Genomic DNA, 100,188 nt, shown 5'->3' with positions numbered 1-100,188 from the left:
TTTCAGGAAGCTCGGGGGGCGTTCGAGTCCATGACGCGTACTCTTAGCCAGGCCACGCTGAACACATACTACGACTACTACGACAGCACCAACCGTCCGCGCACCGTGCTGACGACGGCGGAGCGGGCGGCGTTTGTGCCCCAGGTGTATGACCGCCTTTCAGACCTACACTTCATCTCCGGTCAGGCGCGCACCCTGCTGGCCGCCAGCCCGCAGGCGGTGCCCACCCAGACGCAGGCGGTCTTCTTCCAGGCTCCTCTCGGGCATTCAGCTGCCCATGAATCCCTGCGCGCCTCGCTCAACGCCTGCGGTTATTTCCTAAAGTTCGGCAGCGATGAGGCAACGGTGCCGGAGCCAGTGCGGGAGGCGGCCGGCTACCAGCCGCGCTATCGCTACCGGTTGATGGAGATGACCCAGCGCACGGAGCGACTGGGTGTCTATCAATCCGGTGCGGGCAAGCCGCAGGACTGGTTCGTGAACCATGCGGAGGCCACCGGCCGGGTGCTGGCAGAGAATGTGATTGCCCTCGTGCTGCTGCCCAAGCTGTCTCCGCGCGAGGATTCTCCCACGGGCAAGGGAGACGGGGTTTCGTTGGCCCCGCAGTACAACTACAATTCACGAGTGCCCCGCAGTGCCGTCGACGATGTGGCTTGGGCGGGAGCGGATCCTCCGTTTCCCGGCGACACCTTTACCACCCATCCGCCCGCACCTGCTCCGGGGCAGCCTCCCCAGTCGGTGAATGCCTCCCGCCACCATCAACTGCCGCCCTTGATGCGTGTGGTCATGGTGGTGCTGGATGAAGCCTCCGCCACCCGGCTTCAGGGCGACGGCATGACACCTCCTGCGGTGCTCGACTTCTCCGGTGCCGGGTTGTTCCGCAACGCCGCTGCTCTGGAGGCCGACCTGCGCGCGGTCGAAAACATCTGCAATGCCGAGCCCGGCAACCTCACCAAAAACACCACCCGCCTCACCTACCGGATCTTCTCCACGGAGATCATGATGCGCGAGGCCAAGTGGAGTGCGAACTGACATGAACTCAAGATCTTCCATTCGTCGACGATACTCGCGGCGTGGTCTGGCCCTGGTGGTGGTGCTGCCTCTCATTGCCCTGCTGACCATTCTGGTGGTCACCTTCCTCGCCAGTGTCTCCACGGAGTATCAAGCTGCCAAGAGCCAGGAATATTCGTCTGATGCCCGCATGCTTGCGGACTCCGCGGCGAGCATGGTGGTGACCCAGATTCAAGATGCCACCAGTGCGCCCTCCCTGGCCTGGGCCTCCCAGCCGGGCATGATCCGCACGTTTAACACCACGGGCAATGCCAGCGCTGCCTACAAGCTCTATTCCTCTCCCCAGATGCGGGTGGAGGGAGCCTTTGATCCTGTTACCAAGCTGGCCGATGAGGTCCCCGCCGACTGGGCCGCCTCCACCAACACTCCTCTCTACACTGATTTGAATGCTCCGGTGTGGGTGGGGCGGGGGAGTACGGCCGTGGCCCACTACCCCGTCATTCACCCTGGGGCGGTCGCACGCGATCACGGGGCGGCGGAGGCCCTCGTGGGCACCGTGGCACCAGTGGAAGGTTGTTACCTCGACTCCACGATCCCGTCCGGAGCTGCCATCGTGGCCACCAGCACTTCGCAGGCCAACCCCCTGCCCATGCCGGTGCGCTGGCTCTATGTGCTGAAGGACGGTCGCATGGCAGTGATGGATCCCACGTCACGCAAAGTGGCTGGTGCCGGAGATCCATTGCCGGATGGGACGAAGAATCACATCGTAGGCCGCATCGCCTTCTGGACGGACGATGAGAGCTGCAAGATCAACCTCAACACCGCCTCCGAGGGCACTTTCTGGGACCGTCCCTGGACGGCATCGGTGACAGGTGGTACTGGCACCTCCGATGGCTATGAGCGGCAGTTGGCGCTGCGCATGCCGGCGCAGAATGAGTTTCAGCGCTATCCCGGGCATCCCGCCATGACCTGTCTGAGCACGGTGTTCCCGCCGCTCACTGAGGAGTCGCTGGAGACCTACAATGCACGGATCTACAGCTACATCCCACGCGTGGTGAATGGCGGCAGCCGCAGCGGCACGGCGTCGGTGGCTGGCGGCACCCTGCCTCTGGTGACAGATGCCGACCGCCTCTATGCCTCGGTGGATGAGTTGATGTTTAGCACGGTGGGAGTGCCCCGGCAGGAAAACGCGCGCGGGGCCTTCACCCCGTTTGCCGAGCAGGACATCGAGCGCACCCGCTTCCTCCTCACCACCACCAGTCGGGCCCCGGAGGTGAATCTCTTCAACAAACCCCGCATCACCCTCTGGCCATTGCAGGCCAACACGACGGACGTGAACAAGCCGCATGAGGCGGCAAACCGGAATGCTCAGGACAAGCTCATCGCCTTCTGTTCCACCTTGGGCAACAAGAGTGCCAGTCCCAAGCCTTACTACTTCCAGCGCCACAGCACCTTTACCAGCTCCGCCCAACTGGCCCAGGCCAGCAGCCAGAGCCCCATCATGGACTGGGACGAGGTGCCGAGGAACCAGGAGCTCTACGCCTACCTGCAGGCAATGACCAACCAGTCCATCCCAGGGCTCGGCGGCAGTCTGCAGGGCAAGTATCCCACCACCCGGGACCAGATCCTGACCGAGATGTTCGACTTCGTCCGCAGCCATGTGAACACCTTCAGCACCGCGGGCAATCCGGCCTACTACTACGCACCATTCAATCCCAACCGCCTTATTCCGGCACAGTCGCAGATCGTGCCGCTGGTCCTGCCCAACGGAACCCGGGGGTTTGGCAGGTTTCCCACCGTCACGGAGGCCGCCCTGATCTTCTATGCCTCCAGTGAGACGGATCCCACCCAGATGCGGGCGGTGTTGATCCTTGAACCCTTCAATCCCGCTCCCGGGCCACCCGTGTGGTCCTCTCATGTGCGCTACTCGGTGAAGGGGATGGACGCATTCACCGCAGGCACCACTCCGATGGGCTTCCCCAGTCTGGCGGGGAACCTGGTCACCGGCCTCGATGGCCAGTCCAACGCCACGGCGCTGACCGGGCTGGAGCAAGCCACCCAGTACTACAGCCCTTCCGGTGTCTTCACCAATGCGAAGGTCCTGGGTCAGGGGGATGAGGAAACAAACTATACCTTCTGCTCCGCGGACTTCAAGGTGAACGCCACCAAGTTCGACTTCAACGGCGGCACCATCACCATCGAGATCGCCGCAGCCTCCTCGCCCAATGTCCCAGTGCAGACGCTCAAGCTGAAGTTCCCGGCGGTGACGGGCCTCCCGCGTCCGACGATGAGCACGGCCGCCTACGCCAACTTTGACAACCGCATCGCGCGCTATGCGAACCCCGCTGTTAAAAACGGCAGGTTCGGGATCCTGGAGGACGGCAAGCACAATCCACTCCCTCTGGTGACCTCCACCGACACCGTGCGCAGTGTGGAGGCCCGTTATGGTGGTCCGGCAAAAGGGGATCTGCGTGTCTATGCCTCCCTGAGAGAGGTGCCGGTGGAGTACTTCGAAGGCCACGGCGAGCGTGATACCGCCCTGGGGGGCAAACCGTATGATGCTCCCGGAGCCACGGCCGAGACGAATCTCGTGCACAGCCTGCGCATCGACGCCCAGACGGGCCCGGGCGATACGAGCAATCAGAACGGCTTCTACACTGGCAGCGGTGGCGCAGGGGACCTGCGTGGCAAACTGCTCCCCAATGCTCCCTATCTGGATCCCAACCGAGGAGACAACAAGCGCAACAGCACCGCGCCGGTGGCCCCCCGTGGACTCAATGGTGCTTACATGGCTGATGGCGTGACCCTGGGCGATTGGGACACGGGCATCGGCGGCACGGCAGACGGGCCCTACATCAACATTGCTGATCAGGCGAGCGCCAACAAATCCCAGTCCTCCTCCGGGCTCTACTATGCCAAAGGTGGCTATGTGAACGGGGCGGGCGTGGTGGAGAGCGGTGCCTCTTTCTCGCCCAACCGGCAGATCTCGTCCGCCGTGGCCTTTGGCTCCCTGCCCAGTGGCATTGATCCGGCGCGTCCCACCGATGTCAAACCCTGGCAGACCCTGCTCTTCTGTCGCAATCCACTGGGGGGTGACAGTCATCCTGGATTTGGGAAACAACCTGGTGTGACCGGGCCGCCTCCCGGTCCTCCGTATGAGTCCCCGCCGGATCACGCCTTCCTGGACCTCTTCACCATGCCGATTGTGGAGCCTTACGCCATCAGCGATCCCTTCTCCACTGCGGGCAAGGTGAACATGAACTACCAGATGGTGCCTTTTGCCTACCTCACCCGCGCCACGGCGGTGCGGGCAGTGCTGAAGTCCACCCAGATCATGGCCATTCCCGCAGGCGATGCTGGTAAATACAAATACAACACCGCCGCCGCACCCACGCCGGATTATCGTTATGCCCTGAACCTCGATGAAAGGGAGGGCACCCTGGCGGGATTTGAGAGGCGCTTCGCGGTTGGCGACATCTTCCGGTCCGCCTCTGAGATCTGCGACATCTATCTGGTCCCGGGCAAGAGTGTGAACCCGGCCCAGCCCGCCGCCAGTGTGAAGTACGCGGACATGGCAACTTGGTGGAAGGACTACCAGCTCACCGGGGACAATGTGCGCGAGCAGCCGTATGGGCACATCTACCCACGGCTCACTACCAAGTCGAACGTCTTTACCGTGCATGTGAAGGCGCAGGCACTGAAGACGTTGCGGGGAACCACAGCCGGCGAGTTTGTAGACGGTCGGGATCTCGTGACCAGTGAGTTCCGGGGTGCCTTTATTGTTGAGCGTTACCTGGAGCCCAATGCCGACTCCCTGGTGAAGGCTGATGGCAAGACTTCCACGGATGAGCTGGATCCTGAAGGCATGGTCGGGCCCTACAAGTTTCGTGTTCGCAGCGTCACCCGATTTGCCCCATGAACCAGGTTCCTCTGCCGTTTGCATCACGCCGCGTGCGCTCCGCCTTCACTCTGGTGGAGCTGCTCTTTGTCTGCGTCATTGTGGCCCTCCTCCTGGCTGTGGCCGCACCGCTGGGGATGTCCGTGCTGCGGGCATCCAGCCTGAACCGTGCGACCACCATGATCATGGATGAGCTGAGCGCCGCCCGGCAGCTCGCCATGACGCGCAACTGCGAGGTGGAGGTGCGCTTCTACAAGATCGCCGCGGATGTGTCCACGCAGGACCTCCAGTTCCGGGCTTTCCGCACTTTCATCATGGAGCCGGGTGTCGCCGGGCAGGGGCGTCCGCAGGGGGACGTGAGGTATCTGCCGGAGTCCATCATCATCGCTGCAGATGCGGAGAGCTCCACCTTGTTCGACTACGGGAATCCCAACCGGTCAGGACTCTTCCTTACCAAGGAGACCCTGCCAGGACACGCCATCGAGGTGGACGGCCTGGGCTTTGTGTTTCGTCCCAATGGTGGCACCCAGCTCGGCCCCATCGATCCACCGGAGGGCAACTGGTTCATGACTTTCTTCTCGCAGAGTGATCCGTTAAATCCTGAAACCGGGCTCCCTTACAACTTTGGCACCGTGCAGGTGGATCCTGTGACCGGGCGTGCCCGTGTGTTCCGTCCATGAACCCGGCATCAAGGTTTAGCCGATTGGCTAGGTAGTCAGTTCGCCTGCCGGCAGGTAATTTCAAACCGTCTCTGCCTGATCCCCATGGGTGGATGCAAACGCTCCTTCATTCGCACCTCCTCAAGACATCCATGAACAGCAAGACCAATGCTATGTGCCGCCGGACGATGATCCGTGCCCTGGGGATTCCGCTGACACTGGTGGTGTCAGTATGGGCCATGGCGGCTCACGGTCAGGCCACGACGGGCTGGAGCCCGACTGCAGGCGGCACGTACTCGTACTCCGACACGAGCAACTGGGTCGGGAACAGCATCAATGGTGTCTGGCACAGTTCACTCGCCTTGGCAGGCGGTCAGACCATCACGGTGAACTCTGATCTGCCACTGGGGTACGGGTTGTCCTTCGGCTACACCGGCAACTCAGGCATCACCCTGCGGGGCACGGGGGCGAATCGCACCCTCACGCTCGGTGGCGACATCGTGCACACGGCGGGCACCAGTGCGACCATCCTCTTTGGATCCACCGGTACTAATGAGGCTCTTAATATCGATCTCGGCGGCGTGGTCCGAAATTTCACTGTCGGAAGCAGCCGCACGCTTGGGTTTGTGAATGCGATCTCCAACGGCGGCATCATAGCCAGTGGCGGTACGCTGAACTTCTCCGGGGCCAACACCTACACTGGCTCCACCACGATCCTTTCCGGCACCTTCTCCCTGAACGGTGCCACCGGGAGTTCCGCCAGTTCCGACTTTCTGGCGAAGACCAACGGAGGCAGTCAGACCACCTTGCGCTTCAACAGCGGCACCAGCGGGAACACCGGCATCACGAGGGCCAGGAGCGTGACTCTGAACGGATCAGGACGCGGCGATGGCACCCTCCTCACGGTCACTGGCAACAGCGGAGTGAACTCCAACGACACGATCACCTTTGCCCTCACGGCGGAGGAAGGTTATGCCGTCGTCACCCTCAGCCCGAATTCGGCCAAGAACACGCGCCTCAGCGCCGGCAGTCTGGTGCGCGAGGCGGGCAGCACCCTGCTGGTCCGGGGGCAAAATCTGGGCGTGAACGCGGCGGCAGATCTCGTGGCAGACTCCTCGAACTTGATGCTTGATGGTGCGCCTACTCTCGCCGGCAGTGGCGCGGCCGGGACGTCCACCGTCGGCATTTTGAAGGGCGTGTATGGAGCTGCTACCTCGGGAGGCTCAGGGACGGGACTGGTCACCTATGACAATGACCGGGGCGTCCGGTTGCTGAACACGAGCACGGAATACACGACTGCCATTGTCAGCGGTCAGACCCAGCAGGATAACGTGCTGTACACCCGTACATCTGGCAGTGCCTCGCAGGACATCGCTTTGGGGGCGGGAGTCACCTCAGTCAATTCGCTGTCGTTCAACCTCACGGGTTCAGGAACCAACACGGGCGTCACCATCTCCGGGGCCGGGGCGACGCTCCGGATTCACAGCGGCATGATCTTCGCCAACCAGGCGGTCACCACCGCCGTGGCGACGGATGTCATGCTTCTCAGTGTGGCCACGCTGGACCTCAACGGCCAGGAAGGCGTGATCCTCGCCTTCACCAACGGGGTCAATCAGGGCAACACGAACGCCCCCCTCCAGATCAACAGCGTCATCACCAACGATGGCGGCAAGGGCGTGACTTTTGGCGGCACCGGGCAGATCATCCTGGGAGGCGCGGAGGCCAACACCTACACAGGTGTCACCACTTTGAACAGCGGCATCCTCCGTCTCAACAAATCCGTGGCCAACCTCGGCCTGACCACCGATTTAGTGATGAACGGGGGCACCCTGCTCAAGAACAGCAATGCCATCGCGGACACCGCCAGCGTCACGATCAACGGAGGCACTTTCTGGATGGACAGCACTTCAAGCAGCGGCAACAACAACCACACCGAAACGATCAACAACTTCACCATGAACGGCGGCTCCTTCGGCAACCACGGCAGCAATGCCACCCTGAACATCAACGGCAATGCCACCCTCACCGACAGTGAACTGGGCATGAATGCGGGCGGAGACATCACCGTGCTGGGCACCACCACGCTCTCCGGCGGGGTGCTGCGCGCCAAGGAGTCCTCCAGCACCACCGTCTTCAACGCGCTCACCTCCCTGAAGGAACTGGTCATCAACAACGTAGCTTCTGGTGCCTACACCGCCATCATCGTGAACAGCAATGCCACCAACAAAGGGGCCCAGTTGACGCTGGGCGGGGACGTCACGTTCAACGGCAATGCCGGCAACCAGGAGACGGTGAAGATCGCCACCTCGAATGCTGCGGATGCCAATCAGGGGGTGGTGCGCCTCGACGGCACCCGCACCTTCAACATCGGTGATGGCGCGGCGGCCGCAGACCTCACGGTGGAGACCTCCCTGACAGATGCCACGGCCGTCGGTGGTTTGAACAAGACGGGTGCCGGCACCCTCGCGCTGAAAGGAGACAGTACCTACACGGGGGCCACCACGGTGATCCAAGGTCGCCTGTTGGTGAACAACGCCACGGGTTCCGGCACCGGGCTGGGCAGCCTCACCGTGAATGCGGGTGCCACCTTGGGCGGCACGGGCCGCGTGGTGGCCGCTGCAGGCAAGAGCCTGACCTTCCATGGTCTGCTGGATGTGGGGGACTCCACTCTGACCACACCTGCGGCAGCGGACTTTGAGCTGCGCGGAGACACCATCACCTTCAGCTCCACTTCCCGGCTGGAGTTTGACCTCTTTGGTGGAAGTGGTGATGGATTGGGAAATAACATCACCGGTGTGGATGCCGACCTGCTGCTCTTCGGCACCGGCCAGGGCCTGGTGGACATCGCTTCCGGTGCGACGCTGCATGTGGACGCGGCCGACACCATGACCGCCTGGGCCGTGGGGGATACCTGGAAGCTGATCGACTGGTCCCAGGTCTCGGCGACTTCAGGAAGCTTCGCTTTCAGTTCCAGTGTGGACGGCCTGCTGGCCGGCATGGGGCTGGCCTGGGACACGTCCCAGCTTCACTCGCAGGGTACGATCTCCATCGCTGCTGTTCCAGAGCCATCGCGGGCCATGATGGCTTTCGTCGCTTTGCTCGCCGCGGCTTTTCGCAGAAGCAGGCCAAGAGCGACACGTTCTTCCTGGCAGCCCGCCTGGTGTGCCGCGTTGCTCGCATTCCTGTGGATGGGGGTGATGGGCGCGACCGCTCAGGAGCCTGCGCCGAAGACCAATCTCGTGAGCAATGGTGATTTCACCCTGGATGCTGATGGCGACTCCTGGCCGGACGGCTGGGGCAAGGGCACGGGCCTTTCCTGGGAGAAGGATGAGGCGGGCAAACCATTCTTCCGCATCACCGCCACGGAGTCCAACAAGATGCTTTCTGCCTATCGGGAGGTTCCCATCCCGGCCGGCGTGGTGGGCATCGAGGTGGCCTTCAAGTATCGCACTGCAGACGTCAAGAAGGGCAAGCAGAGCTGGAATGATGCGCGGGCCATGTTTCATTTCCTGAACCAGGCGCGGGAACAGGTGAAACCCACGCCGTCTCCCATCGTCTTCTCTACGAAGGCGGCGGAGTGGACGGAGATCACCCGCAACTACATGGTGCCGGAGGGCGTCGCAGCCCTGCAGATGATGCCCAGCCTCTTCCAGACAGAGTCGGGTCGTCTCGACTTTGCGGAAATTCGAGTTACTCCCTTGAACCCGGAGCAGATCGAGGCGCTGAAGAAGGCCGCCGCTGAACGGGCCGCGAAGAAGGCAGAAATGGATGCCAAGGTGGCGGCGAAGCGTCGCGAGCAGGCGGCAGCTTTGCTGGCCAAGGAAGGTACCTTGCTGAGCAACGGCAACTTTGAAACCGAAAACAAGAAGAAGGACTCACCCGAAGGCTGGGGCAAGGGTGGCGGCATCACCTGGGAAAAGGATGAGAGTGATGGCAACCGCTTCATCCGTCTGACCAGCCTCACGCCTGGCAAGACCGTGCTTCTCTTTCGCGACTGCCCGGTGCCGGAAGGGGCTGCTGCTCTGGAGATGACGTGGAAGCAGCGCATCACCGGGCTGAAGAAGGGTCCCAAGCCCTGGTTCGATGCTCGCATCATGCTGGAGTTCAAAGGCGCGGATGGCAAGACGCTGCCGAGCAAGCCTGCCCCGCCGTATTCACAAAAAGACACGGATGGCTGGGTAGAGAAACGGACTGAGTTCCTGGTGCCTGCAGAGGCCGTGTCTCTTGTGGTCATGCCCGCTTTGTTTGAAGTGAAGAGCGGCAGCTTTGACCTCGACAACATCCTGCTCAAGCCCACGGATGCCAACGTTCTCCTCGCCAAACAGAAGGAGCGTGAGATCCAGGCCGAGAAATCCCGAGTGCCGCTTGAGGAAGCCAATCAGGCCAAGTGGCCAGCGGCAATCCGGGCTGAGGGCAACCGCATCGTCACGGTGGACGGGGGCAAGGAAGTCTGGCTTCAGGGTTTGAACGTGCCCAGTCTGGAGTGGAGCCTGCGTGGAGAACAGGTGTTCAAGTCCGTGGTAGTGGCGATCGAGGAATGGAAGGGCAACGTGATTCGCCTGCCCATCAAGGACGACTACTGGTTTGGCAAGGACATGGAAGATGGCGGCAAGGCCTATCGCGCGGTGGTGGACCAGGTCATCACGCTGGCTTCCAATCGTGGCGCGTACGTGGTGCTGGATCTGCACCGCTACCGGGCCCCGCGGAAAGAGTTTCTGGACTTCTGGAAGGATGCGGCCGAGCGCTACAAGAATCACCCTGCTTTGATTTTCGACCTGATGAACGAGCCCCACGGTGTTACCTGGGAGGTCTGGCGCGATGGCGGGTTCGTGGAAGAGAAGCGCAAGGATGGCGATGAAGATGCTTTCCTCACTCCCGAGGAGAAGCTGCACAACAAACACGGTTTCCAGTCACCTGGGATGCAGGCCATGCTGGACACTGTACGCTCTACCGGAGCCAAGAACATGGTGCTCGTCGGCGGTCTGGACTATGCCTACCAGTTGGATGGCATCATGAATGGATTCGGCCTGAAGGACGAAGGCGGCCAGGGCATCATCTATGCTTGCCATATCTACCCATGGAAGCGCGGCTGGCAGAAGTACCTGCTCGATGCCGCCGAGAAGTATCCCATCCTGTTGGGAGAAGTGGGTGCCGATGCCAAGAAGATGGACTTCATGCCGCATGAGATGCAGGAGAATGCAGAGACCTGGGTGCCCGACATTCTGGGGCTGATCCAGAAGCATCGCCTGAACTGGACGGGTTGGTGTTTCCATCCCAGCGCCAGCCCCCGCATGCTTGTGGACTGGAACTACACGCCCACGCCCGTTTGGGGTCAGCCCGCCAAGGAGGCGCTCGCTGGGAAGAAGTTTGAGCTGCATGGGAAGTTGCGGTGAGGAAGCGAGAGTGGCCGCCCGGGACGAAAATTTCGGCACCAGCACTGTAGAAGAACCGTCCCGGTTCTTGTTCCTCGAACCACCAAGCACCTTGTCGTCGCCTCATTCCAGCAGCCTGACGCCAAAGGCGTCAAACAATGTAGCCCAGGGTCAGGCGAGGCACGAGCCGCCACCCTGGGTACACGGGCGGTTTGACCCGAACTCCGAAGCGAGTTCTACAAATCGTGGCAGTATCCCTGAGGTGTCCACCACATGCAGTCCAGCGGCCTTCGGGTGATTTGGGCAGTTTGTTGAACTCCCTTGGAGTTCCGAGACTTTCCTGTCGATACCCAGGGTGGCGACCGCTTCGCGGTCTGACCCTGGGCTATTTTGTATCACGCCGTTAGCGTGGAGAAATGCGAGATTGGCGGCCAAAGCTCGGGAGAAATGCGACTGAGCAGCCTGAAACCTGTGACTACTTTTCGGCGTCAGCACTGTGGAAGAACCGTCCCGGTTCTTGTTCCTCGAACCGCCCAGCGCACCCAAGAGCCGAGATGGCTCTTCTACATTCCTTCAGACACCTCCAGCCGGTAAAGGAGGCGGGATCTCCGGTCCCGCTGGTAACCGAAGCGACAGACTCAACTTCGCCGTTGGTTCATCAAACCGCCTGCCGCCTCAGTCATGCCGCGACTGAGCGGGGCTGGGAACCCCCGCCTCCTGTATGCTATAAAGTCTCCGCTGTGTTGTCGTGAGCCTATGAGCGCGGCGCTCCTGCAGTATCTCGTTTCCGGGAGAAGCCCGCTCCTACTTCTCAGCCCCCACATCCTTCACCACCGTCACCTGCAGGTTTTCAAACGAGAAATCACCGCCTTCACCGTTGGCGATGCGCACGCCATCGATCCTCATGTTGGCATCGGTGCGTCCTTTGAGGATGGGCAGGCCTTCCACGCCCCAGCCTTTGAAGACGTCGAACTCGCCCGTGCGCTGGCGGTAGCGCAGGGTGAATGTTTCCTCGCTCCCCTGGATGGAGAGGTTGTAGGCGGTGCGAACCTCCTCAGGGCCGCGGAACTTCTGGCCAAAGGTCAGCAGCTCCCAGGAATAGGAGTCTGAGCCCTTGTCACCCAGGAAAAACATCTCACCATTGCGGTCAAAGAGGCTGACGCCGGCGAAGCCCTTGGAGTGGAAGAGCGACTTGGGGGATACGGACTTGAAGGACAGGATCACCACCGCCTGGGCATTCTTCTCCACCGGTTTCGCAAACCTGCCCATGAGGTGAATGAAGTTGGAGCCCGCGCTGAACTTGCCGTCCCGGATCATCGGAACGCCCTGGAGCACTTCCCAGGTGCCGGTCAGAGGGTGACGGTCAGCGAACGATTGATCCGGCACATGTTTGAGCATCTCCTTGAAGACCACCTGCCCTTCATCTGCGAGCGAGTTGGGAGTTGATGGCGTTGCAGAAGATTGCACCAGAGGCTGATCACTCGGAGCACGCAGCACCAGCATCTGCCCCGCTGTCAGAGATTGCACACTGGACGGTGCTCCTTTCAACCGGGCTTCCACCCTGCCTTGATCCACCCGCACTTCATGGAGCTGGTCCTCAACCTGGGTCGTGAAGACCGTTCCCAGATCCACGACTGTCATCCACGGCAGTTCCACGCTGAAGCCCTTGGCTTGAGGTGGCACCCGGAACCACGCAAAGCCCTTGTCGAGCTGGACGCTGTTCTGTCCGGTGATGGAGAAGCGGGCTGGGCTCTTGATGACCGCCTCGACCCCGCTGGGCAGACGAATGGAGACGGACCCGTCCGTCATGGCCACGGCATCGCCGAACCGCAATTGCCCATCGTCAGTGCTCTGAGGGGCAACCGTCTCAAAGACCGAGGTGGGGGAGAACTTCACCGAAGGCACCACGCCCATTGCAGGAGGCTGCTTTTGACCGACCTGCCACAGGCCTGCCACGAGCAGCAGCACTGCCAATGCAGCCGCTGCAAGCAGGGTGCGTCGGACGATTGGGGAACGCCAACGCGAGCTGGGGACTGAAACGATGGAAGCAGTGGGCTCATTCGCCGCATCCTTCCAGCCTCGATCACGCAGCAGCGAATCGATTCTCACCAGGGCGAGATAGCGCTTCAGCAGCGCTGGCTCAGCCTTCATGCGTTCCTGTAAGACCGCAGCCTGCTCGGCAGAGAGTTCGCCCTCGATGAGGAGATTCAGCGCCCGATCCATGTCGGGCGAGTCCTGGGGAGGGGTGTTGTTCATCATGCTTGGAGGCGAAGTTCTATGCAGCGCCGGAGCGTTTCCCGCAGACGGAAAAGACGGGCCTTCAAGGAGCCGCTGCTTAGCCCTTCGTTCTGCGCATATGTCTCGAGGGAGGTCTTGGTTGCGTAGCGGACGTGCAAAAGTTGCTGATCGGCGGCGTTCAGCGAGCTCATGCACTGCCGCAGGGCTTGGAGCTCCTCCTCCGGCTGGCGGATCTCCTCGGCCATCCACTGGCGGTCGATCTGGTCCATCAGCTCATCGTCCAGATTGATCACCGGAGAGCGGGCCAGCTTGCGGCGCTGGTTCATCACATAGAACCGCGCGATGGTGAAGATCCAGGCCTTGAAGTTGGTCCCCGGGGTGAACTCGTGCTTCTTTTCCCAGACCTTGACCAGGGCCTCTTGCGCCACATCGTCCGCTCCATGGTAGCCGGGCAGCAGAGATCGAACATACTGCTTCAAGGCGAGCGCATGCAGAGCCAGGTTCTGATCAAACGTGCGGGACTCAACTTCAGCCTCCTTCTGCACAGGCGCACGATCAGAGTCGCCGCTGTTGCTTGAAGAGTTGGGGTAGGAGCTGCCCATGGGTTTGATCCCGCTCAAACGGGGCAGAGTGGAGCATCTTGCGGAGCAGATTGCTCCAGCGTCACCTAGGGGTGCGGAGGAAGAAGTGCTCCAGCGCTTCCATCATGCCCTCGCTCGCCGGGCGGGTGGCGAGGTAGCCACCGTGCGCCTGCACGTGAGCCTTCACGGGATCCAAAGCGTTCACAGGACAGGCGATGTTCCCGGCCACGCCCGCATCCAGCATGGGCAGGTCATTGTGGTTGTCCCCCGCGGCGAAGATGCGCTCCCGGGGCACGCCGATCATGCGGGCGAGTTCCTGGAGGGCGGTCCCTTTGCTGTAGGAAGAGTGGGTGAAGCGCAGGTACCGGCCATTGCGGTGGTACCCGATGTCCGGATCGAGGGCGGTGCGGACGTCGATGACCTCACAGATCTCATCCAGCTCAGGTTCATCCACTGCCACGATGCCCACCTGGCCCAGATCGCCCATGAGGAACTCCGCCCGGGTGTTCTGCTCCACGTGCTCACGCATCTCATTGAGAAAGAGACGGTGCTTGTCCACAAAGTGGTCGTGGGCACGGCGGGCGCGGGAGTTCCAGGAGCCAAAGTCCTTCCACGGCTTGAAGAAGCCAGGCCGGTAGATCTCGCACTCCTGGGCGATGATGTAGTCCGGCAGCATGAAGAGATGGTGCTGCGCGATGCCCTCCAGTGTCTGGCTAAGGCTGCGGCCGGTGTTCACCACCCACGCTGCCCCCTGGCTCTTGAAGTGGCGCAGCATGTCACCCATGGCCGGGTGAAAAGCCGGCTCCCCCTCATGATTGATGAGGGTTCCGTCGAAGTCGAAACAGAGCAGGAGCGTGGGCGCGGGTTTGGCCATGAGGGCTTCGGTGAGGCAGGCAAGCGCGGGCTTAGCGGTTGTCGAAGAAGGGGAACCGGAAGATCTCAACCAGTCGCCAGGAAATAGCGGCAAAGAGCAGCCACTGGGCCGCCAGATAGCTGCGGGTGATCCATGGGCTACACCCCTGACGACGGCGCAGACGGCGCACAATGGACTCCGCTCCCCAGATCAGGCAGAAGGCCAGCGGCAGGTACAAGGAAAGCATGAACCGATCCCCGCTGCCTCGCGCGATCGGCGCGTAGAATCCATAGGCCGCGCAGTAAATCGCCACCGAGCCGAGCACGAACAGCACGATGGTGACGGTGCCGTGGCGGAAGACCACGTGCCCGGCGTGCTCCGCCTTGGGCGCGGCACTGCATAGCACGACCACCAGCGCCACCAGTACGACCCCCAGCCAGATCAGGTACACTCCGCGCCATTCCAGCAGGGACTTCCACGGCTTCTGATTCTCGATCTTCTGGCTGCGCTTGGTTTGCTTGGGCCAGAGGAACTCGCTTACCCGGTTCCAAGTGCCATCCTGAAGCCGCTGGACAAAGACATCCGTGCCGTGCTTATCGATGTACTTCTTGAGCGATGGCTTGTCCTCGGGACGCAGGGCCTGGAGTCGCTCCTTCGTGTTGTGCTGCCCCATCCACTCGTAGCAATCGGGGTTGAACTTGTCCATCCACATCCAGTAGGCAGGGTAGGAGTGGAAGGCGTCGCCGAACCTCTCCTTCGCATCGGTGAGCCGGGGTCCGATGGTCAGCAGGTGAACCATTCCTAGAATAAGCAGGCCCATCAGGTGATTGCGCCAGTGCCACAGATTGCCATTGGCCAGCACGAAGCCGCGTCGGCGGGCGCTCACGAGTTCCCAGAGACAACGCAAAGAGCTCACCCCGATAAAGACCATGATCAGGGGCGAGATGGAACCCTTGGCCATGTAGGCGATGCCTGAGAGTGCGCCGATCAGCCCGTAGATCCACAGGGTGTTATGAGACAACGCGGAAATGCACGCCACCCACGTGAGGAAGAAGAAGACGAAGTACAGCGGTTCTGGCTGAAAGTAGGCGGAGCGAGGCAGCAAGGCACCGAAGCCGCCGAGCAGCATGAGGTTGAGAGAGGCCGGCAGGGAAAAGATGCGGCAGGCAGACAGCCCCAGCATGACCAGAAAGGTGCAGGTCATGAACACGTGGAAATAGCGGCCACGGTTGAAGTAGTCCTCGTCCTTCTCCGTCACGGTGGCGGCATCTGCCTCCGTGGGTGTGGGGTGATCAGGGGTGGCCAGCCATGCGGCCACCCAGGGCCAGAGCGGATTCACCACCCCGTCGGTGCGGTGTGGGAAGAAATCCGCGATTGCCTTGGTGAAGCCCTTGTTGAAGTCCGGGCTCAGATCCTCCCGCGTCTCCAGCGCCAGACGCATGTTGTGCTTCTGATCGCCTCCCAGGATCTGCTGTGCAGTGTGGTTGGTCTGCGAGATGAGCAGCCCTCCCATATTAACATAAGCGACCACAAAGAGGATCGTCAGCAGGATGAAGCTCAGCCATCGGAAGAGGCTTGAACTGCCGTCTTTTTTGCGCGGTGCCGCCGCTTCCTTGTCCCCCATGCAATGCGAGTGAGTGTGTCCTGGTTCGTTTGAGTGTTGGTCGTTAATGACACCGCCTGAACGGATGTACAGGCCGGGTTCTTTGTTCCTGGGGGAAAATGATGGACTGCCTACTGGCTGATCGGGCGTACCTTGATCTCGACGCGGCGGTTCAGGGCCTGCTCATCCTTTGTGCCATTGGGGTTCACGCGGGACAGGGGGCGGGATTCGCCCATGCCGACGGCGTCGATGCGGTCGTTGCTCAGCTTGAGGGAGCGCATGAGCCAGCCCACCACGGCATTCGCACGGCGCTGGCTGAGATCGAGGTTAAACTCCGCGGAGCCGATCGTGTCCGTGTGGCCTTCGATGATGAAGCGGCTGTTCGGGTTCTTAGTGATCAGGTAGCCCAGCTTCATCAGACTCAGACGGGCGTTCTCGGCGAGCTGGTCGCTCCCGTATTCAAAGAGGAGGTCGGTCGGCAGCATGATGGGGGCTGTGCTGGCATTCACCGCGCCGCCCTTGGCCAGAAGGTCCTCCAGGTTGCTGTACCCCGGCATGGTACGGGGGGAGCCATCTCCCGCCTTGCTCTGGTTGTTCATGCGCTCCAGCAGCTTGCCATCGATGCCCTCCAACTCCCGGTCCAGAGGCTTGGCGGGGAGCACGAGTTGCTGGTCAGACACGGCCTGACGCAGGGCGGAGCTCTTGATGGCATCCATCGAGCTGGCCAGGTCCGGTCCGGGTGCCATGTCGGCGATGGCCGCCATCGAGGGAGCGTGAGCGGGACTGGTCGCGTTGGGGTTGGACTTCGGAGCCAGGAAGTTGGTCACCTTGTCCACGTCAGGCGTGAGATCCAGCGGCTTGTCCTCCGGGATCATCTCCGCGATGTCCTGCAGGTCCGCCTTGAGCTGCGGCTCCGCTTTGTCCGAGGGGGCGATCAGGTCGGGGATGTGCTGAATGGCCTGCTGCTCCTTGAGCGCCTCCGGGTTGATGGCGATGCGATCTGCCTTCGCCTTGGTCTGGGTGACCGGAAGCATGCTCTTGCCAAAATCGACCGTGCTGAAGAAGTAGTACAACCACCAGTGGAAAAGGACCGCCAGCGCAAAGGCAAACAGCAGCCACAACCGCAGGCTCCACGACCAGCGTTCAAACTTGAACGCCGCGCGGCGGTTGTTCGACCAGGGATAGGTCTGGGTGGACATGGTGACTAGGGTAGCACGTTCAGGAAGCCGGGAAACCGGCATTTCGGTAAATGGTGAGAGGTGAGTGGTAGGCAGTGGGATCAGTCCGAAAGCTGAATCGGTGCTCAAATTCGGCTTGAACGTCCAACACCTTGACTGCTGACGCACTGCCTACTGCCCACTGGGCCGGTAAACGAAGACCAAGATTCCCTTTCCTTCGCTCAAAACAGCCTTAACTTCCCAACTGGGTCGGTCGGAGGCTGTCGCTGCCAGATGTCGCAAGGCAATTGGGAGAGGAAAGTCCGGACACCTCAGGGCAGTGTGCCGTGTGAAAACGCGGGGGCTGGCGGCGTAAGCTTCCGGTCACGGAAAGTGTCACAGAGAACATACCGCCGTGGGCAACCGCGGTAAGGGTGAAAAGGCGAGGTAAGAGCTCACCGCTCCGACTGAAAGGAAGGAGGCAGGACAAACCCCACACGGTGCAAGACAAAACAGGGGAAACGGCCCGCCCTGGCCGCACCGGCTCCGCAAGGAGTTGGGATAACCCCGGGTATTAGTCGCACCCCGCGCAAGCGGGGAGTCAGGGGTGCAAGCCCCTGGTTTAGAGAAATGACCGCCACCTGCCGCAGCAATGCGGGAGGCACAGAATCTGGCTTACACCGGCCGGCCCAGGTCCTTCCCGCTTCGCGGGAGACACAAGACTTTAAGACACAAGACGCAAGACTTGAGGTCAGGGGAGCGCAGGTCCCGCGAACTAAGCGGTCTGACTCGCAGTGGCGGAGCAGAAGCTGAGGGCCAAAGGCCCGGACTTATACCAGCCCTGGGCAACGCCCAGGGTTTGGTATACCTCAATGAATTCAGGGCTGAAGGTCCGACCTCATCAAGCCTGCCCACAACGAACATCCCTGAATGACGTCGGGCCTTCAGCCCTCAGCATCTTTTTTGCCCGTAAACCCTGGGCGCTGCCCAGGGCTGGTATGACGACGGACCTTCGGCCCTTCTGAGCATTGCCCCACGTTGACTTGGGGCTTACCGAGTGCGGCTGCCGCATCTTGGGAATCAAGCCTGCAAGCCCAATCGGTTTTTCCGTGATGATAGAGGCACAAATGCGGTCAGGACGATTGCCCGCCTGACTCCCTCCCACAAAAAAGGCCGCCAGTCTCCTGGCGGCCTTTTTCAATATCTTGAACCTCTATCCCTTACGCGTTCGCGCGCAGGATCTGCGCGAGCACATAAGGCAGGATGCCGCCGGCACGGTAGTAGTCGATTTCCACCGGGGTATCGAGGCGGACGATGACGGGCACGTTGAAGGTCACGCCATCTGCCTGGGTGACTTTCAGGGTGGCTTCGCTCATGGGTTTGATGTCGTTGGACACGCCCAGGAGGCTGAAGGTGGCGTCGGTCAGACCCTTCACCTTGTCGTAGTCTTCCTTGTTCACGAAGTTGCAGGGCAGCACGCCCATGCCCACGAGGTTCGAGCGGTGAATACGCTCGAAGGACTTCGTGATCACAGCTTTCACGCCCAGCAGGTTCGTGCCCTTGGCGGCCCAGTCGCGGCTGGAGCCCATGCCGTAGTCTTCGCCACCGAGGATGACGAGCGGCACGCCTGCGGCCTTGTACTGCTCAGCGGCGTCGTAGATCGGCAGCACTTCTGCCGCCTCGGCGGAGACGCCAGGGCCGCTGAAGTACTTGGTGATACCACCCTCAGTGCCAGGAACCATGAGGTTCTTGATGCGCACGTTGGCGAAGGTACCGCGGGTCATGACGCGGTCGTTGCCGCGGCGGGAGCCGTAGCTGTTGAAGTCTGCCTGGGTGACTTGGTTCTCCAGAAGGTACTTCCCGGCCGGGCTGTCCTTCTTGATGTTGCCAGCAGGGGAGATGTGGTCGGTCGTGACGCTATCGCTGAAGATGCCGAGCGGACGGGCGCCGTGGATCTCGTTGATGTCGCTGGGCTCCATGCTGAACTTGTCAAAGAACGGAGGCTCCTGGATGTACGTGGAGTCGCGATCCCAGTCGTAAACGAGGCCCACGCTGGAGGGGATTTCGTTCCACTTCGGGTTCTGCTCAGCAAAGCCCGTGTAGAGCTTCTGGAACACTTCCGGGGCGAGGGCGCTGGCCATGGCGGCACCGATTTCCTCACTGCTGGGCCAGATGTCTGCCAGGAGGACGGGCTGGCCGTCGCTGCCGGTGCCGAGAGGCTCTTTGGAAAGGTCCACGTCCACCGTGCCGGCGATGGCGTAGGCCACCACGAGCGGGGGAGACATGAGGAAGTTCGCCTTGATGCTCTGGTGCACGCGGGCCTCGAAGTTGCGGTTGCCGGAGAGCACGCTGGCGGCCACCACGTCTTCATTGCGGACCACATTCTCAATGCCGGGATCGAGAGGGCCGGAGTTGCCGATGCAGGTGGTACAGCCGTAACCCACGGTCTGGAAGCCGAGCTGGTCGAGCTCCGTCTGGAGGCCGGTTTTCTCAAGGTAGTCCGTCACCACGCGGGAGCCGGGTCCGAGGGAGGTCTTCACGGAAGGCTTCACCGTCAGGCCCTTGGCGTTGGCCTTCTTGGCCAGGAGGCCGGCGGCCAGCATCACGCTCGGGTTGCTGGTGTTCGTGCAGCTCGTGATGGCGGCGATGAGCACGGAGCCGTGCTTGATGCTGTCCTTCACGCCGTCCTTGCTGTCCACGGTCACTTCGTACTGGCCGTTCAGGGAAGGCTTACCGAAGCCATCTGGGGTGGGGGCGACGAGGAGGGACTCAAACTTCTCCTTGAGGGCTGCCACGTCGATGCGGTCCTGCGGGCGCTTGGGACCCGCCACGCCGGGCTTCACGGAGGACATGTCGAGTTCCACCACCTGGGTGTACTCGATCTCGTCACCTTCCTGGATGCCCCACAGGCCCTGGGCCTTGTAGTAGTTTTCCACCGTGCCGCACAGTTCGGCGGAGCGGCCGGTACCGGTGAGGTAGGCGATGGTCGCCTCGTCGATGCCGAAGAAGCCCATGGTTGCGCCGTATTCCGGGGCCATGTTGGCGATGGTGGCGCGGTCCGGCACGCTGAGCGCGCGGGCGCCAGGGCCGAAGAACTCGACGAACTTGCCCACCACCTTGGTTTTGCGGAGCAGTTCGGTCACGCGCAGCACAAGGTCAGTCGCGGTTACGCCGGGCTGAAGGGCACCGGTCAGGCGCATGCCCACCACTTCGGGCACCAGGAAAGTCACTGGCTGGCCCAGCATACCGGCCTCAGCTTCAATGCCACCCACGCCCCAACCCACGACACCGAGGCCGTTGATCATGGTCGTGTGGGAGTCGGTGCCCACGAGGCTGTCTGGATAGAAGACGTTCTCTTTTTCCAGCACGCCCTTGGCGAGGTACTCCAGGTTCACCTGGTGCACGATGCCGATGCCGGGAGGCACCACTTTGAAAGTGTCAAACGCCTGCTCACCCCACTTGAGGAACTTGTAGCGCTCGCGGTTGCGATGGAACTCAAGGTCCAGGTTGCGATTGAGGGAATCCTGCGTGCCAGCAAAGTCCACCTGCACAGAGTGATCCACCACCAGATCCACCGGCACCAGCGGCTCGATCATCTTCGGGTTCTTGCCCATGGCGTGCACGGCAGAGCGCATGGCGGCCAGGTCCACCAGAAGAGGCACCCCGGTGAAGTCTTGCAGCACGATGCGGGCGACCGTGAAGGGAATCTCGTAGTCACCAGGGGCCTTGGCATTCCAGTTGGCCAGATTCTGCACGTCCTTCAGGGTCACCTTTTTGCCGTCCAGATTGCGCACCAGGGACTCCAGCACCACGCGGATGCTCACTGGCAACTTGGAAACCGGCCCTACTCCTTGCTTCTCCAGTTCAGGCAACGAGTAGAACTTTCCGTCCGTATTGGACCCGGTCTTGAAGGTGCGGAGCGCGTCGAGAGACATGGCAATCTGAGGTTAAAGAGAATAAAAACTTAGCAAAGGCGGACAGAGGGGCAAGTGCCGCCTGCATCGCAGTTTGCACCCAAGTCCAATTTCTCCGCAAAAGCAGATTGTATTCCTAAGCCGGGATTTTGATTCCACTCCCGTAGTTTTTGCAGGTAACTGTAAATCAGCTTGTTTTCCACGGATCTTTACCAGAAGATTTGCCGCATGAAAATCATTGGGATTGAGTCCATGACCGGCCAGGAATTGAGCCATGAGCTGGACCGTGGGGGCCGATTTGTGATTTATGAGTACACTTTTTCGGTGCTCATCATGACCTTCAAGCGCTCAAGCGACATCTATTTTCTCAAAGGCGGGGAGAACGCCGTGGTCAAAGGCCTCGCTTTCTCCGGGCTCACGTTCCTCTTCGGCTGGTGGGGCATCCCCTGGGGGCCCATCTATTCCATCGGCAGCCTCTTCACCAACTTCAGCGGCGGGAAGAACATCACCAACGAAGTCCTGGCGGCGCTGTCCTCTCCCCAGTAACTCCGCGGGGGCAAGAAAAAAGCGGTGAGACAGCCCCATAGGCCACTCTCACCGCTCTCAGAACTTATCCCTCTTCCCTCCCCCCTTTTCCCTCTCTATTTCTTCTTCACCTGCGCGGGAAGCACGCGCCACTTGCCTAGGGTGAACTCGCGGGCGGTGAAGACCCAGATCGCGACCTTCTTCTTGGACCAGAACTCCGGGTTCTTGGCGGAGGCGCGGGCAATTTCCACGCGGGGACCATCGGCACCGCCAGCCTGCATGGTGAACTCCTGCACCGCAGTGCCGAGGGCGACCTGCAGGTGATCGACGAAGCCGCCTTGGGTGTCCAGCATGTCGCCGCCCTTGCGGAAGATTTGCAGGTGGCTGTCCCCCAGCACGACGATCGGGCTCGCGGAGCTGCTTTCCACGGTGGTCACGCTGCCACCGGCACCCAGGCCCGCACGAACGAGAGGGAGCTTCTCCTTGGCTGCGGTGCCTTTTGGAGCGTCCTTCAAGAGATCGCCGAGATACTCACGGGTTTCGGCAGGCAGGGTGGTGAGACCCGTCGTCTTGGCGGCAACCACCTCTGGGAGGGCCTTGTATTTGGCAGCCACGAGATTGGCAACCAGTTGGCAGGCGGAAGGTGACCAATGGGAATCCGTGGCGCAGTAGAGCTGATTGGCGGGATCGGCGGCGCGGACTTTCTTGAACTCCGCCTCCAGATCCAGGGACTCCACGCCTTCCGCCTTCAATTTGGCGAGGAAGTTCGCCAGAGGGGGCACGGTGGCGGCATCAGCCTTGGCGTCCAGCTTCTCGGGATAGATTGACGCCTTGGCGGGGACCGGCACCACCAGGAGTTCCACGCCCAGAGCCTTGAGATCCTTGGCATACTGCGCGATCACGGGGACCGGGTCAGTACCTTCCACATTGATCTGGGGAAAACTGGCGGATGCCAGGTCGCCGTTTTGCAGGTGCTCCAACTCGCGGCGCAGGAAGAACCAGTTGCCATCGCCTTTACCGGAGACGTAGCGATCCGTGGGGGCTGAGGCGGCGAGTGCCCCTTTCACAATGGTGGTGAAGTCTTCTGCCTGAGTGCCGGTGGGGGCGAGGAGGGCAGCGCAGAGAAGGGCAAGTGTGGAGGAGGTGAGGCGGAGTTTCATGCAGCGGTTACACAAAAGAGCAGAGAATGGAATAACGGGAAAAATGAACGTGTCTTCATCTTTCGAGCGCAGAAAGCTTGATGGACCCCTATTTAGCAGGGGTCACCCGGGGTGAGGACACGTCGAACCAGGGCTCGAGGTCGAATGCGGTGGTGTCATCCATCACGCGCTCGCCGTTCAGGTGACTGTGGGCGGACTGTCGCTCCACCACCAATTCATAGATCTGCCCTTCGGTACGGGGGAAACCCTGCACGGGTTCGCGCCCCAGCATGCCCCAGTGTTTTACGAGCAGCCGTTTCTCCGTGGTGGGGGAGTCGCCTTCCAGGACCTCTTGCACCTCATAGACATAGGCGACCAGGGCGGCGGTGTAGGGTTCGATCCCTTCCGGAGTAGGCATCGCCGAGGTTTCCACCAGACGGGCTTTCACTCGTACGCGTGGGGGTGCGGCGGGGAGGCTGCTGATGCGGGCCTGGGCACTGGCAGCGTGCGCGGTGGCTTGGTCCGCTAGGAGAGCATGGTCATGAAGAGCAACCTGCAACAGACCCCCCTGCCAACCGCCGCCAAAAATGATGGCATCGCTGACGGGGGCGACTTCATCGGCAGGGAAGGGTTGGAGTTCGGCCGGCTGGCCATTCACATAGAGGGCAAAGCCAGCCTCCGTGCGCGTCACCATCAGATGGAAAGGACTGTCTGGAAGCGGCTGGGAGGACTTCCAAGACTGGCCAGCGGCTTTGGAGACCGTGAGTTTTCCATCGCGAAGCTGAAGATGCATCCCGGGAGCGTGGAGCACTTGGGCACTTTGATTGGCGTTGGGCTTGTCGCTGCTGGCACTGCCGGATTCCTCGAAAGCGGTAGGCAGGACGATGGCTTCAAAGGTGGCCGGGGCATGATCCTGAAAGTGTGCAACGGCTGGTGCGGCAGATTCCTCCTCCATCACGAAGCTGCCGCCATCCAGCAGCATCTCATTGCAGCGGCCAAATCGCGCCGCGCCTTGGCTGTCGAGCCGGGCTTCCAGCTTCTGGCCCGAGCGGTCGCGGAAGGTGTTGAGCGCTTCGCGGTCTCGCCACACGAGGAGCAGGCCGCTGTGATCCACAGGCCAGGTGCCCGCTGTGGCGGCGGAGCGGGCCCCGCTGCGGATCTGGTGTCCCGCCAGGGCAGCTTCACCTGCGCCGGCGATCCACACTTCCGGGTAGGCGTCACCCTGTTTGTCTTTGGTTACCCGGAGCCACGACTCTACTTTGTCAGCGCCTGGGGTGAGTTTGCCTAGATAGATCTCTGCCGAGCCACCGCCTTTGTTGATGACGTTCCCGGAGGAGTTTTTCTCTTTGGAATAGGGCCCGGTCAGCGTGATGAAGCGGGCGTGGTTCGTCCAGCGGGGGTGATACATTTCACGCCCCTTCACGCCGGGAGCGTCGTTGAATTTCAAGGACCACGACTTGGCACCGTCATCGGCGTACATCGTCACGCTCTTGTGCTCGCCGTCGAAGACCCAATTCAGGCCGCTGTTATCCGGCGCATAGGCCGTCCAGCAGCCATTGAGCAGCTTCTTGGCCTGCCACTGACCGTTCTCTTGAACCAGAATGCCGGCATTGGGCCAGGGGAAGAGGGCGCTGGCCCGGGTGCCGTCACGGGAGAACTGGATGTTGTCCGGCGTGATGTAGCTGTCGTCGTAGATGAGTTCTTCCTTCGTGGGATCCTCCAACTGGAAGCGCACCAGGCGCTGGGCCTCCAGAGACAGACCTTTCGTGGCACGGAGATTCCGCACGGCGTATACCCACTCAACTCCTGTCTTGGGGTCCCGCCAGCATTGGGTGGCATAGCCGTCCAGCACTCTCACTGGCTTGGTGCCCCGCCAGTCGGTTTTGTAGATGTAGGGCTTGTAGTGCTTCTTCCCGCCCTTGCGCACGGTGTTCTTGTCCGTGAAGAGGATCGTCTTTCCATCCGTGCTGATGAGCGGACGCGAGTAGTTCCCCGGCTTCTCCAGGATTTCGCGGATACCAAGACCGTTGCGAGTGTCGATGCCCACCAGAACGAGGTCTTCAGAGACGGCGAAAGTATCGGAAGCTCCCTTTTTACGAGCTTGGGTCCAGACGATGCGGGTGTGATTGCCCGTAAAGGCTTCCACTTCTTTGGAGAGCTCGTCTTTGGGGGAATCCAGCTCCTTGAGCTTGATCTGGCCCGGTTTGCCTTTGCCGTGGGCATCTTTGTCCTCGTCTTTGCAGGCGGCAAGCAGGAGCACGGGCAGGGCGCAGGCCGCGATGGCGTAACGGCGGAGCGGGAGGGGGCAGGGAATAGACAGCACTTTAAAAAGAGGGGCGATAGAGTGGGGCGGTCTCGCCAGGGTATCGGCGTCGAGAGCGCTCAGCGTGGTAAAAAGGTCGTCTGACCGGCAGACAGACCCGCCGCAGCGCCTGATCGTCGTCGAGGGCTGCTGGCTGAAAGAGGACACTGTCACCGTATCACGGGGGAGTGCAAGACCCCGGGAGAATGGTGCGGCCACTGAACTGGCGGGCGATCATCATTACGGAGTTTTCCCTAGGTTGACTTTGCCCCGTCCGCAAGCACTTTCGCCATCCCATGCGTATCCTCTCCGGCCTCCAGCCCACCGGGCGGCTCCACCTCGGCAACTACTTCGGTATGATGCAACCCTCGCTGCAACTGCAGCACGAGGGGGACGCTTATTATTTCATTGCGGACTATCACTCGCTCACCAGCATCCAGGACGCCAAGGCTCTGCGGGAGAATGTGCGCAATCTCGCCATCGACTTCCTGGCCTGTGGCCTGGATCCAGAAAAGGCGGTCTTCTTCCGCCAGAGTGACTTGCCTGAGCACACAGAACTGGCGTGGATTCTGAGCACGGTGACGCCCATGCCCATGCTGGAAAACTGCACCAGCTACAAAGACAAGGTGGCAAACGGTATTGCAGCCAACCACGGCCTCTTTGCTTATCCCGTGTTGATGGCGGCGGACATCCTCATCTATGACAGTGACCGCGTGCCGGTGGGCAAGGACCAGAAGCAGCACTTGGAAGTGGCTCGTGACATCGCCACCAAGATGAACCTTACCTTCGGTGAGGGGACGCTCAAAGTTCCTGCAGCCCTGATCCGGGAGGAAACGGCCACCGTGATCGGTCTGGACGGCCGGAAGATGAGCAAGAGCTATAACAACACCATCGGTCTCTTTGAGGAGGAAAGCCCCCTTAAGAAGAAGATCATGAGGATCGTCACTGATGCCACGCCCGTGGAGGAGCCCAAGCCCACGGACGACAGCTCCATTCTCAAGCTCTATAAGCTGGTGGCCACGAATGAAGAGTACGACGCGCTGGTGGCGGACTTCAAAAAGGGTGGCCGCGGCTATGGCGACTACAAAAAGCAGTTGTTCCAGAAGATCTGGGACTTCTTTGCCGAGGCGCGTGAGCGTCGGGCGCAGATTGTGGCACAGGATGGTTATGTGGATGATGTCTTGCAGGCTGGTGCCGCGAAGGCGCGTGTTGTTGCTCGTCGCACTCTAGACCGTGTGCGCCACGCCGTCGGACTGGGCTGAGAGCCTGCGTCGCGACCATGCGAATTTGTTGGACAAAATGGGGCGCACCCCTCTAGACTCGCCGAAATAAGCGAATTCTTTGATTACGAAAGAATTTCGCAGTTATGGAGGACAGGCATGAGCATGTATGGTTATGGTGAAGAACCGCAGCGCGGAGCTCCGCCGCTGCACAGTGAAAAAATCGTCGGGGAAAGGAAAATCTTTTTCCTGGACCTGAAGGAGAACGACCGGGGTCGGTTCATCAAGATCACCGAGGACGTCCGAGGGCGTCGCGACACCATCATGCTGCCCATGGAGAACGCCGAGGAGTTTCTGGATGCCTTGCAGCGCACGCTGCAAGTCGCCCGTGAGATGGAATAGGCGCTTCCCTGCCCAGTGTTTTCTGGGTGTGGTGAGGTGGGTGGCAGCGAAGAAAGGCTGGGGTGAGGTGATCTCTCCAGCTGGGGTGGCGAGGTTCTTGATGGCAGAGCCCGGCGCTTTCGCGCAGAGAAACGTAACCGGCGACCCGACGGCGGCGTCTCATTGGTCGTGCCCCATGTTCTTCCATGCCAGCCGCTCGTGACACTCCGCCCGATTTTGCCCCATTGGTGGCACGGGTCCGGGATGATCGCGATGAGGCCGCGGCGCGCACCATGGTGGAGCTGCTCTATCCGGCAGTCGTTCGTATTGTGCGCGGGCATCTGCCGCGTCGCGTCGCTGAGGAGGATCTCACTCAGGAGGTGTTCATGAAGGTCTTCGCCCGCATTGATCAATGGCGGGGCCCCATGCCTTTTGAGCACTGGGTGTCTCGTGTGGCCGTGACCACGTGCCTGGATGCGCTGCGTCACCAGAAGCGTCGGCCGGAACTGCGCTGGGCTGATCTCAGCGAGCAGGAGGTGGAAGTGCTGGACCAAGTGCTGCAGGACCACTCCCAGGCCAGTTCAGGAGATGCCGTGAGTGCCCGGGAACTGGCGCACAAGCTTCTGGAAACTTTGAAGCCCGCGGATCGGCTGGTGCTCACCATGATCGACATGGAAGGCCGGTCGGTCGCAGAGGTTCAAGCCGTCACCGGATGGAGCGCCACCCTCGTAAAGGTTCGGGCCTTTCGCGCCCGGCGGAAGCTGCGCAAAGCCATGGAAGCGCTTGAATCCACCCCTCAACTCCGGCAACAGAAGGCAGCGGTCTGACAACCCCTGCGGATTTTCGGACTCCTTTCGCTATATAGATAGAACAGAGACACAGAGACTTTATGAACGACGCCCCTCGCAACTCATCGCCCTGGACTCGGCTGGCCCGCCATGCGGCTCAGGCCCCGGCGGAGGACGAGACCCTGCCGTACGGCTTTGCCACCCGTGTGATGGCAGGCTGGCAGGCTGGCTTGGCCGAGCTTGAGGCGGGCATCTGGCGCACTCGGGAAACGTTTGCCTGGCGCGGGGCTGCCATCGCCATGGCCATCACCTTCGCTGCCGTGGCCTTGAACTACGACCTCCTCCTGGGCCTTTGGAACGGCGACACGGCCCTGGCGGGTACTTTCATGAACACGTTTTCCGCTCCTTAATTCGTCCTTCCCCTCATGAAGATTTTCCGCCACTGGAAGCTTGTGCTCGGCATGACCGCCATCTTTGGGGCCGGCGCTCTCTCTGGTGTCGTGGTCACACTCCAAGGGGTGAAAAAAGCTCTGACCGAGCGCTCTGCCTTGAAGCGCTGGGGCGACGCCCGCATGGGCGAATTCCAGCGCCGGCTCAAGCTCACCCCGCAGCAGCGGCAGGAGATTCGCCCCATTCTGGACAAGACCGGAGAGCGTTTTCACGGGATCGTGGCGGATGCGGTGGAGAACATCCTCCTCGAACTGGAGGTGACGCACAGCGACATCGCCAAGCACCTCACCCCGGAGCAGAACGCGGAGTTCGACAAGATCAAACAGGACACCTACCGGCGCTGGAAGGAGCTTTCCGGCCGGACGGAGAAGCTGGGGCCGGCGACGGTACCGTAGGGAGAGGGAGAAGGGAAGAGGGTCAAGGGATAAGGGTTGCGAGAGAGTCCGTTCTGTGAAGACTTGGGCAAGCATGCCCCAACGACGGTCCCCATCGCCATCGGAAGAAGAGCCGGTAGTTAAGAAGAAGCCGAAATCAAAAGCCAAGGCCAAACCCAAGGTGCGGTCGGCGGCGTTTACCCGGATCCGGGCGGAGGTCATTCGTCTGGTGGCATTGATTCCGGCAGGGAAGTTCACCACCTACGGTAGCATCGCGGTGCACATGAATGTGGTGGCAAGACACGTGGCCACGGTGATGAGCCACCTGACGGAGGAAGAGTCCGCCGTATTGCCCTGGCATCGGGTGGTGAGTGCCGACGCTCGGATCAGTCAGAACATGGAGACGGAATTGTCCAATGTGCAGCGCAGCCGCCTTGTGGCAGAAGGCATGACCATTGATGCCCAGGGGTACATCCAGAACTCGGATGATTATTTCCATGTGGTGGGCGTAAGGCGGAACATCCGGTGGAGCGAGGTGAAGGATTAGGTGGCCGGTGCGTCAGTGCGTCAGTGCGTCAGTGCGTCAGTGCGTCAGTGCGTCAGTTGGGGTTCGAGGTATCTATTGCGTTGGCGGAGCGGGCATTGTTGGAGTGCCGACTTCAGTCGGCCTGGTTGCTACAGCAACACGTTTCCAGGCCTCCCTTCGCACGCCCTTCTCGCAATAAAGGAGGCGGGGGTTCCCAGCCCCGCTCAGTCGTGTTATCAACGTCACACAACGACAGGCTAAGGCCTATCACTGCTTTGAGCAACGCTCCCGCAAAGTAGTGCAGAGCTTCAGCTCGTCAGTCGAATGACCCCTGATGTTCGCCTTCTTCTCAACTGGACATCTGTTTCGAGTGTCGCGTCAGGAGCCGTTCGCGGCAAGCGGAGCGCTTGCCCTACAGCGTCAATAACCGATTAAAATCGGAACAGTGTTCCAGGGAAGTTGAGATGCCAGAGGCGACGTCGCTGGCATCCGCTTCGGGATGCAACACTGACTCTGAACTTCCGGAGGTATCAGTCGCTACGCTCCTTCAACCGTCCGGCTAATGGCTTTGATGCCTCCGGCATCGGGCAATCCGGGCTGGGACACCATCAGATCGTCAAAGTCGACAAGCCAACTTCCCGATGAGGGCGCTGGGTGGTGAGTTGCGGTATCGCAATGGCTCACCAATCGCTCCGTTCACCATCGGCGGTTGTGCAAGCACAAACCGCCACTCCTTGGGGGGCATGCTTGCGTCGCAGCCTGCAGAGGTGTGCAGAGCTTCTGCTCGGCATTCGCAGTTCGCCGTCATCCTTTCGTCGCCTTTTGCAGTTTGTACTGTATCCAGCGGCCGTCGTTCTTAGGGGGCCACAAACCTCCGATGGCCCTTACAAAATCGAGCATTTGCCATGCGTCTCCATATTCAGCCTCGTCGCCTTCATTCGCCTTTCCGGGTGGATTGTCCAAATTGTCCAGTTGGTCGAAGTACTCATCCTCTTTTTCTTCAGACCATCCCGTCGTATCTTGGGGAGTGCGCCACCAACGCAAGTATTTGGTGCTCACTTTCGGATCGATGCCTAGCACGGCTTCCAGCTTGGCAGGATCACCTTTGACGGTGTCGCGTAGTTCAAAGGGGGTGTCATGATCTGGCAACGTGGCAAACCTATCAACGGGTTTTCCAGCCTGTGTTAATGCATAGCTCCAGCAATCATCGTCCATGAAAGTGATTGCCAGGAAGTCGAGATTCTTGGTTCTGAATAACTCGAAGGTAGGAGACCTTAAGCCTGCTTCGGGACTTAGCCACAGCGTCAAGAGCCCGGACTTCTCATTCATGCCTGCAGAAAGATCGCCAATATTCCAGATATTGTCTGAAGGAGTTCGCTCGGTGGCCAAATGAGGATTTTCCGTTATTGTCTGTTCGATTGCCTCCCGCAATTGGGAAAGGGAAAGACCTTTTATGACCCAGACTGTGAAGAACTTCATGGAGCCATCTTCTCCGCGTGAAGGATGAGTGCAAGAAGATAGGGTGCCGAAGAAGACACAAGACTCGACCCCCCTGGGGCGCTCAGGTCAGTAAAAGGAGCGAGGGACATTCCTGTCCCGGTTCCGACCAAACGGCCCATGAGGACTCCTCGCCCTTTCGCGTCCAAGCACACTTAAGGCTCCTGTAGGGCGACCGCCTCGGTTGCCTCAGTCAGGGGCCGTTCGCGGCAAGCGGAGCGCTTGCCCTACAGCGTGGTGGGCGGTGAGGTGCGGTATCGCAATGGCTCACCAATCGCTCCGTTCACCATCGGCGGTTGTGCAAGCACAAACCGCCACTCCTTGGTCGAGTGGTGGACGCATACTCTCGCGAAGCAAAGTAGTCACAGGCTTCAGCCTGTTCATTCGCGCCATCTACGTCATACAAAGGCAGGCTGAAGCCCGGCACTACTTTGGGTTACTGCTGCCCTCCCCCTCCGGAATCGTCACGCTCTTCCCGCCGCGCGCATTCACCAGCACGGCCTCGGTTTGAAACAACTCGCGGTGGGTGATGGCATGACTGGCCTTCACTCCGACCCTGACAGAGCTGCGGCCCTTCTGGAGCACTTCGGCCTCAATCTGGACGATGTCCCCCTCGACCGCGCCGTGGATGAAATTGAACTCGCGGAAGACCTTGGTCACAAAAGTGCAGCCGGGATAAGTCAGGGTGGCGGCGATGAAAGCGAGCTCATCGGCATGGGCCATCATGGTGCCGCCAAAGGCGGTGCCGGCGTGGTTCAGGTCCTGAGGGCGCACCACAAAGTGTTTGGTGAAGATTCGTCCGGCCGTCATGCCGCCATCATCCCCCTCTGGTCCCCTCTTGGCGATGACAAAATGGAGGCCTCCACAAAGAAGCGCCCCCGGGAAAGGCAGAGCCTCCCGGGGGCGCAGTGGTGTTTCCGTTTGGGTGGAATTCTAGAACGATCGCGGCGATGACGATCAGAAGCTGGCCGGCAGGTTCACCTGGCTCCCGTTGATGAACAGGATGCCGGAGGGCGTGGTCAGCGTGCCGGTGGAACGCAGGGTGTTGTCTCCAGAACCCGTCACAGTGTTGCTGAGGCTGCCGCTGAAGTTCAGCACGCCATCGCTGTTGTTCGTGAGGTTGATGCCGTCGCTAAAGCTGTTGCGGATGACGTTCGAGTCGAACAGGACGTTCACCCCGGTGCCTTCAACAAAGTTGTCCACCAGCACTTCCACCCCGTGGGAGGCGGCATCGGTGATGGTGTTGTTGCTGATGGTCCCCTGGATGTTACCGGCGTCCACGGTGCTCAACACCAGGGCGGAACCGCCGGAGGTGCCGTTGATCTGGTTGCCCGTGATCGTCACATTCAGAGTGGGGATCGGACCCACGCCGAAGTAGATGCTGATGCTCTCCACCAGGATGCCGTTCTGGGCGCTGTTGCTGATCACGTTGTTGGTGATCGTCGCGATCATGTTGGCAGCAGTGGTGTGCACCACGTGGATGCCGTTGCCGAGCTGATCCCGGATGATGTTGCTGTCAGCCGTGAAAGTCACGTCAGACTGGCCGTCTGCGGTCACCCGGATGGCATCGCCCGTGGCGCTGTTGAACTGGTTGGCCGTGGCGGTGAAGTCCATCACGGAGAAGCCGTAGGCGTTGGTCTCGACGTAGTTGTTGCCAGCACCGTTGAAGGTGTTGCCTTCGAGCGTCAGCCAGAGGGTGGCGAACTCGGTGTCGTCGGTAGAGTTGGACTCTGCATAGACGCCGTCGTCGCTGACATTCAGGATCTGATCGCCGAAAACGGCGGCGTCCATGAAGGAACCGGCGTCAGCGAGGAAATAGTACCCACTCACGCCGCCGTCGATGATGTTGCCACCGCCGGTGAAGTAGAACTCGGACAGGTTCGTGGAACCAATGCTGAGGGCATTGGCGGAGCCGCCGCTGAACGAGTTGTTTGTGATGTAGAGGTCGAACGTGGACACATCGTGGCTGGTGGCGTTCACGTGGTCCGAAACGGAACCGCCAAACGAGTTGCCTTCCACCAGGACGTCCAGCCAGGAAGCGCCGTAGGAATCGAGGTGCAGGCCGTAGCTGCCTGCATTCTCAATCGTGTTGTTGGTGATGTCACCCACCGAGACCACGTCGGCATCGGTCTCCACATTGATCGCGTCCACTTCCACATCGTGGATGAAGTTGCTGTCGATCACGAACTGGCTCACATTGTAGAGACGCACGCCGTTCAGGTTCTCGATCTGGGACTGGAAGCCACCGGTCACTTCATATCCGTTGAGGCCGAAGAAGCCGATGTTCGTGGCGTAGAAGCCGCCGTTGACCAGCGGAGCCGGTCCGGTGCCGAAGGTGGTGTTGCCCACGCCCTGAATCAGCTTGCCGCTGCCGATGAAGTTCACGCTGCCAGTTGTTGCTTCCACGCTCTCCGCATAGCCGGTGGCCGTGCCCTGGGTGTACACGTTCCAGACGCGGGTGCTGGAGTTGCTCCTGGCCTGGGCGAGGTTCGCGCCGCTCTGGACGGTGTCCACCGGCTTCTCAGCCGTGCCATCGCCGACGTTGCTGCCAGCCTGGATGCCGTTGCCGGTTGCGGAGCCATTGTTCACGAAGACGATGTCATCCGCGAGCACGAGGCGCCGGGAGCTCTGGGAAACCACGCGGGTTACGCGCTTCACCTGGGTGCTGACGTTTTCCTCGGCTTTCTCCGTCTCGCTCGCGATCTTGATCGCGGCGTTCTGGCGGTGCACGGGCTCGGCCATGCGCTCGGCCAAGTGGCGGCGACGTGGGCGGAAGGCATCGCCGATGCGGCTCCAGAAGCCCTTGCCATCACCCAGATCGCCCATCTCAAAGGGCACTTCCATGCGGAAGCCGAAGAGCCAGTCATCGCCCACGAAACGTTCGTCCTCATACCAGGTGGCGTTGAGCACGATGGCGGGCACGGGGCGCAGCTCGGCCCCCACCTTCCAGCCCTCGACATTGCCCGTGCCGCCGGTCTGCGGGCCGAAGGGCTGGTTGTCGAAGCTGTAGTAGCCGCCGATCACCTTGAGATCGAAGTAGCGGTCCAGACCGGGGACCAGCACGGCCACCTCCGCGTCCCAGCCTTCCATACCGTCTTCGAAGCGCTGGAAGAGCCGCTCGATGGTGGTGGTGGTCGTCGTCGTGGTCTGACGGGTGGCGAAGAGGGCGTCCTGCTGGATGGAGTTGCCTGTCGCAAAAGGATCGTTCAGCGGGGTGACGCTGTTGCTCGTGCTGTTGCGCCTGTTCTGGAAGGTCTCGCGAGTGCGGAACTCCTCAGCGAGCTGGCGGTCGGAGAGGGGGAGGTAGTAGTTGGCCCGGGCTTCGATGTAACGCGTGCCGGCCTCCAGGCCGAATCCAAGCTGCCAGAACTGGTTGTTGGCCTCCGTGTCGAGCATGTCGATGAAGAGGTTCGCGCCAATAAACGCGCCTTCTTCCATGAAACCGGCCTGGTGTCCGTCGTGGCGGGTGATGGCGGTCACGGGCTGCTCATTGAAGAGGTGACGCCAGCCGAGGCCGAGGCTCGCGGCTACCTCGCCGCCCTCACCCCAGGAGGAGTAGGGCTGAATGTAGAGGACGTCTCCGCCCAGGACGTTGTCGTGGCCCAGGCTGCTGTAGAGCGGCACCACGAGGAAGAGATTGCCATCGGTATAGTCACCGGTGGTTTTAACGCCGCCGCCCAGGATGCCGGGCAGGCTCCATTGGTCCTGGATGGTGACGGCCTTGGGGTTCTTGTCCGGCGCATTGGCTGGCTCGCCTGCTTTCAGGACGGGGGCCAGGGCCGTGGTGAGAAGCATGCCGACGGCGAACTGCGGCAGCTGACTGAAAATGGGAGTCTTCATTTCGAGAGGGACGGGGAAGAGGATGGAGGAAATATCCGGTCAGAAAAAAGCGCAGGGGCCGTGTTGAGGCCCCTGCGCCGGGAGAGGGCTTAGTCTTCCAGGGAGGTGAGCTTCACCCCTGCGATGGCCGCCTGGACCATCTTGAAGAACACGTCCGTGTTATCCATGACGCCGGTGAAGATGCTGGATCCGCGGCCGCCTGCGGAGAGGGGAATGTCTGAGGCGGTGTGCACGGCGCTGGAGGCTCCGGCGCCGCTGGCCTGGCCGGCGATGAAGAAGTCGCCGTCCACGTCGCGGGTGGCGGGGCTCACATTGGGCAGGGGATTGGTGCGCCAGTCTTCGAAGCGATCACCGTTGGCGGCGTAGCCGATAAGCACGCGGTAGTCCACATCCATGGTGGTGGGGAAGCCATCGCTCTCGAGGTGGTACTCAGGGAAGCGGGCGGCGTCATAGGTGCCCACCACGCCGGTGCGCAGCTTGGCTTGTCCGTCCGTGGAATTGCCGGAAGCGCCGTTGATGGCGCCGTTCACACCGTCCGTGCCCTTGTCATCGGAAAGACCCGTGAGCTGGGCGTTGGTGAGGGTGCTGGCACCGATGATGTTGATGCCGGCGCACTCGTGATCGGCGGTCACCACGATGAGGGTGTCCGGATTGGCCTGCTGGAAGGCCACGGCCTTGGCGACGGCGCGGTCAAGCTCGATGGCTTCGAGGATCCAGCGTTCGCTGTCCATGTTGTGGGCCTGCTTGTCCACGGAGGCGGCTTCTACCATGAGGAAGAAACCCTTCGTGTTCTGATTGAGCACCTGGAGGGCCTTCTCCGTCATCTCGTCCAGCATGGGCTGGTCAGGGAAGTCGGCGACGGTTCCCACGGAGGCGCCACCGCGGCGCTCGGTGATCTTGTCCAGTGCCACGTCCATGTTGCCGTTGTTGAAGAGACCCAGCAGCTTGGTGGTGTTGCCCGGGATGCTGCCCAGAGTGGTGGCGTCGGGGGCATAGGCGAAACCAGCGGACTGGAAGGCACTGATCAGATCGCGGCTTGCATCGGCCTGGCCCACGGGCACTCCCCATCCGGTGGCGAGCTCCTGGGACAACACGTAGTCTGCACCCGTGGCGGTGGTATTGCCCACGCGAGCGGAACCGGCGGTGCCACTAGGGAGGAACCATTTGCGGCCGCCGCCCATGAGCACGCGGAGGTTGGACTTCACGGTCGCTTCATCCAGGAACATGTCGCAGATGCCGGTGCCGGCGCCGCGGTCCTGGGTGTGGGTGCCGAAGGAGGCAGGGGTGGCGTCTTCCACATCTGCGGTGGTCACGATCCCGAGGGCCTTGCCTTGCACGCGGGCGAGGTAGGTGCCCAGGTGTTCCACTCGTGGGTTGTCCCATTTGTCCGTCGTGTCATCCGGGAAGACGCCTTCCTGGTTGTTGTTGGACTTGTTGCCGGTGGAGTAGCAGGCTGCGCCGGGAGCGGAGTCCGTGACGATGGAGTTCAAGGACGGGGTCATCACGATGCCGGTGTACGGCAGCTTGTCGATGGACATGGGTTCGATGGCCTTGCCCATCTGCACGCCTTTGGAGACAATGCGGGCCGCGGTGCGGTGGGCAATGCCGGTGCCGTCCCCAATAAAGAGGATGACGTTCTTGGCCTTTCTGGCTCCGCCGGAGGGCGTCGTAGCCACAATTTCAAAGTTGCCATTGGCCGTGGCGGTGGCTCCGCCGGTCTGGTTGGCAGTCACGGAGAGCGTCTTGACGCCGGGGATGGCATCGGCATAAGCGCGCAGCACCATGCTGAACTGGTTCGGATTGCCCGTGGGGGTCACGGTCACGGTGCCCGGGACGGTGACGTTGTTCACCTTGAAGGAGGCGCTGGTGATCGTCTGGCCGGCATCCGCAGTTACGGTGGCCTGAAGGTCAAAGCGCTGCCCCTGGGCGAAGCGAGAGATGTACGGAGGCTGGGCGTCACCGAAGCTGAAGAGCAGGCTCGGTGGGTTCAGACGGGTCACGGTCGGCGCGGCGTGGAGGGCCGGTGCGGCACAGGCGAGAAGCCCGCCGGCGGCAAGGGTGATCTTTTGAAGGAACTTGGGAGTCATGAGGAGGATGAGGGCGTTTGGGTGGGTTTGCTTTGGGGGAAAGGGGCGTCCGTACGGGGCCGCAGGTGTGGCTGGCGCTCGCCTGAGTTCGTCGTGGCGGTGGCCTGGGCGGCCTTCATTCGGCTGCGCTGTAGGACGATGGGGCGGCGCAGTTCGAGGAGAGTGGTCGTGGTGCCCTCCGTCACATGCTCGGCGTGGAGCCGTACGTGGGAGATCCGGCCGTCCACCTCCTGCTGAGGACCGGTCTCCAGGGTGCCGTACACGGTGATGGACCGGGGCCGCCAGTCGGGGGCCTGACCGGGCCGTGCCTCCAGGAAGACATGGACCAGGCTCACCGGCAGGCTGTCGGCCAGCATGTACTCCCGCTGGTCATGCGTATTGGGCGTCGCGGTGAAGAGGAAGACACGTGGGTCATCGTGGTAGTGTCGCACCATGTGACCGGTCATCTTCACCTTCTGCCCGGCCAGACGCTGGGACTTGGCGGTGTACTCCAGGCCGCGCGGGCCCACGGGGCTGACGAAGATTTCCTGAAACGCCAGGGTCTCGTAGGTCCCTGCCACGGTCGGCTCCAATGAGGGCGGCGGCTGCGGGCTCGCCGGTGTCGGGACTGGGGTCAGGGCAACGGCTGACGGGGAAGGCGCAGTGGGTGATGACGCGCTGCCTGGAGTCGCGGTATCCCGGCCTAGCGACATCCAGCCGCAGAGACCGAGCATGAGAAGAGGACAGACCAGGAGGAGGGCGCTGGCTTTCATGAGGGGGCGGGCACCGGTCCTCCGGCGCTTGCGCGACCTGTGGCTGCACCCGGGGGATCGGGCAACGGACGCGTTGTGACGATACTGGAAGGCGAAAGTGACGGCCAAAATCGCTCCGGCAACGAATCCGCCCTCCTTCTCAGCTTGACGTCAAGTTGGCAAAAAAGCCTGACGGAGCCGGTTTGGCGGATGAATTTTGTCCAATTGTCGCAAAACCAAGACAATTGTACCCGGTTGGATACAATAACTTTTTTGCTCGATATTGCGACAAATTGCCGCATCCGGCCCTCTTCAGCTTGACAGGTCGAAGCAACCGGAAGGGACCCCCGTGCGATCTGCAACTCCCGCACGCTGAGGGTTTCATGAACGTGTGACCCCGACGGAACGGATGCGTTCAAACGCGTTGTGAATGCGCGTGCATAAAACTACGTACATCTTAGGGGGTAGGGGATTTGCCTGCATTTTCTTTGTTAATGGAAACAACTATTTGCATCCATGCGTTTGCCATAGAAATTAGAAACGCCGGTCCGCACTCTTCCTCCCATTGAACTGGCAGGGCCTCAGCAAACAAGACATCCATGATGACACGCAGCATACACCAGATATTACGCGCCTCTGCTTGCGCGGCTGGATTCGCGGTGACCGCCTCATTTGGCGGTACCAAGGATAAAACCCCGGAAGTTGTCACTCCCGAGACGCACCCCATGTATTTGGGGACCGTCAACACCGGGATCAAAGTCAACGACAGGTACACTGAGGGCAACTTCAGCGTTCTCGCTCCCGTATGGAGCACTCTTGGCGCAGACGCCACCCTGAGCGGCGGCGTGTTGTTCCTTGAGCCCTACGTCTCCTATGGCGAGGGCGGTGAAATCGCCTCCTCCCTGGGCTTGGGCTACCGTTACCTGTTTGGATCGCAGCCGGTCTCGGCGCTTTCCAGCAAGGACGCCCGACAGGCTGGCTTCCTTGAGGAAGGCTTCTTCGTGGGTGGCAACCTCTTCGTGGACATGCTGGACACGGAGGCCAACAACCAGTTCTGGCAGCTCGGCGTCGGCGTGGAGTTCGGCACCCGCTACCTGGAAGTACGAGGCAACTACTACATACCCCTTTCCGACAAGCAGCTCGCTGACGAATTCCGCACCACGGAAACCCGCCAGAGCTCCCGCACGAGCACGGCCAACAGCGTGACTCCGATCAATGATCCGTATGCCTCTGGCAACACGATCACCCAGGACGCGCTCTTCGCCACGACCCGCACCACGACCACGAGCACGACGACGATCGAGCGCCTGTTCCGCCGTTATGAAGAAGGCATGGAAGGCTGGGACGCCGAGGTGGCCCTGCTTGTTCCCGGGCTGGACAAGTACTTCGATCTGCGCGTGATCGGCGGCTACTACAGCTTCGACAACCAGCCCTTCGGCCCACAGACGGGTGGCACGGGTAATGTGGAAGGCTGGAAGGCCGGCCTCGAAGTACGTCCCGTCCCTGCCGTGGTGCTGACTGGCACCTGGTATGAAGACGACCGTCTCACCGGCAGCGACTGGACCGCTGGTGTGCAGCTTCAGCTTCCCTTTGAAATGGGTGATCTGGGCGATGGCAAAGGCTTCTGGGGCCGCATTGGCGACTCCTTCAAGTCCCGCCGCCGTCACTTGGCAGAGCGCATGGCGCAGAACGTTTATCGCCAGAACACGGCGGTCAAACTGGCCAGCACTGTGGAACAGAAGAAAGTCAGCACCTCCACCAACGTGCAGCGTGTGAACCGTGTGGTCGCGCAGAAGCAGGGTCAGGTGATCCTGACGGATGACATCATCTTCGTGAACAACGGCGGTGCTGTGGGCAATGGCATCCAGGAGGGTTCCGCCCTCGGCGAAGGTGCCAATGGTACGGCTGAACGTCCGTTCGACACGCTCACGGAAGGTTCATTTGCCGCAGGCACCAACAGCAACACCTTGGGCCGCGTGTGGAACGTGTACACCCAGGGCAACACCGGCCTCAACTATGAGGAAAGTGTGAAACTGGTGGGCAGCACCAACTTCATCAGCTCCGCGAACCCGCTCAACGGCTTGAACGGCTACATCTTCGGTGGCGACACCAGCCGTCCCGTTGTGGATGGCGGCATCCGTGCAGAAGACGTCGGCTTCTTCGGCGTGACCGGCTACTCCTTCATCAACGGCTATGACTCCGGCTGGTGGCAAAACCGCGGCAACGGCATCAAGGCTGAAAACGTGACCAAGGTCGTCGTGCAGGACAACACCTTCGACGACATGCGTCGCGGTGTGGTCATTGAGACCAAGGGTGGCATCGAAGCCTCCGCTCTCGTCAGCAACAACACGTTTGATGACGTGAACACAGGTGTGAAACTCCACACCCACGGTCGCTCCAACCTTCTTGTTGACGTGGTTGACAACCGCTTCAGCGGCGACTTCGACGCCGGTGTGGACGCTGCCAGCTTCTGGCGCTCCAAGCTGGACCTCAATGTGGCTGGCAACACCTTCGCAGGTGATGTCGATGACGCTGGTGTGAAGCTCTCCAGCGAGCACCGCTCCAAGATCATCGCCAACATCGAAGACAACCGCTTCTTCGGTGACTATGACAACGCTGGCATCGACATCGAGACCGAAGACCGCTCCAAGGTGTTCGCCACCATCATCGGCAACCTCTTCGCTGGCGACTTCCGTGACGCTGGCGTGGAAGTCAACAGCGACGACGACTCCTTCGTGAAGGTGGAGATCGACTCCAACCGCTTCTACGGCGACTACGACTACGGCATCGACATCGTGAAAGAAGAAGACTCCAAGGTCGTCGCTTTCATCACCAACAACATCATTGGTGGTCGCCGCTCCGACTTCGAAGACGCAGGCATCCGCCTGGCAAGCTTCGGCTCTGATGACGACAACTCCGGTCTCTGGGCTCTTGTGAAGGGCAACACCCTTCGCGGTGAGTTCGACAACTCCGGCATCCTGGTGGAGAGCTTCCATGGCTCCTCCCTGTTCGCTGGCATCATCGGCAACACCCTTCGTGGTGACTATGATGACTCCGGCATCGAGCTAGACGCCTCCCATGGTTCCTCCATGTACACCTACATCAAGGGCAACGTGCTTCGCGGTGACTTTGATGACGCCGGTATCGAGGTGAAGAGCTCCGATGGCGCTGACCTGTGGACCACCATCAAGGGCAACTACCTGGTGGGTGAGTTCGACAGCAATGGCATTGAAGTGAAGAGCGACGACCACTCCTCGCTCCAGGCTGACATCGAGCGCAACCTCTTCAGCGGTGAGTTCGACAACTCCGGTGTTTATGCCGAGAAGGAAGGCGATTCCGTCCTGGAAATCAACATCGAGCGCAACTGGTTCACCGGTGAGTTTGACAATCGTGGTGTGGACCTCGTGAGCCGCGACGACGAAGACGATGACTCCGCGCTGATCGCCACCGTGACGGGCAACCGTTTCTCCGGCTACTTCGGCAACGACGGCATCGGTCTCAACAGCTATGACGAGTCCGAACTCCACGCGGTCATCGCTGGCAACCGTTTCACCGGTTACTTCGAAGACGCAGGCATCGACGTGCGCAAGCACGACCGTTCCGAGCTGGAAGTGGGCATCTACCACAATCTGCTGCTGAGCGACCGCCGTCGTGGTGACAACTACGAAGTGGGCATCCGCCTCACGAGCGAAGACAGCTCCTGGTCCCGCTCCGAGCTGAATGCCAAGGTGATCGGCAACGTCCTTGCCGGTGACTTTGACACCGGTATTGAAGTGAACAGCGACGACTATGCTGAGCTCAACGCCTTCATCGGTTACAACACCCTTTCCGGCGACTTCGATGAAGCTGGTATCGCGGTGCACAAGGAAGGCCGCTCCAACGCGGATGTCACGATCAAGAAGAACCGCCTGAGCGGCGAGTTCGACGAGTACGGCATTCTCGTGGTGGGCTCCGACTCCGGCTACCGTTCGGAGCTGGAAGTGAACATCGACGGCAACACCCTCAGCGGCGACTTCAACAACGGCATCTACATCAAGGCCGAAGACCGCGCTGAAGTGAAGGCGTTTGTGCAGAACAACCGCCTCTCCGGCGACTTCGACCGCACGGGCATCACCTTCCGCAGCAAGGACGATGGCGAGCTGAACGTGTACCGCTTCAACAACAACCGCATCTACGGTGATTCCGACCGCGGCATCCTGTTGTGGGAAGGCTGGGGCAGCGACCTTCGCGTCTTCGGCTTCGGTTCCTCGAACCGTGTGTACAACTCCGACGACCGTCTCGACATCTGGGGCAACCCGTCCTACGACTTCCGTCTGAACGGTTGGCACATCGATTGATGTGTGGATCGCCACTCAGTGGTAGTTGACTTGATTGCATTGTAAAAACGAGAGTGCCCCGTCCGGTTTCGGACGGGGCACTTTTTTTGTGATGATGAGGTGGTGGCGAGTGCTGCGACGTTGAAAATGGTGGCGGGCTTTAGCCTGCCTTTGTGTGACGAGGATTACGCGAATCCCCCAAGGAGCGGCGGTTTGTGCTTGCACAACCGCCGATGGTGAACGGAGCGATTGGCTTAGGTCTCATCACGCAGCACGCTCATCGGGAAGTTAGGTCGCCGATCTGATCTTGTCCGGCCCGGATGGTCCGATGCCGGAGGCATCATAGCCATTAGCCGGATGGTTGAAGGAGCGTAGCGACTGACACCTCCGGAAGATCAGATTCAGTATTGCATCCCGGAGTGGATGCCAGCGACGTCGCCTCGGCACTCAACGTCGCCTCGGCACTCAACGTCGCCTCGGCACCCAACTTCCCCTCCACACTGTTCCGATTATAATCGGTTATTGACGCTGTAGGGCAAGCGCCCCGATTGCCGTGGGCGGCCCATGAAGAAGGCAATCGGAGTGGATGTCCATTTTTTGGGAGTAGCCGAGCGCCAAGGAGTGGATGCCAGCGAGATCCATTGCAGGCGGACGTTGCTGTCACCCCTTCAGGGTGAGAACAAAATTCTAGCTCTCCGGGGGTGTCGCTACGCTCGACCCCCGGCTAATGGCTGTGATGCCTCCGGCATCCAACAATCCGCCTCGCTGTTTCGATCTTAGTCAGTTATAAGTACTGCAGGGCAAGGGCCCCGATTGCCGTGAGCGACTCCTGGAGTCGATGATTTCCATTTGCAGGCGGACGTCGCTGTCACCCCTTCAGGGTGAACACAAAAATCTAGCTCTCCGGAGATGTCGCTACGCTCAACCCTCGGCTAATGGCTGTGATGCCTCCGGCATTCAACAATCCGCCTCGCTGTTTCGATAGCAGTCGGTTATAAGTACTGGAGGGCAAGCGCTCCGCTTGCTGTGAGCGGCTCCTGACGGAGGCAATCGGAGTGGTCGCCCCACAGAAGTTCAGAGTGTTTTGGTTTGAGAGGACGAGGAGTCTTCATGGGAAGTTGGCCGGGACCGGGGTATGAATGTCCCTCGCTCCTTTTAATGGCCGGTGCGCTTGTCGCTTCTCGGCGTTGTCTCGACACCGCTTCATCCCACCCTCAAAAGAAGAAGCCCATCCCCAACCCTGGGAATGGGCTTCTCTTTTTCACCAACGCGCACTAACACACTTCATACTCACACTATCACTGACTGACTGACAAATTGCCCGTCGACCACGGCCTCACGGCACGCTCTTCACGTCATCGGCCGTCCAGAGTTTTCCATCGGGCCCTGCGGAAGTGATTTCCAGAACCTCATGGGTCACCGGGTGGAAGTGGAAGGGGGTGCCCCACCGGTCCAGCAGCCGTCCGCGGCTGTCGATCGACGGGCTCTCTGGAAGGATCACCGCCAGATTCCTGGGGTTGCGACCAGAGAGCTGGGCCACGATTTCATCGTTCTCCCCTCCGAAGGGGTTCTCCCCGTACTGAAAGCTCCGGAAGAAACCGACCAGAGTTTCGAGGATCTCGAGATCCCTTTGGATGGTGGACTCCTTGGCGTTGAGCTCTGCGGCTTCGGCGGCGAGGTCCGGCACCACCACCAGGCCGTCCTTGCGCGTGGCAAGGATGCGGCCATCGATATGAGGCGCGGCTTTGGCCAGCACAGGTGTTGCTGGAAGCGGAGGCGCAGGGAGAGGCGATGCAGTGGGCCGTGGCGTGAACGTGTCGCGAAACACGCTCGTTTGAGCCGAACCGTCCGGCACATGCCGGGTGAGCAGCCAGATGGTGGCCACTCCGCCCAGCAGTGCCAGACCGAACGCTCCTGCCACGGCCACCCGACCGCTTCCGGACAAAGTTAAGGATGTTGCTGCGTGACTCATACAAATCCAAGGTTGGCGCTGCCGGCGAAGGGATCATTGAAACGACCAATGTTGGGGAAGATGGTGCCCAGGTCCCCGCTGCTGACGCCCAGCCAGTTCGCCGCCACCGCCGCGTACTGGTCCACAGAGGTGGTGGGTATCCAGCGACCGCGGTTGCTGGAGCCAGCATCCTGGTCCTGCCCCAGCTTCAGGCTGGGGAAGGTGCCGTAGACCTGGCCGCCATTCACCGGACCGCCAAAGACGATCTGGTGACCGCCCCAGCCGTGGTCGGAGCCGGCGGTGTTCGGGTCTTGACCATTGGGGGTGAGCGTGCGCGTGAAGTCGGAGTGCGTCACCGAGAGCACGTTGTCATAGACACCCAGCGCCACCAGAGTATCACGGAAGGCCTTGAAGGCTCCGCTGAGCTCCCCGACCAAGTTCACCTGTGCATCGAGCTGGTCTTGGTGCGTATCAAAGCCCCCAATGCTGGCAAAGAAGATCTGCCGGCGGTTCCCCAGGCTGTTGCGCCCGGCGATGAGCTTGGCAATGGCCTTGAGTTGGTCGCCCAGAGTGGTCTGGGCATTGGTGAAGAGCGTGTCGAAGTCCACCCCGGAGGCGGCGGCCTCGGTGAAGGCGGCACCTACGAGACCTTCATTGGCCTGGGCGCGCTTCACCACTCCGGCATGGGAGTCCTCCAGCAGATGCTGGTAGGTGTAGTGGGTTATGTCATCGAACGCCTTGAGCCGCTTGCCTTGCAGCGAGTTCTTGTACGTGCCGTTGGTGTTTAACGCCAGTCCATAGGGCCCGGTGGCATCGCTGTATCCGGTGAGAGGCACTGCTCCGTCTGGCGTGAGGGCATACTGTACCTCCTGGTTGCCTACCTGAAGGCTGTTGATGCCGGCGAGGCTGACGGAGAGGGAGACCTGCCCCTGCGCGTAGCTTTGCGCCGCCAGCAAGTCTGCCACGCGGCCGCCCCAGCCACTGGTGAACGGCTGGTCTGGCACCGAGCTCTGCCACTGCACCTGCTGGTCCGAGTGGGAGAAGAGCTGCGGCGGCAGCGGCACGGAACCGGCCTGGAACTGGGCTCGCGTGGTGGGATACAGCAGCGTGCCGACATTGGAGACGAAGGCCAGCTCGCCGGTGTTGAACAAGGTGGCCAGCCCCTGGGCGGACGGGTGCACCCCATAGTCGCCGCTCGTGGTGGTGAGCGGGATGGAGGCAGGATCTCCAGACACGTAGGCGCTGTCGGTGGGGTCCAGGATCTTCAGCACTCCGCGGGCGCTCTTGTAGTCGGCATAGGCCGGATGGTTCTTCTGCGGGATGAGCAGGTTGTTGGAGTCATTGCCTCCGAAGAGGAAGATCACCACCAGGGCCTTGTAATCCGGCAGGGGGGCGGCCTGGGCCAGGGCGGAGTTCACCAGGCGCAGGTGCGCCAGGGTGTTCACCACGCCGGTGATGCCCAGCGCCGAGCAGGTGGACTGGCGCAGAAAGCGGCGGCGGGTGGCGAGCAATTCACGATCATTCTTTTTCATGGTTCAAAAGAAGTTCTAGGTTGTAACTTTCTGAGGAGGGTCACTTCTGGATGACGAACTCCGGCGAGGTGGCGATGAGGTAGAGCAGCTCCTTCACCCGCACTGCGGTGGTGGTGCCGGCGGCCAGGGAGGCCCCGGAGTCGATGATGACACTGCGTGGGTTGGGCGCGGCGGCGCTGGCGTAGCGGGCCTTGAGATTGCCGGAGGTCAGCACCAGATCCAGGGCGTCCAGCACGGTGGCCAGGGCCTGGGGCACGGTTTTGCCGGCGGTGATCTCCGCGTCGTAGAGCGTCTCATAGGGGGTGCGGTCCAGCCGGACGTTGTCGTCCAGGGCAACCGTGGCTCCGTAGAGGGCGTCCACCCCCTGGCCGTTGTTCACCTGGGCGACGGTGTAGTGGTAGTTGATGGCTTGAACCACGCTCGTCTCCGTGCTCAGCTGCAGCTCGGGGGCCACCAGGCCGGCGGCACCCGTGGCACCGCCGGGATTGTAACCGGGGAGGAACCAGTTGAACACGCTCGGTGCGCTCTGCGGAGTCTGGGCCAGGCGGGCGTCCGTGTTCGGATAGCGCAGCAGCGTCGTCCCGGAGGGGAAGTTGTTGAGCTGGCCCGCGGGATAACCGTGGCTGGAGAGGGTGCTCAGCGGCAGGTCAGACCAGGCTCCGAGCGCGCGCAGCAGCTGCACGTAGCGGACGATGGGTTCCTTGGGCTTGCCGTAGCCGATATTGTTCACCACGTCCAGGCTGCGGGCCTCGTAGTCCAGCAGGACTGCCTTGATGACGGCCTTCAAGTCGCCGCGCACACCGGAGCCGTTGTCCTCGAACTTCTGTGTCACGCGGTGGATGTAGCCGGCGCTGGGGTTCGAGGTGACAAGCCGCTGGATGAGCAGATGGCTGATGAAGGGGCCGACATTGGGGTGGGCGAAGATGATGTTCAGCGCCGCCGTCAGGTCCTGCTGTCCGTTGAGACCGGAGGCGATGTTGCTGCCGAGCACCGTCTTCGCGCCTGTGTCATGGTGGGTGACGAAGTTCTTCAGCGGATTCGTCCAGGAGGCCTGGAAGTAGGCCGGGCCGTTCCCCTGGTTGAAGTTGGTGTTGTCCACCACCGGATAGCCATCCGCTGCTGCTCCATGACGTTTGCTGAAGCTCCAGCCGGTAAAGACCCGGGCCAGGTTCGTGATGTCGTCATTGTTGTAGGTCTGGATGGGGAGGCCGTCTGGGCCCAGCTTGAGGCTGCCATCGGGGTGACGATGCACCAGGCCGATGGAGAACAGTTGCAGGATTTCACGGGCGTAGTTCTCATCCGGGCTCACCAGCACGTTGCCGTTGCCATCGAGGATGGCTTTCTGGTTCTGCAGGTGGCTGAGGTACTTGCCCAGGACGGGGCTCTTGCTCACGTTCTCCAGCAGCGTGCGATAGTTGCCGTCCGCCGCCGCCGCCAGGAGGTCGTAGTAGTTGGCCAGGCCATAGTGGCGGGTGCGCAGGATGTTGAGTTCATCAGAGGTCACCAGGATTTCGCTGAGGGCGAATCCAACGCGTTGGCGGAGCTGGTCGTGGGCCTTGGCGGAGAGGGTCCACCAGCCGCGACGCCGGTTGTGGTGCCGGGGCTCGTTGTTGTTGACGAAGTTGCTCGGGCTGGCCCCGCGCAGGGTCCATTCGTGGGCGTCAGCGGCTTCGGTGTAGGCCAGCAGCTTGGTCGCATCCAGGGCGTATTGGGCGTCGATCCAGGCGTTGTACGACGCGATCCGGTTGCCGGCGTGCGTCGTGTTGATCTGGGTCACGAGCGCGTCGATGTCTGCCTTGGTGGGGCCAAAGGTGGCCTGGGTGAGGAAGCGGGCCACATCCTGCTTCAGCGCATCTCCCGTGAGCGCGGTGATGGCGGGCGGTGCGGGTGGCGGGGTGAAGGTGCTGGAGCCCGTCTGGCGACCTGCGATCCCGGTGATCTCACCGGCAGGGTAGGATCCTGTACCGATGTTGAGGTACACCCATTTTCCACCGACCTGGTAGAGCGAATCCACGATGTTCTGGCCGGTGAGCGCCCCCACGGGAATGATGGTCCAGGGCTCGTTCACCACTTGGCCGATGGGCAGGGTGGGGCGCAGCTCGGGTCCGACACCGGAGGCGACGCCGTAGCGGAGATACGCATTGGTCTGGTTCGAGGTCAAACCGCTGAAGCTCAGGTTCACCCGGGCGGCGTTCTTGGGGCCATTCAGGTGGATGGTGGCAAAGCCGGACGCATAGGTCTGGGCGGAGCCCTGGCGGCCCAGGAAGGCGACGAAGAGCTCTTCATTGGCCGTGGTAGCCGTGGCGTCATTCACCTGGGCGGTGCTGTTGGAGGCGGAACCCACCGTGTAGGTGCTGCCACTGCTTAGGGTGAGCACGACCGTTTCCGGGTACTCGTTCACCGTATCCACCACAGGCTGGATCACCACATCCGCAGAGGTGGCGTTGAAGCCGATGGTCACAGAGCCATTGAGCGTGCCACCGCTGTTGTTATTGGTGGCGTAGTCGGCACCGCTGGTGCCGGGGGCAGTGGCGCGGCCGGAGAGGGTGTAGGACACCGTTACGGGCACGGTTCCACCCGTGCGGCTGACGGTGAATCGCGCCGGGATGCCTTCTTTCTCATAACCGTCGGAAACGCTTGCGGCCACGGTGACCGTGCCGCCGGAGTCAAAGGTGCTCGGGCTGGTGCTATAGGCATATTCATTGAGATTGGTGATGCCGTCACCGTCGCCGTCGAGTCCGGCGTCATTCGGGTCTGCCGGGTTCAGGCCCACGGAAGTTTCCCAGGCATCGGGCAGGCCGTCTTCATCCAGGTCCAGCGAGCCGGAGACCACGAGGTAAGCCACGTTCTCGGCAGCATGAGTGGTCTCGCTGTTGGCGGAGGTTTCATCTTGAACCCGCAGGTCCACCTTGGTGGGCCCCAGGTTGCGCTGGCGCACCACGATGGGGTCGGCCTCATTGAGGGTCTGGGCCTCACCCAGGACAAACGGGTCCGCCAGCTTGCGGGCAAAGTTCACGGTCTTGAACGCATTCGTGACGTTGGCGCCAGAGCTGCCAGCTTCGACAACGAACTGGCTGGTGACGATGCGACCGCTGCCCTTCTCGACAGCGGCGTAGTGCACGGTCTCACCTGTGTGAGTCTGGTTCGCGGCTTCTTCCTCCTGAAGACGAAGGCTGAAGCCGGTGGTGGTGACAGCGCTGACCCTGGGGGACACCGCGCTGGCCTCATTGGTGGTGACCACCTGGCCAAAGACCACTGGCGCTACCGGGAAGGCCTCGGCAAACGTCTTGGTGGCTGCGGTATGGGTGACGCCTGTGGACCGGCCGAACTGCCAGCGCAGACCGCCGATCTGGTAGGAGCCTTCTTCGGCGACGAGATAGTGCACGGTCTCTGACCCGTGGCTGCCATCGAGGGAGTCCCACTCATCCTGCTGCCACTCAAAGCCGGTGCTGGTGACGTTGCGCACCCGCACGCGGACCGGGTCAGCGCCGTTCTGGGTGAGGGGGCCAAAGACCACCACAGGATTGGTGTAGCTGCGGGCAAAGGTCTCCGCATGCCACGTCGTCGCGCTGCTCTGGTTCTGCACCAGTTCCACGAGATCGAGTTTGGCGCGCAGTTCCCCGGTGCTCTCGGCAAAGACGAGGTAGCCCACGTCCTCCGCCACGTGATTCACTTCCGCATCGGCGGACTGTTCTTCCTCCAGGAAGATCTCCACCCCGGTGGTGCTCAGATTGCGCCGGCGGATGGTGAAGGGATCTGCTCCGTTCACCGTCTGGGCTTGGGCAAAGAACAGCGGCTGCCGGTGGGTCCCGGTGAAAAGCTGCGCGGTCCAGGCCTGGGTGACCGTGGTGCCTGTGCGAGCCGACTGGAAGGTGGCACCATCTACGGTGCCCGTGCCGGTCGCCACGGCGATCCAGCCCACCGATTCCCCGGACACGGCTGCCGTGTCCGACTCCTGGGTGATGAGCTTCAGCTCAAAGTTCGAGGTAGTCACCAGCCGAACCCGGGAGGTGAGCGCCTTGGCGTTGACCGCGCTCTCCACCTGCGCCAGCACCACCGGAGCGGCGCCGAAGGCAGAGGTGAAGTTCACCGTCGAGGCGGACTTGGTGATGCTGGAACTGCGACCTGCCTGCCACGTGATGCCGCCGATGGTGTGCACCCCCGGCTCGAGGGCGAGGTATTGTACGGCTTCCGCACCATGCACGCCGTCCAGATAGTCCCACTCGTCCAGCTGGTACTGGAAGCTGGTCGCCGTGACATTCCTCACCCGGGTGGTGATGGCCTGCGTATCCGTCTGCGTTGGCGCTCCCAGCACCACGACGGGCGGAGCGGAGAACGGAGTAGTGAAGGTGACCGTGTGCCACGTGGTGGCATTGGCCTGGGCGTTGTTGACCACGCCGCTCTCATACTTGGGAGCTGCCTGGGTGGTGATGACAAAGGCCGCCGACAGGGCAGGGGCCATCCATGCGGCGAGATGCCGCCTTAGGGTACGGGATATCATGTTGGATTAGGGTTCGCGTGCGACAACGCCGGGCAAAAAGGGGGCGTGAGGTGGCAGAGGCCATCCCAGTGAGCCGGCGGTTTGAATGACGTGCCCTTTCCGGCAAAGGATCAGGCGTGAAGAGCCGCCGTGCGGAACGCGGTAGGCAGAAGGAGCTGGTAACCTCCAGACTTCTGGTCGGACCGGTCTAGCGAATGCCAGAGTGGCAATTCGAGACTATTTCCATGCTTATCTCATCCAATGTATATAGGCAAGGTAGGAATTAAGATTTTTCTACTTTTTAGAGAACACCACCTGATCCAGATCGCCAGCAAACGCGGCTGCCGCCCGGAATTGTTGAGGGTCGGAACCGACGGTGATCACGCGTCCTGCCGCATAAACAAAGGCACGGCGCAGCATGCGTTCCACTAGTGCGTGTATTTAAATGATTTTTCCGAAGGATTAGCTGAGGTGCTATTTAATGACTTAATGGAAATATATAAATTATAATGGGTGCAATTTTTCGTTGATTGTTTTTTCGCAAATTGGCAGCCTCGCGAGGACTTCGACTTCAGCCAAGAGACTAATTCTCAACGCTTAACCCGCCATGATGCGCCCCTCCTCACTGTGCAAAATAAAAGGAATGACTGCGGCATTGGGACTGGCCGCCACGTCAGTGTCGTTGGTTCATGGAGCCACCGACAGCAATAACGACGGCTACGACGATGTGTGGCAGAACCGCTACGGCATCACCGTGGCATCACATCCTCTTGCAGAGGATGCTGACGGTGATGGGGCAACCAACCAAGCGGAGAGTGTTGCGGGGACGAACCCGAACGATCCGCTGGATGTGCTGAAGGTAGGGGAGGTCGGCGCTTCAGGAGGCAACTTCCAGGTGTCGGTCAAGACCCAGACCGGGAAGCGCTATGTGCTGGAGAGCAGCGCCGCGCCCAATGGCCCCACCTGGACAGCGGAAGGATCTCCGCTGACGGGCACGGGAGTGTCACAAAGCTTCACCGTGCCACTCGGATCTGGCACGGCGCCCAAGTTCTTCCGGGTGATCGCGGGTGACCAGGACACGGATGGAGATGGTGTGTCCGACTGGGCGGAGGATCAGATGACCACGTCCCCGACGCTGGCCAACTCTCCCAACAATGCCTCCGGCGGGGTGGGGACGGATGGCGCGACGCTGAACAGCCTGCTTTCGATCTCCGCCAGCGTGGTGACCCCCAGTGCCTATGAGAAAGAGAACACTGCTGCCGTGGTGCGGTTGACCCGCAGTGACAGCAGCATGCCGCTTTTGGTATCCTTCACAGTTGCCGGTAATTCTGATGCCACGCTCGGTTCCGCCTCCGCGTCTGATTATGTGCTCAAGAATGGTGCCGGAAGCACCATCTCGGGTTCGAGCTTCACCATTCCGGCAGGAACGGCGCAGTACGATGTGCGGGTGACACCCACCACGGACACCAACAACGAGGTGCCTGAGGTGCTCCGCCTCACCTTCCAGTCGGTCTCTGGTGGTGTGACGACGCCCCTGGGCAACGCGCAGGTGGACATTCGTGATGCCACCAATACCGAAGCCAACCGCCGCCTCTTCGTGGCCTATCTAGGCCGGGAGGGCGGGGCTATCACCACCGCCACGGGTCTGGCCACCCTCATGTTGAACGGGGACAACACCCAAGCAACGGTCAACTCATCCTTTGGCAACCTGACTTCCCTCCAGAGCGCTTCCCACCTGCATGCCGCACCGGCGACGGATGCGCAGGCGAGCGGGCCGATCGTGGAGAGCCTGGAGCTCGGCCAGGTGACAGACCACGTCTACACCATTACGCCGGAGCCCGTTGGTGGTTGGAACACCTCCCAAGCCACGCTGAACGCCCTCTTCAACGGGTACGTGTACATCAACGTGCACACAGCCAACTACGGCAGCGGTGAGATTCGTGGAAACTATGCCCTCGCCAACGGCTCCGTGGCCGAGCCCCCTGCTCCGCCTGCCCCGCCGGTGTATGGCAGCACGGGCTGGCCGACCCTCACCGGATCCAATGTGGATCGCGACATTGTCCGCTTCCTGCATCAGGCCACCTATGGGCCCACGCCGGAGAGCATTCAGGAAATCAAGGACCTCATTGCCGCCAACGGCAACGACGTGCAGGCCGGGTATGCTGCCTGGATCAACAAGCAGATCGACCTGGGGCAGACCCCTTCGCCATCCTTCACCACTCTGGTGCAGGCCGCGGATGTGGAGGACTTCTACCTGCGGGGCAACAAGCCGATCAACTACAACAATGATCCGCAGTTCGGAGGCACCTCGTTCTCCTGGAACGGCACGGCCTGGGTGGCCAGCACCATCCATCAGAACAACTACCCGAACTATCACAACCGCCGGCGCGAATGGTGGACGCTGGTGCTGCAGAGCAAGGACCAGCTCCGCCAGCGCATGGCCCTGGCCCTGAGTGAAATCGCTGTGGTCTCGGAAAACGACTCCACCCTGCAGACCAACCACTACGGGATGGCTCACTACTGGGACATGCTGGCCCAGGGGGCGTTCGGCCGCTATCGGCAGATCCTCTCCAACGTGAGCCAGAGCCCGGTGATGGCGTATTACCTGAGCTTCCTGCGCAATCAGAAAGCCACGGGCAACATCCGGCCGGATGAAAACTATGCCCGTGAGGTGATGCAGCTCTTCTCGATCGGTCTGGTACAGCGCCATCTGGATGGCAGCCTGAAACTGGACAACAACGGCCTGCCCATCGCCACGTATGACCAGCCCGACATCACGGAACTGGCCCGCGTCTTCACTGGCTTCGCCTTTGGCAAGCGCTACGCGAGCGTGACGGCCCCCACCTACCCCAACCCCTCCAGCCAGACGGTGGGTGCCCTGCAGGACAATACGAACTTCTTCCAGTCCAGCACCTCCACCCGCTACTGGCAGGGTGCATGGATGAACCCGCTGAAGATGTTTGATGCGTACCATGACTTCGGTGCCAAGACGCTCTTCAACGGCAAGGCCGGTCAGGTGACCATCCCCGCGCGGACGAACAACACCACGCCGGAGTCGGAAGGCCTGGCGGACATCACGGATGCGCTGAACGCCTGGCGGGACCGCTCTCCGGCGGCACCTACAACGGCCACCCGAACACGCCGGTCTTCATCAGCCGTCTGCTCATCCAGCGGTTTACCACCTCGAACCCCAGCTCCGGCTACCTCTACCGCGTCTCCAATGTGTACAAGAACACTTGTGGCGACCTGGGTGAGGTGATCAAGGCCATCCTGCTGGACTACGAGGCCCGCAGCCTCTCCATCGCGGATGGCACGATGGCCTCTGGCAAGGTGAAGGAGCCGCTCCTTCACTTCACCGCCATGCTCCGTTCCCTGAAGTGCTACACCGGCCTGCCTCTGGTGAATCTCACCACGGTGCCGGTGACCTACACTTCTCTGGAGTCCCCGGTGACGACGGCGTATCCGGTTTCTGAGTACAACAAGTTCCCGGCCGGGGCTTTGCGGTTCCGCTTCTTCGACACCCAGTCGTCGATCATCCAGTCTCCGCAGCGCGCTCCCAGTGTGTTCAACTGGTTCCTTCCTGACTACGTGATGCCTGGTCCGCTGGCCTCTGCAGGTCTGGTGGCACCGGAGTTGCAGGTGGCGACGGAGTCCAATGTGGTGAACGTGGTCAACGGCCACTACAACACCATCTTCGCCTCCGTGCCGCCGACAGCCAACGCGGGACGGAACCTGGATGACCTGCCCAACATCGCTGGCTACCAGACCGGTGGCGGGACGCAGCTGGCCATCCCGCAGTGGGCGGTGGACAAGGGATACTTCACGGCCACCCAGTTCACTCCTGGAACCAATACGCCCGGAGGCCTCTACAAGCAGGTGGACAACCTGATTCCGAAGTTCGACGAGCTGATCACCCTGTACACGAACACGTACAGCACGGCGCTCGCGGCCCAGTATGCCCCTGCGGCCGTCCCGGCCACCCCGGGCACCACGCAGAAGCAGGCGGCCCATGCCGAGGCGGTGAAGGTGATCGTGGACTTCGGTGACAGCCTGCTCGCCGCCGGCTACTTGAAGTCGGCCTACGGGAGTTCGACTTCCTCGAACCCAAGGAAATCCATCATCGACGGGGTGAACCTGATCGCGGCCAACAACCGGCACACCACGGATGCGACGAACTTCGCCAACGATGCTCGCACCCGGGTGAGAAACACCTTCTACCTCCTGGCCACGCTGCCCCAGGCCGTGGTGTTGAAATGAAATAACCGGAATGACCCGCCGCCCGGCTTCTATCCGGACGGCGGGTCCCGATGTCCCATTCCAGTCTTCACATTCCAACCTGTTTCTTCCATGCACCTTAAATTTCCGAAAAAGAACGAGCCCAATCGCCGCCAGTTCCTCGTCAAGACCGGCTGCTCCGCCATGGGCATCACCAGCATGGTGAATACCCTGGCCCACCTCAATCTCATGCAGGGCGCGCTCAATGCGCAGTCCTCCGGGGGAGGGTACAAGGCCCTCATTTGCATCTTCCTCAACGGGGGCAACGACTCCAACAACATGCTGCTGCCCTTCAGCGGCACAGCCCGCACGGACTATGAAGCTGGCCGTGGCATGCTGACCATCCCCACGGCCAACGCCACCGCTTCGCTCAATGCGCTTCAGCTCAACGCCACCAACATCGCCGAGTGCGATCCTCTGGGTGGCTATCTGGGCACGCTGGGCGTGCACCCGAAGTTCAACCACGTGAAGTCCATGTTTGATGCGGGCGACCTCGCCTTCATCGCCAACGTGGGCACGCTCACGTTCCCGGGGGTGACACGGGCGAACTACTCCTCCGCTCCCAAGCCTCCGCAGCTTTACTCGCACTCTGACCAGCAGGTGCAGTGGCAGAGCTCCATTCCAGACAAGCCGTTCACAAGCGGCTGGGGCGGACGTGTCGCCGAACTGCTTGATCCCGCCTACAATCCCTCCACGGGCAACGCCTCGATGAACATCTCGATTTCCGGGGTGAACAGCTTCCAGGTCAGCCCGGCGGGACAGGTGGCCCCTTACATCATGACCAGCGGCGGTCTGGTGAACTTCACCGGCTATGGCACGAACTACGCCAGCGCGGTGACGAATCCCAGCCTGCTCTTCCAGGCCAGCAACTACAAGAACACCGAGCAGGGGCACCGGCTCAAGGCTTTCGAGAACGTGCTGCAGATGACGCACGCGAGCCTCATGGAAAACGCCTACAACGGTGTGGCCTTGAGCGCGCGTCTCACGGAGGGCATGGTGGGTACCGCGCTCCAGTCCACGGTCGGGGCCTCTGGCACGACCACGCTGGATAGTTATTTCACCAATGCCTTCAGCGGATCCGGTCTGAGCGCCAACAACGACTTTGCCAACCAGATGAAGCTCGTGGCCCGCCTCATCGCCGGACGTTCGGCGCTGGGCAACACCCGCCAGATTTTCTTCGTTCAGCATGGCGGGTATGATACCCACATCTCCCAGATCCCCGCGGGCAGCAACACCGCGGGCCACACCGGCCTGATGAACAACCTCAACTGCACGCTGAAGGGTTTTGCCGATGCGATGAAAGGTGCTGAGGTGGGCAACGTCTGGGACAATGTGGTGGCCTTCACCGCCTCCGACTTCACCCGCACCTTTACGCCAAACAAGACGGACAACACCGCAGGCAGCGACCATGCCTGGGGCGGCCATGCCATCGTCATGGGTGGTGCGGTCAAGGGGCAGCGGGTGTACGGGAAGTTCCCCGTGCTCAAGCTCGGCACCGTGACGGACTCCATCGATGCCACGGGCACCCGCGGCCTCTGGATCCCGAGCACCCCGGTGGATCAGTACGCCGCCATCCTGGCGCGCTGGCTCGGCGTGGACGCCAGCACTCTGGGCGACATCTTCCCGAACCTGAACCGCTTTGTGACACTGCCCAATATCAACTCGGGCAACATGGACTTCCTTGAAGTCTGAGCCGGGTCTGTGTCATCTTGCTGGAGATTCCGGCCACCGTCCGCCCTGAGGGCGTGACGATGGCCGGCCGGTGATTGCTGTCATTTCCTGAATCTCATGTCGTCTCCTCCTCCTTCCCGTGGGCGCGTCTTGCCGGTCATCGCGGTGCTGGTGGTGGCCGCCTCGGCGGTCGCCATCTGGTACATCACCAGGCAAGACGGGGCTGGACCGTCCAAGACGGGGCCCGCTCCTTCAAGCCCCACGGTAAAAGCCCCCGTGCTGCCTCAGCCTCCTCCGGTGGTCTTGCATGAGTCCGCCGCGGAACTTTCCAATCTGATCTGCCAGCCCGGTCAGCCCGCTGAGGAGCGGATCCAGTATGTGGAAAAAGTGATCTACTTGTACCGCCAGGTGCTGGGTGGCATCCCCACCGGGCACAACGAACTGGTGGTCAACGCCCTGCTCGGCGAGAACGAAAAAGGCGCCGCCCTCCTCCCCAAAGACTGCCCCGCCATTGTCAAAGGCGAGCTCGTGGATGAATGGGGCACCCCTTATTGGTTCCACTCCGTCACCAGCAAGGACATGGAGGTCCGCTCTGCAGGGCCGGATCGGGAGTTGTTCACGGCAGATGATGTGGTGCCGGATGTGAAGGAGTAGGGGGGCGTCAGTGCGTCAGTGCGTCAGTTTTGGGTTCGAGGAATGTGTCACGTGAGCGGAGCGGGTTGGAGTACCGACTTCAGTCGGCTCAGTGCTCTCTCCGGCATCGGAAGCCAGGGAAACGTCCCCACACCTGGAAACCCACCTCCCCAGCGCATGCCTTGGCCCCTTGATCCTGTTCCCTGCCGCATCGCCGCATATCGGGAAATAAGTGCCTCCTCACGTCGTCAACTACGGCCGGGTTTGGGAGCTCTGTGGAAGAAGGTGAGGGCTGGGGCCGTTGCAAGCGTAGGCAAGCTGAACGGAATGTGGACGTGGCCAGCACTGTTGAGTCGCTGTGGTTCTAGGCGATCACAAGAGCCGCCAAAACGGTGTCAAGCCACCGTACTCCAAGACGCTTCGCGAAGTTCGCCGGTGATGGGGTAAACAAGTCCTGTCTGGCATGGTCAATAAACGCGTCAGCGTCTTGGAGTGCGTGCGGCTTGACGCCGCTTTCGCCTGGCGAATACAATTTCAAGTGCCTCGCCGCCGTCGCCAGCCCTCCCCCCTTAACTACCCTGCCCGCCACCCACCTTCAACAACCGCCGGCACTCACCCAGCAGATAACCCGCCTGCACGTACGGGTCGTGGCTGATGTCGCTCCATAGCACCCGCCCTTCGCCATCCAGCAGGAAGGTGCCGTGCATGGGCTTGTTCAGGAAATCATCATGGCACTTCCACGCCTTGAAGGTGCTCAGGCCGGAGTCAGAAAGGATCTGAAACGGAAGATCAGGATCCAGCTCGGACTTCCCTCCCAGCGTCAACGCCAGGTCGGCCACGGGATCGGTGCTGACGGTGAGCAACGAAATGCCTGCGAGATGATAGGACGGCACATGGGGCCGGAACTTCTGCAACTGCTCCACACAATGGGGGCAGCCACCGCCGAGGAAGAAGATGACCAACACAGGCCGACCACGGTAGGCCGTCAGATCCACGACGGAGCCGTTCTTGTCAGGCAGGGAGAGAGCGGGAGCCATCGGTGCTAGCGTCGCTGTCACAGCACTTCCAGCGGTCGCTGGCGCGTCGACTCGCTCGGCAGGTGTCTGTGCCGCACCCGACGTCTTGAGGCTCTCCAGGGCTGCCAGTACGGGCTTGGAGCCGGGTTGTTTCCCCAGTGCCTCCTCCAGCATGGCAATGGCACCGTCTTTGGCCCCGGCGGCAGCCACCTTCGGTGCCAGCACCACGGCAGGCACGTCCACCGCATCCTTCAAGAACGGGGACACCCGGCCCTGGCACAAATCTGCGAAAGCATCGGCCCCGCGAACCATGCGTATCGCAAGGGGGCCGTGGCGGTTGAGATAGGGGGTGGCCTGCACGAGATCGGCTGTCTGCTTCAAAGACGGGCGCAGCTTGACCAGAGCCTCCCGCTGGCCAGAACCGGCGGCGGCGAGCATGCTGAAGTACTGGCTGTGCAGCTTCTGCACCAGCCCGTCCGACTGGATGGTGATTTCCTGCATCCATGCCGCCAGACCCGCCCAATCGCCAGTGGCCATCAGGAGCTGGGCCCGTAGTTTGACGCCTTCCAAGTAGATGCCAGATGGATCGTCATCCACAGCCTCCAGGCCGGTGAAGCCGGGTTTACGAGCCTGGTTGAGGAGACGGGTGGCGGCGTCCAGTGCAGGAACACACTCTCCTGCGTGATAGAGCGTCCAGGCCAGAGCGGCTCCTCGGTCCCACCGTTGTTGGAGCTGCGATGGCGTCTCCAGCGCCAGAGCTTCGTACGGTTCCTTCGCCTGATAGGCGACCTCAAGATGGCTCATCGCCCCGCGGAGATTCCCGGCTGCAAGCAACGGGTCGGCGGCAAGCCGCTGCATGGCCGGCTGCGGCCATTTCTGGACCAGCGCCTCCACCCGTGCTGAGGCGCGGGCGGGATCCGTCTTGGTCCACAGGAGCACGGTGTAGGGCAGCAGGATATCGCCCCCAGGTTGCTTGGTCCAGGTTAGCAACTGGGCATCGGCTGACTCCACATTTTTCATCGGCAGCCCAGAGACATAAGAGGCGAGCATGCGGTAGCGCAGTGCCATCGCCAGGGCTCCTGGCAGAGCCTTGCCCTTCTGCTGCGTGGCTTCAATGCCATCGGCCAGCGTGAGGAGCCTATCTGAAAGATCACGAGACTGCACAGTCTGGAAAAAGGCGCGGTAGAGATCGTACCAGGCCGCCTCCGGGCTGCCCTCCACCGCGGCGGCTCCTTGTTCCAGGAAATAGAGGGCACGGGAGGGCAGCTTCTCATTGGCAATGGCGAGCCCCAGCCAGGCGGCGGCGCATTTCGCATCCAGCCGCGCGGCATCGCGGAAACAACGCTCTGCCGCCGTGTCGTCCAGCGCATGGAGGTGCCGTACGCCCTCCACGAGGCGCGCCTTCACTTCCGCAGAGACGCCGGAGGCGGCCCAAGGCAGAAAAGCCGCGCGCGGACCGGGATCAGGGATCACCGGCAGATCGAACGGGCCGTTGCGAAAGGCCTGCTCTTCATTGGCGGGTTTTTGAAACTCCTGCTCCCGCTGCCACGCCATGGCGGAGAGACAGCGCCAGGCGGGAGGGGGCTCGGCAGCAGGGGAGACGAGCAGACCTGCCCCCCAGCAGAGAATGGCCGGGGTCAGCTTGAGACGTGCAAAGAGCATCGACACGCTGCTACTGGACGAAGACGTCATCATTGGTGAAGAGATCGCGATCAGGTCCGGCGGAGCGGATCTCCATGACCTTTGCAGTGATGGAGTGGAACCAGTAGGGGGTGCCCCATTCGTCCACCAGCTTCCCGCCCTGGATGGCCGGGCAGTCCTTGGGAAGCAAGGCGGTGCGCTTTTCGTTTTCACCGAGAATCGCGGCCACGATGTCTTCATTCTGGCCGGAGGGATTGCCGCCAAATCCCTGCCGATACACATAGAGGACCTGGTTTACTGCTTCAATGCGGGCCATGGAGTCCAGATCATTCCGGGTGAGCTGGGCGGCCAGTTCAGGGGCGGACTGATGGACAGTGACGGGCCCCAGTTCCACGACGGGCTGGGCCGGCTTCGGGGCTTCCGCGGTCGGGTTGCTGGAGGTGTGGGAGGCAGGCGCATCTTCAGATGTGCGCATCACCCACACCAGCACCGCCGTAGCGACGCCGATGCCCGCGAGGGTTAGTAAAAGCGTGCTCCGCGATTTTTGAGGGGAGGACATGGCAGCTAGTAGAAAGAAAAGAAAAGGCTCCGGCAACCTTTGTTTGCCGGAGCCTTGAAGAGTTCAGAAATCTCAGACGTTGAAGTCCAGGAAGTCGAGGTTGGCCGCCGTGCTGTAGGGGCTGTTAAACCGGCTCAGGTTCGGGAAGATGTTCGCGAGCTGGGCATCGCCGACACCCAGCCACTTGGCCAGCACGGAGGCGTACTGGTCCACACTGGAACTCGGGATCCAGCGGCCACTGGCGCCGGTGGAGTCGATGCTGTTCGTGGCGGCGCCGAGCTTGAGCACGGGGAACTTTCCGTACACCCGCTGACCCTTGACTGCACCGCCCATGACGATGGCGTGGCCGCCCCAGGCATGGTCGCTGCCGGCAGAGGAGTCGCCTTTGTTCGCCGTGAACGTGCGGGTGAAGTCGGAGGCGGTGAAGGTGACCACGTTGTCAAACACACCCATGGAGGTGAGGGCATCGCGGAAGCCTTTCAGCGTGCAATTGAGGTTGTTCATCAGACCGGTATGGCCGCCCGTGTTGCTGCCAGCCGGGATCTGCGTCGTGTGGGTGTCGAAGCCGCCCTGTTGCACGAAGAAGATCTGGCGGGTGTTGGCGAGGGAGGACCGGCCGGCGATGAGGCGGGCCACGAGCTTCATCTGGTTGGTGAAGTCGTTGTTGGCGTTAAACCCTGAACCCACGAACGCATCGTTGAAGACCGTGTCCAACGTGCTGGTGCCGGCGGTGGAGCCAGCCGTGGTCTGGAGGGCCGTGCCCACCATGCCTTCCGTGACGCGGGCATTCATGACCACACCGTTGTAGGCATTTTCGATCAGGCTGGCATGAGTCATCTGGAGGATGTTCTCAAAGGCCTGCAGGCGTCGGCCCTGCTCACCGGTCTTGTAGTTGGCGGCCTGGAAGAGGAGGCTCGGGTTGTTCACGGCGCTCGCGTAGTTCGTGCCGTAACCTCCGAAGCTCACCACCCCGCTGCTCGTCATCACATAGGGGGCCACCACACCCGTGGGGCTGACCTGGAAACTGTTCACGCCGGAAATGGAGACCGACATGGAGGCGTTCCCCGTGCTTGGATTGTGGATCGGGTCCAGCAGGTCCGCAATACGGCCACCCCAACCACTCGTGAAGGGCTTGTCCGGGATGGAACTCTGCCACTGCACCTGCTGGTCGGAGTGTGAGAACAACTGCGGCGGCTTGGAGGCCGTGGAGTAGTTGGCTCGTGTCACACCGGGCTGGGTGAGGGTGCCCACGTTGGACACGAAGGCCAGTTCCCCGGTGTCGAACATGGTCTTCACATGGTTGAACTTGGGATGTACGCCGAAGGTGCCCAGATAGCCGCCCAGGGGATCGCTCTCGGCGACGTTGGTGGCATTGATCTGGAGCGCATTCAGCGCAGCGTTGGCATTGGCCGTGGGGATGGTGAGCACCCCGCGTCCCGCTTCATAGTCCGTGCGTGCGGTGCCTGTGAAGGGCATCAGCATGTTGTTGGAGTCGTTGCCTCCGTTGAGGAAGACGCAGACCAGGGCCTTGTAGCCGCCGCCGGAGGATTGCGCATTGAGCGCCCCCTGCATGAGCTTGAGGTGGGCCAGCGTGTTCACCACGCTGGTGATGCCCATGGCGGAGCAGCCCGTCTTGACGAGGAACTGGCGGCGGCTGGGCTCATTTTTGCGACGAAACAGAAGATTCATGTTTGGAAGCTTTGAAAAGGTTTGAGGATAATTGAAACAACACCATTTGGTACTCGATCACTTGAGAACGATGGCCTGCGGGGCGCTGACTGCCAGGTAGAGGAGGTTGCGCACCCGGGTGCGGACATCATTGGTGAAGTTCGTCGGATCCGTCGTGTGCCGATTGTTGGCCGCGATGAGGTTGACGCCGTCAATGATGGACTGGCGGACGTTAGGAGCGGGGGCGCTGCCGAACTTCGCCTTCAGGTAGCCGGAGGAGAAGAGCAGATCGCACTGGTCCAGCACCACCTTCACCGCCTCGGCATGGGCGGCCTGCTTCTGCGTGGTGCCCGGGGTGGCCGGGACCGCGGCAGGCGCATACTGGGCAGCGAGCGTGGTGGTGTAGGTGTTGGTGTACAGGGTGATCAGGTCGTCGAATTTCGGAATCAGGTTGTCCACCTGGTTGTTGATGTCCCCAGGCTGGGTGGTGGCACCGGCAGGATCGAAGGTGTTCGCGCTGAAGTACCCTGAGGACACCGCGTAGGCTGGCACCGTGAGCTGCACCCCGGCTGCGCTGCGGTAGGAGGCGAGGTTCAGGTAGTCATCCAGTCCGCGACCCGCTTTCACGGTCGGCGGCACCGAGGTGAAGAGGATGTTGTAGTGCGAGTTGACGACGTTCACCACGTTGGACTCCGTCGCAACCTGCAGTTCAGGGGCGAAGAGGCCAGCGGAGGCCAGCGGTCCGGGCATCACGTAGTCCGGCAGGAACCAGTTGAACACGCTAGGAGCGCGCTGCGGGGACTGGGTGACGGACGACTGGGTGTCGAAGAAGCGGAACCGCACGGCACCGGTCGGGAACTTGGCCAGCTCTGTGGACGGGTAGGCGGTGGTGACCGGCGACTCCGTGGCGGTGAAGGTCACTGGCATCGTGGTCAGGGTGGCCAGCGGGGAGCCGGTGTAGCTCTTCACGGCGCGAATCATCGCGGTGAAGTGCAGGAGCGGCTCCTTGGCCTTGCCGAACGCCACCACGGAATCCGCGTTGGTGAGGCTGCGGGCTTCGTAGTCCAGCAGGATGGTTTTGATCACCTCACCCAGGTTGCCGTTGGTGTCCTTGTACTTCTGCGTGACGCGGTAGAGGTAGCCGGCGCTGGGGTTCGAGGTGGTAAACCGCTGAATGAGCAGGCGGCTGATGAAGACCGGGGTGTTCGGGTGGCCGTTGTAGGTGCTGCTGGCAGGGTTGCCGGCCAGCACGTTGAGCGCATCGATCACATCCGCATTCCCTTCAGACTCCGGCGTGGTGTTGTTGGTCCGGGCCGGGATGGTGGTGGCACCCACTTTGCCGGCGAAGAGTGTCTTCGCGGTAAAGTCATGGTAGGCGTCGAACATCTTCATGGGATTGACCCAGGAGGCCTGCCAGAAGCGGTGGCCGCCGCCCTGGAAGAAGTTCGTGTTGTCTTCCACGGCACCGATCGCCTGGTTGGTGGCGGTCGGGTAGGTGGGAGCACCCACCACGGTGGCGTTGCGCTTGCCAAAGCTGAGCCCCGTCATGACGCGGGCCAGTTCCGTGATGTCCGTCTGGTCGTAGGTGGAGACGGGCAGGCCGCTCGTGTTCAACTGGAGGCTGCCGTCCTGGTGGCGCAGTACCAGACCGATGGAGAAGAGCTGCATGATTTCACGCGCATAGTTCTCATCCGGGCTGATCTGGCCGTTCGCCTTCTGGTTCTTCAGGTGGCTCAGGTAGATGCCCATCATCGGGCTGTAGGTCACGTTCTCCAGGATGGTGCGGTACTTGCCGAAGGCGTTTTGCGCCAGCATGTCCCAGTAGTTGGACGCCCCGTAGTGGTAGGTGGAAACCGTGCCGTCGTTTTCAGAGATCACGACGATCTCATTCAGGGCAAGGGCCAAGCGCTGACGGAGCTGGTCCTTGCTCTGTAGCACCAGCGTCCACCATTCCCGGCGGCGGTTGTTCTGGAAGGGGTAGTTGTTGTTCCAGATGCTGCTGGCGTCCCAAGCGCGGGTGGTACCGTTCCATTGGGTGGAGTTGCCACCGAACTGCGGATCGTTGCCGTAGGTGACGGGCTTGTTGTTGCGGATAATGAACTCCTCCACATCAGCGGCCTGCACCAGCGTCGTCAGGGAGGGCGACGGTGTCTGGCCCAGATCGATCTGCTTGTTGATCCAGGCCGTGTAGCCGTTGATGGCATTGTTGCCATTGGCGGCGATGAGATCCTTCACCTCCTGGATGCTTTCCGTCGTGGGCCCGTAGCTGGCCTGGGTGAGGAAGCGGGCGATGTCACGATCCAGCGCCGGGTTGTTGTTCACGCCACTGGCGGCCAGGTTCGGGAACTCCGTGCTGCCGTAGGTGGGTGGTGCCGCAGGCGCCGGGGGCGGGGTGACGGATCCGTTGGCGAGGGCGTAGTTACCTCGAATTTCACCACTGCCGTAGTTGGCCGTGTGAACGTTGATGTAAATGTACCCGTTGTAGAGGTTGTCCAGCGTGGCCTGATCCGTGTTCCAGAGCGCCACTGATTCTGCGGCGATGGGGTACACGTGGGCCGTCACCTGACCGAGTTCGAGGCTCTCAATGATGGGGCCACTGGCCTGCGGCGTGCCAGCGGGGGCGGCATGCAGGTGGGAGGCGCTCTGGAGGGAGGTCAGGTTGTTGAAGGTGGAGTTCACTTCGGCGGAAGTGTTGTCCCCGTTAAGCAGCAGGGTGGCCACACCGGTGGCGGTGGTGACTGCGCCCCCTTCACGGCCCAGATAGGCGACGAAGAGCTTGCGGTTGGCCGTGGTGTTTGTGGCATCCCGGATGTGGACCGCTTGGGTGTTCCCCAGCTGGGTGGTCACACTGCCTGTCACCCGGCGGAAGGTGAGGCGCAGCATTTCCGGTACTTCATTGGCCGTATCCAGCACCGGGGCGATCTGCACATCATACTGGGTGGCAGCGGCCGGGATGGTGAAGGAGGTGCTGATGGCCACATTGGCAGAGTCCTTCAACGTGTAGTCACCCGCGGCGGCGGAGCCTTTGAGGGTGTCCGTGTTGCCTGCCGTGGTGTAGGACACGGTCAGTGGCATCGTGCCGTAGGAGCGGGTCAGCCGCACGCGCGCGGTGGTGGCTTCTTTCTCATAGGCGCTGGCGGTGACCACGCTGGTGGTGATCGACATCAGGCTGCGCAGGGTTTCGCTGTCGGAGGCGACACCGCCGGACGCATTGTTGGGCGAGTTGGCCAGGGTGGCATTGGTCCCCATGAGCCCCTCAGCCCAGTCGGAGATGCCGTCACCATCTGTGTCCTGGTCCTCCGCCTGCACCCGGTAGAACTTGGGGGCGGTGCCGGACCCCATCGCCACCGTGAAGCTCTGCACGGTGCCGTTGCCGGTCAGCGGGCTGCCTTCATCCGTCCAGGTGGGACCGTTGGGGGCGCTGCTGCTCTGTAGCTTATAGCGCTTGCCCGTCTGGGTCTTGGTGGAGACCACGATGTTGGTCCCTGAAACCGAAATATTGGTCACCGCCAGGACATCCAGCGAGTTCTTCGGATCCGTACCCGCGACGCTTTCCGCCTGATTGGTAACACCATCACCATCGTAGTCGCTGGTGAGGGGGTATGAGGAAACTGTGATGCCATGGCGTTGCTGCCAGACGTCGTCATACCCATCGTTATTGTAATCAGTGGCAGCGTGCCCATCATAAGCGGCCATCCCCAAGGCCACAGCGATCCCGATTTTAGCTGAAGTATGGAAGCGTGTCATAACCATGTGTTGACGCGTTATCGGAATTAATGAAAATAATTCCGGGTTTAGGTCTATGAATTTTGCTTAGACCGGTCAATACAATTTGCTCAGTTCCATACGTTTTATATTTAGTGTAGACAGACGTGAGCGGTCCCTCTTATTTTCAGCGTGATTTATTAAGAAAAATCATGAATAAATCACTCTTCCTCATCGGCACCATGGTTGCCGCTGTTACCAACCTCATGGGGCAAGCCCCGTCCACCGTTCCGTCCAAGCTGGCGGGATTTCACAAGGTTACCGCACGCGCATGGTCCACCACGCTGGTGGGGGTAAATTTTGTTCGTCCGGTGCTGGCCTCCGGCAAACTTGATGCGGAGGCGGCAAACAATCTGACCGACAACAACGTTGATTTCAACGTGGCGCTGGCGGGGCAGAGCAATCTCTGGCTTGAGATCACCAGTGGCACGAACAAGGGCATCGCCAGCCCGATTACGGCCATCGCCCAACGGGTGCTCACGACAGAGGATGACCTTTCCGGTTTCTCCGCTCCAGGGGACACCTATGAGGTTCGAGCTGCTCACACCATCACCTCGCTGTTCGGGGCCACCAACTCCGCCGGCCTGAAGCCCTGCCCTACTGCCACATGGAACGGCAGCGCGGACTTGGTCTATGTGCCGGATGGCGCAGGTGGGTACAAGTATGTGTTCTACTCCACGGCGGCCGCAGGCTGGCGGGAGGTGAACAGTGGTGCCGCCGATGCTGCCGGGACACCGGTCTATCACGTGGATGGCCTCTGGATCACCCGGAATGACTTCACGAACCTGACCATCACCTTCACCGGATCACTGCGGACCACACCCACGTTCTTCCCGGTCGCCAACGGGACCAACCTCCCTCTCAATACCGTGTATCCCACGGGCTCGACCCTGGCCAACAGCGGTCTGAGCACCCAGGTGCTTCAAGGTACAGAGACCACGGCGGATATCGTGTGGCTCCCCAACGCCACCGGTGGCTGGGATCAATACTACTACGCCACAGCCTCCCCTCCATCCGTGACGGCTGGCTGGAAGCAGGTGGGTCAGGGGGATGTGGACAAGGGCAGTACCGTCTTCCCCTCGGCCTTCAGCTTTGAGCGCCGTGGTGTCACTGCCAACGTCAAGATGGTGCCCAACACCATTTACAACGGTCTGTGATTTATTAATTAATTCGAGGAAATAATTGCTGGAGGCGCGGAAGCTGGTGAAAACCGGTGCCGCGCCTCCAATCGTTTGAGGGGGAGGGCAGCGGGGAAATCCGCCGGTGCGAAGCGGGTGTCCTATGAATTATTAATTAATTCTAGGAAATAATGTCAAGAGTGCGGACGGCAGTGCTTCAGGTGGGTTTGCATCCGAGTTGCCCGGCTGCTCCATCAAGTCCTAACCTGCCGCAGCACCCGGGCTACGGATTATCCGTGGGCATCAGCGGAGCCGGAGGGGACTGGGGCACGCCTTGTGGCGCCGTCAGGCGACGCCGGTTGGCAATGGTGGGGCGCCCCGTGGGGAATGGGGTGCGTACTCCAGGCGGCGTAGGCGCAGGGCCGTTTCCTGAACCAGGAGACAGGGAGGCGTTCGGTGCAGACCCGCCTGAGCCCGTCGCAGGGGCACCGTTCATGGCGGTCAGTGGTGCGGGTTGACCCGTGCTAGAGGGTTCAGCACCGTTGCTTGCAGCACGCTGCTGGGCAGCTCCGGCCCCTGTAGGGCTGGCCCCTCCGCCGGCGGCCATTTGCTTGAGAAAGGCTTCGTCGTACCGCAAGGTGGCCTTTTCACCACCCATGGTCACCACGGCATAGGAGTCACGCCGTGTATCGGCGATGACCGACTCCTCCACTCGCATGCCGTTGTCTCCCGGCTCCTGCCCGCGCAGACGCGAACGCTCGCGCGTCTTGGTGTTGACGATCACCACGGAGGTGACGCCGTCCACGTCGTCGTACATGCTGCCCAGAGCGAGGTTCTTGGCAAAAGATTCCCGCTGGATGGCCACAGGGGCGGTTTTCAGCGTGAAAGGGTTTTTCCTCCAACCGTTTTCGTAGCGTTGCTCGGGAAACGGCGAGGGAGGGGCCCAGGGTTCTGAGGCGGAAAGCCCGGCCAGGAACCCGGCTTGCAGCACGGTCCAGAAGGCAAGCTGGACGACACGCCCTCTCGCCGCCGGGATGGCGGTGCTGGCAGCAGGAGCATTGCGGGATTTCATCATGCCACGGGGGAATAGGCCTCCAACTGTCCGTTGCTGAGGCCCAAAGTTCCAGTGTTTTTGTGGAAAATACGGGTGAGCCCGGGTCAGGGCGGAGGCTCCGGAGCTGGCGCAGGGATGGGATCTGGCGCTGGATCCAGGGGCGTGCCCGGCGGCGGGGTCACCGGGGGGGTGGGGCTGCTGCCGCCGGAGGGCGTCTCTGCGGGCGGAACCCAGAAGGTCCAGCGCTGCGTGGGGCTGGCTGCCATGGTCAGCCGCAGTTCCATCAGCTGTGGCCGCTGTTTCCGGGGAATGACGGGGGCAGTGTTCAGGCCAGCGCCTGGCTGTCCGGGGAGCGGGGGCGGCACGCCCCCTGAGGGATCGTCCTGGGCGGGGTTCGCGGTGATAACGCCGAGCGGATAGAGCTCCAGCCGTTCGTTCCAAACGGGCTCCCATTCTCCGCTTTGCACCCGGTAGAACCGCCACTCGAAGTTGGCGACATCCTCCAGCAGCTTCAGGCGCCGACCCACGCGGCCGTCCCCCTTCTCCCAGGCCAGGGCTTGGGCGGCGGTCATGGAGCGGAGGCTGACGGTGAGATAGCCATCCACTTGTTCCTCGGACTCCAACACGATCACTTCATTGCCGCCGGTGCCCTGGGTGGAGAAGGCTCCCGGCGCCCCTTTGAACGTCAGTTGGGAAAGGTAGTGGTTGCCCTTCTGCTTCACTCGATGCCTCACGACGGCACTGGCGGGCAGGTTCCGCAGAGTACGCTCGCAGAACTGGGCGAAGCCGTTGACCCGGCTTTCCGCGAGCTGTGTCTCTGACATCTCGTTGCTCAACTGGATGGTGGCGCGCACCACGCTGAACACCGCGCCCAGCAGGATGACGAGAATGAACATGACCATCATCACCTCCAGCAGGCTGAAGCCCGCCTGGTGTCGTCGCTTGAGCGGGACAGGGGTCATGGCTGTTGCAGATTGGGGGCAAACAAGGGAGGCCACATCCAGGTCTCCGCTATTTCTTCATGCTCTCGGCCGCCGTCATTCCACCGGGCCACCGCACGCACCCGCATCAGTTGCGGCAGTTCGTGGCCCTCTTTGTTGGTGAGTTCAAGGGGCTCGACCTTGACCAGGTAGGACACGCCATTTTCCTGTAGCTTGCGTTCGACGGGCGAGATGTGCCCCATGGGCTGGTTGGGGTCAGGCTTGCGGGTGGCTTCCACCAGCAGGCTTTCCAGCCGGGTTTGCACGGACAGATCCTCGCGGACGTCATTCCAGGCCGTCGCGATGCCGTTGATGGCCGCCACCAGGGAGACCACTGCCGTGCTAAAAACCATCAGCGCCATGAGCGCCTCCAGAAGAGTGAAGGCGGCCTGGCTTCTCCGGATGCAGGATGGAACTCGTGACCTCATGAATCTCCGGGGATGTGCAGGCCCTCATCGATCACGCGGCCGCTCAGCGGGTCCACGGTCACTTCCAGCCAGGATGACCCCAGCTCAAACCTCGCGGTGAGAGGTTCACACAGGCCGCTGGCCGCCACGATGAGGCGCTGCCCGGGGGAGGGGACAAACTTCTCCGAACCCCAGCGGCGCAACGTCAACTTCATGGCGGGCGGGATCTTCACGCGGCGGATGTAGTACTCGTCATCATCCTTCTGGCGAAGCCCGTCCGGATCCTGCCGGTAGCGGATGGCGAAGCCGGTCGGTTCAAACAGGATGACCTGGGGCTTCTCCTGCAGTGTGGCGCGCCGGACCGCCTCCATAGTCATGCGCTGCAGTTCCGACACCGGCTTGCGCAGCTCTCTTTCCGCGGTGAGACCGCCGAAGCTGTAGATGCACAGACCTACCAGCAGCACCATGATGAACAAGACAATGCTGATCTCCAGAAGCGTAAAGCCCTGGGCGCCACGACGCGCAGTGGAGGAGACAAGCGGGCGCATCAGGAGCAGCGGTGGGTGGAAGGCTGAGCTCCTGGAGGATCACTCCCAGTTGCCGATGTCGTCGTCCGTGCCTTCCACGCCATCGGGTCCCAGAGAGAAGATGTCGTGTTTCCCGACATTCTTCTTACCTGGATTGCGGTACTGGTACTTGTGCTGCCAGGGATCGTTGAGTGCGCTCTCGGTGGCCAGTTGCATCCACTTCTTCACGCCGTCTGGCCGGCGCACCGTGGCTTCCAGCCCCTGTGCCTGTGAGGGGAGAGAGAGATGAGTGGTGCGATAGCGAAGCAGGATGGTCTCCCAGGTTTTGATGTCGGATTCGGCTCGCTGAATCTGAGCGCTTTCACCCACGTTCTTCATCATGAACACACCGCTGCCAATGATGAGGGCAATGATGAACATGACCAGCATGATCTCCATCAGGGTGAAGCCGGTTGCGCGGCGACGGTGAGGGGGGCGGAATTGGGTTTTCATCGTAGGTACGAGGAGGTGTAGGGGTTCAATTTTAAACGGCAGACCGGCAATCGGCAATCGATCTGGATATCAGCGTTGCAGGTTGTTGAGCGTGGCCCAGACGACGTTGATCATCATCCACGCCATGGTGCCGACCATGCTGGCCATGACCAGGATGATGACAGGTTGAAGCAGGGCGGTGGCCCGATCCATGGCCTTGGCCAGGTGGCTCTCAAACCGCGTGCCCGCCTTTTGCAAGGCGGTGGAAAGTTCGCCGGTCTGTTCGCCCACTCGCACCATGTCGATCACCAAAGGGCGCACCACGGTGGTCTTCTCCAGTGCACGGCTCAGCGAGCCACCATCGGCTACCGCGGCCTCTACCTCGCCCAGGCGGGCGCGGAGGAACTGATTCACCGTGGCCTTGCGCACCAACTCCAGTGCGCGGTGCAATGGCAGGCCGTTGTGCAGCAGGTTTCCCAGGGTCTCAAGGAATTGCACCTCGAACCGCGTACGGAGCACTCCGCCATAGAGGGGCAGGTTCAGCTGGACGCGGTCCCACCAAGCCTGGCGGCCCTTGTCTTGAAAGAGCACCACGATGGTGAGGATCGCGAACACCACGCCACCCAGAAGCGCCCACCACCAGGCGATGAAGAAATCGCTCGCCGCCATCATCACCACCGCAATGGCCGGCAGCTCGCCGTGCGTGCTCTTGATCAGCACGGCGAGCTTGGGCAGGAGATAGGTGAGGAACATCACGGCCAGCCCCAGGCCGGAGGTGATGATGAAAACGGGGTAGATCAGTGCCGTGGTTACGCGCGCCTGCAGCGTCTGCATCTGCGTCAGGTAAATGGCCTGGCGGTTCAGGATGGAAGGAAGGGATCCGCTGGCCTCCCCGGCCCCCACCAGATTGCAGTACAGCTCCCCGAAAGATGGGGACACCTGCTGGAGCGAGACGGAGAAGGGAATGCCGTCTCGCACTTTTTCACGGAGCCGGATGGCCAGATCGCGGATGAGCACGGTGCTGCGGTTCTCCATGGCATGGAGCGCCTGCTCCAGCTGGAGTCCGGCGGCGAGCAGATCGCACAGCTCCTCCGTGAACTGGATGACCTGCGCTTTTTTAAGTTTGATGGGACCGGTGCCGGAGCCGCCTGCGGATCGGCCGCTTGTTTTCGCGGTGGGGCTCGCATCGGCTTCCCGTTTTGGTTTGCCCGCCTTGGCGCTGCCTGATGTCGCAGCTGTCTTGGCCGTAGACTCACCGGCTGACGCTCCAGCGCGCACGCTGGAAGGTTGCAGACCGCGTCGGGTTAACTTGCGAAGGGCGTCCCCACGGTCCGTCGCCTCCAGCGTGCCAGAGCTCGCCTGGCCAGCCAGATTCACAGCTTCAAAATGGAAGACGGGCATGAGGAAGTGAGTTCCTTGAACTGCTCACGGGGCGCGGCTGGCGCGGCGCCTATTTTTTCAGCATCTTGGTGCGCTCATTGGCCTTTTGTTTGGCAGAGCGGGCGGTGGGGGCGCTTTCTTCCACCGGCAGGGCCACTGGTGCCACCGGGGCAGTCGGGATCGAGTTGTTCTGACGGGCAACCCTCTCAACTGTCGTTGTGACCGTGGTGGCGCCTTCTGGAGGAAGATCATTGGACATGCCGACGGCCGGCGCGTTGTCCGGATTCCAGCCCGGCAGTGGTAGAATGGGCGTCGTGACGCCTTGCCCTGGTGCAGGTGGCGTCACCTCCATGGGCACATGAATGGTGTCGTCCGCGAATTGTTTGTTCACCGGGTAGGACTGGGTCTGTTCCACCCACTTGGCCTGAGTGTTGAGATGGTCCATGCCTTCATTCAGGATCTGCGGCTGGACAAAGATCATCAGCTCACGGCGTTCCTTGCTATTGGAGGTGTTGCCAAAGAGGTGCTTGAGCACCGGCACGCGAATCAGGAAAGGCAGGCCGCTCTTGTTCTTCGTGTCGCGTTCTGTGATGAGGCCGCCCAGCAGCACCGTGCTCTTGTTGGGCACGATGATGGTGTTGCGCATGCCCTGCACACTGAGGTTCGGCACACGGTTGCCGCTGATCTCGGTGAAGCCCGAGACGTCATTGTTCGTCTGTTCGAAATCGAGCCGTACCTCATCATTGGCGTAGATGTGGGGCGTGATGCGCAGTTCCAGTCGCACCTTGACGTAGTCCGTCGTGCTGGCCACGGAGGCGCCATTCACGGTGGTGCCGCCCGTCGTGAGGGTCTGTCCGGCGATTGCCAGATCCTGCCCGATGAAGATGTTGGCTTCCTCATGGTTCAGCGCGGTCACAGTGGGCTTTTGCAACACGTGGAAGCGCTTGTTCTGCTCCAGGGTGCGGAGGAAGACGTTCAGGTGCTTGCCGATGTGCCCGTAGACAGCCAGGCCCTGAGGTGCCACGAAGTCTTCAATGCCGCCAAACTTGGTGAAGTCCACCGGCTCTGCCCCGGTCGTGTTCAATGCTCCGGCCACGAGACCGTCCTTGCCAACGCTCTCCAACGTGTGCAGCCAGTCCACTCCGAAGGAGAAATCATTGCCCAGCGTGAACTCGCCGATCACGGCGGTGAGCAGGATCTGGCGCGGGCGTTTGTCCAGCTCATCCGCCAACTCGATCAGCATGCGTAGCTGCTCCGGAGGGCCGCTGGCGTAGAACTGGCTCGCAGAGGGATCCGCAATCACAAGGGTCTTTCCGATCAGCACGCTGCGGGGTTGCACATCGGCTGGCTGGCTGCTGCCACCCCCGCCTCCACCAAATCCACCACCCCCGCCGCCGCCTCCTCCGAAGCCGCCCCCACCGCCAAAGCCGGTCATGCTGCTGTCACTGCCGCTGCCTCCCATGCTGTCGAATCCGCTACGGGAATTCCGGGAGGAGGAGGTGCTGGAAGTGGTCTGGTTGCCACCGCTGGATGAGGGGTTGGAGCCGCTACCGCCATCATCCTTGGCACCGCGCAGCAGGGCATTGCGCGCCACGTCGAGGAAATCCATCACCTTCAGGTAGCGGAGTTTCCGGGAGACAAAGGTCTTCTGCGGGGACGCGGCGTCGTACTCGGCCACCAGACTCTCGATGTACTCGATGTCCAGAGGGCGGGCCACTACCAGCAGGGTGTTCGTGCGGGTGATCGCCTGAATCTTGGCAGGTGTGGCCTCTGCTTCCGTTCCGCCCACGGGTGAGGTGACATTCACCTGGGCCGCCGCCATAGCTGCCGCGTTTTGAGGATTGCCCGGGCGCACCGCCGCTGCGGCCGCCGGAGCTGGGCGGGGAGCCTTGCCGGAACTGGAGCCGCCGGATCCGCCCTGGCTGCCCAGACCGAGCAGCTCGCTCAGGGCGCTGGCGACTTCCTCCGCATCCGCACGCTCCAGGTGGATGGACTTGTGCTTCACCTCACCCGGCGGCACGTCCACCTGCCGGGTCAGGTCGATGTAGGCGCGAATGGTGTTGGAGTTCTCCGTGATGACCAGCGCCTTGGCATTGGGCACCGGGGTGATCTTCCCGTATGGGTGTGGCGGGATGATCTGAGCGAAGGCCTGCGCGGCCTCCTCGGAATTCAAATAGGTGAGCTTCAGGAGATAACTCACCACCTGGTCAGACTGCGGCAGGCCCTCGTCAGAGAGGATCATGGGCACGCCCTCGCTGGCAGGGATGCGGCCGCCTTCATACCCCAGCACCTTGAGCATGTTGTTCCCGCTGGGGACGATGGCGTAGCCCGCCAGCAGGAGGGACTTTTCGACGAACTCAATCGCCTCTGCCGTGGGCACCTCACCGGCGGTCTCGATGGTGACGGTGGCGTTTTCCAGCTTGGGATCACGGATGATGCGCTTGCCCGTGAGCTGCTGGTAGAACTCCAGCACCTCTCCCAGCGGGGCGGCGGTAAACTGAATGCGGTGACCGCGACCGGAGCGGGGGCCCGGGCGCTGCGTGCTGGTGACAGAGCCCGGAGGCTGCACCGGGGCAGGCTGGGGACGTATGGCTGGTGGGACAGCTCCAGGGCCGGGGCCAGGACCTGGCCCAGGTGTAGGGCCGGAGCCGGGGCCTGCAGGCGGCGGGACGGGCGGCGTGGGGCCGGGAGTCTGGGCGCTGGCCATCAGCGTCGCCGCACTGGCGATGACGACGCAGCTGCGGAGCAGCCGGGGGAGGGGCAGACGGGGATTCATGAAATAAAGAGCGGGGCGTTTACAAGGAGGGCCATCCCTCACGGGCTGGTGGAGCCGGCCGTAAGCGGGCCGGATGCGGGGGCTGGCTGGCCGGCGGTCCGGTACCAGCGCCACACCTGCACAGTGGCCACCACGAGATTGGGGTCCTGTTTGTCAGGGGCCACTTTCAAGGAGGGGATCACACGAAAATCGGCAGGAGCCTGCAGGCGGTGCAGCCAGCGGAAGACCTCCTGCAGCGGGCCCTTCACCGTCATGGTGAAGCCCAGCTGTTGGTAGAGACCGGTCGCCTCGGGTTCGAGGAGCTGGCGATTGAGCGTCTCCAGGCCGCGGTCACGGGCCATCTCCTCCGCGCGGGTCAGCTCCTGGTTGGCCTCCAGAGCATCCTTCATCACGGGCTGGCTCTGGTTGATCCATTCGTTGCGAGCGTTCCACACTTCTGCTTCAGCCAGCAACAGCTGAGATTCCATCTGGGTCAGCTCCAGCCGGTCTTCACCCTTGGCCAGGCGTTTCTGCCAGGAGAGCAGTTCCCGGGTGCCCAGCAGGCCGGAGATCACGGCCAGCAACAGGAGGAACATCATCAGCAGCCGGCGCTCACTGGGCTTCATTTTCACCTCCGCCGTTGATGCTGCCTTCCACCCGGAAGAGGGCCCGATTGTCCGGGCGGATCGTGGGGACAGGGGTGTTGAACGCGTACCGGTTCAGCGCCGGGCTTGCTTTCAGATCAGCCTGAAATTTCGAGGCGTGGATGGGTGAGGTGGCCTCGCCACTGATCACGAGCGTCTCTAGGTCCATGGAAAAGTCGAGGAAACGAATGCCCTCCTCCGGGAGCAGGGCCACGATCTGGTCAAAGACCTCCACCGGGTAGGTCGCCGGGTCGATGGCAGGCTCCAGGGCGCGCCAGCGGAGCTGCGCCTCCTGCACCTGCGCCACGCGGGGCTCATCCACACGAAGAATGGCCAGGGCGGCATCAAGCTTGTGCTGTCGCCAGGTCAGCCAGCCTGCCCAGGTGGCGAAACATAGCAGCACGAGCAGTGCTCCGGCAGAGAGCAGCAGCGCCTGGCGGCGTGCCTTTTCACGATCGCGGCGAATGCCGGCGGCGGCGGCCGGCAGCAGGTGGCTGCTGGCATGAGGTGGGTGAGGGGCGGGACGGGCTCCGGTGTGGATCTTGACCCCCAGTGCTGACTGCAACGCCTCCGTAAATCCCGGGGCGCACTCTGTCCACACATGCACCGCCTGAAGCGGGGCCAGCAGTCCCTGCATGTCCAGTGCCAGAAGCAGGTCCTTGATTTCAGTGGCTGCGCCTGAGTCCAGGGTGCGGGCAGAAAGAAGCGTCGTGTGCAGCAGCTGGCCATTCCGCTGCACGGTCATGACCAGTCTCCCCAACTCCCGCCAGATGGCGGCCTCATCATGCGAGATGGGATAGAGCCGTGCACTGATCTCAAAGGAATCCGGCAGGCTGCGATGCCACAGCTCTTCACAGGCATCATCTGCCAGGGCCACGCTGCCCACGAGAAGCTTGTCCCCCACGGTGGCGACGGGCCAGTGCACCCAGTGCTGCCCCCCGGCACCCGGCTCCATGCCCAGAGCCTCCCACCGCAGATCGGTCGTCTCGGCCAGGCGGCTTTCACCCGCTTGTGAAACCCAGAAAGGGCTGCTGTCCAAGCTTTGCAAGGGGATGGCAAAAATACCTCCCGCAGGCGTTTCCAGTTTGGAGGACTTCTGCCATGCCCCGCGGGCATCGAGCAGCCAGCACTCCCAGCCTTCTTCGCCGGGCAGTCGCAAGCTCTGAGATGATGAGGGGGTTCCCATGCAGTAGTCGGAAAGCTAGGAGATACTCTTATTAGGAGCGAGTCTAATTTTCGTGGTTTTTTTGACGTATTCCGCGACCGGACTATCGGCGGGCATCAGGCTCGACCGAGAACTCGCGCCACTCCAGCACCTTCGGGCGCACAGGATCCTTCTTTAAGATGACTGCGATTCCGCGGGAAAGGTCGTTCACATTCCCCACGCTCTCAATGCGCAAGGTGCTGCCCCGCAGGCTGAAGAGGGCCGCTGCCGCCGTGCGCTGCTCACCCCCCAGACCCAGAAGCGTCAGCGCATCTTCCACATTCTCAAAGAGCTGATCGTCCTCCGTCTGGTGCAGGCCATCACGACCGTCCCGGACCGACACCACGGTCTCTGCCACGGAGAGGGAGACGTCTGCGGTCGCTGCGATGACGGCTGCCGAAGCTTCATTCACATCCACCCTGCCGTCGCCCCAAAGCGTGAAGATCTCCCGCCAGTCTGGATAGGCATCGGCAAACGCCGCCATTCCCTTCACCAGCAACACTTCATCCAGAGTGTGGAAGGGGCGGTTGTAGGGGCGATCGGCAAAACCGGCACGCTCATATTCCTGACGCTCTGCCCCTTGCAGCCGCCTCAGATCATCCGCGTCTTTCCAGTCCATGAGGCTCTCCACCAACTCACTGGCATCGGCCGGCCGCAATCCCCAGCGGGTGAATACGCGTTGCAGAGCGGGGCGCTTCTCCTCTGTGAGCAGGGAGTTGAGGTTCAGCCGTGCTTCCTCAGTGGTGAGTTTGACCTGGTAGCTCTCGGTGTCGCTCACCTTGCGTTTGAGGAGGGGATCCTGCGCTTTCACCATCGGGTGGCTCGCCACGGCCACTCCCATCTCAGCCAGTTGCCGGGCCCGGAAGACCATCTTGCGTGAGATCCCGGTCTCCACATCCTGCATGGTGATCATCATCGTGGTCACTACCAGAAAGGACAGCAGGGCAATCACCCACAGCACCACCAGCAGAGCCGATCCGGTGGCGCGCCGTGGGGTGAGGGGGGGCAGGAAGGGCCGGAGCATCGGCGTCAAATGGGGGGGCGAACGCAGCGCGACATTCTCCACGGTGGTTTGCCTGGTGCCAAGCACGAATCTAAGTCCTGTTTTTACCACAACTGCCACGGAACAAGGTTTGACACCGGGAAACCAGCCCGGTAGCCTCAGGGGAAATGATCCGCCCCCTTTCATTTTTTCTGGCTCTGCTTCTCACCCTGGCCGCGGTGTCGTCCGCGCAGGGGCAGGTGCTCATCTACAAGCTCGATTTCCGCAAGGACAAGGGCATCAACTATCACCCCTTCACCGGAGGCTACTTTGTGGCGCCTCTGCTGGGCGGCAGCGGCACCTTCTTCCTGACCAGCACGGACGATGAGCGCGTGTACGTGGAGGCTTCCGAAGGAGGCCGGCTCTTCACCGCCATCAGTGGCGATGGGGACAAGAAAGCCGTCATCTCTGCCAGCCTCGGAGCCGGCACCGCCATGGGCGCGCTCGTGGCCATGGGTGATATCAACCATACCGTGCATGTGCGCGGACCCACTTACACGCTCGATGCCCGCGTGGCCAAATCTCTCACCGGCATGTCTGTGAGCGCGGATGACGAGAGCGAGGCGGAAGGCCCTGCTCTGAACGGCAGCATCGGTGCGGCAGGGTTCTCGGAAATCAAAGCCAATCTGGACGATGAGGAGACCAACCGTGCCAATTACAAGGGCCAGAGCCTGAGCCAGGCTTCCGAGGCCATCCGCCTCATGCTGGAGCGTCAGGGCTTCCACAATGGGGATGATGACGACGACGATGATGATGACGAGGAAGAGGAAGTCACGGTGACGGAATAGGCGCTTTTTGCCTGCCGTTGCTGAATGCAGCAGGCATTGACCTCTGCCGGAAAGCTTCTACCCAGACCCGTATCTCCCCCCATGCCTGCCCTTGCCCTCGGTGCTGCTTTTCCAACTGTGGCCGATCCTGAGGATCTGAAGCTCGCTGCGCAGGAGGCCAATGCTGCGGGGCTTTCCCTGATCGATGTTTTCCTTGAACGTGGCCTGGTGGAGGAGGCGATGCTTCAGCCGCTGGCAGATGAGCTGGGCTGGCCCTGGGAGCCCCTGTTGCAGCCCCAGCTGGAGGAGGCTTCAGAGTTGAAGCGTCTTTGCCCGGCCCGGCTTGCCCTGCGTCATCGGTTGCTGCCGCTTGGTGTTAAGGAAATTACTGCGCCCGCTGCCTCTGCTGTGACGGAGGATGGCGCGCCCGCCGCCCCTGTTTCACCCGGCCGGGTGCTGGTACTGGCGTGTTATGATCCCTTTGACTTCATGGCCCGTCAGGCTGTGGCCCGCACCGTGTCCCTGCCGGTTCGTTGGGTTCTGGCCCCGCGGGAAGAGGTGTTGCGCTCCATTCAGGCCTTCTACGGCGTGGGTGCGGATACCTTCGATGATATCATGAAGTCCCGCGACATGGACGCGGACGACAGCCACCTGCGGGACGAGGCGAACGTCATCGATGCCGACGACGCTGAGGCCTCGGTGGTGAAGTTCGTGAACCAGGTCATCCGCGAGGCCCTGCTCCAGCGTGCCACGGACATTCACGTGGAGCCCGTGCAGGACAACTTGCGCATCCGCTATCGTATTGACGGCGTGCTGCATGAAGTGCCCGTGCCGGAGAACATCAAGTCCCTGCAAGCCTCCGTGCTGGCCCGTATCAAGGTCATGGCCCGGCTCGATATTGCGGAGAAGCGCCTGCCGCAGGATGGCCGCATCAACCTGAAGCTGGATAACCAGAGCATCGACGTGCGCGTGGCCTGCATCCCCAGTGTGGAGGGGGAAAGCATCAGCCTTCGTCTCCTCGGTCAGGAACGGTTCACCCTGGCCAAGCTGGGCCTTTCTGCAGAGTATCGCGCCAAGGTGGACACGCTGCTGGCGCGTCCCAACGGCATCGTGCTCGTGACCGGCCCCACCGGCAGCGGCAAGAGCACCACGCTTTACACCTTCCTTTCGCAGCTCAACAGCATCTCCCGCCGTATCGTCACCATCGAAGATCCTGTGGAGCACAAGCTTCCTGGCGTGGTGCAGATCGCGGTGAAACCGGAGATCAGCCTCACCTTTGCCAGCGGTCTGCGCAGCATCCTGCGTGGCGACCCGAACGTCGTCATGGTGGGGGAAATTCGCGACCTTGAGACTGCGGAGATCGCCGTACGTGCCTCGCTCACCGGTCACCTGGTATTCTCCACCCTCCACACCAACGACGCCGTCGGTGGCATCACCCGTCTCGTGGAAATGGGTGTGGAACCCTTCTTGGTTAGTTCCTCAGTCCGCGCCTTCATTGCCCAGCGCCTCGTGCGTTCCCTCTGCCCGCAGTGCCGCAAGCCAGCTAATTACAGCGCGGAGCAGCTCTCGGCCGCAGGCTTTGTTATCCCTGCCGGGCACATCATTTATTCAGCGGCCCCGAGCGGCTGCCCCGCCTGCCGCAGCACCGGCTACCATGGCCGTACTGCCATTTATGAGTTGGTCATGGTCACCCCGGCCATCCAGGACCTCATCGCGCAGAAGGCCAACGCCAACACTCTCCTCAAACAAGCCCGCCGCGACGGCTTCATCTCCATGCGCGAGTACGGCTGGCAAAAGGTGCTCGATGGTATGACGACGTTGGAGGAGGTTGTGCGCGTGACCAGCGAGGATCACGGGGCGGAGTAAGAAACCATAATCATTTTGCAAAAGCATATTTTAGCGATTTTTCGCTTGCGGTGGTAAGGTTTTGTCTGATATCAGGGATCGGCGTACCCCATAACCCCCCTTCGCCAAATCTCCCATGAAATCTGTTTCCGAACCTTGTTCGGTTCCTCGGCGTTTGTCACAATCAGCTCGCGCTAAACTCAGGTGCGCGTCGGTCTTGGCGAAAGGTAAATCCTCCGAGTCTTTGTCTGCTATTCGGTCGACCGTTGAAATCCAAGAGTTTTCTGGCCGATAATTGAGATCCCTGGCCGGGAGTGTCCCTCACTTTGAGGGTGGCATGCTGCCCGCCATTCGGTAGGGGAGATTTAATAACATCAATTTCGATATTCCGTTATGCGTATCATAGACATGCTCATTCAGGCTAATGGTCCACGGAAACAGAACGGATTGCTTGGTTGTGTATTGGGATTGTTCACGTTGGGAATATTAGTTTTCCCCACTCCAGGCAATGCGCAAATTCCACCAGCTGCACAGAAGCAACTTGGCACCTATTACTCGCATTCATTGGCGGTAAAGCCTGATGGCACCGTCTGGGCCTGGGGTGATAACGGAAGTGGACAACTGGGCAATGGGGGATACGTGTTTTCGGATTCTCCAGGGCAAGTTGCAGGAATCACAGGAGTCACGAAAGTTGCTGCTGGGAGGCTGCATTCCTTGGCGATGACTAATACTGGGGATGTCTACAGCTGGGGTGACAACACGTCGGGCCAGTTAGGATCAGTAGCGGCAACTCCGGTTCAGGCAAATCTTGTAGCCAGTGGCATGGTTGATATTGCGGCTGGCTATGCACACTCTGTAGCTGTTGACGCCAATGGCAAAGTTTGGCTTTGGGGGGCAAACGCGGATCTTCAACTTGGAACGACGGCCTATCCGACGACCGAACCTTTCAAACATCCAGATCTCGCCGATGCAATTGCTTGCGCCGCAGGTGAGTCGCATACCCTCATACTTAAGTCTGATGGCACAGTTTGGGCGGCTGGGTCAAATGCATATGGACAAGCATCGCACGATAACAATGTCTTCACCCAGGTGCCAGGTCTGCCTTTCGTGATAGCGATTTCCGCAGGCTATTTGCACTCTTGTGCACTTGCCTCGGATGGTACAGTTTGGGTGTGGGGGTATAGGCAATGGGGTCAAGGCGATAACATTTCTACTCCAATGCAAGTGCCAGGATTGTCCAGTATCGCGGCAATCCAAGTTGGTGGATATGATAAAAACATTGCAATCAAGAGTGATGGTACAGTGTTGCAATGGGGAATGATAGATCCTCATGTGGCAACAAGAACGCCGCCTCAGGTGGTTGAAGGAATCTCCTCGCCAGCATCGGTGGCCGTTGGGCGCTTCCATTGTATTGTTGCCATGGCAGATGGGACAGTTCAAGGATGGGGCTTCAATGGATATGGTCTGGCGGGATTTCTCAGTATGAGTGACCTGGGGTTTGATGTGGACGATATGATCGGTTATTCCACATTGACGCATGAGAATCCAATTCAAATTACAGGTTTGGAAGGTGTAAAATCGATCGCCCAATCTATAGGCGCTACTATAGTCTTAAGGACTGATGGCACTGTTTGCTCTTGGGGGGCTAACACGTTTTATGACATGGGGATTGGGGGGGATGGCGGGCGACCGATTCCGACGCAGATTTCTGGCATCAGTTCGATTGACCAAATTGCAGCAGGCACAACCCATTGCTTGGCTCTGGGCAGCAACGGAAGAGTCCACAGTTGGGGGCTTGGTGAGCATGGCGAACTTGGAAACGACGATCTCCTCCTAAGTCCCTCGCCGACCATTTTAGATGGAATTATCAACGTGAAAGAAATTTGCGCTGAAGGTGTCACTTCGATGGCATTGAAGTCCGATGGGACCGTGTGGTGGTGGGGAAGTATGGGTGAATACCCTTCCGCTGAAGTTTCATCGACGCCTCAACATATGCCTTCTCTTGGGTCATCTAATGTTGCGATTGGAGCGGGAGATGGATTCGGTGTGGCGTTGAAGTCCGATGGGACTGTGTGGAGTTGGGGAAGGAACAATTTAGGTCAACTCGGCGATGGAACACTTACTGCTAGCAGTCTGCCCGTGAAAGCGCAACTTCCCGAAGGAAAGGCGGCTGTACAGATTTCGGTAAGTTCAGGCCAAGTGATTTGCAAGACCTCGGATGGGGGGCTGTATGGGTGGGGGAGCAACTATCATGGCGCAATTGATGCTGGAACCTATGACGTCATAACATTGCCGCGCGAGATAGCAGGTGGCGACGGGGTGGAGATGATTATACCAAGAAGTTCATCTGCATTTGCACTTCTAAAAAGCGGCAAGTTGGTCAGGTGGGGCCGAGATGCGAATTTGGATCAAAATGCGGAGCCAATCGAGCGTGGTGTGGTTGGTGTCTTTGGCGGACTCGATACCTATTTGTTGAAGGAGAATGGGACAGTGAGTGTCATTGGTAACGCATATGGTAATGGCGCTGATGGGCCTACTGGCCATCTGTCTGAGGGCATTAACCCCTGGCAAACTGCACCAAAACCAATGCTTGGATTCAATCTGCTGCTGCCTGCACCACTCCTAACCAGATCGTCTCCTGTTGGCAATACTACAGTCCTTCCCTTGGGGAGCACGTTGCAGCTGGAGTATCTGTGGAACACAGCAAGCTCTAGTTCCCGCTCTTTGACGCTGAGTCATTATGGTCGGGAGCTGTCGACGGTAAGCGGAGTCAACCCTGTATTGAGCTTTACTCCTACAACTTGGGGGAGCTTTCCTCTCAATGTCTATGGCAAAGACTCCAATGGCGCATATTCGATTCGTAGTTCAGCAGGTACGGTAGTTGTTCCCTATGACAGTGAGTACCCCAATGGCGATGGTCTTCCGGACTGGTGGGAAATCTTGCATATCGGAAATCTGTCGCAGAATGGTTCGGACTCATCCGATGGCGACACTCTGAGCAACAAGTGGGAGTTCCTCCTGAAATCCAACCCGAATCTCCAGGACACGGACGGTGATGGAATACCGGATGATCGCGACAGTCGCCCGAATGATCCAGCACACGGTCAACTCAACATTTCCATCACCTTCCCGGTGAACGGGACTCAGGTTCCCTGACCCCATCTTCTCATGAGTAAATCACTCGTACTAAGGGTGCTCCTTGCCCACGCATTGCTTTTCACGCTCACTTTTCTCGTTGGTTGCTCAAAAGAACGGCCTGAGGAGAACCTGTCTCCGCCGCCTGCACCGCAGTCAAGCCCTGATCAAACTGTGAAAGCGGATGTGCCAACACTTGCCGCACCTCCATCACCTGTTGAGCCGCTTTCGGAGCAGAAGGGTGTCTCAGTTTTGCCTGACGATCCGCCTGTGGAGTCGCCTGGCCAACGTGATACCGCCCGGCGGAAAGCCTTGGAGCAGTACCGCAATCAGGCCCCCCGATAGTCAATCCCCCCTCTAAAAAAATTCCGTCAGTATTTTCCAGCGCTATGAAAAGTTGGATTCTTACCACCCTGATCGCCAGCCTTCTTACGACAGGTGCCATTCAAGCTCAGTCGACAAATTCCAAGTGGTTCACCCGGTGGAGTGATGAACCGGTCACCGGCTACCACTATGATTTGTTCAATGCGATTGAAGGATTCAACGAGACCCAAATTGTCGGTGTAGAAGGGAACGCATCTTCGGCAGCCACCTTTTCAATAACATTCCAAGGGCATAAAACTCCTGAACTGGCGGTAACTTCGTCAGCTGCCGCGGTTCAAGCTGCGCTTCAAGCCCTTCCGTCCGTTGGGAATGGAAACGTGACTGCCACCTTGTTCGGAGCTTCTCCCAATCCTGTTTATCGAATCGAGTTCGTCGGTGCGCTGGCCAAAACCAACGTGCCAGAGTGCACAGCATCATCAACAACACTAATCCTCCCCGGTCGTGTGGTTGCGTATACATTGCAAGAGGATGCGCCACAGACGCGATGGACTGTTGTCCCTCTAGATGGGCAGATTGGCCTCGATCTCTCGGCAGACCAAGTTCCCAGTGGGCTCAATCCGTGGTACAAGAAGGCTGCGCTTGTAACCCATCATCTGCCACGAAAGATGCATGCTAGGCCTGTTCGTGATGGCACCTACTGGCGCATACTTCACTATCCTTACCAGTACCCCATAGCATCGTTCGGCACAGGTTCCGAAAAGAGTCCGCTTTACCTCGGAAAAAGTTACCGATTCGCACTTGTGGCTGGCGCCCAGACGCCTTTCTTGGACACGGCGGGGAATAGTGAGCTTGCCATCTTTACTTTTGACAAAGCGACAGGGCAGCTTGTGTCTCAGACGGATCTAGATCTTCCCAACATTCCCAATGCTTCGGGCCTCAATCCGGCAACAGGAGAGCAAGCCGAGGATGTTGCTGAGTGGCAAAACTTTGCAGAGGGTGGTTTTCAACGATCCCTGAACGTGGTGATCAACGGTCAGACCGTGCTTGAAACCTCGGTCCAGTATGTGCCGACCCGGGCTGACTGGCAGAGATGGGGCGCTCTCAACACGCCGTCGTCAAACACGTCTGCTTTTCCGCTCTTTTTGACTCATCGCGCTGCAAGCAAAGATTATGGATTTATTGTAGGCTACAAGAGCTCCATCATCGCGGGTAATACGTCTGTTCCATACACTGGCGAGGAGTTTTATCCAGGAGGCGGAAGTGTGCTGGCACAGGGTTCTTTCGGCTACGCCTACGCCGTGGACTTCGACGAGCCTCAGCCCTGGCAGACAACTCTGCTGCAGGCGCCACAGTTCAACGGGAAACCACTGCCGCCCTCATACATTGGGAAAACAGCTGAGGAGATTGAACATCTGTCGCCTGAACTTGCTGCGGAGTTCGGCAACCTGTTCGAAGGCATTCGCTGGACCAGCCTGTTTAACATGTCCACTTCAGGGGGCGGCTCAGGAGGCACCGAGCTGTCAAAGACCGGAGGCAGTGCTTCAGCTTGGGATGCTACCGCTCTTGCTGAAAAGGTCTTCTATGGAGATGGAATTGCTCAGTTTCGATTCAAAGCTGGGGCCAATTCCTCGATTGTGGCGGGCAGTCACTCTCTGCTGGTGCTCAACAACCAGATTGAGATTGTTGAACAAGGCGTAGCGTCAGGCATCAAGATTTCGTACTCGGAGTCCGACGTGATTTCCATCCAAAGACATGGGGTGGTTGTTCGCTATCTTAAAAACGGGGAGCCTTGGCATACCTCGTCTGTGCCGAGTTTGGGCCGGGTACAGGTGAATGCCTTGGGATTGAGTGTGGCAAACCTGATTCTGAGCGCCCGCTATTTTGGGGCGACTGACCCAGATGTGGACAAAGACGGCATGGAAGATGTCTGGGAGGAAGTCTATGTCTTGAAGAATCTCAGCGACGAAATCTCTTCAGTCGCTCAGTTTGCCCCTGGAGCGGACTTTGATGGAGATGGAGTTTCAAACCTTCAGGAGTTTTTTGACAATACGGATGCCTCCAGCACCCTTAGCAAGGCATTGCCAGTGACATGGGTGTCTCACGTTAACACCACTTCCCAAGGCATCTCCGGTGGCCTGTCGAAGACGGCGGGTGCGTCAGCCTATGATGCTGACGCCGTTGGAAGCATCAAGATACTTGAGGACGGCAAGGTGACGTTTCGCGCGGTCGCGGGTAGTCACTTCTTGTTGGGGTTCAATGCCATCAACAGCAGCCGGGACTACACGGATCTGGACTACGCCTGGCACCCTCAGTCTAACGGTGCGCTTGGTGTTTGGGAATTTGGAACCAACGTCTTCAATGCTGGGACTTGGACACCTTCGACTGTGCTGAGTATTCAGCGCATCGGAGATCAGGTGGTCTATTTCAAGGACGGTATTCTGGTGTACGCGTCTACGGTCAAAACGCGACAACCGTTGCTGGTGGACACAGCGTTCATTCTGGTGGGAAGTCAGGTGGCGGAGGCTCGCTACGTCACCGGTGACAACGACGCTGACGGCATGCCCGACAGTTGGGAGAAAAACCTGTTGGGCGCTGGGGCCACACTTGCCGACATTCAGAATTTCCTCCCAGGGGATGATCTTGATGGGGATCTGGTTTCAAACCTCCAGGAGTATCTTGACCGCACCAACGCAGCCAGTGCTCTCAGCAAGATGGATTACGTGGCGTGGGCCAACCTGGTCAATACCGCCACGGTGGGGACAAATGGTGGAATCCGGAAAAGTGCCGGCGCGGCGAATACCTATGATGCTGATGCAGTCAGCACCAAAAGAATTGTTGGTGATGGTGCTGTCAATTTTAAGGTGGTTCCGGGCTATTACGTGCTCCTGGGGCTCAGTGCGTTCAACGTGGATCGCAATTATACGGACCTGGACTACGCCATCCATCCCCATCCCAATGGGAATGTTCTTATCTATGAGGCGGGGGTGCAGAAAGCTGATATCAGCCCATGCAATGCAAACACTGTTTTCACCATCGAGCGGTCAAATGGGGTGGTCAGGTACCGAAAAGATGGGGCGGTGGTCTACACGTCTCAGACTGCGAGTAGCGGTGCACTGATGGTGGACACTGCTTTTTACACGGTAAATGCTGCTGTAGCGGAAGCGCGCTACGACACGGGCGATGTCGACAATGATGAAATGCCTGATATGTGGGAACTGGCCCTATTGCCATCCGGGTCAGGGTTGGCTGACATCCAGGCGCATCTTGCTGGAGACGATGCTGATAGTGATGGGATCTCCAACCAGCAGGAGTACGAGGATGGTACAGATCCCCGCAGTGCATTGAGCGCCGCGCAGCCCGTCGTGTGGACATCTCACGTGAACACTACCAGTCAGGGCATTGGTGGTGGCCTGAAAAAGACGGCTGGCAGTGCTACTGCGGGAGATGCGGATGCCATCAGCAACAAAAGAATCCTTGCAGATGGTCGCGTTACCTTCAAAGGCAAGGCTGGCAGCCATTTCATGGTAGGGCTCAACTATGCCAATACCAGCCGGGACTGGCCGGAGTTGGACTACGCCTGGCATCCTCAATCCAATGGTACCTTGGGCATCTACGAAAGTGGCACCCACAAAGGCAATGTCGGAACTTGGTCGGCAAATACGGTGCTGGCAATCGAGCGCAAGGGGGACTTGGTGCGCTATTTCAAAGACGGCGCTCTGGTTTATATTTCCGCCACGAGAAGCTCAGGCCCCATCCTCGTGGATACCACCCTGTTCTATTCGAATAGTGAGATCACCGAAGCCAGGTTTGTAACCGGGGACCTCGATGGTGATGGCATGGGAGATGCGTGGGAACTGGCCAACCTTCCTGGGAGCCCTGGGCTGACGGAACTGGGCAATTTCCTGCCGGGTGCGGATGCGGATGGTGACGGGGTGAGCAATTTGCAGGAATTTACCGATCGTACCAATCCTCAAAATCCCTTTAGTCGAATGGAGCCAGTGGTCTGGACGGCCCACGTCAACACCACCTCCTCTGGAACCAATGGAGGCCTCACAAAGACGTCGGGTGCCACTGGCAACTACGATGCAGAAGCATTGAGCAACAAGCGAATCCTCGCTGACGGAGCACTCAATTTCAAAGTGGTCTATGGGCACTATATCCTCGTTGGTTTTAACAACTACAGTGGAGACCGCAATTGGACCGAACTCGATCATGCGATCCATCCCCACCCCACTGGTTCCTGCTATGTGGTGGAATCAGGCGCCTACGTGTATGACTTGGGGATCTTCACGGCGAACACGCTCTTCACGATTGAGAGAGAAGGTGCCGTGGTGAAATACCGGAAAGACGGGGTGTTGATGTACACTTCGCAAAGCCCAAGTGTCGGCCCTGTCGTCGTGGACAACTGTTTCTATCAAGTAGGCACTGCCATCTCCGAAGCTCGCTATAGCACCGGTGACACCGACAACGATGGCTACAGTGACGCCTGGGAGCTGGCTCAACTGCCTGCAGGTGCCACTCCGACGGATCTTCAGAATTACACCGCCAGCGTAGACACCGACAACGACGGGATCAACGATGCCCAGGAGTACACAGACGGCACCGACCCCCTTGATGCACTCAGCAATGCTCAACCCGTCAGTTGGACTGCGCGTGTCAACACGACGATTCAGGGCACCAATGGAGGACTGAAGAAGACAGCTGGCTCAGGTTCCGCCTATGACGCAGATGCCATCAGCACCGCGGTCATGCCGGCGAATGGTAAACTGACTATCAAAGCTGCTGCTGGCAGCAGTTTGAGGGTGGGGTTCAACCAGACCAATGCGTCCAGATCCCATGAAGAACTCGACTACTGCGTGTTCTTCAATTCCAATGGTGCGGCTGAAGTCTACGAATCTGGCACTTTGAAGATGGCGTTGGGGACTTGGAACGCCAGTACCGTGGTCTCCATTGAGCGCATCAACAATGTTGTCAGATACCGTAAAGACGGTGTGGTGAGGTATGAGTCTGCGGCCAAGTCGGGTGGCACACTCTTTGTTGATACATCCTTCCTCAATCTCAATGCAGAAATCACCTACTGCCGATTCAACAATGGCGACGTCGACAACGACGGCATGGCCGATGCTTGGGAGTTGGCATTGCTTGGCGCTGGTGCGGGCCTCACACAACTGCAGAACTTTACGGCCGGAGGGGACGCTGATGGAGATGGGAACTCGAACCTCATCGAATATCAGGAAGGCTCCAATCCCAACGATGTTGCCAGCTTTTACGAGCCTGTCACGTGGACACTGGAAGACGGTGCTCTGGAAAGCGCTAATGGAAAGCTGATCAAGACCGGCGCTCCCATGGCCGAGAACGACGCTTCTCTACAGTATGCAGGTGCAGTAGGAGAGAAGGTGGTGCTGGCCAACGGCGGTCTGCGTTTCAAGATTGAATCGCTGGCCAAGCAGGCGGCCATTGGTTTCGGCACGAACAACTCTTCGACCTTGGTCGCTGACATTGAGTACGGCATCTATGCGCTGCAGGACAACACCTTGCATGTGTATGAGAGTGGCGTGGACCGCGGCAGCTTTGGATCCTATGCCCTGACCGACGTCTTTGAAGTCAGGCGGGACGGATCTGTGGTGAGCTACTGGAAGAACGGTGTCAAATTCTACACCTCCCTCATTCCGAGCAGTGGCGGGTTGGTTCCAGATGCTTCCATCTACACGCTGGCGGCAGGTGTATCGGAGTGCCGCATTTCCGGGGCCACGATTGCCACCAGCCCGAACAATCTCGTCAATGGCTGGCTCGAACCGGTCAACTGGATCAATCATGATGGAGCCACGGAAGGTGTCGGTGGAGCGCTCACTCGTACCGGTAATCCGAGTGCCGCGGGCGATGCCACAGCGCAATTCTCTGGTGCCATCAGCAAGAAGGTCATTCCTGGCACCGGCCGCCTTTGGTTCCGCTTTGGCCAGGCCAATCTCCATGCAGCCGTCGGCCTGAGCAAAGACGAGGCCGATAAGAAGAGCACCAAGCGCACTGATCTTGACTACGCCATCGCCGGTGATAACACCGGTCGCTTGCACATCTATGAATCCGGCACCGATGTCGGGGACTTCGGACCCTACACCACGGACGATGTGCTCGAGATTCGCAGGAATGCTTCCGCAGGAGGAGCCATCAGCTATTGGAAAAATGGTGTCAAGCTGCGTGATGCCATCACCTCCACCCAGGCCGTCCTGTTTGTGGATGCCGCCATTAACAGCGCCAATGCCGCTCTCGCGGAATGCCGTCACGAAGGCGCAGCCAGCGCCAATGCCATACTGGACCAGTTGGTGGCGGCGGAACAACAGACGGCCGACCTCCTGAGCCTGGATGCTTCTCCGGAGCTTCGTGTGCACCCCATTCTGGATGCCTTTGTGGAGGACATGGGGGGCGATCCCATGGGCATGGCCAACTTTGTTCTCAATGACATTGAGCTTACAGATGCCATCGGTCTCAATGAACGCGGGCAACACGATGAGGCCTCTCTCAATGCTGCGGGAATCAACCGTGGCGCTCTTGGCGTTTATTTGGAACGGCAAGGCTCTCCTGCAGAGCAGTGCGCCTTGCTTGTCTACCTGCTGCGTCGAGCGGGGTACCCTGCTACCTACGTGTTTCCGGCACCCAACAGCCTGACCCTGCTGGATGGCACAGTGTCCAAGATTCTCAGGACCCAGGTCAAAGGAGCTCTCCGGTCGGATGGCACCACCAATGTTCCTCACGAAATTCCTGTCAACTATCCTTGGGTGGCCTTCTACAAGGATGGAGAGTGGGTTCACCTGTTCCCTTGGATCAAGGATACCGAGATCAAAGAAGGGCTCAACCTCTGGGACTACATGCCTGAGACGATCAATTCACCTTCGAAGTGGATACGTGCTTACATTTACAAGCATTCCTCGGTGTATGACGCCAACAGCGCCAAAGAATCTCCTATGGAGACTCTAAAACGCAAGTTTGAAGCCCACCTACAGGCCAATCACCCAGGAAAGACGTTCGCCCAGTTCGGCTATTCTACGAACGATCGTAAGCACTACCACACTCGGTGGCAGGACTTCCCGCGGCCGTGGAGTGTCGATCTGCTCAAAACTCCCACATTGATCTCCAACCTCGCCCAAATGGCAGGAGTGTTTGATACATTTGAAATCCAGATCAAAGGGGTTGCACCTTCAACGGGCGCGGTCTCGAACTTGCAAAAAATTGGTCCCTTCCGCACCCTGGATTTTCACAATCGCCGCATGATGGTTAATTCTACGGATTCAGCGATGACCGTCACGCTGGAACCGTTCCGGCCAGGTACTACCACGACGAGCACCTTCTCCAATGAGCCTGCGCTGATCAATCGCCAGCAGGTCACGATCTCAACTGCATCCGCTGCTCACGAATCCTTCCAATTTGAAGTGCTTGAGCGCCGTCATCGGTACATCCATCCCTTGTTGACGGCCTCCCCACTCGGGGATCAATCTGAGACTTTCTTGCAGATTGGTGAAGGTACTGTCATCACAAAGACATTGGGTGTTAACCGAAAGGATCTTTGTGCTTTTTGTCCGAATGCCGGCAGGGTTACCCCGCAAATGGTTCGAATCCATCTGGAGGAAAGTTGGAAGAACAATCTTGCGGCCTCGCCAAATGATCAGCTTGGACGTGAACTGGCGGCCTACGTCATGGGAATGACCTATCACCAAAGGACTGGTGAATCTCAACGCAAGATGCTGGAGCTGCTTAAACTTAGCAGGGTTTCTGTCCGGAGTTTTGGCTTTGGATCACTGGCGGCTAATCCGCAAGCGGGTGGAGCACAGATGGCGCCCTTGCTGGATATGCTCAATCTCCACTCCGTCATCATCGGAGGCGGCGCTTTCAGACCTGATGCGGGAGGCCAGCATGTGCTCCTTGACCAGGAGTTTTACGGTCTATTCACCCTCGACGCTTCCGCACTCGAGCATTTGACCATTCGAAAATTTTTCCCGGAAGTGGCAACGGATGCAATATCAACGGTGGAGTTGCTTCATCGAACGCCTGCCGGGCAAATCGTCGAGCTCACACCACAAAACTACGAATCGATTGGCGAGGAGAACAGGACATTTGTCCATCCCGTCAATTCAACATCCACAACGCGAAAAATTCGTGAATGGGCAGGGGGGCAATGGGCGTCCATCCAGCAGGCATTTGCTCCTGGCGCTTGGGATCGTGAATTTGTCAGGGTGTTCATCACTCCAGGGCCTGTCAGTGGCGCAGCCAATACATGGCATGGTGTTGGTGCCCTGATCGTGGGGCGGAATGAAGCCGCGGCTCTCATCGGCAAGCGTCTTAATGGTGGGTACGCCGGGCCAGTGACCCATTTCAATGCGGCAAATTGGACTCGTCCCGGCACCTTGACCATTGAGGAAGCAGGATATGCCTCACTTAGGTTCAATCCCATCTCAACGGTCTCCAACGATATTTTCTTTGATGCCTCAACATCCCTAGCCAATTCCATTCGAAACATGGGAAGCGTGGCTCTTGGCAATGTAAGTCTTGACAGTCGCCAATACGCTTCTGTCCAGAATTACGTGTTCAACACAAACGTGGGGAGCTTAAATTCTTCTCAGCAGTCAACTCTGTTGATCAATTCGACAAATTTTGGAAATTTCGGGAATGGCGGCGTCAGTAATGTCAACTTGGTGAGCGATCCTGTGAACGCGCTTACAGGTGAATTCTACGTGGACACTCTGGACCTTTCACTCTCGGGCGGAGCCATGCCTTTGCAGATTCGTCGGAACTACTCCAGCCGCAATCTTGCCGACAATTCATTTGGCTATGGCTGGAAGCTGTCACTCATGCCTTATCTGCTTAGCGAGGGCGACAGTGATCAGAAAATCTACGCCGCCGAAATGAATGGGAATGTGATTGCTTACACCCGTGATGGCAGCACCAATCGTTGGAATGTTAAATGGGAAGATAACCCTGAGCTCAATAACACGGAGCACGGACGTCTCCACTATAACTACATTCTCAAAACTACGGAGAGTGGCAAGACTATCTACCGGCTTTATGGGAATGAAGGCAGCGTTCGTGAATTTGAGATTCGCACCTACCCAGTTTCCAGCGGCAGCACTACGATCAACCGGCAACGACCGTACCTTCGCAAGTGGTCGGATCACGCCGGGAACTACTATGAATTCACCTTCTACAATACATCCGGCACATCAGATTACGGCCAGGTCCGGCGCATCCAGTGCAGCAACGGTTCGTTTGTGACCTTCAACTATGACATCACCGGGCATGTCACAGAGATCTTTACGAGTGACAGCCGGCGCATCCAGTACCGCTACAATGATCATGGGGATCTCACAGAGGTCATCCGTCCAGATGGCAGCACGGAGAAGTACGAGTATGCCCTTCAGGAGGAAGTGGTGAACACCACGACGAACAAGAAGGAGTGGATCTCCACGCACTTGATGATCAAGGAGACCAAGCCCGAGGGCCGGGTCATCATCAATGAGTATGAAATGGACAGCCCCACGAAGTATGCCACTTCGGGCCGGGTCACCCGCCAGTTCAGCAATGTCGGCAAGGCCTCCACGAACACAGCGCTGGATCAGCCAGTGCCGGCCGCGAACTCGAACGATCCCGTCGCCGAGTCCTATCAGCCGCGCCTGAGCGCCCGGTTCAACTATGCCAATCTCACCCAGAACGCCACCACCAAGAAGTGGACTGGCTATGTGGAGATCTTCGATGCCTATGATCGGAAGACAGTGTATCACTTCGTGGACAACCGCCTTGAGAAGACGGTGGACGCTCTCGGTTACACAGAGAGTGTCGAGTATTATGTAGATTCCGGCACCCAGCCCGCTGGCGGTTACCGGCGCAGCATCAAGAAGCGCATCGACAAGCGGGGACTGATCACGGAGTACAAGTACGATGCGGCGGGGAATCCCAATGAAGTCACCGTGACCGGGGATCTGGACGGCAATCCCGCCACCACGGAATCTGCCACCAGCACCACCACGTACAATTCCAGGAATCTGCCCACCCAGTCTGTGGCACCGGATCCAGTCACAGGGCTGGCAACAGGGCGGGCCACGACCATCGCCTACAACTACGCGGCAGATCCCTATCTCCCCACGGAGATCAAGGTCAGCCTGGGCGGCACGACCTTGACGAAGACGGTCACCGGTTACGGGGACGTGGGCGCAGGCTCCGTGCCTTTTGCACGCGGTCTGGCTTTCTCCACAAGTGTTGGGGTCGATGGCGACATGGCTATGACCTCGATGTCATACAACCGCTCCGGCTTGTTGACGGAGAGCCTCCAGTACAGCGGGGCCAACCAAGCGGTCGCGCCCAACGTCATCACCCGCTATCGTTACAACCTCCGCCAGGAACTGGAGGAGACCGAGGATGCCGCGGGCCGCAAGACCCGCTATGCCTACGACAACATGGGTCGCAGAATCTGGGAGGAGCGGCTCGACGCCGCTGGTGTCCAGAAGGGCTGGAACTACGTGTACTACAACCAGAACGGCGAGGTGGAGTGGACGGATGGCCCGCGCTACGCCCCCGAGGACTTCACCTATGCCCGCTATGATGGCATGGGCCGCGTGGTGGAGGAGGTCATGTGGCGCAGCCGGGCCAAGGCGGACGGTACGGGTGTGGAAGAGGTGCCCGGTGCGGATCTCTACGCCACGGTCAAAAAGACCTACAATCTCTTTGGTGATCTGATCAAGACCATGGACCCGCGGGGCAATACCACCCGCCTGTTCTACGATGCCACCGGTCGTCCTACGGAGAGCCGTGTCTATGAAGGGGACTGGGAAAACGGTGGCGCGATGCTCGCCAAGTCATCCACCAGCTACAACTCTGAGCTGGATGGCCTGGGCATACCGCGGGACAAGTCCGTCACCGCTAAGGCACCGAATGGAGGCGTCACCACCACCTGGCACACCCAGGCGGGCAAGCCGTGGAAGCAGGACAACCCGGACGGCACGGTGCTGGGATGGGAGTACTATCTGGATGGTCGGACCAAAAAAGAACCGGTCAGTCCCTCCACCTATGTGCTCTATGAGTATCAGGACGCTACGCGTCAGGTCACCAAGACCTTGAAGAACTACGCTGGCAATGTTCTGGGGCAGCCCCAGGTGACTACCGCCAACAGCCGCGGTCAGGTGGTGAGCGCCACGGATGCAGCCGGCAACATTGTGACCAGCACCTATGACCAGGTGGGGCGTCCGCTGGAGGCCTTCCAACCCAAGGCCGCCAGTGATCCCAACCCAGCGCTTCTGGCCTCCCGCCAGATCTATGACGCCGCGGGTGTGGTGGCGATCGCAGAGAATGCTCTGGGCCAGCGTACGGTGACGGAGCATGATGCGCTCGGTCGCCCCGTGCGCACCCAGGTGCGTGAGGCCAATCAGACCGTCGTGCAGGAGTCCAGCATCGTCTATCTTGCGGGACAGCATGGGGTGACGACCACCTCGGGCGTGGCCAATACCGCCACGGCCATCAGTTCGACGGCTTATACCGACAACGCGGGCAAGGGTGTACTGGCCATCAATCCTGGTGGCTCATTCAGTCGCACAGAATACGATGCTGCGGGGAATGCTGTGGCTGCACACACTGCGGCCAATCTCAATGGCGTGGCCGGGTTCGAGACAACGACCACCACCACCTCGTATGATGGGGCCAATCGGCCCCGCACCACCGTGTTGCCGGATGGGGCTCAGGTGACCATGCACTATGCCTATGTCACTCAGGGGAGTGGTGTGGTGGTTTCCCCGTCGCCTGCGGATGTCATTCTCGGTACGGTGGTGGAGAAACGCATGCCCAGCCCGGCTGCCAGCAGTGCACTGGCTCCGGTGCAAGGGGGCTTCATTGAGTATCAGCGTCTCGACTCTTCAGGACGCTTGGTCACCAAATCGATCAAGGCAGGTGACGGCACCTCCACACGGGAGCAGACAAACTACGTCTACTTCCCGGCGAATGCGGGCAAGGACGCCGGGCTCCTGCAGTCTTATCAGCAGCAGGTCACAACAAGTGGCTTCCGCAGCCATGTTTATGTCTATGATGAGTGGCGTCGCGTCCAGACCTACACCTGTGGCACCTCCGGTCAGGACGACCATGTCGTGCGCACCTTCACCTACGATGACCCGCGCAGCCTGGTCACCGATCTCCGCGAGGACACTCGAGATGGCTACACCATCGTGCACCGGGACTACGACGCGCAAACCCGTGTCACCTCGGAGACGGTCTCTCTGGATGGCACGGTCATCCGCCATCTGACCAATGGCTACGACGCCGCGGGCCGACGCTCTTCTTTGGAGAAAGGCTCGAGCATTGCCGATCTGGGTGCCGGCGCTGGTGGGTCGTTCGCCTTCGCCTGGCAGGCGGATGGCGCTCTGAAGAGTGTCACCGCGGATGGCAAGGTGTTTGAGTACAGCTACGCCAACAACGGGCTCATCACCGGTCGCTCCAACCCATGGCGGAGCTATGTCGTCAATCAGCGGGACAATCGTGGTCGCCTCACTCAGGCCACCACCAGCGTGGTGGGTCTTCCCGGGGCTCTACTGCAGGAAACTCTGACTTGGCTGGATGACAACCGCCAGAGCAGCTACGTCGCGTCTCGCGCGGCGTTGCCGGGTGGACCAGCCGCGCAGACAGATGCCCGCTACTACGGCTATGATGTGGAGCGCCGTCGTCTGGTTTCAGAGTCCTACACACCCGTCACCGGCGTCGCGCAGAACCTCAGCTTCCAGTATGACTTTGGTTTCGCGGGTCTCGGTATCCGTACCAGCGCCACGCAAGGCAGCAGCCCCACGGCGGACTTCCGCTCTTACGTGGCTCCGGGAGACACGGGCGCGACCAACAAATTCGCCCGTGTCCTGCGGCAGAAGAGCAACGAGAAGGTCCATGACATCAACGCCACGGGCAACGCCTTTGGCGCGGCCTCAGTGACGGCCAGTATCGAAAAGGTGGGCTCTTCGCCCAATGTCAGTCACCCAGGCTGGCAGCACCCGGTGGGGAACTGGAGTGTGCCCTTGCGTCTCTGGCCGGGGGATCACAGCCTGGAAGCCACCGCCCATCATCCCGGCGGAACCTTCAGCACCAGTGCCACCAGCAACTTCAGTCTGGCCCGGCTGGAGGAGCAAGTCAGCAATACCTATGATGAAGAAGGCAACGTCATCCAGCGCTCCTGGAGTCTGAGCGGGCGCACTCAGGTGCTCACCTGGGACGGGCTGGGACGACTTCTTGCGGTGACAGATCGCGATGCGGACCAGCATGGCATCAACTGGCAGGCCCGCTACGATGGACTCGGTCGCCGCCTTCGCTCGGTCACTCAGATCGTCCGTTTCGGTGGAGTTGTGGGCGATGCCGTTCAGGAAGATTCCTGGTATGACCCGCTCCATGAATTCTTGGAGGTCGCAGTGGAGACGAAAATCGGCGGTGCCGATGGCAAGCGCACCTGGAAGGTGCATGGTCCCGATGCCAATGGCAGCTATGGCGGTCTCCAGGGCATCGGCGGATTCGAGGCTACGGTGGACGAAGCTGCAGGCACTTGGACTGCGGTGGTGGATGACTACTACGGCCACGTTGTGGCCACGGTGGATGGGGGTGTCACCACCACCGTAAGCTGGCAGGTTACGCGCTGTGCTTCCTACGGGCCTCAGCCCGGTAGCCCCGTGGTGACCTTGGCGCATGGTGCGTCGGTGGCGCAATCCACCAACTGGCGTGGCGAACGGATGGACGCGACCGGGTTTTATTATCTCGGGGCCCGTTACTACGACTCGGTGGATGGGAGGTTCATTTCTCCTGACCCAATGGGGCATGGGGCCAGTATGGGACTGTATGATATGGTGGGTGGCGATCCGGTGAATGCGGTAGATCCCACAGGGAGGGAGATGTGGGTCCATCCATATGTGACTACCGGCAATCCCCAATTTGCTCCTGGTACGGAGTTTGATAGAGCTTTTCGAGAGGCCAAGATTCCCCCTCTCCCGCCACGGGTAGTAGCGGGCATCGGTCTCGTTGGCTCCGTCGCGGAGGCGACCGGAGGCGGACTGATTGCCTTGGGAACTGGAGAAACGGGAATTGGTGCAGCTATTGGTATTGCAATAATCGCACATGCCAAAGATTCTTGGGAGGCAAACTGGCAGACAATGCGAACTGGCATACCTGTTAATACTCAAACACATGGCATGATAAGCAGCGGGCTAAAAATTGCGAATGTCCCTCCTGAAGTAGCAGATTTCTCAGCTCATTTTCTTGAGGGGACACTTGGCATCTATTCTGGACGGGGTTTCTTCAGTATGCCGGTCGCAGCTAGCCGCACTTCAACCGTTCTGGGGATGGCAAATAGCGAATCGCGTTTTGCTGCGTCACCATGGTTGTCCAGACCGAGCAACGTTGTCGAAGTCGATATGTGGGACAATCCGACGGTTCTTGGCAGGTATGGTCGCGAAATTGAGAGTAGGCCGATTTACCTCAATACTGCCAATCCGCTTAATCAAAATCCGCAAATAGCGACCGCCACTGCGAGGCATGAAAGTGTCCATCGCTTTCTTGACAAGGCAACCGGGGGCCGATCTTGGGATCTGTATCACAGCGGAAATTCGCCGCAATATGCATTTTTTGAAGAGATTGTAGCTGAAACTTGGGGAACGGGCAACCCGATCAAGGGGGTGGTAAATGCGATCGAGTTTAACGACATGTTCACCCGGCATGCAGCAGGATATCTTTATCACGCAAACAAAAATATCCAGAGTGCAGCCACAATAGCTGAAATTTTGGGTAGACCTGTAGGAGGGTGTGCAAGGTGACCATGAGCTTAGCTTCAACAATTAAAAGACTTCTTCTCGGAATGCCCAAAGAAGAATTGGCCCAAGCGCTTCTTTTTGAAGCCGCAAAATGGAGTAAGGTGGAATTCGCGGTGTTTTGCCAATCGGCGGGCCGCCCCGCCACTACGGAACATATGTGGATAGAAAAAATTTCAAAAAAGGGAGTGGAGCGTCGATTTTGCTATATCCTGAGAAATCAATTTCCGAGGGAGCAATTCTCAGTGGAATTAATCTTAGATGAGACCAAGACGGCGGCACTTTGCGAAAAACTATGGGGAATTTCTCGTCTAAAAAGTGCGATTAGAATCTATGACGTCAATTCACGGAATCGCCTTATCACTGTTGTCGATAAACGTTCAGGCACATTTAACGTCTTCGAATTTTTTGAAGTAAATCCAGAGTTGGATGCTATGGTGGTTGCTTTTCACGAAGCAGTGTACTCCACTATTGAGAGTTCCAGCCTATGTTTTAATAAATTTAAAGACTTTGCCGTATGAAAATACAAATAGACAGTCCAGAATGGCACTGATTTAAGGGGTGTTTGGGACTCTTTTGTGCGACGCAAACGTTGAGCATTGCCCGGTTCGATGTATAGCTATGAATGCGCCCATCAACCCCTTTCTTCCCCGGCGTTCACCGCATCCTCTTTGGCCGCTCACCCTCCCGACGCAACCCCGACGCAACCGATCTCTCAGCCAGTCCAAATCCAAGGTCGATGCTCTTTGTCTGCGCCAATTGGGCGTTCTCCTGGGTGACTGGCTCCCCAACTTGATCGCCTCTTTCAAGGTCGGAGCAATACAAATAGACAGGCTATTGGTGAGAAAGGTGGTTGACGAATCAAAATTGCACTGGACAGTCGGGCATGGCGTCTCCTCGATTTTTTGCCAATGAACTGGCTCCGGTTGCATATTACCACTGCATTTCCAGGGTGGTGGATCGGCGGTTTGCGTTCTTGGACGAGGAGCGGGAGCAGTTTGTGAGGCTCATGCGTGCCTACGAGTCCTTTTGCCAGGTGAGAATTCTCTCCTATTGTGTCATGTCCAACCACTTCCATATCATGGTGGAGGTTCAGAAGCGGCCGGAAGGCACGGCGTATTCGGATGAATGGGTGTTGAAGCAAGTGGCGTTCATCTATTCCAAGCCAGCGGTGAGGATGATCAAGGAGACACTGGAGACGTTCCGCACACAGGGGCACGATCAGGCGGCCGAGGAGTTTAAGGAGAAGTACTTGGCGCGCATGTGGGATGTGAGCCAGTTCATGAAGGAGCTGAAGCAGCGTTTCAGCCTCTGGTTCAACAAGCGGGAGAACCGCAAAGGCACTTTGTGGGAGCAGCGCTTCACCAGCGTTCTTCTGGAAGGGGAGCAAGCTGCGCTATCTGTGATGAGTGCCTACATAGATCTCAATCCCGTGCGTGCGGGGATGGTGAGCGATCCCAAAGACTACCGTTGGTGCAGCTATGCCGAGGCAGTGGCGGGCGGTCGCAAAGCCTTGTCTGCACTATTCGTCGTCACGCGGGATCAACGACAGCATGAGAAGAATCAGGTTGTCCAGCGAATGCCATCGCAAGCCAAGGTGCTAGCGGGCTATCGGGTCTGGCTCTTCGGCCAAGGAGAGGAGTCACGTAGCGGGGATGGCGCGAACAGCAAGGTGTTGCGCAAAGGGATGAAACGAGAGGCAGTCGAACAGGTGCGTAGGGGGCAAGGGGTGCTGACGCTGCAAGAGACACTGCGTTGTAAAGTGACTTACTTCACGCGTGGCGTCGCACTGGGAAGTCGTAGTTATTTGGAAGGATTGTTCGAGAGTCAGCGTCAGCATTTGGATGCGCGACGCAAGCGAGGGGCTCGACCGATGCGGGGTGGGAGTTTTGCAGGCCTGTTCACATTTAGAGCGCCCCGGCAGGGGCTTGTACCCTCCGCTGGCAGGGTTGTGTGAAGTGGTAAGCCTAAAGCCGTCAGAACGGCAGCGGCCTGGAACCGGATTGAAGTTGACGTCGGCATCGAGGCTCGGATGTTCGAGTCCAGGCTAGGCTTCGTGATGATCCATGCCTGATGGCTCTATGAGCGCGGGTGTTTGTGATCGAGCCTGGCGTTCTCTTGTCGCGATGAAACTCGATAGGAAGCAGGAGGGGCGGGCAAAAGCCGGTTCATTTCTCCACTCGGATGCAGCGGCCGAAGATGCCGTTCATGCTTATCCAACCATTGATGCGGCCACGGTTGTTTCCAATCTGAAAACGACCCGCTTGCCTCGCTTTGATCAAGTGCAAGTATTGGGTGCCTCCCACCTTGCAGAGCACAATATCCCCGACTTCCAGCTCGTCCTCAGTGACTGGTGTGACGGTGCAAAGATCTCCTGAATCGATTTTTCCCACCATGGAATTGCCCCGAGGACGAAACTGAACGGTCTCACCTTTCTGGAGCTTTGCGATATGGGGTGTTGCCCAGCCCATGCTTTTTCAGTTCGGATTCTTATTCACACAGAGGAATTTGTGAATCTCGTGAGAGCAGTTATGCTCCGCTCGTGTTTCGATTCAACCACCAACTTGGAGGGCTCCTGGCAGAGGTTGTATGAACGCTTTGGGCAAGTTCGCCCTCATGATCCTCTTGTCGCCCGGGCTTTCTTGTTCCCTGCGCGATCCAGGTCCCGGCATGGCTTTCCGGGTAGAGTCAATTTATAGGACGGAAGTTCCCAAGATGGAATTGCTGGAAGCAGACTTGCTGCTTGCTGAAAAGCGGGCCGTCGTGGCTCAGTGGAGGGATGGGCAGCATTGCCGTACCTGGCGTACCTACAGCGCCTTGACCAACCCGCGTCGCATCCTGGTGACGCCTGGGGGTGCTGGCAAAGAGCACCGGGCTGAGTTGAACCTGTCTAGGGAGCAGGGCCTTAAACTTGAGGAGCGCCTTTCCGAAGAGCTTGCAAGGTTGTCTGCGGCGGTGTCGAAAGGGAAAGGGTATCGAAGTGATTTCAGTGAGGAGGAGAGGAGAGCGTCTTGGACTCGACTTGCTGTTGAAAAGTGGCTGAACGCCCTCAGGCGCGAATCCACGCATGGACGCAAGCCTGCA

At 60.3% G+C, this 100,188-nt stretch carries 56 protein-coding genes and 1 other RNA gene (1 of these 57 cut by a window edge); 26 read left to right on the top strand and 31 right to left on the bottom strand.

What is annotated here, in order from left to right:
- The 4 genes from BV106_RS02165 to BV106_RS36985 form a co-directional block, all read left to right on the top strand.
- The coding region (locus BV106_RS02165) for a hypothetical protein (protein WP_038159818.1) at nucleotides 1–1,029 on the top strand (1,029 nt) is incomplete at its 5' end.
- Between the two features lies 1 nt (nucleotide 1,030).
- A complete protein-coding gene (vccA, locus tag BV106_RS02160; RefSeq protein ID WP_265595242.1) occupies nucleotides 1,031–4,927 on the top strand; it encodes a Verru_Chthon cassette protein A in 3,897 nt (1,298 codons plus the stop codon).
- Nucleotides 4,924–5,586: a Verru_Chthon cassette protein D gene (gene vccD / locus BV106_RS02155; RefSeq protein ID WP_038159776.1), complete on the top strand. Its 663-nt coding sequence runs from the start codon at nucleotides 4,924–4,926 to the stop codon at nucleotides 5,584–5,586. Before vccA ends, vccD begins: the two co-directional genes overlap by 4 nt.
- A gap of 131 nt (nucleotides 5,587–5,717) precedes the next feature.
- Nucleotides 5,718–10,958 (top strand): cellulase family glycosylhydrolase, encoded by a 5,241-nt coding sequence (locus tag BV106_RS36985; RefSeq protein ID WP_265595241.1) that lies wholly within the window; start codon nucleotides 5,718–5,720, stop codon nucleotides 10,956–10,958.
- Between the two features lie 783 nt (nucleotides 10,959–11,741).
- Here the strand turns inward: BV106_RS36985 and BV106_RS02145 are convergent.
- The 5 genes from BV106_RS02145 to BV106_RS34920 form a co-directional block, all read right to left on the bottom strand.
- Nucleotides 11,742–13,196 carry a FecR domain-containing protein gene (locus BV106_RS02145; RefSeq protein ID WP_038159772.1) on the bottom strand — a complete coding sequence of 485 codons (1,455 nt, stop codon included), beginning with the start codon at nucleotides 13,194–13,196 and terminating at the stop codon, nucleotides 11,742–11,744.
- Nucleotides 13,193–13,777 carry a sigma-70 family RNA polymerase sigma factor gene (locus BV106_RS02140; protein WP_051944786.1) on the bottom strand — a complete coding sequence of 195 codons (585 nt, stop codon included), beginning with the start codon at nucleotides 13,775–13,777 and terminating at the stop codon, nucleotides 13,193–13,195. The genes BV106_RS02145 and BV106_RS02140 overlap by 4 nt, the downstream gene beginning before the upstream one ends.
- A gap of 61 nt (nucleotides 13,778–13,838) precedes the next feature.
- Nucleotides 13,839–14,630, bottom strand: a complete 792-nt coding sequence (locus BV106_RS02135) for an HAD family hydrolase (RefSeq protein ID WP_038159769.1) — start codon at nucleotides 14,628–14,630, stop codon at nucleotides 13,839–13,841.
- Nucleotides 14,631–14,661: 31 nt separating this feature from the next.
- Nucleotides 14,662–16,233 (bottom strand): hypothetical protein, encoded by a 1,572-nt coding sequence (locus tag BV106_RS02130; protein ID WP_038159767.1) that lies wholly within the window; start codon nucleotides 16,231–16,233, stop codon nucleotides 14,662–14,664.
- A gap of 110 nt (nucleotides 16,234–16,343) precedes the next feature.
- Entirely contained in the window at nucleotides 16,344–17,411 is a 1,068-nt protein-coding gene (locus BV106_RS34920; RefSeq protein WP_051944783.1) for an OmpA family protein, read from the bottom strand.
- 224 nt (nucleotides 17,412–17,635) lie between these two features.
- Here BV106_RS34920 and rnpB point away from each other — a divergent pair.
- An RNA gene (rnpB, locus tag BV106_RS34930) (RNase P RNA component class A) lies at nucleotides 17,636–18,065 on the top strand.
- A gap of 524 nt (nucleotides 18,066–18,589) precedes the next feature.
- Here rnpB and acnA read toward each other — a convergent pair.
- Nucleotides 18,590–21,304 carry an aconitate hydratase AcnA gene (acnA, locus tag BV106_RS02120; RefSeq protein ID WP_038159764.1) on the bottom strand — a complete coding sequence of 905 codons (2,715 nt, stop codon included), beginning with the start codon at nucleotides 21,302–21,304 and terminating at the stop codon, nucleotides 18,590–18,592.
- Between the two features lie 207 nt (nucleotides 21,305–21,511).
- Between acnA and BV106_RS02115 the strand changes: the two genes are divergently transcribed.
- The gene (locus BV106_RS02115) at nucleotides 21,512–21,829 is read left to right on the top strand and encodes a hypothetical protein (RefSeq protein WP_038159803.1); all 318 of its coding nucleotides are present in this window, start codon (nucleotides 21,512–21,514) and stop codon (nucleotides 21,827–21,829) included.
- A 95-nt stretch (nucleotides 21,830–21,924) separates the two neighbouring features.
- Here the strand turns inward: BV106_RS02115 and BV106_RS02110 are convergent, their stop codons facing one another.
- Entirely contained in the window at nucleotides 21,925–22,968 is a 1,044-nt protein-coding gene (locus BV106_RS02110) for a hypothetical protein (protein WP_038159761.1), read from the bottom strand.
- A gap of 88 nt (nucleotides 22,969–23,056) precedes the next feature.
- Nucleotides 23,057–25,423 (bottom strand): hypothetical protein, encoded by a 2,367-nt coding sequence (locus tag BV106_RS02105; protein ID WP_265595240.1) that lies wholly within the window; start codon nucleotides 25,421–25,423, stop codon nucleotides 23,057–23,059.
- Nucleotides 25,424–25,545: 122 nt separating this feature from the next.
- Here BV106_RS02105 and trpS point away from each other — a divergent pair, with 122 nt between their 5' ends.
- The 6 genes from trpS (at nucleotide 25,546) to BV106_RS02075 (ending at nucleotide 29,009) form a co-directional block, all read left to right on the top strand.
- Complete coding sequence (trpS, locus tag BV106_RS02100) at nucleotides 25,546–26,511, top strand: tryptophan--tRNA ligase (protein ID WP_038159755.1); 966 nt, start codon at nucleotides 25,546–25,548, stop codon at nucleotides 26,509–26,511.
- A gap of 117 nt (nucleotides 26,512–26,628) precedes the next feature.
- On the top strand, nucleotides 26,629–26,871 hold the full coding sequence (locus tag BV106_RS02095) for a DNA-binding protein (protein ID WP_009965494.1): 243 nt from the start codon (nucleotides 26,629–26,631) through the stop codon (nucleotides 26,869–26,871).
- Between the two features lie 185 nt (nucleotides 26,872–27,056).
- Nucleotides 27,057–27,677, top strand: a complete 621-nt coding sequence (locus tag BV106_RS02090) for an RNA polymerase sigma factor (protein ID WP_038159749.1) — start codon at nucleotides 27,057–27,059, stop codon at nucleotides 27,675–27,677.
- A gap of 62 nt (nucleotides 27,678–27,739) precedes the next feature.
- Nucleotides 27,740–28,048, top strand: a complete 309-nt coding sequence (locus BV106_RS02085) for a hypothetical protein (RefSeq protein WP_038159746.1) — start codon at nucleotides 27,740–27,742, stop codon at nucleotides 28,046–28,048.
- A 15-nt stretch (nucleotides 28,049–28,063) separates the two neighbouring features.
- Complete coding sequence (locus BV106_RS02080) at nucleotides 28,064–28,483, top strand: hypothetical protein (protein WP_038159743.1); 420 nt, start codon at nucleotides 28,064–28,066, stop codon at nucleotides 28,481–28,483.
- A gap of 73 nt (nucleotides 28,484–28,556) precedes the next feature.
- Nucleotides 28,557–29,009 carry an MGMT family protein gene (locus BV106_RS02075; RefSeq protein ID WP_038159740.1) on the top strand — a complete coding sequence of 151 codons (453 nt, stop codon included), beginning with the start codon at nucleotides 28,557–28,559 and terminating at the stop codon, nucleotides 29,007–29,009.
- A gap of 783 nt (nucleotides 29,010–29,792) precedes the next feature.
- Here the strand turns inward: BV106_RS02075 and BV106_RS02070 are convergent.
- The 5 genes from BV106_RS02070 to BV106_RS02050 form a co-directional block, all read right to left on the bottom strand.
- Nucleotides 29,793–30,467 (bottom strand): hypothetical protein, encoded by a 675-nt coding sequence (locus BV106_RS02070; RefSeq protein ID WP_038159737.1) that lies wholly within the window; start codon nucleotides 30,465–30,467, stop codon nucleotides 29,793–29,795.
- 444 nt (nucleotides 30,468–30,911) lie between these two features.
- Nucleotides 30,912–31,295 (bottom strand): acyl-CoA thioesterase, encoded by a 384-nt coding sequence (locus tag BV106_RS02065; RefSeq protein WP_051944780.1) that lies wholly within the window; start codon nucleotides 31,293–31,295, stop codon nucleotides 30,912–30,914.
- 147 nt (nucleotides 31,296–31,442) lie between these two features.
- Nucleotides 31,443–34,325 carry an inverse autotransporter beta-barrel domain-containing protein gene (locus BV106_RS02060; RefSeq protein ID WP_038159734.1) on the bottom strand — a complete coding sequence of 961 codons (2,883 nt, stop codon included), beginning with the start codon at nucleotides 34,323–34,325 and terminating at the stop codon, nucleotides 31,443–31,445.
- Nucleotides 34,326–34,414: 89 nt separating this feature from the next.
- Nucleotides 34,415–36,412, bottom strand: a complete 1,998-nt coding sequence (locus BV106_RS02055) for an alkaline phosphatase (protein ID WP_038159732.1) — start codon at nucleotides 36,410–36,412, stop codon at nucleotides 34,415–34,417.
- Nucleotides 36,409–37,164 carry a hypothetical protein gene (locus BV106_RS02050; protein ID WP_265595239.1) on the bottom strand — a complete coding sequence of 252 codons (756 nt, stop codon included), beginning with the start codon at nucleotides 37,162–37,164 and terminating at the stop codon, nucleotides 36,409–36,411. The genes BV106_RS02055 and BV106_RS02050 overlap by 4 nt, the downstream gene beginning before the upstream one ends.
- 704 nt (nucleotides 37,165–37,868) lie before the next feature.
- On the opposite strand from BV106_RS02050, the gene BV106_RS02045 reads away from it, so the two are divergent.
- A complete protein-coding gene (locus tag BV106_RS02045) occupies nucleotides 37,869–41,480 on the top strand; it encodes an inverse autotransporter beta-barrel domain-containing protein (protein ID WP_038159726.1) in 3,612 nt (1,203 codons plus the stop codon).
- A gap of 1,315 nt (nucleotides 41,481–42,795) precedes the next feature.
- Here BV106_RS02045 and BV106_RS02040 read toward each other — a convergent pair.
- The 4 genes from BV106_RS02040 to BV106_RS37985 form a co-directional block, all read right to left on the bottom strand.
- Nucleotides 42,796–43,404: a hypothetical protein gene (locus BV106_RS02040; RefSeq protein WP_265595238.1), complete on the bottom strand. Its 609-nt coding sequence runs from the start codon at nucleotides 43,402–43,404 to the stop codon at nucleotides 42,796–42,798.
- A 23-nt stretch (nucleotides 43,405–43,427) separates the two neighbouring features.
- Nucleotides 43,428–44,942: a DUF1501 domain-containing protein gene (locus BV106_RS02035; protein WP_038159720.1), complete on the bottom strand. Its 1,515-nt coding sequence runs from the start codon at nucleotides 44,940–44,942 to the stop codon at nucleotides 43,428–43,430.
- Between the two features lie 40 nt (nucleotides 44,943–44,982).
- A complete protein-coding gene (locus tag BV106_RS34915; protein ID WP_081891448.1) occupies nucleotides 44,983–49,443 on the bottom strand; it encodes a DUF1800 family protein in 4,461 nt (1,486 codons plus the stop codon).
- A 273-nt stretch (nucleotides 49,444–49,716) separates the two neighbouring features.
- On the bottom strand, nucleotides 49,717–49,842 hold the full coding sequence (locus BV106_RS37985; protein ID WP_265595237.1) for a hypothetical protein: 126 nt from the start codon (nucleotides 49,840–49,842) through the stop codon (nucleotides 49,717–49,719).
- A 187-nt stretch (nucleotides 49,843–50,029) separates the two neighbouring features.
- Here BV106_RS37985 and BV106_RS34910 point away from each other — a divergent pair, with 187 nt between their 5' ends.
- The 4 genes from BV106_RS34910 to BV106_RS02010 all read left to right on the top strand — a co-directional run bounded on the left by BV106_RS34910 (nucleotide 50,030) and on the right by BV106_RS02010 (nucleotide 56,022).
- Nucleotides 50,030–52,681 carry a DUF1800 family protein gene (locus BV106_RS34910; RefSeq protein ID WP_265595236.1) on the top strand — a complete coding sequence of 884 codons (2,652 nt, stop codon included), beginning with the start codon at nucleotides 50,030–50,032 and terminating at the stop codon, nucleotides 52,679–52,681.
- Nucleotides 52,573–53,679 (top strand): DUF1800 family protein, encoded by a 1,107-nt coding sequence (locus tag BV106_RS37980; RefSeq protein ID WP_306301618.1) that lies wholly within the window; start codon nucleotides 52,573–52,575, stop codon nucleotides 53,677–53,679. The genes BV106_RS34910 and BV106_RS37980 overlap by 109 nt, the downstream gene beginning before the upstream one ends.
- 90 nt (nucleotides 53,680–53,769) lie before the next feature.
- Nucleotides 53,770–55,389 carry a DUF1501 domain-containing protein gene (locus BV106_RS02015; protein WP_038159713.1) on the top strand — a complete coding sequence of 540 codons (1,620 nt, stop codon included), beginning with the start codon at nucleotides 53,770–53,772 and terminating at the stop codon, nucleotides 55,387–55,389.
- A 96-nt stretch (nucleotides 55,390–55,485) separates the two neighbouring features.
- Complete coding sequence (locus tag BV106_RS02010) at nucleotides 55,486–56,022, top strand: hypothetical protein (RefSeq protein WP_038159711.1); 537 nt, start codon at nucleotides 55,486–55,488, stop codon at nucleotides 56,020–56,022.
- A 548-nt stretch (nucleotides 56,023–56,570) separates the two neighbouring features.
- Here the strand turns inward: BV106_RS02010 and BV106_RS02000 are convergent.
- The 4 genes from BV106_RS02000 to BV106_RS01985 all read right to left on the bottom strand — a co-directional run bounded on the left by BV106_RS02000 (nucleotide 56,571) and on the right by BV106_RS01985 (nucleotide 64,632).
- On the bottom strand, nucleotides 56,571–58,712 hold the full coding sequence (locus BV106_RS02000; RefSeq protein ID WP_081891447.1) for a redoxin domain-containing protein: 2,142 nt from the start codon (nucleotides 58,710–58,712) through the stop codon (nucleotides 56,571–56,573).
- Entirely contained in the window at nucleotides 58,690–59,217 is a 528-nt protein-coding gene (locus BV106_RS01995) for a hypothetical protein (RefSeq protein WP_265595235.1), read from the bottom strand. Before BV106_RS01995 ends, BV106_RS02000 begins: the two co-directional genes overlap by 23 nt.
- 72 nt (nucleotides 59,218–59,289) lie before the next feature.
- Nucleotides 59,290–60,906, bottom strand: coding sequence for a DUF1501 domain-containing protein (locus tag BV106_RS01990; RefSeq protein ID WP_038159700.1), 1,617 nt, complete (start codon nucleotides 60,904–60,906; stop codon nucleotides 59,290–59,292).
- Between the two features lie 57 nt (nucleotides 60,907–60,963).
- Complete coding sequence (locus tag BV106_RS01985; RefSeq protein WP_081891446.1) at nucleotides 60,964–64,632, bottom strand: DUF1800 family protein; 3,669 nt, start codon at nucleotides 64,630–64,632, stop codon at nucleotides 60,964–60,966.
- A gap of 170 nt (nucleotides 64,633–64,802) precedes the next feature.
- Here BV106_RS01985 and BV106_RS01980 point away from each other — a divergent pair, with 170 nt between their 5' ends.
- The gene (locus BV106_RS01980; protein ID WP_038159694.1) at nucleotides 64,803–65,807 is read left to right on the top strand and encodes a hypothetical protein; all 1,005 of its coding nucleotides are present in this window, start codon (nucleotides 64,803–64,805) and stop codon (nucleotides 65,805–65,807) included.
- 244 nt (nucleotides 65,808–66,051) lie between these two features.
- Here BV106_RS01980 and BV106_RS01975 read toward each other — a convergent pair whose 3' ends face one another.
- From BV106_RS01975 to BV106_RS01930, 10 genes are all read right to left on the bottom strand, one after another.
- Nucleotides 66,052–66,843, bottom strand: a complete 792-nt coding sequence (locus tag BV106_RS01975) for a hypothetical protein (RefSeq protein ID WP_038159691.1) — start codon at nucleotides 66,841–66,843, stop codon at nucleotides 66,052–66,054.
- A gap of 83 nt (nucleotides 66,844–66,926) precedes the next feature.
- Nucleotides 66,927–67,784, bottom strand: a complete 858-nt coding sequence (locus BV106_RS01970; RefSeq protein WP_038159688.1) for a prepilin-type N-terminal cleavage/methylation domain-containing protein — start codon at nucleotides 67,782–67,784, stop codon at nucleotides 66,927–66,929.
- Nucleotides 67,781–68,230: a hypothetical protein gene (locus tag BV106_RS01965; RefSeq protein ID WP_265595234.1), complete on the bottom strand. Its 450-nt coding sequence runs from the start codon at nucleotides 68,228–68,230 to the stop codon at nucleotides 67,781–67,783. Before BV106_RS01965 ends, BV106_RS01970 begins: the two co-directional genes overlap by 4 nt.
- Complete coding sequence (locus BV106_RS01960) at nucleotides 68,227–68,757, bottom strand: prepilin-type N-terminal cleavage/methylation domain-containing protein (RefSeq protein ID WP_038159683.1); 531 nt, start codon at nucleotides 68,755–68,757, stop codon at nucleotides 68,227–68,229. The genes BV106_RS01965 and BV106_RS01960 overlap by 4 nt, the downstream gene beginning before the upstream one ends.
- 39 nt (nucleotides 68,758–68,796) lie before the next feature.
- The gene (gene gspG / locus BV106_RS01955) at nucleotides 68,797–69,228 is read right to left on the bottom strand and encodes a type II secretion system major pseudopilin GspG (RefSeq protein ID WP_038159680.1); all 432 of its coding nucleotides are present in this window, start codon (nucleotides 69,226–69,228) and stop codon (nucleotides 68,797–68,799) included.
- A 69-nt stretch (nucleotides 69,229–69,297) separates the two neighbouring features.
- A complete protein-coding gene (locus BV106_RS01950; protein WP_038159677.1) occupies nucleotides 69,298–70,608 on the bottom strand; it encodes a type II secretion system F family protein in 1,311 nt (436 codons plus the stop codon).
- 49 nt (nucleotides 70,609–70,657) lie between these two features.
- Complete coding sequence (locus tag BV106_RS01945; RefSeq protein ID WP_265595233.1) at nucleotides 70,658–73,363, bottom strand: secretin N-terminal domain-containing protein; 2,706 nt, start codon at nucleotides 73,361–73,363, stop codon at nucleotides 70,658–70,660.
- Nucleotides 73,364–73,401: 38 nt separating this feature from the next.
- A complete protein-coding gene (locus BV106_RS01940) occupies nucleotides 73,402–73,974 on the bottom strand; it encodes a hypothetical protein (RefSeq protein ID WP_265595232.1) in 573 nt (190 codons plus the stop codon).
- Nucleotides 73,955–75,172 carry a PilN domain-containing protein gene (locus BV106_RS01935; protein ID WP_038159667.1) on the bottom strand — a complete coding sequence of 406 codons (1,218 nt, stop codon included), beginning with the start codon at nucleotides 75,170–75,172 and terminating at the stop codon, nucleotides 73,955–73,957. The genes BV106_RS01940 and BV106_RS01935 overlap by 20 nt, the downstream gene beginning before the upstream one ends.
- 82 nt (nucleotides 75,173–75,254) lie before the next feature.
- On the bottom strand, nucleotides 75,255–76,214 hold the full coding sequence (locus BV106_RS01930; protein WP_038159664.1) for a type II secretion system protein GspK: 960 nt from the start codon (nucleotides 76,212–76,214) through the stop codon (nucleotides 75,255–75,257).
- 146 nt (nucleotides 76,215–76,360) lie between these two features.
- Between BV106_RS01930 and BV106_RS01925 the strand changes: the two genes are divergently transcribed.
- The 8 genes from BV106_RS01925 to BV106_RS01885 all read left to right on the top strand — a co-directional run.
- A complete protein-coding gene (locus tag BV106_RS01925) occupies nucleotides 76,361–77,020 on the top strand; it encodes a hypothetical protein (protein WP_038159661.1) in 660 nt (219 codons plus the stop codon).
- Between the two features lie 81 nt (nucleotides 77,021–77,101).
- A complete protein-coding gene (locus BV106_RS01920; RefSeq protein WP_038159658.1) occupies nucleotides 77,102–78,865 on the top strand; it encodes a GspE/PulE family protein in 1,764 nt (587 codons plus the stop codon).
- A gap of 372 nt (nucleotides 78,866–79,237) precedes the next feature.
- Nucleotides 79,238–82,000 (top strand): hypothetical protein, encoded by a 2,763-nt coding sequence (locus BV106_RS36975; protein ID WP_081891442.1) that lies wholly within the window; start codon nucleotides 79,238–79,240, stop codon nucleotides 81,998–82,000.
- 1,445 nt (nucleotides 82,001–83,445) lie between these two features.
- Entirely contained in the window at nucleotides 83,446–97,110 is a 13,665-nt protein-coding gene (locus BV106_RS01905) for an RHS repeat-associated core domain-containing protein (protein ID WP_265595231.1), read from the top strand.
- A gap of 41 nt (nucleotides 97,111–97,151) precedes the next feature.
- A complete protein-coding gene (locus BV106_RS01900) occupies nucleotides 97,152–97,625 on the top strand; it encodes a hypothetical protein (RefSeq protein ID WP_038159650.1) in 474 nt (157 codons plus the stop codon).
- Nucleotides 97,626–97,990: 365 nt separating this feature from the next.
- Nucleotides 97,991–99,061, top strand: a complete 1,071-nt coding sequence (locus BV106_RS01895) for a transposase (RefSeq protein WP_081891441.1) — start codon at nucleotides 97,991–97,993, stop codon at nucleotides 99,059–99,061.
- A 109-nt stretch (nucleotides 99,062–99,170) separates the two neighbouring features.
- Nucleotides 99,171–99,482 carry a hypothetical protein gene (locus tag BV106_RS37975; protein WP_265595230.1) on the top strand — a complete coding sequence of 104 codons (312 nt, stop codon included), beginning with the start codon at nucleotides 99,171–99,173 and terminating at the stop codon, nucleotides 99,480–99,482.
- Nucleotides 99,483–99,693: 211 nt separating this feature from the next.
- A protein-coding gene (locus BV106_RS01885; RefSeq protein ID WP_038159644.1) for a hypothetical protein crosses the window boundary here: on the top strand, nucleotides 99,694–100,188 show its 5' portion. It continues 9 nt past the right edge of the window; only the first 495 of its 504 coding nucleotides appear in the window; it begins with the start codon at nucleotides 99,694–99,696; the stop codon falls past the right edge of the window.

The sequence above is a fragment of the Verrucomicrobium sp. BvORR106 genome (assembly GCF_000739655.1).
GTDB lineage: Bacteria > Verrucomicrobiota > Verrucomicrobiia > Verrucomicrobiales > Verrucomicrobiaceae > Verrucomicrobium.
Note: the sequence above shows the minus strand (reverse complement) of the source record. Positions and strands in the feature narration are given on the sequence as shown.

Coding starts and splice junctions, on each gene's coding strand:
- acnA (WP_038159764.1), bottom strand. CDS start 21,304: ATGTCTCTCGACGCGCTCCGCACCTTCAAGACCGGGTCCAATACGGAC.
- BV106_RS02075 (WP_038159740.1), top strand. CDS start 28,557: ATGCCCCAACGACGGTCCCCATCGCCATCGGAAGAAGAGCCGGTAGTT.
- BV106_RS01985 (WP_081891446.1), bottom strand. CDS start 64,632: ATGACACGCTTCCATACTTCAGCTAAAATCGGGATCGCTGTGGCCTTG.
- BV106_RS01920 (WP_038159658.1), top strand. CDS start 77,102: ATGCCTGCCCTTGCCCTCGGTGCTGCTTTTCCAACTGTGGCCGATCCT.
- BV106_RS34915 (WP_081891448.1), bottom strand. CDS start 49,443: ATGATATCCCGTACCCTAAGGCGGCATCTCGCCGCATGGATGGCCCCT.
- BV106_RS01945 (WP_265595233.1), bottom strand. CDS start 73,363: ATGAATCCCCGTCTGCCCCTCCCCCGGCTGCTCCGCAGCTGCGTCGTC.
- BV106_RS34920 (WP_051944783.1), bottom strand. CDS start 17,411: ATGTCCACCCAGACCTATCCCTGGTCGAACAACCGCCGCGCGGCGTTC.
- BV106_RS02015 (WP_038159713.1), top strand. CDS start 53,770: ATGCACCTTAAATTTCCGAAAAAGAACGAGCCCAATCGCCGCCAGTTC.
- BV106_RS01970 (WP_038159688.1), bottom strand. CDS start 67,784: ATGACCCCTGTCCCGCTCAAGCGACGACACCAGGCGGGCTTCAGCCTG.
- BV106_RS02145 (WP_038159772.1), bottom strand. CDS start 13,196: ATGATGAACAACACCCCTCCCCAGGACTCGCCCGACATGGATCGGGCG.
- BV106_RS01965 (WP_265595234.1), bottom strand. CDS start 68,230: ATGAGGTCACGAGTTCCATCCTGCATCCGGAGAAGCCAGGCCGCCTTC.
- vccA (WP_265595242.1), top strand. CDS start 1,031: ATGAACTCAAGATCTTCCATTCGTCGACGATACTCGCGGCGTGGTCTG.
- BV106_RS01935 (WP_038159667.1), bottom strand. CDS start 75,172: ATGGGAACCCCCTCATCATCTCAGAGCTTGCGACTGCCCGGCGAAGAA.
- BV106_RS02135 (WP_038159769.1), bottom strand. CDS start 14,630: ATGGCCAAACCCGCGCCCACGCTCCTGCTCTGTTTCGACTTCGACGGA.
- BV106_RS02085 (WP_038159746.1), top strand. CDS start 27,740: ATGAACGACGCCCCTCGCAACTCATCGCCCTGGACTCGGCTGGCCCGC.
- BV106_RS01930 (WP_038159664.1), bottom strand. CDS start 76,214: ATGCTCCGGCCCTTCCTGCCCCCCCTCACCCCACGGCGCGCCACCGGA.
- BV106_RS01960 (WP_038159683.1), bottom strand. CDS start 68,757: ATGCGCCCGCTTGTCTCCTCCACTGCGCGTCGTGGCGCCCAGGGCTTT.
- BV106_RS02055 (WP_038159732.1), bottom strand. CDS start 36,412: ATGACTCCCAAGTTCCTTCAAAAGATCACCCTTGCCGCCGGCGGGCTT.
- BV106_RS37985 (WP_265595237.1), bottom strand. CDS start 49,842: ATGCTGCGCCGTGCCTTTGTTTATGCGGCAGGACGCGTGATCACCGTC.
- BV106_RS02095 (WP_009965494.1), top strand. CDS start 26,629: ATGAGCATGTATGGTTATGGTGAAGAACCGCAGCGCGGAGCTCCGCCG.
- BV106_RS02035 (WP_038159720.1), bottom strand. CDS start 44,942: ATGAAAAAGAATGATCGTGAATTGCTCGCCACCCGCCGCCGCTTTCTG.
- BV106_RS01980 (WP_038159694.1), top strand. CDS start 64,803: ATGAATAAATCACTCTTCCTCATCGGCACCATGGTTGCCGCTGTTACC.
- BV106_RS02110 (WP_038159761.1), bottom strand. CDS start 22,968: ATGAAACTCCGCCTCACCTCCTCCACACTTGCCCTTCTCTGCGCTGCC.
- BV106_RS01975 (WP_038159691.1), bottom strand. CDS start 66,843: ATGATGAAATCCCGCAATGCTCCTGCTGCCAGCACCGCCATCCCGGCG.
- BV106_RS01990 (WP_038159700.1), bottom strand. CDS start 60,906: ATGAATCTTCTGTTTCGTCGCAAAAATGAGCCCAGCCGCCGCCAGTTC.
- BV106_RS02070 (WP_038159737.1), bottom strand. CDS start 30,467: ATGAAGTTCTTCACAGTCTGGGTCATAAAAGGTCTTTCCCTTTCCCAA.
- BV106_RS01995 (WP_265595235.1), bottom strand. CDS start 59,217: ATGTCCTCCCCTCAAAAATCGCGGAGCACGCTTTTACTAACCCTCGCG.
- gspG (WP_038159680.1), bottom strand. CDS start 69,228: ATGAAAACCCAATTCCGCCCCCCTCACCGTCGCCGCGCAACCGGCTTC.
- BV106_RS02080 (WP_038159743.1), top strand. CDS start 28,064: ATGAAGATTTTCCGCCACTGGAAGCTTGTGCTCGGCATGACCGCCATC.
- trpS (WP_038159755.1), top strand. CDS start 25,546: ATGCGTATCCTCTCCGGCCTCCAGCCCACCGGGCGGCTCCACCTCGGC.
- BV106_RS02010 (WP_038159711.1), top strand. CDS start 55,486: ATGTCGTCTCCTCCTCCTTCCCGTGGGCGCGTCTTGCCGGTCATCGCG.
- BV106_RS02060 (WP_038159734.1), bottom strand. CDS start 34,325: ATGAAGACTCCCATTTTCAGTCAGCTGCCGCAGTTCGCCGTCGGCATG.
- BV106_RS36975 (WP_081891442.1), top strand. CDS start 79,238: ATGCGTATCATAGACATGCTCATTCAGGCTAATGGTCCACGGAAACAG.
- BV106_RS01895 (WP_081891441.1), top strand. CDS start 97,991: ATGGCGTCTCCTCGATTTTTTGCCAATGAACTGGCTCCGGTTGCATAT.
- BV106_RS02000 (WP_081891447.1), bottom strand. CDS start 58,712: ATGATGACGTCTTCGTCCAGTAGCAGCGTGTCGATGCTCTTTGCACGT.
- BV106_RS02140 (WP_051944786.1), bottom strand. CDS start 13,777: ATGGGCAGCTCCTACCCCAACTCTTCAAGCAACAGCGGCGACTCTGAT.
- BV106_RS01950 (WP_038159677.1), bottom strand. CDS start 70,608: ATGCCCGTCTTCCATTTTGAAGCTGTGAATCTGGCTGGCCAGGCGAGC.
- BV106_RS02090 (WP_038159749.1), top strand. CDS start 27,057: ATGCCAGCCGCTCGTGACACTCCGCCCGATTTTGCCCCATTGGTGGCA.
- BV106_RS01925 (WP_038159661.1), top strand. CDS start 76,361: ATGATCCGCCCCCTTTCATTTTTTCTGGCTCTGCTTCTCACCCTGGCC.
- BV106_RS02130 (WP_038159767.1), bottom strand. CDS start 16,233: ATGGGGGACAAGGAAGCGGCGGCACCGCGCAAAAAAGACGGCAGTTCA.
- BV106_RS36985 (WP_265595241.1), top strand. CDS start 5,718: ATGAACAGCAAGACCAATGCTATGTGCCGCCGGACGATGATCCGTGCC.
- vccD (WP_038159776.1), top strand. CDS start 4,924: ATGAACCAGGTTCCTCTGCCGTTTGCATCACGCCGCGTGCGCTCCGCC.
- BV106_RS02065 (WP_051944780.1), bottom strand. CDS start 31,295: ATGACGGCCGGACGAATCTTCACCAAACACTTTGTGGTGCGCCCTCAG.
- BV106_RS02050 (WP_265595239.1), bottom strand. CDS start 37,164: ATGAAAGCCAGCGCCCTCCTCCTGGTCTGTCCTCTTCTCATGCTCGGT.
- BV106_RS34910 (WP_265595236.1), top strand. CDS start 50,030: ATGATGCGCCCCTCCTCACTGTGCAAAATAAAAGGAATGACTGCGGCA.
- BV106_RS02045 (WP_038159726.1), top strand. CDS start 37,869: ATGTATTTGGGGACCGTCAACACCGGGATCAAAGTCAACGACAGGTAC.
- BV106_RS01900 (WP_038159650.1), top strand. CDS start 97,152: ATGCCCAAAGAAGAATTGGCCCAAGCGCTTCTTTTTGAAGCCGCAAAA.
- BV106_RS02115 (WP_038159803.1), top strand. CDS start 21,512: ATGAAAATCATTGGGATTGAGTCCATGACCGGCCAGGAATTGAGCCAT.
- BV106_RS37975 (WP_265595230.1), top strand. CDS start 99,171: ATGCCTGATGGCTCTATGAGCGCGGGTGTTTGTGATCGAGCCTGGCGT.